General features: G+C 58.7%; 81 protein-coding genes, 1 tRNA gene and 3 pseudogenes (1 of these 85 cut by a window edge). 42 read left to right on the top strand and 43 right to left on the bottom strand.

The genetic code is table 11. The annotated features are described in order from the left end of the window. The 5 genes from gshA to tauD form a co-directional block, all read left to right on the top strand. On the top strand, positions 1-1393 hold the 3' portion of the coding sequence (gene gshA / locus PMI01S_RS05185) for a glutamate--cysteine ligase (protein WP_084318290.1). The gene continues 191 nt to the left of window position 1, outside the view; the window shows 1393 of its 1584 coding nt (coding positions 192-1584); its start codon lies beyond the left edge, outside the window; its stop codon occupies positions 1391-1393. A gap of 819 nt (positions 1394-2212) precedes the next feature. Further along, on the top strand, positions 2213-3190 hold the full coding sequence (gene tauA, locus PMI01S_RS05190) for a taurine ABC transporter substrate-binding protein (protein WP_084318291.1): 978 nt from the start codon (positions 2213-2215) through the stop codon (positions 3188-3190). A gap of 16 nt (positions 3191-3206) precedes the next feature. Next, positions 3207-4001: a taurine ABC transporter ATP-binding subunit gene (gene tauB / locus PMI01S_RS05195; protein WP_084318292.1), complete on the top strand. Its 795-nt coding sequence runs from the start codon at positions 3207-3209 to the stop codon at positions 3999-4001. Beyond that, complete coding sequence (gene tauC, locus PMI01S_RS05200) at positions 3998-4831, top strand: taurine ABC transporter permease TauC (protein WP_084318293.1); 834 nt, start codon at positions 3998-4000, stop codon at positions 4829-4831. The genes tauB and tauC overlap by 4 nt, the downstream gene beginning before the upstream one ends. A 131-nt stretch (positions 4832-4962) precedes the next feature. After that, on the top strand, positions 4963-5805 hold the full coding sequence (tauD, locus tag PMI01S_RS05205; RefSeq protein ID WP_084318294.1) for a taurine dioxygenase: 843 nt from the start codon (positions 4963-4965) through the stop codon (positions 5803-5805). Positions 5806-5959: 154 nt separating this feature from the next. Here the strand turns inward: tauD and mgrA are convergent, their stop codons facing one another. Then, a complete protein-coding gene (gene mgrA / locus PMI01S_RS05210) occupies positions 5960-6997 on the bottom strand; it encodes an L-glyceraldehyde 3-phosphate reductase (RefSeq protein WP_084318295.1) in 1038 nt (345 codons plus the stop codon). A gap of 280 nt (positions 6998-7277) precedes the next feature. Next, the gene (locus tag PMI01S_RS05215; protein ID WP_084318296.1) at positions 7278-8168 is read right to left on the bottom strand and encodes a LysR family transcriptional regulator; all 891 of its coding nucleotides are present in this window, start codon (positions 8166-8168) and stop codon (positions 7278-7280) included. Positions 8169-8296: 128 nt separating this feature from the next. On the opposite strand from PMI01S_RS05215, the gene PMI01S_RS05220 reads away from it, so the two are divergent. Beyond that, positions 8297-9037: an SDR family oxidoreductase gene (locus PMI01S_RS05220; protein ID WP_084318297.1), complete on the top strand. Its 741-nt coding sequence runs from the start codon at positions 8297-8299 to the stop codon at positions 9035-9037. 195 nt (positions 9038-9232) lie between these two features. Then, complete coding sequence (locus PMI01S_RS05225) at positions 9233-9493, top strand: hypothetical protein (protein WP_084318298.1); 261 nt, start codon at positions 9233-9235, stop codon at positions 9491-9493. A gap of 2 nt (positions 9494-9495) precedes the next feature. Here PMI01S_RS05225 and betT read toward each other — a convergent pair whose 3' ends face one another. Both betT and epsC read right to left on the bottom strand, forming a co-directional pair. Then, positions 9496-11451: a choline transporter BetT gene (gene betT / locus PMI01S_RS05230; protein ID WP_167362916.1), complete on the bottom strand. Its 1956-nt coding sequence runs from the start codon at positions 11449-11451 to the stop codon at positions 9496-9498. A 424-nt stretch (positions 11452-11875) separates the two neighbouring features. Further along, a complete protein-coding gene (gene epsC / locus PMI01S_RS05235) occupies positions 11876-12802 on the bottom strand; it encodes a serine O-acetyltransferase EpsC (RefSeq protein WP_084318300.1) in 927 nt (308 codons plus the stop codon). Between the two features lie 193 nt (positions 12803-12995). Here epsC and PMI01S_RS05240 point away from each other — a divergent pair, with 193 nt between their 5' ends. The 11 genes from PMI01S_RS05240 (at position 12996) to PMI01S_RS05295 (ending at position 24695) form a co-directional block, all read left to right on the top strand. After that, on the top strand, positions 12996-13988 hold the full coding sequence (locus tag PMI01S_RS05240; RefSeq protein WP_084318301.1) for a D-cysteine desulfhydrase: 993 nt from the start codon (positions 12996-12998) through the stop codon (positions 13986-13988). A gap of 313 nt (positions 13989-14301) precedes the next feature. Then, positions 14302-15096, top strand: a complete 795-nt coding sequence (tcyJ, locus tag PMI01S_RS05245) for a cystine ABC transporter substrate-binding protein (protein WP_084318302.1) — start codon at positions 14302-14304, stop codon at positions 15094-15096. Continuing rightward, a complete protein-coding gene (gene tcyL / locus PMI01S_RS05250; protein ID WP_084318303.1) occupies positions 15096-15761 on the top strand; it encodes a cystine ABC transporter permease in 666 nt (221 codons plus the stop codon). Before tcyJ ends, tcyL begins: the two co-directional genes overlap by 1 nt. Before the next feature lie 4 nt (positions 15762-15765). Beyond that, on the top strand, positions 15766-16521 hold the full coding sequence (gene tcyN, locus PMI01S_RS05255; RefSeq protein ID WP_084318304.1) for an L-cystine ABC transporter ATP-binding protein TcyN: 756 nt from the start codon (positions 15766-15768) through the stop codon (positions 16519-16521). A gap of 467 nt (positions 16522-16988) precedes the next feature. Continuing rightward, positions 16989-17738 (top strand): hypothetical protein, encoded by a 750-nt coding sequence (locus PMI01S_RS05260; RefSeq protein WP_084318305.1) that lies wholly within the window; start codon positions 16989-16991, stop codon positions 17736-17738. A gap of 399 nt (positions 17739-18137) precedes the next feature. Beyond that, positions 18138-19379 carry an SfnB family sulfur acquisition oxidoreductase gene (locus PMI01S_RS05270; RefSeq protein WP_084318307.1) on the top strand — a complete coding sequence of 414 codons (1242 nt, stop codon included), beginning with the start codon at positions 18138-18140 and terminating at the stop codon, positions 19377-19379. 23 nt (positions 19380-19402) lie between these two features. Then, positions 19403-20596: an SfnB family sulfur acquisition oxidoreductase gene (locus tag PMI01S_RS05275; RefSeq protein WP_084318308.1), complete on the top strand. Its 1194-nt coding sequence runs from the start codon at positions 19403-19405 to the stop codon at positions 20594-20596. After that, complete coding sequence (locus tag PMI01S_RS05280) at positions 20596-21948, top strand: LLM class flavin-dependent oxidoreductase (protein ID WP_084318309.1); 1353 nt, start codon at positions 20596-20598, stop codon at positions 21946-21948. Before PMI01S_RS05275 ends, PMI01S_RS05280 begins: the two co-directional genes overlap by 1 nt. Before the next feature lie 179 nt (positions 21949-22127). Beyond that, positions 22128-22937 (top strand): MetQ/NlpA family ABC transporter substrate-binding protein, encoded by an 810-nt coding sequence (locus PMI01S_RS05285; protein ID WP_084318310.1) that lies wholly within the window; start codon positions 22128-22130, stop codon positions 22935-22937. Between the two features lie 2 nt (positions 22938-22939). After that, complete coding sequence (locus PMI01S_RS05290; RefSeq protein WP_084318311.1) at positions 22940-24061, top strand: methionine ABC transporter ATP-binding protein; 1122 nt, start codon at positions 22940-22942, stop codon at positions 24059-24061. Then, on the top strand, positions 24051-24695 hold the full coding sequence (locus PMI01S_RS05295; RefSeq protein WP_084318312.1) for a methionine ABC transporter permease: 645 nt from the start codon (positions 24051-24053) through the stop codon (positions 24693-24695). Before PMI01S_RS05290 ends, PMI01S_RS05295 begins: the two co-directional genes overlap by 11 nt. A gap of 57 nt (positions 24696-24752) precedes the next feature. Here the strand turns inward: PMI01S_RS05295 and PMI01S_RS05300 are convergent, their stop codons facing one another. Further along, the gene (locus PMI01S_RS05300) at positions 24753-27737 is read right to left on the bottom strand and encodes an RHS repeat domain-containing protein (protein ID WP_235864390.1); all 2985 of its coding nucleotides are present in this window, start codon (positions 27735-27737) and stop codon (positions 24753-24755) included. Between PMI01S_RS05300 and PMI01S_RS05305 the strand changes: the two genes are divergently transcribed. After that, entirely contained in the window at positions 27736-28362 is a 627-nt protein-coding gene (locus PMI01S_RS05305) for a class I SAM-dependent methyltransferase (protein WP_084318313.1), read from the top strand. The genes PMI01S_RS05300 and PMI01S_RS05305 overlap by 2 nt on opposite strands. 140 nt (positions 28363-28502) lie before the next feature. On the opposite strand, the gene PMI01S_RS05310 is transcribed toward PMI01S_RS05305, so the two are convergent. From PMI01S_RS05310 to PMI01S_RS05320, 3 genes are read right to left on the bottom strand one after another with little or no spacing between them, the layout of a single operon-like run. Next, positions 28503-31556, bottom strand: coding sequence for an efflux RND transporter permease subunit (locus tag PMI01S_RS05310; protein ID WP_084318314.1), 3054 nt, complete (start codon positions 31554-31556; stop codon positions 28503-28505). After that, the gene (locus tag PMI01S_RS05315; RefSeq protein ID WP_084318315.1) at positions 31553-32620 is read right to left on the bottom strand and encodes an efflux RND transporter periplasmic adaptor subunit; all 1068 of its coding nucleotides are present in this window, start codon (positions 32618-32620) and stop codon (positions 31553-31555) included. The genes PMI01S_RS05310 and PMI01S_RS05315 overlap by 4 nt, the downstream gene beginning before the upstream one ends. After that, positions 32617-33720 (bottom strand): efflux RND transporter periplasmic adaptor subunit, encoded by a 1104-nt coding sequence (locus PMI01S_RS05320; RefSeq protein WP_084318316.1) that lies wholly within the window; start codon positions 33718-33720, stop codon positions 32617-32619. The genes PMI01S_RS05315 and PMI01S_RS05320 overlap by 4 nt, the downstream gene beginning before the upstream one ends. A gap of 228 nt (positions 33721-33948) precedes the next feature. Here PMI01S_RS05320 and PMI01S_RS05325 point away from each other — a divergent pair, with 228 nt between their 5' ends. After that, positions 33949-35145 (top strand): AAA family ATPase, encoded by a 1197-nt coding sequence (locus tag PMI01S_RS05325; protein WP_084318317.1) that lies wholly within the window; start codon positions 33949-33951, stop codon positions 35143-35145. Between the two features lie 134 nt (positions 35146-35279). Here PMI01S_RS05325 and PMI01S_RS05330 read toward each other — a convergent pair. The 6 genes and pseudogenes from PMI01S_RS05330 to PMI01S_RS05350 all read right to left on the bottom strand — a co-directional run. Then, a pseudogene (locus PMI01S_RS05330) lies at positions 35280-35714 on the bottom strand (type 2 periplasmic-binding domain-containing protein); the annotation flags it as partial. 5 nt (positions 35715-35719) lie between these two features. Next, a pseudogene (locus PMI01S_RS30905) lies at positions 35720-35814 on the bottom strand (amino acid ABC transporter permease); the annotation flags it as partial. A 500-nt stretch (positions 35815-36314) separates the two neighbouring features. After that, positions 36315-37097 carry a MetQ/NlpA family ABC transporter substrate-binding protein gene (locus tag PMI01S_RS05335; RefSeq protein WP_008032521.1) on the bottom strand — a complete coding sequence of 261 codons (783 nt, stop codon included), beginning with the start codon at positions 37095-37097 and terminating at the stop codon, positions 36315-36317. 269 nt (positions 37098-37366) lie between these two features. Beyond that, the gene (locus PMI01S_RS05340) at positions 37367-38296 is read right to left on the bottom strand and encodes a sigma 54-interacting transcriptional regulator (RefSeq protein ID WP_084318318.1); all 930 of its coding nucleotides are present in this window, start codon (positions 38294-38296) and stop codon (positions 37367-37369) included. A gap of 59 nt (positions 38297-38355) precedes the next feature. After that, the gene (locus PMI01S_RS05345) at positions 38356-38937 is read right to left on the bottom strand and encodes an alpha/beta hydrolase (protein ID WP_084318319.1); all 582 of its coding nucleotides are present in this window, start codon (positions 38935-38937) and stop codon (positions 38356-38358) included. Between the two features lie 435 nt (positions 38938-39372). After that, a complete protein-coding gene (locus PMI01S_RS05350) occupies positions 39373-40446 on the bottom strand; it encodes a fatty acid desaturase (RefSeq protein ID WP_084318320.1) in 1074 nt (357 codons plus the stop codon). 100 nt (positions 40447-40546) lie between these two features. On the opposite strand from PMI01S_RS05350, the gene PMI01S_RS05355 reads away from it, so the two are divergent. Then, on the top strand, positions 40547-41551 hold the full coding sequence (locus PMI01S_RS05355; protein ID WP_084318321.1) for an AraC family transcriptional regulator: 1005 nt from the start codon (positions 40547-40549) through the stop codon (positions 41549-41551). 152 nt (positions 41552-41703) lie between these two features. Here the strand turns inward: PMI01S_RS05355 and PMI01S_RS05360 are convergent, their stop codons facing one another. Both PMI01S_RS05360 and PMI01S_RS05365 read right to left on the bottom strand, forming a co-directional pair. Then, on the bottom strand, positions 41704-42069 hold the full coding sequence (locus PMI01S_RS05360) for a response regulator (protein ID WP_084318322.1): 366 nt from the start codon (positions 42067-42069) through the stop codon (positions 41704-41706). 70 nt (positions 42070-42139) lie between these two features. Further along, positions 42140-42826: a Crp/Fnr family transcriptional regulator gene (locus PMI01S_RS05365; RefSeq protein WP_084318323.1), complete on the bottom strand. Its 687-nt coding sequence runs from the start codon at positions 42824-42826 to the stop codon at positions 42140-42142. Between the two features lie 84 nt (positions 42827-42910). Between PMI01S_RS05365 and PMI01S_RS05370 the strand changes: the two genes are divergently transcribed. Continuing rightward, complete coding sequence (locus PMI01S_RS05370; RefSeq protein WP_084318324.1) at positions 42911-43429, top strand: Mpo1 family 2-hydroxy fatty acid dioxygenase; 519 nt, start codon at positions 42911-42913, stop codon at positions 43427-43429. Between the two features lie 153 nt (positions 43430-43582). Here the strand turns inward: PMI01S_RS05370 and PMI01S_RS05375 are convergent, their stop codons facing one another. From PMI01S_RS05375 to dibA, 6 genes are all read right to left on the bottom strand, one after another. Beyond that, on the bottom strand, positions 43583-44572 hold the full coding sequence (locus tag PMI01S_RS05375) for a sulfate/molybdate ABC transporter ATP-binding protein (RefSeq protein ID WP_084318325.1): 990 nt from the start codon (positions 44570-44572) through the stop codon (positions 43583-43585). 3 nt (positions 44573-44575) lie between these two features. After that, positions 44576-45448 carry a sulfate ABC transporter permease subunit CysW gene (gene cysW, locus PMI01S_RS05380; protein ID WP_084318326.1) on the bottom strand — a complete coding sequence of 291 codons (873 nt, stop codon included), beginning with the start codon at positions 45446-45448 and terminating at the stop codon, positions 44576-44578. Between the two features lie 13 nt (positions 45449-45461). Then, the gene (gene cysT / locus PMI01S_RS05385) at positions 45462-46280 is read right to left on the bottom strand and encodes a sulfate ABC transporter permease subunit CysT (RefSeq protein ID WP_030131597.1); all 819 of its coding nucleotides are present in this window, start codon (positions 46278-46280) and stop codon (positions 45462-45464) included. 176 nt (positions 46281-46456) lie between these two features. Continuing rightward, positions 46457-47470, bottom strand: a complete 1014-nt coding sequence (locus PMI01S_RS05390; protein WP_084318327.1) for a sulfate ABC transporter substrate-binding protein — start codon at positions 47468-47470, stop codon at positions 46457-46459. A gap of 144 nt (positions 47471-47614) precedes the next feature. Beyond that, positions 47615-47797, bottom strand: a complete 183-nt coding sequence (oscA, locus tag PMI01S_RS05395) for a sulfur starvation response protein OscA (protein ID WP_007945260.1) — start codon at positions 47795-47797, stop codon at positions 47615-47617. Positions 47798-48107: 310 nt separating this feature from the next. Further along, positions 48108-50027 (bottom strand): phosphodiesterase DibA, encoded by a 1920-nt coding sequence (gene dibA, locus PMI01S_RS05400; RefSeq protein WP_084318328.1) that lies wholly within the window; start codon positions 50025-50027, stop codon positions 48108-48110. 145 nt (positions 50028-50172) lie between these two features. Here dibA and desA point away from each other — a divergent pair, with 145 nt between their 5' ends. Both desA and PMI01S_RS05410 read left to right on the top strand, forming a co-directional pair. Continuing rightward, positions 50173-51357, top strand: a complete 1185-nt coding sequence (gene desA, locus PMI01S_RS05405) for a delta-9 fatty acid desaturase DesA (protein WP_084318329.1) — start codon at positions 50173-50175, stop codon at positions 51355-51357. Positions 51358-51604: 247 nt separating this feature from the next. After that, positions 51605-52594, top strand: a complete 990-nt coding sequence (locus PMI01S_RS05410) for a GGDEF domain-containing protein (protein WP_084318330.1) — start codon at positions 51605-51607, stop codon at positions 52592-52594. Between the two features lie 110 nt (positions 52595-52704). Here PMI01S_RS05410 and PMI01S_RS05415 read toward each other — a convergent pair whose 3' ends face one another. The 3 genes from PMI01S_RS05415 to gabD all read right to left on the bottom strand — a co-directional run bounded on the left by PMI01S_RS05415 (position 52705) and on the right by gabD (position 56966). Further along, positions 52705-53919 carry a response regulator gene (locus PMI01S_RS05415; RefSeq protein WP_084318331.1) on the bottom strand — a complete coding sequence of 405 codons (1215 nt, stop codon included), beginning with the start codon at positions 53917-53919 and terminating at the stop codon, positions 52705-52707. 126 nt (positions 53920-54045) lie between these two features. Next, positions 54046-55323, bottom strand: coding sequence for a 4-aminobutyrate--2-oxoglutarate transaminase (gabT, locus tag PMI01S_RS05420; RefSeq protein ID WP_084318332.1), 1278 nt, complete (start codon positions 55321-55323; stop codon positions 54046-54048). Between the two features lie 200 nt (positions 55324-55523). Continuing rightward, on the bottom strand, positions 55524-56966 hold the full coding sequence (gene gabD, locus PMI01S_RS05425) for an NADP-dependent succinate-semialdehyde dehydrogenase (RefSeq protein ID WP_084318333.1): 1443 nt from the start codon (positions 56964-56966) through the stop codon (positions 55524-55526). 348 nt (positions 56967-57314) lie between these two features. Between gabD and PMI01S_RS05430 the strand changes: the two genes are divergently transcribed. The 14 genes from PMI01S_RS05430 (at position 57315) to PMI01S_RS05490 (ending at position 71629) form a co-directional block, all read left to right on the top strand. After that, positions 57315-57391 (top strand) — tRNA-Arg (locus tag PMI01S_RS05430). Between the two features lie 167 nt (positions 57392-57558). Beyond that, positions 57559-58794, top strand: a complete 1236-nt coding sequence (locus tag PMI01S_RS05435; protein WP_084318334.1) for a tyrosine-type recombinase/integrase — start codon at positions 57559-57561, stop codon at positions 58792-58794. A gap of 243 nt (positions 58795-59037) precedes the next feature. After that, positions 59038-59958: a hypothetical protein gene (locus PMI01S_RS05440; protein ID WP_084318335.1), complete on the top strand. Its 921-nt coding sequence runs from the start codon at positions 59038-59040 to the stop codon at positions 59956-59958. Between the two features lie 78 nt (positions 59959-60036). Beyond that, on the top strand, positions 60037-60303 hold the full coding sequence (locus tag PMI01S_RS05445; protein WP_084318336.1) for a helix-turn-helix transcriptional regulator: 267 nt from the start codon (positions 60037-60039) through the stop codon (positions 60301-60303). After that, entirely contained in the window at positions 60300-60908 is a 609-nt protein-coding gene (locus PMI01S_RS05450) for a hypothetical protein (protein WP_084318337.1), read from the top strand. The genes PMI01S_RS05445 and PMI01S_RS05450 overlap by 4 nt, the downstream gene beginning before the upstream one ends. Next, positions 60905-61246, top strand: a complete 342-nt coding sequence (locus PMI01S_RS05455) for a hypothetical protein (RefSeq protein ID WP_084318338.1) — start codon at positions 60905-60907, stop codon at positions 61244-61246. The genes PMI01S_RS05450 and PMI01S_RS05455 overlap by 4 nt, the downstream gene beginning before the upstream one ends. A 371-nt stretch (positions 61247-61617) precedes the next feature. Further along, positions 61618-61779, top strand: a complete 162-nt coding sequence (locus tag PMI01S_RS31630; RefSeq protein WP_167362914.1) for a hypothetical protein — start codon at positions 61618-61620, stop codon at positions 61777-61779. Further along, positions 61776-62057, top strand: coding sequence for a hypothetical protein (locus tag PMI01S_RS05460; protein ID WP_084318339.1), 282 nt, complete (start codon positions 61776-61778; stop codon positions 62055-62057). Before PMI01S_RS31630 ends, PMI01S_RS05460 begins: the two co-directional genes overlap by 4 nt. Then, positions 62054-62338: a DUF3077 domain-containing protein gene (locus PMI01S_RS05465; RefSeq protein WP_084318340.1), complete on the top strand. Its 285-nt coding sequence runs from the start codon at positions 62054-62056 to the stop codon at positions 62336-62338. Before PMI01S_RS05460 ends, PMI01S_RS05465 begins: the two co-directional genes overlap by 4 nt. Further along, positions 62335-65226, top strand: a complete 2892-nt coding sequence (locus PMI01S_RS05470) for a DUF927 domain-containing protein (RefSeq protein ID WP_084318341.1) — start codon at positions 62335-62337, stop codon at positions 65224-65226. Before PMI01S_RS05465 ends, PMI01S_RS05470 begins: the two co-directional genes overlap by 4 nt. A gap of 86 nt (positions 65227-65312) precedes the next feature. Next, positions 65313-66155: a coiled-coil domain-containing protein gene (locus PMI01S_RS05475; RefSeq protein WP_084318342.1), complete on the top strand. Its 843-nt coding sequence runs from the start codon at positions 65313-65315 to the stop codon at positions 66153-66155. A 63-nt stretch (positions 66156-66218) separates the two neighbouring features. Next, positions 66219-66404, top strand: coding sequence for a hypothetical protein (locus PMI01S_RS05480; protein ID WP_084318343.1), 186 nt, complete (start codon positions 66219-66221; stop codon positions 66402-66404). Between the two features lie 607 nt (positions 66405-67011). Further along, positions 67012-69945: an ATP-binding protein gene (locus PMI01S_RS05485; RefSeq protein WP_084318344.1), complete on the top strand. Its 2934-nt coding sequence runs from the start codon at positions 67012-67014 to the stop codon at positions 69943-69945. Further along, positions 69938-71629: a response regulator receiver domain gene (locus PMI01S_RS05490; RefSeq protein ID WP_084318345.1), complete on the top strand. Its 1692-nt coding sequence runs from the start codon at positions 69938-69940 to the stop codon at positions 71627-71629. The genes PMI01S_RS05485 and PMI01S_RS05490 overlap by 8 nt, the downstream gene beginning before the upstream one ends. 18 nt (positions 71630-71647) lie before the next feature. Here PMI01S_RS05490 and PMI01S_RS05495 read toward each other — a convergent pair whose 3' ends face one another. Then, positions 71648-72814: a DNA cytosine methyltransferase gene (locus PMI01S_RS05495; protein ID WP_084318346.1), complete on the bottom strand. Its 1167-nt coding sequence runs from the start codon at positions 72812-72814 to the stop codon at positions 71648-71650. Between the two features lie 1199 nt (positions 72815-74013). Between PMI01S_RS05495 and PMI01S_RS30915 the strand changes: the two genes are divergently transcribed. Continuing rightward, positions 74014-74538, top strand: a complete 525-nt coding sequence (locus tag PMI01S_RS30915; protein WP_090473873.1) for a hypothetical protein — start codon at positions 74014-74016, stop codon at positions 74536-74538. 428 nt (positions 74539-74966) lie between these two features. Here PMI01S_RS30915 and PMI01S_RS05505 read toward each other — a convergent pair whose 3' ends face one another. The 5 genes from PMI01S_RS05505 to PMI01S_RS05525 all read right to left on the bottom strand — a co-directional run bounded on the left by PMI01S_RS05505 (position 74967) and on the right by PMI01S_RS05525 (position 78766). Continuing rightward, on the bottom strand, positions 74967-75233 hold the full coding sequence (locus PMI01S_RS05505) for a hypothetical protein (protein ID WP_235864391.1): 267 nt from the start codon (positions 75231-75233) through the stop codon (positions 74967-74969). Between the two features lie 20 nt (positions 75234-75253). Then, entirely contained in the window at positions 75254-75856 is a 603-nt protein-coding gene (locus PMI01S_RS05510; protein WP_084318348.1) for a hypothetical protein, read from the bottom strand. Next, complete coding sequence (locus PMI01S_RS05515) at positions 75853-76419, bottom strand: RNA polymerase sigma factor (protein WP_084318349.1); 567 nt, start codon at positions 76417-76419, stop codon at positions 75853-75855. Before PMI01S_RS05515 ends, PMI01S_RS05510 begins: the two co-directional genes overlap by 4 nt. 1 nt (position 76420) lies before the next feature. After that, positions 76421-78118 (bottom strand): vWA domain-containing protein, encoded by a 1698-nt coding sequence (locus PMI01S_RS05520; protein ID WP_084318350.1) that lies wholly within the window; start codon positions 78116-78118, stop codon positions 76421-76423. Positions 78119-78205: 87 nt separating this feature from the next. Continuing rightward, positions 78206-78766, bottom strand: coding sequence for a YbhB/YbcL family Raf kinase inhibitor-like protein (locus tag PMI01S_RS05525; protein WP_084318351.1), 561 nt, complete (start codon positions 78764-78766; stop codon positions 78206-78208). A 139-nt stretch (positions 78767-78905) separates the two neighbouring features. Between PMI01S_RS05525 and PMI01S_RS05530 the strand changes: the two genes are divergently transcribed. Continuing rightward, positions 78906-80444, top strand: a complete 1539-nt coding sequence (locus tag PMI01S_RS05530; RefSeq protein ID WP_084318352.1) for an FAD-dependent oxidoreductase — start codon at positions 78906-78908, stop codon at positions 80442-80444. 72 nt (positions 80445-80516) lie between these two features. Here PMI01S_RS05530 and PMI01S_RS05535 read toward each other — a convergent pair whose 3' ends face one another. From PMI01S_RS05535 to PMI01S_RS05575, 9 genes are all read right to left on the bottom strand, one after another. Next, complete coding sequence (locus PMI01S_RS05535; protein ID WP_084318353.1) at positions 80517-82022, bottom strand: YdgA family protein; 1506 nt, start codon at positions 82020-82022, stop codon at positions 80517-80519. 308 nt (positions 82023-82330) lie between these two features. Then, positions 82331-82966, bottom strand: coding sequence for an NADH:ubiquinone oxidoreductase subunit N (locus tag PMI01S_RS05540; RefSeq protein ID WP_084318354.1), 636 nt, complete (start codon positions 82964-82966; stop codon positions 82331-82333). A gap of 82 nt (positions 82967-83048) precedes the next feature. After that, positions 83049-84497, bottom strand: coding sequence for an efflux transporter outer membrane subunit (locus PMI01S_RS05545; protein ID WP_084318355.1), 1449 nt, complete (start codon positions 84495-84497; stop codon positions 83049-83051). Further along, positions 84494-85381, bottom strand: a complete 888-nt coding sequence (locus tag PMI01S_RS05550; protein ID WP_084318356.1) for an efflux RND transporter periplasmic adaptor subunit — start codon at positions 85379-85381, stop codon at positions 84494-84496. Before PMI01S_RS05550 ends, PMI01S_RS05545 begins: the two co-directional genes overlap by 4 nt. Continuing rightward, positions 85378-85587, bottom strand: coding sequence for a DUF1656 domain-containing protein (locus PMI01S_RS05555; protein WP_008034684.1), 210 nt, complete (start codon positions 85585-85587; stop codon positions 85378-85380). The genes PMI01S_RS05550 and PMI01S_RS05555 overlap by 4 nt, the downstream gene beginning before the upstream one ends. After that, positions 85584-87656 (bottom strand): FUSC family protein, encoded by a 2073-nt coding sequence (locus tag PMI01S_RS05560; protein WP_084318357.1) that lies wholly within the window; start codon positions 87654-87656, stop codon positions 85584-85586. Before PMI01S_RS05560 ends, PMI01S_RS05555 begins: the two co-directional genes overlap by 4 nt. Then, positions 87653-88081 (bottom strand): MarR family winged helix-turn-helix transcriptional regulator, encoded by a 429-nt coding sequence (locus PMI01S_RS05565; RefSeq protein WP_084318358.1) that lies wholly within the window; start codon positions 88079-88081, stop codon positions 87653-87655. The genes PMI01S_RS05560 and PMI01S_RS05565 overlap by 4 nt, the downstream gene beginning before the upstream one ends. A 168-nt stretch (positions 88082-88249) precedes the next feature. Then, on the bottom strand, positions 88250-88495 hold the full coding sequence (locus tag PMI01S_RS05570) for a DUF2789 domain-containing protein (RefSeq protein WP_084318359.1): 246 nt from the start codon (positions 88493-88495) through the stop codon (positions 88250-88252). Between the two features lie 137 nt (positions 88496-88632). Further along, positions 88633-89094 carry an aminoacyl-tRNA deacylase gene (locus PMI01S_RS05575; RefSeq protein ID WP_084318360.1) on the bottom strand — a complete coding sequence of 154 codons (462 nt, stop codon included), beginning with the start codon at positions 89092-89094 and terminating at the stop codon, positions 88633-88635. A 275-nt stretch (positions 89095-89369) separates the two neighbouring features. On the opposite strand from PMI01S_RS05575, the gene PMI01S_RS05580 reads away from it, so the two are divergent. Then, a complete protein-coding gene (locus PMI01S_RS05580; RefSeq protein ID WP_084318368.1) occupies positions 89370-89900 on the top strand; it encodes an NfeD family protein in 531 nt (176 codons plus the stop codon). Positions 89901-89902: 2 nt separating this feature from the next. Then, on the top strand, positions 89903-90661 hold the full coding sequence (locus tag PMI01S_RS05585) for a slipin family protein (protein ID WP_084318361.1): 759 nt from the start codon (positions 89903-89905) through the stop codon (positions 90659-90661). 31 nt (positions 90662-90692) lie between these two features. On the opposite strand, the pseudogene cysC reads toward PMI01S_RS05585, so the two are convergent. The 3 genes and pseudogenes from cysC to PMI01S_RS05600 form a co-directional block, all read right to left on the bottom strand. Beyond that, positions 90693-91292 (bottom strand): annotated as a pseudogene (gene cysC / locus PMI01S_RS05590) (adenylyl-sulfate kinase); the annotation flags it as partial. Continuing rightward, positions 91276-92790: a TolC family protein gene (locus tag PMI01S_RS05595; protein ID WP_084318362.1), complete on the bottom strand. Its 1515-nt coding sequence runs from the start codon at positions 92788-92790 to the stop codon at positions 91276-91278. The gene PMI01S_RS05595 and the pseudogene cysC, both read right to left, overlap by 17 nt. Positions 92791-92831: 41 nt before the next feature. After that, on the bottom strand, positions 92832-94987 hold a 2156-nt coding region (locus tag PMI01S_RS05600), incomplete at its 5' end, for an Ig-like domain-containing protein (RefSeq protein ID WP_255326099.1).

Consider the following 94987-nt stretch of genomic DNA (forward strand, 5'->3'; position numbering starts at 1 on the left):
CGAGTCGCTGCTGGAGTTCATCACGCCCGCCCTGCCCGACCCGGCCGACACCCTGGCGAGCCTGGACAAGATTCACCGCTTTGCCTACAGCAAGCTCGGCAACGAGTACCTGTGGAGTCCGTCGATGCCGTGCCCGTTGCCGGCCGAGGAAGATATCCCGATCGCCTATTACGGCACGTCCAACATCGGCAAGCTCAAGTATGTCTACCGCAAGGGTCTGGCCCTGCGCTACGGCAAGACCATGCAGTGCATCGCAGGGATTCACTACAACTTCTCCCTGCCGGAAAAGCTCTGGCCGCTGCTCAAAGAGGCTGAAGGCTTTGTCGGCACTGACCGCGACTATCAGTCGTCGGCCTACATCGCCCTGATCCGCAACTTCCGTCGCTACAGCTGGCTGCTGATGTACCTGTTCGGTGCCTCGCCAGCGCTGGACGCCGGTTTCCTGCGGGGTCGTTCGCACCAGTTGGAACAGCTGGACCCGGACACTTTGTACCTGCCGTACGCCACCAGCCTGCGCATGAGCGATCTGGGTTACCAGAGCAACGCCCAGGTGGGTCTGACGCCGTGCTACAACGATTTGGCGAGCTACACCGACAGTTTGCGCAAAGCCGTCGCCACGCCGTATGCGCCGTACGTTGAAATCGGTACGCATCAAAACGGTGAGTGGGTTCAGCTCAACACCAACATCCTGCAGATCGAAAACGAGTACTACTCCAACATCCGCCCGAAACGCGTGACCTACACCGGCGAACGGCCGATCCAGGCGCTGGTGGCCCGCGGCATTCAATACGTCGAAGTGCGTTGCCTGGACATCAACCCGTTCCTGCCGATGGGCATCGACTTGCCGGAGTCGCGTTTCCTCGATGCGTTCCTGCTGTACTGCGCGCTGAACGACAGCCCGCTGCTGACCAATACTTCGTGCGGCAACGCGACCTCGAACTTCCTCAGCGTGGTCAAGGAAGGTCGCCGCCCGGGCCTGCAACTGCAACGCGACGGTCATCCGGTAGACCTGAAAGAGTGGGCCAGCGAGTTGCTGGAGAAGATTGCTCCACTCGCGGCGTTACTGGATCAGAGCCATGGCGGCGATGCGCACAGCAAGGCATTGGACGCGCAATTGGCCAAGGTCAAGGACCCTTCCCTGACGCCATCGGCCCAGGTGCTGGCGGCGATGGCCGTGCACAAGGAAAGCTTCAGCCAGTTCTCCCTGCGTCAGAGCCAGGCCCACGCGGAGTTTTTCCGCAGCGAGCCGCTTTCAAGCGAAGAACAGGCGAAATTTGAAGACCGGGCACGTTCGTCACTGGCAGAACAGGTCGAGCTGGAGCAGAACGAAGTCGGCGATTTCGATGTGTTTGTCGGGTCGTATCAGGCGAGCATTCTGGCGATCAGTAACTGATCGTCGGCGGTCCTGCGGACCTTGATCGCCAGCAAGCCGGCTCCTACACAGAGGCGGGATCGCCAAAAATCGCGCACCCAACGCAAAACCCTGTAGGAGCCGGCTTGCCAGCGAGGGCGGCCTGAAATTCACCGCAAGGCTCAAGGGCCTCATCGCCAGCAAGCCGGCTCCTACGCAGAGGCGGGATCGCCAAAAATCGCGCACCCAACGCAAAACCCTGTAGGAGCTGGCTTGCCAGCGATGGCGGCCTGAAATTCACCGCAAGGCTCAAGGGCCTCATCGCCAGCAAGCCGGCTCCTACACAGAGGCGGGATCGCCAAACATCGCGCACCCAACGCAAAACCCTGTAGGAGCTGGCTTGCCAGCGAGGGCGGCCTGAAATTCACCGCAAGGCTCAAGGGCCTCATCGCCAGCAAGCCGGCTCCTACGCAGAGGCGGGATCGCCAAAAATCGCGCCCCCAACGCAAAACCCTGTAGGGGCTGGCTTGCCAGCGATGGCGGCCTGAAATTCACCGCAAGGCTCAAGGGCCCCATCGCCAGCAAGCCGGCTCCTACACGGATGCGGGATCGCCAAACATCGCGCGCCCAACGCAAAACCCTGTAGGAGCCGGCTTGCTGGCGATGGCGGCCTTGAATTCACCGCAAGGCTCAAGGGCCTCATCGCCAGCAAGCCGGCTCCTACAAGGAAGCTGCGCGATAATGGCTCTTAGAATTTTCCGCTCATAAGCTCATTCGAAAAAGTTATTTATTTTCGGATTCTTATATCATTTAGTCTCTTTTTCACGCCGACTCTCGGTCCGCCTGAAAAGGAGCTTCTCAATGAAACTTAACTTCCCACTTCGCCTCCTGGCGGCCGCGTCTCTGGCGGCAGCGAGTTTCTTTGCCCAGGCGGCTGACGTGACCGTCGCCTACCAGACCACCGTAGACCCGGCGAAAGTCGCCCAGGCCGACGGCGCGTATGAAAAAGCCACCAACGCCAAGATCGACTGGCGAAAATTCGACAACGGTGCCGACATCATCGCCGCCATCGCGTCCGGTGACGTGCAGATCGGCTACCTCGGTTCCAGCCCCCTGACGGCTGCAATCACCCGCAAAGTTCCGGTAGAAACCTTCCTCATTGCCACGCAGATCGGCGCCGCTGAAGCCTTGGTCGCCCGCGACGGTTCCGGGATCAAAACCCCACAAGACCTGATCGGCAAGAAAATCGCCGTGCCGTTCGTTTCCACCGGTCACTACAGCCTGCTGGCAGCGCTGAAGCACTGGAACATCGACCCGTCGAAAGTCACCGTCCTCAACCTCGCCCCGCCGGCGATCATCGCTGCGTGGAAACGCGGTGACATCGATGCCACTTACGTCTGGGATCCGGCGCTCGGCGTGGCCAAGGAAAACGGCAAAGTGCTGATCACCTCCGGCGAACTGGCCAAGTTCGGCGCGCCGACTTTCGATGCGTGGATCGTGCGTAAAGACTTCGCCGAGAAACACCCGGAAATCGTCACCGCGTTCGCCAAAGTCACCCTCGACGCCTACGCCGATTACCGTAAAGACCCGAAAGCCTGGCTTGCCAATCAGTCCAACGTCGACAAGCTGGTGAAGCTGTCCGGTGCCAAGGCCAGCGACATTCCGCTGCTGCTGCAAGGCAACGTCTACCCGCTGGCGGCTGATCAGGTGATCACCCTCGGCGCGCCGACGACCAAAGCCATCACCGACACCGCCGTGTTCCTCAAGGAACAAGGCAAGGTCGAAGCCGTGCTGCCGGACTACGCGCCGTACGTCAGCGCCAAGTTCATCACCCACTGATCCGGAGTTAACTGCGATGGCTTTGCTACAGCTGGAGCGCATCAGCGCACAGTACCCCGGCAGTCCGGAACCGGTATTGGCGGATATTTCCCTGAGCCTGGGGCCCCAGCAGTTGCTGGTGGCCCTCGGCCCTTCCGGCAGTGGCAAGACTTCGCTGTTGAACCTGATTGCCGGTTTCGTCGAGCCCAGCGCCGGGCGCATCAGCCTCGATGGCGTGCCGGTCAAAGGCCCGAGCGCCGAACGTGGCGTGGTGTTCCAGGACGATGCCTTGTTGCCGTGGCAGGATGTGCTGGCCAACGTGGGTTTCGGTCTGGAATTGGCCGGTGTTCCCCGTGACAAACGTGAAATCCGCGCTCGAGAAATGCTCGCGCTGGTGGACCTTTCCGGTTTTGAGAATCGCCGTATCTGGCAGCTCTCGGGCGGCCAGAAACAACGTGTCGGCCTGGCCCGTGCGCTCGCCGCCGATCCTCGCGTGTTGCTGATGGACGAACCCTTCGGCGCCCTCGATGCCTTCACTCGCGAACAAATGCAGGAGCTGCTGTTGCAAGTCTGGCAGCGCACTGCAAAACCGGTCTTCCTGATTACCCACGACATTGAAGAAGCGGTGTTTCTGGCCACGGATCTGATTCTGCTGGCGCCGAACCCGGGGCAAATCGTCGAGCGCCTGAGCCTGGATTTCGGTCAGCGTTACGCCGCCGGCGAGTCCGCACGGGCGATCAAATCCGACCCGCGCTTTATCGAAACCCGCGAACACGTACTCGCCAAAGTGTTCTCCCAACGCAGCGCCGCCACGCGGCAGGAGCGCGCATGAGCAGCTATGAAATTCCGGCCGTGACGGTGAAACCGGGTTCGACGGTCATTCCGGTTCGCCGCAGCTTGAGCACGCGCTGGATCAGCGTGCTGACGCTGGTCGCGCTGGTTGCCCTTTGGTGGGCCGTTACCGCTACGGGGATGATCGAACCGCTGTTCCTGCCGCCACCGTCCGCCGTGCTGCAAAAAGGCTGGCTGCTGGTGACGACCGGCTACATGGATTCGACGTTGTGGCAGCACTTGGGCGCGAGCCTCGGCCGCATCGGTCTGGGCCTCGGCTTTGCCGTGCTGACCGCCGTGCCGGTGGGCATTGCGATCGGTGCCAACCGTATCGCGCGCGGCATTCTCGATCCGCTGATCGAGTTCTACCGGCCGATTCCGCCGCTGGCCTATCTGCCGCTGATCGTGATCTGGTGCGGCATTGGCGAGCTGTCGAAAGTCTTGCTGATCTACCTGGCGATCTTCGCCCCGATTGCCATCGCCACCGCCACTGGCGTGCGCACCGTCGACCCGGCCAGATTGCGCGCCGCGCAGTCGTTGGGCGCAACCCGCGCGCAGTTGATTCGCCATGTGATTCTGCCAAGTGCCTTGCCGGACATTTTGACTGGCGTGCGCATTGGTCTGGGCGTGGGTTGGTCAACGCTGGTCGCCGCCGAGCTGATCGCCGCCACCAGCGGGCTGGGCTTCATGGTGCAGTCGGCCGCGCAATTCCTGGTCACCGATGTGGTGGTGCTGGGGATTCTGGTGATTGCGCTGATCGCCTTTGCCATGGAGATGGGCTTGCGTGCGCTGCAACGCAAACTGGTGCCATGGCACGGCCAGGCTCACTAAACATTTCCCAATGTGGGAGCGGGCTTGCTCGCGAATGCAGCGTGTCATGCGAAATAGCTGTGACGGACACACCGCTTTCGCGAGCAAGCCCGCTCCCACAGTCGGTACCCCGAATTCAGTAGAGAAAGACCATGAGCCACCTGACAATCGTCCCCCTCAGCTCCGCGCTCGGCGCGCAAATCAGTGGCATCGACATCAGTCAGCCGCTGAACCTGGAACAGCGCGATGCCATCGAGCAGGCATTGCTCAAGCATCAGGTGCTGTTCTTCCGCGACCAGCCGATCACACCACAGCAACAGGCACGTTTCGCCGCCAATTTCGGCGACCTGCACATTCATCCGATCTACCCGAATGTGCCGGAACAGCCGCAGGTGCTGATCCTCGACACCGCTGTCACTGACGTGCGCGACAACGCCATCTGGCACACCGACGTGACCTTCCTGCCAACCCCGGCGCTGGGCGCAGTGCTCAGCGCAAAATTGCTGCCGGAGTTTGGCGGCGACACGTTGTGGGCCAGTGGCATTGCGGCATATGAAGCGCTGTCAGCGCCGATGAAAACATTGCTCGAGGGGCTGACCGCGACTCACGATTTCACCCGCTCGTTTCCGCTCGAACGCTACGGCAATACGCCAGAAGCGCTGGCTCAGTGGGAAGAAGCACGCCGCAAGAATCCGCCACTGTCGCACCCGGTGATCCGCACGCACCCGGTAAGCGAGCGCCGGTCGCTGTTCGTCAATGAAGGGTTCACGTCGAAGATCAACGAGCTGTCGGAGACCGAGAGCGAGGTGATCCTGAAGTTTCTGTTTGCCCATGCAACGCGGCCGGAGTTCACCATTCGCTGGCGCTGGCAGAAGGATGATGTGGCGTTCTGGGATAACCGCGTGACGCAGCATTACGCGGTGGATGATTACCGACCGGCGCGGCGGGTGATGCAGCGGGCGACAGTGTTGGGGGATGTGCCGTTTTTTCGGTAAATCCCGATTTTTTTGTTGTTTGGTCTGGCCCCATCGCGAGCAAGCCCGCTCCCACATTCGACCGCGTTCTTGATTTCAGAACGCGGTCGAATGTGGGAGCGGGCTTGCTCGCGAAGGCGATGTAACAGGCGCCGAATAAACCGGCGCCCAACGATCACTCAGCCGTCGAAGGCTTCTCCCAAAGGTTGATCCCGCCCTCCTGGGCAAACCGGTCAATCTCCGCCAGCTCCTCCACACTGAAACTCAGATTCTTCAACGCCCCGACGTTCTCGATGATCTGCTCCGGCCGGCTCGCACCGATCAGCGCCGAGGTCACACGCGGATCGCGCAGCGTCCACGCCAACGCCAATTGAGCGAGGCTCTGACCACGACGCTTGGCAATTTCATTGAGCCCACGCACATGGGCGATGTTGGCCTCCGACAGGTGCGAGGACTGCAAAGAACCACCGCCCGGACGATTCACCCGTGCATCCTTCGGAATGCCGTTGAGGTATTTGTCGGTCAACAAACCCTGCGCCAACGGCGTGAACGCAATCACACCAGTGCCCAGTTCGTCGGTGACCTCCAGCAGGTCCTTTTCCACCCAGCGATTGAGCAGGTTGTAAGCCGGCTGGTGAATCAACAACGGCACTTTCCACTCTTTCAACAGCGCCGCCATCTCACGGGTTTTCACCCCGGAATACGACGAGATGCCGATGTACAGCGCCTTGCCCTGCTGCACGGCAGTAGCGAGTGCGCTGGCGGTTTCCTCCAGCGGAGTGTCCGGATCGAAACGGTGCGAATAGAAGATATCCACATAATCCAGGCCCAGGCGCTGCAGGCTCTGATCAAGGCTGGCCAGCACGTATTTGCGCGAACCGCCGCCCTGACCGTAAGGACCGGGCCACATGTCCCAACCGGCCTTGCTGGAAATGATCAGCTCGTCGCGATACTGCTTGAAGTCTTCGCGCAGCAAACGGCCGAAGTTGATCTCGGCGCTGCCGTACGGCGGGCCGTAATTGTTGGCCAGGTCGAAGTGGTTGATCCCCAGATCGAACGCCGTGCGCAACAACGAACGCTGGGTGTCGATCGGCGTGCTGTCGCCGAAGTTGTGCCACAGGCCCAGGGACAACGCCGGCAACACCAGACCGCTGCGACCGACGCGGCGGTAAGGGATGGAGTCGTAGCGGTTTTCGGCAGCGGTGTAGGTCATCGAATCCTCTCTTGTCTGTCTTGAAGTTGGCATCGACTGCTTCGCAAGTTGCCCAGCATACGCCCAGACAAACGCCGATAAACCCCAGACACAAGGAAATGCTGAAACGTTTCACATATTTTCGATCGGGCCGACCCTGGAGCCAAAATCCACATGGCGTTTATATCGACAGCGGCACGTCCTGGATAATCACTCCGTACAAGATCGCAGCCTTCGGCAGCGCCTACAGAAGAGCGTTGTACACCTGCAGGAGCGTGCGATCTTTTGATCTTCGACTACCTCAAACGGCCCCTGCAAACACCTCCCCCAACCAATCCACAAACACCCGAACCCTTGGCGACATCTGTCGGTTGTGCGGATACAGCACTGAAACCGGCATCGGCGGCGGTGGGGTGTCGGTAAGGATTTCCTGTACCCCCCCCTGAGCAATCAGCGTTTCCATTCGGTAATGCGGGCACTGGATCAAACCCAGTCCGGCGATGGCCGACGCGGCATAGATTTCCGCGCCGAATACCGAGAGCGCGCCGTCGATGGCCACCTCCTTCAGCTCACCATCGACCATGAACTCGAACGGAAACAATTTGGCGGTGGTGCGCGAGACGTAGTTCACCGCGCGATGGTGTTTCAGGTCTCCGAGGGTTTTCGGTTCGCCGTATTTGCGTAGATACGCAGGGCTGGCACAGGTGATCTGCCGCAGGTTGGCGACACGTTTGCCGATCAGCGCCGAGTCACCCAGAGTGCCGGCACGCAGTACGCAGTCGACGCCCTCGGCAATCAGGTCGACAAAGCGGTCCGCCTCGCTGATCGACAGTTCTATATCCGGGTAACGGGCCATGAACTGCGGCAACGCAGGGATCACAAAGTGCTTGGCCAGAGTGCCATGCAAATCCACGCGCAATCGCCCCTTCGGCGCCACGCTGCGAAAGGCCATTTCGGCTTCTTCCAGCTCCGCCAGCAACTGCACACAACGCAGGTAGTAAGCCTCGCCGTCCAGCGTCGGGCGTACCTTGCGTGTGCTGCGCTCCAGTAAGCGTGTGCCAAGCCAGGCCTCGAATTGATTCAGCGTGTGAGTCAGGGTTGCCCGCGGCAAATTCAGGTCTTCGGCGGCCAGGGTGAAGCTGCTGCGCTCATAGATCCGTACGAAAACCTTCATTGCCTTGACTTGATCCACGCGGAGCTCCGGGCCTTCGATTGTTGGCGATTATTGAACAGTCAAGGCAACTCTCGTGCATTTATCGGCCTGAGTAAACATGTGAATCTGGCTTCACCCCAAGCAAACACCTTCAAGGAATCTTCGCCATGACTACTCAAATTTCGAAAGTTGCCATCGTGACCGGCGCCTCTCGCGGCATCGGTGCCGTCATCGCCAGACAACTGGCCCGCGAAGGTTTCGCCGTCGCTGTCAACTACGCCAGCAGCGCCACTGAAGCGTCGGCTCTGGTGGTCGAGTTGCGCCAGGCTGGCCATCGAGCCATAGCGATCAAGGCTGACGTGGCCAATGCCGACGACGTGCGCCGGATGTTCGATGAAACCGAAACGCAACTGGGCAAAGTCGATGTGTTGATCAACAACGCCGGCATTCTCAAAGTGATGCCGCTGGCGCAACACACAGACGAACTGTTCGACCAGACCTTCAACATCCACGCTCGCGGCACGTTCAACACGTTGCGTGAAGCGGCGACGCGCTTGAACGCGGGCGGGCGGATCGTCAACTTCTCCAGCAGTACGGTCGGCATGAACCTGCCGGGCTACGCCGTGTACATCGCCAGCAAGGCGGCTGTGGAATCTCTGACTCAGGTGTTCGCCAAGGAAATGCGCGGTCGTAACATCACCGTCAACGCTGTGGCTCCGGGCCCGGTGGCGACCGACCTGTTCCTGCATGGCAAGAGCGAAGAGCAGATTCAGACCTTCGCCAGGATGCCGCCGCTGGAACGCCTGGCTCAGCCGGAAGACATTTCCCGCGTTGTGGCCTTTCTGGTCGGGCCGGATTCGGCCTGGGTCAACGGGCAAATCCTGCGGGTCAATGGTGGGCTGGTTTAAGCACAGAACGCGCACCGACGCCTATGCTCAAAGGTGAGCAGGGAGACCGAGGCGCCGCCTTCGCGAGCAAGCCCGCTCCCACATTCGATCTCGATTGAACACAAAATTTGTGTACTACAGAGCACTAATGTGGGAGCGGGCTTGCTCGCGAAGTCGGCTTTACAGGCGACACCCACCTGAAGGGAGGATCACACCATGCACACCACGATCATCATTTTCTTCGGCCTGGTCCTCCTGGCGCTGATGCTGTTCATCGGCGAGAAAATCGGCTTCGGCCGGCAAACCCTGACCTACAGCTTCATCGTGCTGTGGCTGGCCCTGACGATGATCAACGGCGCCATCGGCGTGGTCACTGCCGGCCAGCCCGTAATGACGGAACTGGTGGTCGGCAGTGTGGTGTTTGGCGTGCCGGTGGCGGCGCTGGTGCTGTTCATGGCGTTGAGCAGCGAGACCTGACTTCAACGCACCAGATGCAAAAATTGCATGTGCCGCTCGTACTGGTCGAGGATGTCGTTGATGACCTGCTCCTTGGTATAACCCACCAGATCGTAGTCCTGACTGCCCTCGCTCAAATGCACTTCGGCCCGATAATAACGACGATTGTTGAGCTCCTTGGAACCCATGCCGCCACGGGCGAAGGACGGCGTGAAGTAGCCACGCATCTGCACCTGATAAATGAACGGATGCTGTTCGCCGTGACCGATTTCGAGGCTGACGCTGTCGTTCGCCGGGTCGGGCTGCGTGACCACATTCAAACCCTTTTCGACGAACACCGCCGTCACCTCTTCGATCGCCGGGCGCACCGTCGTATCGAGGAAGCGATAGACCTCATCCCTTGACGGGAAATGCACCGCCTGACTCAAGCGCTGACGCCATCCGCCACGCCGGGAACCGGAGACCGGTGCCAGGGAATGCAGCTGCGCGATCTGCTTCTGCGACTCCAGATAAAACGCCTTGTGCAGCCCCCACATCATCAACAACAGAATCAGCGAGAACGGCAGCGAGGTCAGCACCACCGCTGACTTCAGCGCGTCGATGCTGCCGGAGAACAGCAGCGCACTGGTCACCAGCGCCGTCATCGCGCCCCAGAACACCCGCAGCCATTTCGGCCCGTCTTCATCCGGGTTGCCGCCCTTGGCCGAGAGCGTCGACAGCACCACAGTGCCGGAATCGGCGGAGGTGACGAAGAACACGAAGCTGATGAACACCGTGACCGCGATGACGGTTTTGCTCCATGGGTAGGTTTCCAGCAGCAGGTACAGGGTCATCGACGGGTTGTCGATGGCCGACATGCCGAGCGCACTCATGCCGTGGTTGAGCACCTGGTCGATGGCACTGTTGCCGAAGATCGACATCCACGCCAGGGTGAAACCGAGCGGGATCAACAGCACGCCAAAGACAAATTCGCGGATGGTCCGGCCCCGGGAAATCCGTGCGATGAACAGGCCCACGAACGGCGACCACGCGATCCACCAGGCCCAGTAGAACACCGTCCAGCCGCCCAGCCAGTCGCTGGGTTTGTCGTAGGCGTAGAGGTCGAAACTTTTCATCGGCAACGCGCCGAGGTAGTCGCCGATGTTCTGGATCAGGGTGTTAAGCAAATGCTGCGTGGGCCCGGCGAACAACACGAACAGCAGCAGTGCACAGGCCAGCAGCATGTTGATGTCGGACATGACCCGCACGCCTTTATCGACGCCGGACACCGCGACGATGATCGCCGCGCCCATCATCAGCGTGATCAGGCCGACCTGAATCCACTGGGTGTGGGCGATGCCGAACAGGTAGTCCAGACCCGAATTGAGGTGCAACACGCCGAAGCCCATGTCGGCACCGAGGCCGAACACCGTGGCGATGATGCCAAAGCCGTCCACGGCGTAACCGATCGGGCCGTTGATGCGCTTGCCAATCAGCGGATAGAGCGCCGATCGCAGGGCCAGCGGCAGGTTGTGACGGTAGGCAAAGTAGGCCAACGCCATGCCGACGAAAGCAAACACGCCCCAGCCGTGCAGGCCCCAGTGCAGAAACAGAATCTGCATCGCCTGGCGCGCCGCATCCGCCGTTCCGGCCTCGCCTTGCGGCGGTTGCGACAAGTGGGTCAGCGGCTCTGACACGCAAAAGAAAAACAGCGTGATGCTGATCCCCGCAGCGAACAGCATGCCGGCCCAGGACAGGTAACTGAATTCGGGCTCGTCGTGGTCGGCACCGAGCTTGATCTTGCCGTAGCCGGACAAGGCGGTGACCACCACGAAGACCAGATACAGGGTCATCGCGAGCATGTAATACCAGCCGACCGTATTGGCCGCCCAGTTTTGCGCTTGCAGAAGCCACGCGCCGGCCTGTTCAGGCATGGCAATGACGACAATGCCGAAGAGCAGAATGAAGGTCGCCGCGAAGTAGAACACCGGCGGATTCATGCGGACCTGGCCGCTGGCGGGGGTGGACGGTGCACTCATGAAAGATGCGCCTCAAGGGGGTGAAACCGGGCAATCAATAACGGACTCGGCAAGGGCAAGCCTCCTGTTGTGAGCGGGCAGCAAACCGGCGGTTTAACTTGAATGAGCGTTCAAGTTAAACATGAATAGGGTGCTAAGGACTAATCGCAGGGCTCGGCGGTACTGTTCGTACGCTAGCTCAAGGATGGGTATGACGCGGGGTTTGGGGGATTTGTTCAGCGGGGAAATGGGTGGATGCCGTTATCGCGGTTTGTCTTGAAACCGATCGCCAGCAAGCCGGCTCCTACAGGTTTTGTGTCGCTCACAAAATTATCGTTCGACACAAACTTTGTAGGAGCCGGCTTGCTGGCGATGGCGTCTGAAAGGCCGCTAAAGATCCCGGGCCTTACTTCTGCGTCCCATCATCATGCTGCAGATTCGCCTGCGTCAGGTTGCACCCCGCCGGCACACTGCGGGTCAGCCAGACGTTACCGCCAATGGTCGAGCCCTTGCCGATGGTGATCCGCCCCAGAATCGTCGCGCCGGCATAGATCACCACATCATCCTCGACAATCGGATGCCGCGGATGGCCCTTCTGCAACTGGCCGTCTTCGTCCGACGGGAAGCGCTTGGCGCCCAGGGTCACGGCCTGATAAATCCGCACGCGCTCGCCGATGATCGCCGTCTCGCCGATTACCACGCCCGTCCCGTGATCGATGAAGAAGCTGCGGCCGATTTGCGCGCCGGGGTGGATGTCGATACCGGTCGCCGAGTGAGCGATTTCTGCACTGATCCGCGCCAGCAGCGGCAGTCCGGCGCGGTACAAATGATGCGCGAGGCGATGGTGAATCACCGCCAGAATCCCCGGATAGCACAGCAAGACTTCATCGACGCTGCGGGCCGCCGGGTCACCGTGATAGGCCGCCAGCACGTCAGTGTCCAGCAAGCTGCGCAGCCCCGGCAGGGCGAGGGCGAAGTCCTGAATGATCTGGATCGTTTTGGCTTCGACTTCAGTGTCGGCCGAGGCGCTGTGGCGGGCGGCGTAACGCAGTTCAAGTCGTGCCTGCCCCAGCAACGCGTTCAGCGCAACGTCCAGCGTGTGGCCGACGTAGAAATCTTCACTCTCTTCGCGCAGGTCCACCGGGCCGAGGCGCATCGGGAACAACGCACCGCACAGCGCTTCAAGAATCTCTGCCATGGCCGCTCGGGAGGGCAATTCGCGACCGCCCTGCTCGCCACTGGCGCGGCCGTTTTGGGCTCGCCACTGGTCGCGCGCCGTGCGCAGCTGGCTGACGATGGTCTGCAATTGCCAATGGCTGGAACGCTCGCTCACGGTAAAAAACTCCACATGGGCGGCCGGACTGTCTGGCCGCACTGACGGCGATTACTTTACGGCAAGGTCTGGAAGCCGAATTAAGAACCGATTGTGCTGTGCTCAGCACGTTTGGCTATAAGTCACCTTGCCGGTTGCCCACACTTATAGCCGTGCCTATAGTCCTGACATCTTCCACCGCCAGTACGGACCCATGATCAAACAACAGCTCGCCCGTTTCGACCGCCTCGATCTACTCAGCCACCCGACCCCTCTGGAAAAACTCGAACGCCTGTCGGCCTGGCTCGGCCGCGACGTGTACGTCAAACGCGATGACCTGACACCGCTGGCGATGGGCGGCAACAAGCTGCGCAAACTCGAATACCTGGCCGCCGATGCGCTGGCTCAGGGTGCGGACACGCTGATCACCGCTGGCGCGCTGCAATCCAACCACGTGCGCCAGACCGCTGCTCTCGCGGCGAAACTGGGGCTGGGCTGCGTGGCACTGCTGGAAAATCCTTTGGGCACCGACGACGCCAACTATGTCGGCAACGGCAATCGGCTGTTGCTCGACCTGTTCGATACCAAGGTCGAGTTGGTGGAAAACCTCGACAACGCTGACGAGCAACTGGAAGCCTTGGCCTCACGCCTGCGCAGCAACGGCAAAAAGCCGTATCTGGTGCCGATTGGCGGCTCGAACGCGTTGGGCGCTTTGGGTTATGTGCGCGCCGGGCTGGAACTGGCCGAGCAGATCAAGGACACCGGCCTGACGTTCGCTGCGGTGGTGTTGGCCTCCGGCAGCGCCGGAACCCACAGCGGCCTGGCACTCGCGTTGAGCGAAGTACTGCCGGATTTGCCAGTGATTGGCGTGACGGTGTCGCGCAGCGATGAAGATCAGCGGCCCAAGGTCCAGGGCCTGGCCGAGCGTACCGCGGCCTTGTTGGACGTGCGCCTGCCGGCCAGTTTCAAGGTCGAGTTGTGGGACGAATATTTTGGCCCGCGTTATGGCGAGCCGAATGCCGGGACGCTGGCGGCGGTGAAGCTGGTGGCGAGTCAGGAAGGATTGCTGCTGGACCCGGTATACACCGGCAAGGCCATGGCCGGGTTGCTCGACGGGATTGGTCGTCAGCGGTTTGATGAAGGGCCGATCATCTTCCTGCACACCGGCGGGGCGCCGGCGTTGTTTGCCTACAAATCGGCTTTTTAAGAGCGCTTTGCGCTCTATCGCCAGCAAGCCGGCTCCTACGGGGTTCGTGTCGAACGAAGATTTATGCACGACACAAACCCTGTAGGAGCCGGCTTGCTGGCGATAGCGGTCTACTGGCGACATATGCAATTAAAGAATAACAAATAGAATATTTATTATTTTCCTATCTAAAAGCGCCGTCATATAGTCTCGCCGCAGGCGAATTTGCAGCGAGACGCATACGCTGCTTTAGGGCAGGATATTGCAGTCGTCCAAATCCCGATTTTGCCAACATTCCTAAAAGCGTTCTCATAAGAAAACACAGGGGCTTGTCATGAATTTTTCCGCATTACGTCGAAATCTGCTGGTCGGTTCGCTGGGCCTGGCGCTGAGCGCCGGCCTGCTGGGGCAAGCGGTTGCCGGTGAGCAGCTGCAAAAAATCAAGGACGCGGGCGTGATCAACGTCGGTCTGGAAGGCACCTACCCACCGTTCAGCTTCGTTGACGCCGACGGCAAACTGGCCGGTTTCGAAGTCGAATTCTCCGAAGCCCTGGCCAAAGAGCTGGGCGTGAAGGTCAAACTGCAACCAACCAAATGGGACGGCATCCTCGCGGCGCTGGAATCCAAGCGTCTGGACGCGGTGATCAACCAGGTGACCATCTCCGAAGAGCGCAAGAAGAAGTACGACTTCTCCGAGCCGTACACCATTTCCGGGATTCAGGCGCTGGTTCTGGAAAAGAACAAAGACACCATCAAGACCGCCGCCGATCTGGCTGGCAAGAAAGTCGGTGTAGGCCTGGGCACCAACTACGAACAATGGCTCAAGGACAATCAGCCTAAAGCCATTATCAAGACCTATGACGATGATCCGACCAAGTTCCAGGATCTGCGCGTCGGCCGCATCGACGCCATTCTGATCGACCGCCTCGCCGCACTGGAATACGCCAGGAAGGCCAAGGACACTGTCGCCGCCGGCGAAGCGTTCTCCCGTCAGGAAGCCGGTATTGCCCTGCGCAAAGGCGAGCCTGAGTTGCTGGCTGCGGTAAACAAAGCCATCGACAAGCTGCGAGCTGACGGTACGCTGAAAAAGCTTTCGGAAAAGTACTTCAGCGCTGACGTCACTAAATAATGGAAGAAGCTTTCCAACTCGCACTGGACTCCCTGCCCTTCCTGCTCAAGGGGGCCTACTTCACGGTCATCTTGAGCCTGGGCGGGATGTTCTTCGGCCTCATGCTGGGCTTCGGCCTGGCACTGATGCGCCTGTCGCGCTTCAAGCTGGTGAGCTGGATCGCCCGCATCTACGTGTCGTTCTTTCGCGGCACGCCGTTGCTGGTGCAACTGTTCGTGATCTATTACGGCTTGCCGCAATTGGGCATGGAACTCGATCCGCTGCCGGCGGCCCTGATCGGCTTCTCGCTGAACATGGCCGCTTACGCCTGTGAAATCCTGCGTTCCGCGATCAGCTCCATCGAGCGCGGTCAGTGGGAAGCTGCCGCCAGCATCGGCATGACCCGTGCGCAGACACTGCGCCGGGCCATCATCCCGCAAGCAATGCGCACCGCATTGCCGCCGCTGGGCAACAGCTTCATTTCGCTGGTCAAGGACACCGCGCTGGCCGCCACCATCCAGGTGCCGGAGTTGTTCCGCCAGGCGCAGCTGATCACGGCACGCACCTTTGAAGTGTTCACCATGTACCTTGCCGCCGCGCTGATCTACTGGATTCTGGCCACGGTGCTTTCGCACCTGCAGAACAAGTTGGAAGAGCGGGTCAATCGGCACGACCAGGAGTCCTGACCCCATGATTGTCGTGGAAAAACTGACAAAGCAGTTCAAGGGTCAAGTCGTGCTCAACGGCATCGATCTGCAAGTGAAGGAAGGCGAGGTCGTCGCGATCATCGGGCCTAGCGGTTCGGGCAAAACCACGTTCCTGAGGTGCCTGAATTTTCTCGAAGAACCCACCAGCGGCCGGATCAAGGTCGGCGACATCGAAATCGATGGCAGCCGTCCGTTGAACCAGCAGCAGAGCCTGGTGCGACGCTTGCGTCAGCACGTTGGCTTCGTGTTCCAGAACTTCAACCTGTTCCCCCATCGCACCGCCCTGGAAAACGTCATCGAAGGCCCGATCATCGTGAAGAAGATCCCGCACGCCGACGCCGTTGCCCTGGGTAAAAAACTGTTGGCCAGGGTTGGCCTGGCGGGCAAGGAAGACGCTTACCCGCGACGCCTCTCCGGCGGACAGCAACAGCGTGTGGCGATTGCCCGCGCGCTGGCGATGGAGCCGGAAGTGATTCTGTTCGATGAACCCACCTCAGCGCTCGATCCGGAGCTGGTGGGTGAAGTACTGGCGACCATCCGCAGCCTGGCCGAAGAGAAGCGCACCATGGTCATCGTGACTCACGAAATGGGTTTTGCCCGTGACGTGGCCAACCGCGTGGTGTTTTTCGACAAGGGTGTGATCGTCGAGCAAGGCGAAGCCAAGGCGCTGTTTGCCAATCCTAAAGAAGAACGCACAAAACAGTTCCTCAGCAAGTTTCTGAACAATGCTCACAACTGAGCTGCAATAACAAAGTGCTAACTTCCATGGATGGAAGTCACATTGCACCTTCATATACCCCCTCAAACATTCTCAAATAATTTATCCATTTTTCGATATCGTGTGCGGTACATATATATGTCCTGCTGCAGATTAACCTCGCCTAAAATCCTCGAGAAATTCAACCACTGCCATGCGTATAGCCTGCTCCCACGGCATCTGAAACCCGTGATTTCAGTGGTCATGTTCGACAGCACGATGCAGTTTCCTGACCTGAAAGCGTAGGAGCTTTCTGAATAACATCAGATGCATTATTTAACTAACTCATGCTATTGACAGTTATTCCTGCGCACTCTTATCTAGTCTCCAGCCGATGTAAGCATTCACGACCCATCCTTGTTTTCATACGAAAGTAATGAGCCGTCTGTTGCTCGGCCATTCAGCTCTTTCAGAAACGGACTTCGCTGCAAGACTTCAAGGAGAACCCCATGAAAAACACCTCGAACAAACCCGGACTTGCGGCGCCGACCGTGGCGCAATCACACAAGAGCGGCATCAACATCACCTCGGCAGCTCATCTGCTGATCGACGTCGCACCTTACCCCGGCATGGATGAAGGCGACTTGATCGAGCTGTTCTGGGACAACTGCTACGTGGCCTCCAGGGTGCTGAATACCCAGGACGTCGGTAAAGCGATCAGTCTGCGAGTGCCGGAAAGCTTCATCGCCAATGGCTCCTCGCGCATTCACTATCGGCTCATGCAGGTCGGCCATGGGCCTGCGCTGTCGTCGGCAACCCGTGTCCAGGTCAAGCTCGACTGCCCCGGCGGCCCGCCATCTGCACTGTGTGGTGACGAAAACCAGCGTCTTGCACCGGTGAGCCTTCCCGAAACCATCCGCCGTCTGGGCGTTAACCCGAACCAGATCAAGCGCGGCGTTCCCTTGACCATCGAGCCGTACCTGAACATGGCCGCCGACGATGAAATCACCCTGCGTTGGGGCGATGTGCGCATGGACTTGCCACGGCTCAAGGCGAGCGACGTGGGCAAGCCGATTCAGGTCTGGGTGCCGCCAGCGATCATTCTCGAAGCAGGCGAAGACCTGCGGCTGGAAGTGACCTACTGCATCCTCGACCGAGTGGGTAACAACTCCCGCTGGGCACCGGCGCGGATGCTGAAGATTGGTTGTGCCAATCCGTACCTCAGGATGCCGCCGAAAGGAATGGCTCATGGCTGTTGAAGGAAAGCCAACGCCGCCGTTCTTACTGTAGGAGTGAGCTTGCTCGCGATGGACGTCAACGATGACGCTGGCCACCTGAATGAACACGTTGCCTACACGTTTTTCGCGAGCAAGCTCGCTCCTACAGAATCCGAACGCGGGCTGTGTCTGTTGCTACAAAAACAAAGTGTTGCGCTGTGTACAGTTGCTCACGACACACTTCTATTCATATTCCTAAAAGTTAGTTTATTAATTTTTTATACACGCTTAGGGTATATGAACCGGACCACCGGACATTCTTGTTTTTACTTCGCTGCAACCATCGCAGCGTTCCATGAGATGTGAGGTAGGTATGGTCCGGAACACAATCACCCCAGTGCAGATCGCCAGGGCATTGCGTGCAGCCAAGGAGCGGCACTGATGTCCAGTCTTGCAGAAGCAACCCTCCAGAGTGATCTGGACATCGCTCCCCTGTTGTTGCCCGCGCAGGTCTTGCGCAACGACGCTCAAGCCATCAAGGCCGCCCATGAACTGGCGCACGCTGCCCGCCTGCAAGCGGCCAAACGTGACCAGCAGCGCAAGTTGCCATGGTCGGAAATCGAACAGTTCACCCGCAGCGGCTTGGGCAGCATCGCCATCCCGCGCGAATACGGTGGCCCGCAGGTTTCGTTCGTCACCCTGGCCGAGGTGTTCGCGATCATTTCCGCGGCCGACCCGGCATTGGGACAGATCCCGCAGAACCAGTTCGGCATTCTCAACCTGGTGCTCGGCAGCGCCACCGAAGCGCAGAAAAAGCAGCTGTTCAAAAGCGTGCTCGAAGGCTGGCGCATCGGCAATGCCGGGCCGGAACGCGGGACCAAAAACACCCTTGAACTCAAGGCACGGATCACCGCCGACGGCGACGGTTTTGTCATCAGCGGGCAGAAGTTCTATTCCACTGGCGCTCTGTTCGCCCACTGGGTTGCGGTCAAGGCGCTGAACGACGACGGCAAGCAAGTGCTGGCCTTTGTCCGTCGTGGCACGCCAGGTTTGCGCATCGTCGATGACTGGTCCGGTTTCGGCCAGCGCACCACCGCCAGCGGCACCATTTTGCTCAACAACGTGCGGGTCGACGCCGAGCTGGTGGTGGATAACTGGAAGATCAACGACAAGCCGAATATCCAGGGTGCCGTCTCGCAATTGATTCAAGCGGCCATCGACGCCGGCATCGCCCGCGGTGCCATCGACGACGCCATCGAATTCGTGAAAACCCGCGCACGGCCGTGGATCGACGCCAAGGTCGAACGCGCCAGCGATGATCTGTATGTGATTGCGGATATCGGCAAACTGAAAATCGAACTGCACGCCGCCGAAGCGCTGCTGCGCAAGGCCGGGCGAGTGCTCGACCAGGTCAACGCTGCGCCGCTCACCGCCGACTCCGCTGCGCGAGCTTCGATTGCCGTGGCCGAAGCCAAGGTGCTGACCACCGAGATTTCGTTGCTGGCCAGCGAAAAACTTTTCGAACTGGCCGGCAGCCGCGCCACCCTCGCCGAATTCAACCTCGACCGCCACTGGCGCAACGCCCGCGTGCACACCCTGCACGACCCGGTGCGCTGGAAGTATCACGCCGTGGGCGCTTACCACTTGAACGGCACGTTGCCGGCTCGCCATTCCTGGATCTGACGACCAGACATCTGGAGAAACCTATGACTCTTTCTCACCACGTCGCGGTCATCACCAGCGATGAGCAAGCCCTGATTGTCGCCACTGATCTGGCTGAAGATTTCAAACGCGACAGCGCCCTGCGCGACCGCGAACGCCGTTTGCCGCACCCCGAACTGGAAGTGTTTTCCCGCTCGGGCCTGTGGGGCATCAGCGTGCCGAAGGAGTACGGCGGCGCTGGCGTTTCCAACGTCACGCTGGCCAGGGTGATCGCCTTGATCGCCCAGGCTGACGGCTCCCTCGGACAAATTCCGCAGAACCATTTTTATGCCCTCGAAGTGCTGCGAGTGAATGGCAGCGAAGCGCAGAAAAAACGCCTCTATGCGGAAGTGCTGGCCGGCCAGCGCTTCGGCAATGCGCTCGCCGAACTCGGGACCAAAACCGCTCACGACCGCGTCACCAGCCTGACCCGCGATGGCGACGGCTATCGCATCAATGGCCGCAAGTTCTACGCCACGGGAGCGATCTACGCACAACGCATCCCGACGTCGGTAGTGGATGAAAACGGTGTACAGCAACTGGCGTTCGTCCCGCGCGACAGCAAAGGCCTGACCGTCATCGATGACTGGAGCGGGTTCGGCCAGCGCACCACCGGCAGCGGTTCGGTGGTCTTCGAAGACGTCTACGTCGCCGCCGAAGACGTGATCCCGTTTCAAAGCGCTTTCGAACGCCCGACGACCGTCGGCCCGTTGGCTCAGATTCTTCACGCCGCCATCGACACCGGCATCGCCCGCGCCGCCTATGAAGATGCACTGCATTTTGTGCGGACCAAAACCCGGCCATGGATCGACGCCACTCATGAAAAAGCCACCGACGACCCGCTGACCATCAAGAGCTTCGGCCATCTGAGCATCCGCCTGCACGCCGCCGAAGCCTTATTGGAGCGCTCCGGTGAATACCTCGACAAGGCCCAGGCCGAGACCAACGCCGAGACTGTCGCCGCTGCGTCGATCGCCGTTGCCGAAGCCCGCGCCATCAGCACCGAAATCTCCCTCGCCGCTGGCAGCACGCTGTTCGAACTGGCCGGCAGCCAGGCAACCCTGATCGAACACGGACTGGATCGCCATTGGCGAAACGCTCGGGTTCATACGCTGCACGACCCGGTGCGCTGGAAGTATCACGCCGTGGGCAACTACTACCTCAACGATGAAAACCCGCCGTTGCGGGGGACCATCTGATGAGTAAGAAGAAGATCCTGCTCAACGCGTTCAACATGAACTGCATCGGGCACATCAACCATGGCTTGTGGACGCATCCACGGGACACCTCGACCCAATACAAAACCATCGAATACTGGACCGAACTGGCGCAGTTGCTGGAGCGTGGACTGTTCGACGGGCTGTTCATCGCGGACATCGTCGGCGTGTACGACGTCTACCAGAACTCAGTGGACGTGCCGCTGAAAGAGTCGATCCAGTTGCCGGTCAACGACCCGCTGCTGCTGGTTTCGGCGATGGCTGCCGTCACCAAGAACCTTGGTTTCGGACTGACCGCCAACCTGACTTACGAACCGCCCTATCTGTTCGCCCGACGCATGTCGACGCTCGATCACCTGAGTCGCGGTCGGGTCGGCTGGAACATCGTCACCGGTTATCTCGACAGCGCCGCCAAGGCCATGGGCCTGAGCGAACAGGTCGAACACGACCGTCGTTACGACCAGGCGGATGAATACCTCGAAGTGCTCTACAAACTCTGGGAAGGCAGTTGGGAAAACGGCGCGGTGCTCAACGATCCGCAGCAACGGATCTATGCGCAGCCAAACAAAGTGCACAAGGTCGAGCACAAGGGTGAGTTCTATCAGGTCGAGGGTTATCACCTCTGCGAACCGTCGCCGCAGCGCACGCCGGTGCTGTTCCAGGCCGGCAGCTCGGATCGCGGTTTGCTGTTCGCCGGGCGCCACGCGGAGTGTGTGTTCATCAGCGGTCAGAACAAACCATCGACCAGGGTTCAGGTGGACAAGGTCCGCGCCAGCGCCGTCGAGGCCGGGCGCAATCCTGAGGACATCAAGGTGTTCATGGGGTTGAACGTGATCGTCGGCGCCACCGAAGAACTGGCCTGGGCCAAGCACGCCGAGTACCTGAGCTACGCCAGTGCCGAGGCCGGCGTGGCGCATTTCTCGGCGTCGACCGGGATCGATTTTTCCGAGTACGAAATCGACGAGCCGATCCAGTACGTGAAGAGCAACGCGATTCAGTCGGCCACCAAAAACCTGCAAAACAACGACTGGACCCGCCGCAAATTGCTCGAGCAACACGCTCTCGGCGGTCGCTACATCACCGTGGTCGGTTCGCCGGAACAAGTGGCCGATGAGCTGGAGTCGTGGATCGCCGAAACCGGGCTGGATGGCTTCAACCTGACGCGGATTGTCACACCGGAAAGCTATGTGGATTTCATCGAACTGGTGATTCCGGAGTTGCAGCGGCGCGGGTCGTACAAAACCGTTTATGACAATGGCAGCCTGCGGGAGAAGCTGTTTCACGCAGAGGCGCATTTGCCTGAGCAACACACCGGATCTGCTTACCGACGCTAAAAGCATCGCCAGCAAGCCGGCTCCTACAAGGACACCGCGATCCCCTGCAGAAGCCGCTAAAAGCATCGCCAGCAGGCCGGCTCCACAAGGAGAACGCGATCCCCCTGTAGGAGCCGGCTTGCTGGCGATGAGGCCCGCACCAACAACACACATTTAATGCCCTGACTGGAAAACTCACTATGAAAAAGAACGACCTCTCTCGCCCAGTCAAAGCACTGGCCCTGGCCCTCGGCCTCTTCAGCTCCATCACCTTCGCCGCCGACGCGCCGCTGAAAGTCGGCACCACGGCCGCGTTCGCCATCCCCCTGGAGGCCGCCGTCGAAGAAGCCAACAAACAAGGCCTGAAAGTCGAACTCGTCGAGTTCACCGACTGGATCGCCCCCAATGTCAGCCTCGCCGCCGGCGACATCGACGTGAACTACTTCCAGCACATCCCGTTCCTGGAGAATGCCAAGGCCGCCTCCGGTTTTGACCTGGTGCCGTTCGCGCCGGGGATCATCAACAACGTCGGCCTCTACTCGAAAAAATACAAAAGCTTCGACGAGCTGCCGGAAGGCGCCAGCGTGGCCATCGCCAACGACCCGATCAACAGCGGTCGCGGCCTGCAACTGCTGGCCAAGGCCGGGCTGATCACGCTCAAACCGGGCGTCGGCTACAAGGCCACCGAAGAAGACATCATCGCCAACCCGAAGAAAATCAAAATCCTTCAGGTCGAAGCCGTGCAACTGGTGCGCGCCTACGATGATGCCGATCTGGTTCAGGGCTACCCGGCGTACATTCGCTTGTCGAAAACCTTCGATGCCGGCTCGGCCCTGCTGTTCGATGGTCTCGACCACAAGGAATACGTGATCCAGTTCGTGATCCAGCCAAAAAGCAAAACCGACCCGCGCCTGATCAAATTCGTCGACATCTACCAGCATTCACCAGCCGTTCGCGCAGCCCTGGACAAGGCTCACGGCAAGCTCTACCAAGCCGGTTGGGAAAGCTGAGAATGACGGCCGCGATCCAACGGCGACTGGAGACTCCAGAGCCTCGAAAAGCCGAACAGACCGAACTGCACCCCGACCTGAACCGTGCTCACGTGCGCTTCATCGGTCTGGGCAAAACCTACAACGGCCAGCAAGGTCCGGTCGCCGCGCTGCACGGCATCGACCTGGCGATCCAGCGCGGTGAAGTGTTCGGCATCATCGGCCGCAGCGGCACCGGCAAGTCGTCGCTGATCCGCACCATCAACCGCCTCGAACAACCGAGCACGGGCCGCGTGCTGATCGATCAGGTGGACATCGGCGAGTTCGATGAAGACCGTCTGGTGGCCCTGCGTCGGCGCATTGGCATGATCTTTCAGCACTTCAACCTGATGTCGGCCAAGACCGTTTGGCAGAACGTCGAATTGCCGCTCAAAGTCGCCGGTGTGCCGAAGGAGAAACGCGAGCGCAAAGTTCGTGAGCTGCTGGAGCTGGTCGGCCTGCAAGAGAAGCACAAAGCCTACCCGGCGCAGTTGTCCGGCGGACAGAAACAGCGCGTCGGCATCGCCCGCGCGCTGGTGCACGACCCGGAGATTCTGCTGTGCGACGAGGCCACTTCGGCACTGGACCCGGAGACCACGCAATCGATCCTCGGCCTCCTGCGCGAGATCAATCAGCGCCTGGGCCTGACCATCGTGCTGATCACTCACGAGATGGCGGTGATCCGCGACATCTGCGACCGCGTCGTGGTGTTGGAGCATGGACGCATCGTCGAACAAGGCCCGGTCTGGGAAGTCTCCGGCAACCCGCAGCATGAGGTCAGCAAAACCTTGCTCGCGCCGCTGCAACACGCGTTGCCGCAGGAGCTGCAAAGTCGTCTTCAGACACAACCACAGTCGGCCGACGCCGCTGTGGTCCTGCGTTTGCAATTCACCGGCAGCGCCACGGACGAACCGGATCTGGCAGCGCTGCTCGCCGCACTCGGTGGCCGTGTGCGTTTGCTGCAAGGCGGTGTGGAACGGATTCAGGGCCATGCACTGGGGCAACTGCTGCTGGCGGTGACCGGCTCGTCTCTCGGTGCCGAAGAGCTGCGCCAGCGCGCCGGTCATTGGGCACAACAGGTGGAGGTGCTGGGTTATGTGGTTTGATCGCTTGATGCAAGGTTTCATCGACACGTTTCTGATGGTGGGCGTGTCGTCATTGATCGCGCTGCTGGCGGGTATTCCGATGGCGGTGATTCTGGTCACCAGCGACAAGGGCGGAATCTACGAAGCACCGGTGCTGAATCGCGTGTTGGGCGCCTTCGTGAACCTGTTCCGCTCGATTCCGTTTTTGATCTTGATGGTGGCGTTGATTCCGTTCACACGGTTGATCGTGGGCACCACTTACGGTGTCTGGGCCGCTGTAGTGCCGCTGACGATTGCGGCCACGCCGTTCTTTGCGCGCATCGCCGAAGTCAGTTTGCGAGAGGTGGATTTCGGTTTGATAGAGGCAGCGCAAGCGATGGGGTGCCGGCGTTGGCATATCGTTTGGCATGTGTTGTTGCCTGAAGCGTTGCCGGGGATTGTCGGCGGTTTCACGATCACCTTGGTGACCATGATCAACTCATCGGCCATGGCCGGGGCGATTGGTGCTGGCGGGTTGGGGGACATTGCTTATCGGTATGGGTATCAGCGGTTCGATAGCCAGATCATGCTGACGGTGATTGTGTTGCTGGTGGTGTTGGTGGCGGTGATTCAGTTGGGTGGGGATCGGTTGGCGCGGGGGTTGAACAAGCGTTGATACGAGCTAAATCGCTCCGCGCTTTGAAGGCGTAAGAGTGAGGTAAAGGGCCTACTCCTACGCCGCCAAACTTGCCTTGCGACGCACCTGTAACTCCGGCCTTTGAAGCTCAGCATCAAATAGCTGTCTAAACGAAGGCGAATTAGAGCCTAAGGCATCGCTAACTTCTGAAAACATATTCAGCAAGTCTCGCTTTACTTCTATTGACAGCTCGGCAAAACTTTCGACCCCATAACTATTGCTCGCAAACATACTCGCCGCTTCATTATAGTCATCTATATTTCCCCCTACGGAAGCAAAACCATCTGGAACTCTATAAGTCTTTTCAAGATTCAACGACCTGGACGTTCCAACTATTGCGGGCACCCTTCGATATCCTTCTGCTGAAAGTGGTGGGAGGCCTCGCACATCATTAAACGTAAATCCGATCGTGAAGGATTCTTGCCTCGAAAAAATATTTACAGCTTGTAGATGTGAAACCTTAAACCCACTACGTGCGCTCTTGTGCACAATCGGGGTTCCTTCGTCGTGCAAGCGCCCCTCATAAGGGGACTGCCATTCTTCAGCCGATCGTAATCGCGAGCCTTCCCCCAAAGGATAAATATCAACAATGCCGCTCAGTTCATCATCTATTGCGGCAGGAATAACACTTACTATCCCAGTAAAACTATTACCCGGCTGGGACTGTTCAAGATAAAAAGCAATATCAGCACCTGGGCGCATCTTTGGAACTTCATAATTTACGACAACATTGGACTGAAGAATTACATTTCTACTACGCGTCTCCTGCGCAAAATGCAAAACAACTGCACCTTCGAAATCAATAAAATTAATTGGGTTGTTTTTGAAAGAACGATAAACATTCAACCCATCGACTATCCCAAGAGGATCTGCGTTCAACCACCTCTGTAACCACGACGCGTAATAACGATATCCATAATAATAGAGGCCCGTTGCATCCCTTTCTTTGCCGGAATATCGAATCGTTTTGTATTTCGCCACCAACGCGTTTTTACCCGCCCAGCAGGCGGTGCCTCCGAAAGGGAAATAGTGCTCCTGCGTCAGTACGCCTGCCGCACCGTCCAGCTCCAACGTGCTGGAACCGAGGTGATCGCAGAGGCTGTAACGCAGTTGATCGGTATACGCCCCTTCGGGCCAATGCAAGGCTCGAACACTGCAACGTCCCGCTTCGGCGTTGATGACGTGGTGCACTTCACAATCGGCCTCTCCGTGGATTTCCAGGTTCGGCAGGTAACGGACTTCAGCATGTACGGTTCGGCCACTGGTCTGGCTGACATGCATCTTACGCAGCCGGTGGCCGGGGCGGTCGTAGGCATAGCATTCGCAATCGTCGAGCTCGTTTACGCGCTTCACCAGGGTCACCCGGCGCAACTGGTTGCGGATGTCCCAGGTCATGGCTTGGCCGCGCTGCAACTCCAGCTGATTGCCGCAGGCATCGAAGCCTGACTCGATTTCTGGCTCGCCGGGCAATGAACCATCGTCCCGCTGCGCCAGGCTTCGGTTGCTGCGGGCGGAGGTGAACATCGAGAAACCTGGCGCGTCGCTGTGGTGGCGAGTGATCAGATTGCCCGCCGCGTCGTACTCGAAGCGCTGGGTGTAATTGCGCCGCTGATTGGGGTCCAGCGGTGTGGGCAGCAAGTCCGGTAACGCCGGTCCGTGGCCGGGGTTGGCGACTTCCCAGCCGCTGGCTTCGACCAGTTGAGACAGACTGTCGTAGCGGTAGCGGTTGATCGGTTCGATACGCTGATTGTTGAACCAGGTAACGGCTTGGGCTTTGTCCTCCAGCTCAACGATATTGCCTACTGGGTCATAGACGTAGTTCAAGTCCTGCAACGGCTTTTGATTCCCGACCGCCGCCATCAGCCTGATCATCCGACCGTCATCGGCACCGTACTCGGCTTGCGTTTTCACACCGTTGCCAGCGATTTCACTTTCGATCTGTTCGTGGGCGTTGTAGCGGATGTCGCTGACCAGGCATTGCGGTTGTTTGCCTTCTCCAGCCAGTAGGAGCCAGGTCTCACTCAGCCTGCCTGCCACGTCGTAGGCAAAGGTTCGGACATTACCCATGGCATCGGTCTGACGCTCGATCTCGCCCGTGGGAAAGAAGACGTGCCGCGTGACGAACGACTGATCTTCCAGCAACGCGTCCCGGGCCTCGAATTCACTTGGCCAGTCGGGTGTTTCAAGGTCAATCAGAAAGCATTGGCTTTCACTCAATTCCGCACCGGCCAAACCGTAGTCGGTGACGAAGCGGGTACTGGCCGGATTGTCATGACGGATCAGCTTTGCGCATTGGTTATGCACGGCGAATGCCGGGGCAGCGCCACCATAGGTCAGTCGCTCGACCACGCGCGGTAGTGCGTCGTCGGCCTGTTCCGTGACGGTTATCGGGCGTTGCTGATCGTCATAGTCGATGCGACGCTGACTGCCTCTGGCGTCCCAGAACGAAAACAGCGAACCGGCCGGATTCAACAGGCTCAGTTGCCAACCGGCGTCCACGCTGTCCGTCAGCAATGACTGGCCACTCAATCCATAAATTGTTGCCAGATTCGGCCTCGACGCGGATGCCCATAAACGGGGATCCGACGACGCAACCAAACGCCCCGCTGCGTCGAAGACTTGCCGGGTGATGCGTGACTCAATGTCGCTCTCGTCCGGGTGCCGGCAGTAGCCCACCTCGCGAATCGCCAGGGCGCGCGAATCAATAACCGACAACCTCGGTGTATTTGGGTGAGCGTTCACGGTCTCGACGGTCCTTCGCTCGGGGTCGAGAAAAGACTGAGCCTTTTTTGGCCGGGCCGATACTGTAAGAAGTAACAGGTCGGCGGCTGTTAGATCGCCCTCGCGAGCAAGCTCGCTCCCACATTTGACCGCGCCCGCCTGAACTACGCGTTCGAATATGGGAGCGGGCTTGCTCCGGGCGGCGATCCGACGAAGGCGATCCGACGATGGGCTGCGCAGCAGCCCCAGACCTGATGGCGTATATTCGGCAAATCCCAATTGCCTGCGTAGCCCGACCATGAAACAGACTCCCGCCGACCTCGAACAGATCACCTCCACCACCCTGAGTCACTACAACTCGGTGGCCGAAGGTTTTCGCGAAGGGACGCGCGATCACGATGTCAGCCAGAATATCGACGCCCTGTTGCGGCATATCCAGGGCGAGGCGCCGTTCGACATTCTCGACTTTGGCTGCGGACCGGGTCGGGATTTGCAGACGTTCACGCGCATGGGTCACACCGCGGTCGGCCTCGACGGTTCGGAGAAGTTTGCGCAAATGGCGCGCGAAGACAGTGGCTGCGAGGTGTGGCAACAGGACTTTCTGAAGCTTGACCTGCCGGCTGAACGCTTCGACGGGATCTTCGCCAATGCAGTGTTGTTCCACATTCCGCGTCAGGAATTGCCACGGGTGTTGAAGGAATTGCGCGGGGCGTTGAAACCGGGCGGGGTGTTGTTCAGTTCCAATCCGCGTGGTGAGAATCAGGAGGGGTGGAATGGGCCGCGGTATGGGGCTTATCACGATCTTCAGGCGTGGCAGGGTTTGCTGACCGAGGCGGGGTTTGTGGAGCTGGAACATTACTACCGGCCAGCGGGGTTGCCACGGGAGCAGCAGCCTTGGTTGGCCAGCGTTTGGCGTAAGGTGTAACGCCTCAGGGTTGTGGTGCATTTACTGACGCCATCGCGGGCAAGCCCGCTCCCACAATGATCTTCAGTGGTCACGGAATCTGCGTTCACACTGAACCTGTGGGAGCTGGCTTGCCAGCGATGAGCGCGAAGCGCTCGCCTTTATTGCACCTCTTCCTGCGGCTCGCGAATCTTGTACCAGGCCACATACAGCGCCGGCAGAAACAGCAGCGTCAGCAACGTCGCGATGATGATGCCGCCGATCATCGCGTAAGCCATCGGCCCCCAGAACACTTCCCGCGCGATCGGGATCATCCCCAGGCTCGCCGCCGCAGCCGTCAGCAGAATCGGCCGGCGCCGGTGTTCCGTGGCTTGCGCCACCGCATCCCACGGTGACAACCCCTCGTTCTCCAGAGCATCGATCTGCGTCACCAGGATCACCGAGTTGCGGATGATGATGCCGATCAGCGCCAGAATCCCGAGGATCGCCACGAAGCCCATCGGCGTGCCCGTCGGGATCAGCGCCAGTACCACGCCGATCAGACCGAGCGGCGCGACGCTGGCCACCAGGAACAGCTTCTGCACGCTGTGCAACTGAATCATCAGGAAGGTCGCCATCAGGAACAGCATCAACGGCACGACTTTGGCAATCGGCCCTTGGGCCTTGCCGCTTTCCTCGACCGTACCGCCGGTGGCGACTTTGTAGCCCACCGGTAAACCGGCGGCGAACTTGTCGATTTCCGGCTTCAGCTGCTTGACCAGATCGGTCGGCTGAATCTCATCGCGCACCGCAGCCTTGATGGTGATCGTCGGCTTGCGGTCGCGACGCCACACCAGTGGCTGCTCCAGTTCATAGCGCACGGTGGCGAAGGCCAGCAGTGGAATCGAAGTGCCGCTCGGCGTGACGATCTGCAGGTTCTGCAAGGTTTCCGGCGTACCGCGCTCCGCGTCCACCGCACGACCGACGACGTTGATCAGGTAGATATCGTCATCGACCTGCGTCACCGGCGCACCGACCACGATGCTGTTCATCAGGTTGGCCACGTCTTCCGACGACAGCCCCAGTTGCCGCACCTTGTCCTGAGAGATATCAATGCGCAGGACTTTGCCCGGCTCGTTCCAGTCGTAAATGATCTCGCCGATGTGCGAGTTCTTGTCCAGTTCGGTGGCCAGGGCGATGGCGTGTTTGCGCACCTGGTCAATGTCCTTGCCGCTGACCCGGTACTGAATCGGTCGCCCGACAGGCGGGCCCATTTCCAGCGCCTGCACGTAGCTGCCGATGCCGACGAAATCCTTGCGCAAGCGCTCGCGCAAACGCTGGCTCAGGGCTTCTCGCGATTCCAGCCCCTTGCTGACGATGACCAACTGCGCGTAGTACGGGTTCTGCAATTGCTGGTCGAGGGGCAGGTAGAAACGGATCGCACCTTCGCCGATGTAGGTGCTCCAGCGCACGATGTCCGGGTCGTCCTTGAGCGTGGCCTCGAGCTTGTCCACCGCCTTGCGGGTTTCAGAGATCGAAGCGTTTTGCGGCAGGTTCAAGTCGACGAGGATTTCCGGGCGGTCGGAAGACGGGAAGAACTGGCTCTGCACGAACTGCATGGAAAACACCGACGCCACGAACAAGGCAATGGTGATGCCGATGGCCCACCAGCGATTGCGCATCGACCAGAGCATGCCGTAATTGAAGGCACGGCCGATGCGCCCAGGCTCGGCGTCATGGGGTTTCACGTTGGCGCTGAGGATGTGCACGCCGATCACCGGGGCAAACAACACAGCGACAACCCATGACACCAGCATCGCCACGGCGATCACCGCAAACAGCGTGAAGGTGTACTCACCCGCGGAACTGGCGTTCAGGCCGATGGGCACGAAACCGGCCACTGTCACCAGCGTCCCCGTGAGCATCGGGAATGCGGTCGAGGTGTAGGCAAATGTGGCCGCCTGCTCCTTGGTTTCGCCCATCTCCAGGCGGGTGACCATCATCTCTACCGTGATCATCGCGTCGTCCACCAGCAGGCCGAGGGCAATGATCAACGCGCCGAGGGAAATACGCTGCATGGTGATGCCGCTGTATTCCATGAAGACGAAGACCATCGCCAGCACCAGCGGAATCGAGCACGCCACCACCAGACCGGCGCGCACGCCGAGACTGACGAAACTGACGATCAGCACGATCACCACCGCTTCGAACAGCGCGCTGGTGAAACCGCCGACGGCCTTCTCCACCACGTCAGCCTGGTCGGAAACGTTGTACACACCGACGCCCACCGGCAGGTCGGCGGTCAGCTCGGTCATGCGCTGATGCAGCGCCTTGCCGAACTCTTGAATGTTGCCGCCCTTCTTCATGGCGATGGCCAGGCCGATGCCCGGGTGACCGTTGTAGCGAAACTCCGGCGTCGTCGGGTCGACATACCCCCGGCTGATGTCGGCAATGTCAGCCAGACGATAGAAGCGATCGTTGAGCCGCAGGTTGACGTTTTCCAGATCTGTCTCGGAAGCGAACTGCCCGGAGGTGCGCACGGAAATTCGCTCCGGCCCGGCCTCGATGACCCCGGCCGGCGTCACCGCGTTTTGCGATTGCAGACTTTCCACGACCTGACGCTGATCGATGCCCAGCGCCGCCAGTTTGCGGGTGGAGAAGTTCAGGTAGAGCACTTCATCCTGCTCGCCGACCATCTCGACCTTGCCCAGGCCCGGCACCTCACGGATCTCGGCACGGACCTGCTCGACGTAATCGCGCAACTGGCGCATCGACAAGCCGTCAGCGGTGAAGGCGTACACCGAACCGAACACATCACCGAATTCGTCGTTGAACCCCGGCCCTTGCAGGCCCTTGGGGAACTGGCCGCGAATGTCGTTGATCTTCTTGCGCACCTGATACCAGATTTCCGGGATGTCCTTGGCGCTGGTGGTGTCGCGCAGGTTCACGAAGACCGTCGATTCGCCCGGCCGGGTATAGCTTTTCACGTAGTCGAGAGAATCGAGTTCTTCGAGCTTTTTCTCGATGCGGTCCGTGACCTGCTTGAGGGTTTCTTCCTGGGTCGCGCCCGGCCAGCTGGACTGGATCACCATGGTCTTGATGGTGAACGAGGGGTCTTCCTCGCGACCGAGGTTCATGTACGAGAACACGCCCATCAACAGCGCGATGAACATCAGATACCAGACAAACGACTGATGTTTGAGGGCCCATTCGGATAAGTTGAAACTCCCTTTCATTGTGGGCCGTCCTCGTCGATTTTCACTTTCTGCCCGGGCTTCAGGCTGTTCACACCGGCACTGACCACTCGCTCGCCGGACTTCACGCCGTTGGCCAGGACCATGGTGGAATCGGTGCGGCTGATCAGGCTGATGTCACGCGGCGAAACTGTTTGTGTCTGTGGGTCGATGACCCAGATTCGCGATTTGCCATCGACCTCTTGCAGCGCGGTCAGGGGCAACTCGATACGCGGTTTGATGGCCGAGCTGAGGGTCACGCTGATCGCCGTGCCCAGGCGAAAGCCCGGTGGCGTATCGGTCAGGGTCAGGCGAGCTCGACGGGTGCGGGTGGCGCTCTGTGCCTGGGGTTCGATTTCGCGAACGGTGGCAGTGGTGGTGATGCTCGGGTCCAGTTGCACGGCGACCTGAAACACCACGTCCGCCGGCAACTGATCGACCAGCGTATCGGGCAGGTCGATCACTGCTTCCTTGATGTCCGGCTGCGCCAGGGTCACCACTTGCTGGCCGGCGGTCACCACTTGACCGGCTTCGGCATTCCACGCGGTGACGATCGCTTTGTGGTCGGTGCGCAGTTCGACGTAACCGAGCTGGTCCCTGGCCTGATCGACCGCGGCCTTCGCTTGGTCGAGGGAGGCCTGAGTGGTTTTCAGATCGGTCTGGGCGATGTCCAGTTGTGCCTGCGCACCGACCCCGCGATCGAACAGCTCCTGCTGACGCCGAGCGTTAGCCTGGGCGTTGATCAGTTGCGCCTGGACCTTCGCCAGATCGCCCTCGGCCGAGCGCAGCTGGTTTTGCTGATCCGTGGGATCGAGCGTGGCGAGCAAGGCGCCCTTCTGGACTTCGGCGCCGACATCGACGTTACGGCTGGCAATGCGCCCCGGCACGCGAAAGCCGACATTGGTTTCGTAACGGGCCTGGATACTGCCGGCGAAACGGCCGAGATTTTCCTCGTCCAGCGCCTGGACCTTGACCGACAGCACCGGGCGCACCGGCTCCGGCGGCGGCTCTTTTTCCGAACAGGCCACCAGCATCACGCCGGCGAACACCAGCAACAGGCGCTTCATGGCTGGGCTCCTTCGGCCAGGTCCTTATAGGTGTTTTCGGCTATTTCCACTTTCACCCCGGGGTGCAGCAACTGGCCGCCAGCGATGACGACTTTTTCGCCGCCCTTCAGGCCCTCGCTGATGATGACTTTGCCGGTCAGGTAACGACCGACCGTGACCGAATGCAGCTGCGCCTTGCCTTCGTCGTCCACGAGCCACACGGCCGGGTCGCTGAGGTTTTTGGTCAGGGCCGACCACGGCAGCTCAACCGCCGATTTGCCCAGTGTCTTCGCTGTGGCACTGACCACCGAGCCAAGCTGCATGCCTTCGGGCAATCCGTTAAGGGTGACTTTGACCTGCACCGTGCCGGTCTGCGCGGAAACCGCCGGGGTGACCTCCCGAACCGTGCCCGTGGTCTTGATGGCCGGGTTATCGAGCAGACTGACCACGATCGTTTTGTCTTCGGGTGACTCTGCCAGCAGCGATTCGTAGACGTTGAACACCGCGTCGCGCTCACCGTCGCGCGCCAGGCTGAAGATCGGCATCGTGGCCTGCACGACCTGGCCGACTTCGGCCTGACGGGCAGTGATCACTCCCGGTGCATCGGCGATCAGCGCGGTGTAACTCAATTGCTCGCGGGCGTTGGCCAGTTGCGCCTGGGCGGCCGTCAGCGCGCTCTGGCTGCTGCGCAATGCAGCCTGGGCGGAGTCGTATTCGCTTTGGCTGGTGTAGCCCTTGGGAAGGAGTTTTTGCTGGCGAACGAAGGCGGCGGCGGTCTGTTTGACCCGGGCCTGTTCGGCGACGACCTGCGCCTGGGCCGAGTCGACGTTGGTCTGCAAGTCTTTCGGATCGAGTTTGGCGAGCACTTGTTTGGCCGACACCCGGTCACTGACATCGACCATACGCTGGATGATCTTGCCGCCGACGCGAAACGACAGCTCAGTCTGGACGCGCGCCTGAACATCGCCGGTGAGTGTCACGGACGCGGCGTAATCCGCCGGTTTGACGGCTTGCACGAAGACTCGCGGACGATCCTTTTCAACGTGTGGTTTTTCGCCGCAAGCACTCAACAGGACAAGGAGGCTCAGGCCAACCACTCTTTTCAATCCGGGACCAGCCATGCAGACTCCTTTGCGCTGTACGAACGTGCCAATGGCGATACGACTGTGAGCTTAGAACAGGGTTCCACCTTCGCCCACGCCGATAGAGCATTTCCCACTGCAGGAGCTGCCGAAGGCTGCGATCTTTTGATCTTGCGGGGAACTGATCCTCGTCAACGTCAAAAGAGCGCAGCCTTCGGCAGCTCCTACAATGCAATTTCGCCTGCACGATTATCGTGAGATCACCCAATGCTCAAAACCCTCGCGGTGGCCAATTACCGCTCGATCAATAAACTGGTGATCCCGCTGGGTCGTTTGAACCTGATCACCGGGCCGAACGGCAGCGGCAAATCCAACCTCTACCGCGCGTTGCGCCTGCTGGCCGAAACTGCCCAGGGCGGCGTGGTCAATGCGTTGGCCCGTGAAGGCGGGCTGGATTCGACCTTCTGGGCCGGACCGGAAACCATCACCCGGCGCATGCGTAATGGTGAAGTACCAATCGAGGCGACCGTGCGTCACGGCGCCAAACGCCTGCGCCTGGGGTTTGCCGGCGAAGATTTCGGTTACTCGATCAGCCTGGGGCTGCCCGAATCCAATGGTTATTTCATGTTACCCGGGCACAGCTCACCCATTCAGTCACGTTTCAGCCTCGACCCGCAAATCAAGCGCGAATGCCTGTGGGCCGGGGCGTTCTATCGTCCAGCGAGCCTGCTGGTGGATCGCGACGGCCCGATGATCCGCACCCGAGCCAACCGCAGCTGGGACGTGCTGGCTCAACACACGCCGACTTTCGATAGCCTGTTCGATCAGGTCGGCAGCCTGCGTACCTCGCCGGAGGTGCTGGAGATGCGCGAGTTCATCCGCCGCTGGCGCTTCTACGATCACTTTCGCAGCGATGCCGATGCACCAGTGCGTCAGCCACAACTGGGCACCCGCACCCCGGTGCTGCACCACGACGGCAGGGATCTGGCGGCGGCGTTGCAGACCATTATCGAGATTGGCGACCCCGAAGCTTTGCGCAACGCCATCAGCGACGCGTTCCCCGGTGCACGGCTGCATATCGAGCCGCTGGCTCGCGGCCGATTCGCCATCGAGTTTTATCAGGAAGGGTTGTTGCGGCCGCTGTCGGCGGCTGAATTGTCCGATGGAACGTTGCGCTATTTGCTGTTGGTGGCGGCGTTGCTGACGCCGCGCCCACCGAAGCTGATGGTGTTGAACGAGCCGGAAACCAGCCTGCATCCAGACCTGTTGCCGGCGTTGGCGCGCTTGATTATCCGGGCGTCGGAGCAGTGTCAGGTGTGGGTGGTGTCCCATGCGCGGCGGCTGATCTCGGCGCTGCAGGAAGACCCGGAATGCAACTGCATCGTGCTGGAGAAAAACCTCGGCCAGACCGGGATTATCGGGCAGCGGATACTGGATGAGCCGGCGTGGTACTGGCCGGACTGAGCGGCGCCTGACAAACCGCTTTCGCGAGCAAGCCCGCTCCCACATTAGACCGAGTTGTCCCGGCGGACGCGGTCCAATGTGGGAGCGGGCTTGCTCGCGAAGACGACCGAAAGAACACCGCCTCCTTTAGCTAATCACCCCAGCCACTTCCCACCCTCGACAATCACGCTCTCAGGCTTGGTGTCATCGCTCAGTTCCTTGCGCACGTACTGGTCGTACAGCTTGAGCAAATACTTTTCCTCACCCCGCTTCGCTAATTCGGCGTTCACCCAGTCACGCAGTTCGATATTGCCCTTCTTCACCGTCGGCGCAATCGGCGCTTCGGCGCTCAACATCTGGCTCAGCACGCGATAGCCAGGGTTTTGCCTGGCCCAGCTGAACAGCACCAGATTGTCTTGCGCTTACGCGTCGCCACGACCGTTGGCCAAGGCTTGCAGGGACTCGGGGGTTTTCTCGAACTTCAGTAGTTTCCAGTCAGGGTGATTCTTGGTCAGCCAGATGTCCGCCGTGGTGCCGGTGGTGGTGCGGGTCGCCAGGTCATCGAGGTTTTTCACGTCGCTGGCCTGTGGCATCACGAGACTTTGATGCCCAGCGCCGGCAGGCGAAGTAAACGAAGAACCGCTGGATGAGCAGCGGCGTGTTGCGCGCCAGCTCCACGTACAGCCCGACCAGGCTGGGCGGTGGATAACCACCCGGCAGGCACCGACTTTAAAGGTATAAAAAAGAAGAGTTTAAATACCGCAAAAGCATATGGATACCACGCAAAAACCTATCCTGCGGATTTGCTGCGACGCAGGAAGACGACTATTTTCCTTTTGGCTGTAGGAAGGATCTTTTTTTCGAAATAGCCCTCCAAGGACGCACAGCTTTTGGCCAGACTCCCGGCCGAACCATCACAAGGAAGAGAACATGGCTGACGTAAAAGTACCGCAGCGACTGGATCCGCAGGACATCGTGAAGTTGTTGGTGGCGTTGCGCAGGGCGTTGAAGGCCAGGGTGGCTTAAAGCAAAAGATCGCAGCCTTCGGCAGCTCCTACAGATGTACACAAATCCCTGTAGGAGCTGCCGAAGGCTGCGATCTTTTGCTCGACTGGCGTAACAAAAAAACGCCGACGCTACTGCCAGCCGTCGGCGTTTGAAACCTTGAAGGGGTTCGATGCTGCGTCGAATCAGAACGCCGGCAGTACCGCGCCGCTGTACTTCTTGGCGATGAAGGCTTTCACTTCAGGGCTGGTCAGTGCCTTGGCCAGTTTCTGGATGGCTACGCTGTCCTTGTTGTCCGGACGAGCCACCAGGAAGTTCACGTAAGGCGAATCGGCACCTTCGATCACCAGCGCGTCTTTGGCCGGGTTCAGACCGGCTTCCAGCGCATAGTTGGTGTTGATCAGGTCCAGGTCAACCTGGTCCAGAACGCGCGGCAGCATGGCCGATTCCAGTTCCTTGAACTTGAAGTTGTGCGGGTTCTTGGCGATGTCTTTCGGGGTAGCCAGGGCGTTTTTCGGGTCTTTCAACTCGATCAGGCCAGCCTTCTGCAGCAGGAGCAGAGCACGGCCGCTGTTGCTGCCTTCGTTCGGCAGAGCGATGGTCGCACCGTTTGGCAGGTCAGCCAGTTTTTTGTACTTCTTCGAGTAGCCACCGAACGGTTCAACGTGAACGCCGATCACGGTCACCAGGTTGGTGCCTTTGCCTTCGTTGAAGTTTTTCAGGTACGGCAGGGTCTGGAAGTAGTTGGCGTCCAGACGCTTCTGGTCAACCTGCACGTTCGGCTGAACGTAGTCGGTGAACACTTTGATTTCCAGGTCCACGCCTTCTTTGGCGAGGGTTGGCTTGATCAGTTCCAGAATCTCGGCGTGTGGGACCGGGGTCGCCGCGACAACCAGTTTCTCGCCAGCCTGGGCCAGGCCCGCGGTCAGGGCAGCCGCCAGTGCGGTGAACAACAGAACCTTTTTCATGCAGTGTCCTTATCGAAAATCACGGTCGTCATCGACGACGGCTTGTTTAGTACGAGTGCCAGTGAAGTGCTATCGCTGGCGTGAGGCGGACAATACCGGGATTTTTTATTCCCGAACAATATCTTTTATTCACTTTCATATTCCATTTTGTTCATACAGCTCTAGCGCGTGCATCGACCGCCTACCGCCGTTACCTGTAGGAGCCGGCTTGCTGGCGATGGCGTCTTTCCTGATACATCGCGTTGCCTGGATCGCGAGCAAGCTTGCTCCTACAAGAGCGCGGTGTTTTTGAGGAGTTGTTTCAGGGCGGCTTGTTCGGTGGCAGAGCCTTTGGTGAGGATGTGCTGGAGTTGCTGCTCGATCTGCGCCAGGGGCGCGAGTGCTTCGGGCAGGTTCAAATGTTCGGGCAAGATCTCGTCGCCGGTGCTGACCAGCAACGCAAAGTGAATGACGTTTTCCAGTTCCCGGGTATTGCCGGGCCAGCTATGCGCCTCTAACAACTGTTGAGCCGCTTCGCTGATCAGCGGCACTGGCGAATCGAGTCGCTGGCTATAGATGCCCAGGAAGTACTCGGACAACGACAGGATATCGCCGACCCGTTCGCGCAAGGCCGGCAGCTCAAGCTGCCCCTCACTGAGGTAGTGATAAAGCCGCTCATGGAATTTACCGGCAGCCACGGCTTGCGCCAGATCGATGCTGGTCGCGGCCACTAGACGCACGTCCACCGGGCTCGGTTGAGGCGCACCGACACGAGTGACTTCATGGTTTTCCAGTGCGGCGAGCAACTTGATCTGAATCGGCAGCGGCAGGTCTCCGATCTCGTCCAGATACAGCGTGCCGCCATTGGCCGAACCGAACCAACCGGCGCGACTGCTTGCCGAGCCGCTGTAACTGCCGGCCGCATAGCCGAACAATTCAGCGTCGGCGTAGGTTGGACTGATCGCGCCGCAATTGACCGAGACGAATAACCCACCACGATCACTGGCGCGATGGATGTGCCGCGCCAACAGCTCTTTACCGCTACCGGTTTCACCACGGATCAATACGGAAATCGAACGCGGCGCCAGTTGTTCCAGCTCCTCGCGCAATTGACGCGAGCGCGGATCAACGAACACCAGCGCCTTGGCGCGGATGCTCAGTGGACTTTTTTCTGCGTCGGGAAAGGTCAGCAGCGGCTGACCGAAGGCTTCAAAACTCATGGCAGGCTCCCGGCCAAAACCGCCGGGAGGCGGGGGCCGTTTTTAAAAAAAGAAAATGCTCAAGCGCGGCGCAGGGCGTGGTGTTCCATGCGGTTTTGCAGGCGATACAGATAAGCAAAACCCTGCTCCCAACGCTGGTGACCGGACTTCACGTTGATGTGCCCGGCACCCGACAGAATCCCCGCCTCGGCGCCCCAGTGACGGGCCAGTTCCAGGGCACGCGGTGCGCTGACGGCATTGTCGTTGTCGGAGCTGACGACCTGGCTCGGAAACGGCAAAAGGTTCGTCGGAATCGGTGCGAAGTTGCGCAGTGCCGGCGCGCAGGCCGGGCGCTCGACGTCCGCTGGCGCGACCAGCAGGGCGCCGCGCACCTGACGCAGAAAATTCAGCGGTGCAGTGGCTGCCCAATGCGCGACTGTGATGCAACCCAGGCTATGGGCAATCAGAATCACCGGCGTGCTGTCGGCGGCAATCGCCTCGGCCAGCGCCGCGACCCAGTCTTCACGACGCGGTGTAAACCAATCGGCCTGCTCCACCCGCGCGCTGTTCGGCAGGCTGTTCTGCCAGTGGCTTTGCCAATGATCTTCTGGCGATCCTTGCCAGCCCGGCACAATCAGGTAGCGAATTGATTCGTTGCGCATGGGGAACTCTCCTGCTGCGTGTCTGTTCCCGGTCGAGTATAGGGAGGAGAGTTATATTCGTTAAGGAATAAGAAGCTATTTATTAAGACCTATATCGAATATAAAACAAATCCAATGTGGGAGCGGGCTTGCTCGCGAATGCGGTGTCAGTCGACATCAACGTTGATTGACACACCGCATTCGCGAGCAAGCCCGCTCCCACATTGGACCTGTGTTTTTCCTGAGGGATAAAAAAGGGGCCGCACCCTGCCAAGGAGACGGCCCCGGAAACTCAAAATCTGTAGCGAGATGATTGGCGGAAACGGTTATCTAATAAAGGAATATTTAATTACTTTATTAGACCTGAATCGCATATGCCAATCACTCCACAGGTCACAACTTAGCGTCCCTTTGGGTCAAATTGATGACCAGCGTTTGAGTTTCCGGATTCATCGGTCAAGCCCGAGCCGCATGCACTTCCTGCGGTTCGACGGTTTCCTTGCGAACAAAGCGGTTGGCCCGGGCAAACGTACCGATATCGTTGAAGCGCACGCCCATCTCGCGCATCACTTTATGCGCCACCGGTGCCGTCATCTGACGGATGTAAAACGGCTCCTTCACCACAAAGTGATGAATGCCGTGAGTACTGCCGAAGTTGAAGCAGAACGCCTGCAACGGCCACAGCCACCAAGCGTTCAACACTTGTGTCTGTTGCATGACGTTGCCCGGCTCCACGTCGCCGTAGTAGTGCATGTTGGAGCTGACAAAGTGCAGGCAGAACGTGCGCAAAACGTTCGGACCGATGATCACCACCGCCGCGATGTCGATCACCTGCATCACTGAGAGCGTGGTCGCCGACCACTCAATCGGTGTCCCCGACAGATGTGCAATGCCGTTGGCGGCGTGGAAGCCGAGGAACACGTACCACGCGCCCCAATGCACCAGCGCGAGTGGCGCATAGACCTTCAATGCGCGTTTGATGATGCTGAACTTATGCTCCCAGGTCTTGGCCCGCAGCATGCGGATGAACGCCGACATCACGTTGTCGCCGACCATCAACAGCCGTGCAAAACCCCAGGGCTCGCCGTTGGTGATCGCCCGTTCTTCCATATCGGTTTCCGTACCGGAAACCTTGTGGTGGTTGAGGTGCAGATGCCGACGAATCCATGGGTTGATCGTGCTTGGCCGCGCCAGCCACACCAGGCCCATCATCAGGTTGTGCGGCACCCGCTGTTTACGAAAGTACATGCTATGAATCAGGTCGTGTTCCAGCTCGTGGGTCAATGAGGCAAAGAACGCGTTGAGCAGCAGACACACCCACCAGGCCATATGCCCGGTGAGGTAGAGCGCTGCAGAGCCGACCATTCCGGCCAGGGCGAAGGCCAGAATGCCCGCCCCCAGGGCGTCCTGATGGTTGAGAATCGGGTAACGCTTGCGCAGTTCGACCCCTCTGGCCAACACCACTTCGCGAATATGCGCAGATCGTTGGGTTGCATTCAGTCGCTGGGGACTTGCAGAAGTACCGTCCATGCTTCCATCCTCTGGTTATTGATGTTCGCATCCTGCCTTGTGAACCCTCACAACGCGGTAGCCGTGGACGCCAACCTGTTGACCGGAAGCGCCAATCAGCATGACTGAACCGACCTCCCTCGCCAGCTGGACCCGCGCCCTGCGCAAGCAACTCGATGCGCTGGGCCTCGACAGCACCGCCCTGTGTCACCAGGCGGGGCTCGACCCGCAATTGATGGACGACCCGAACGCCCGTTACCCGTTGTCCGGCACCACGCGCCTGTGGGAAATCGCCGTGCAGGTCAGTGGCGATCCGGCGATCGGCTTGCGCGTCTCGCGGTTCGTCAGCCCGACCACGTTTCATGCGCTCGGTTATGCCCTGGTGGCCAGTGGCAGTTTGCGGGAAGTGTTCGAGCGCATCGTGCGGTATCACCAGGTGGTCAGCGATGCCCTGGAGCTTGAGTTAATCCGCACCGAAGACCGCTACCGCTTCCGCCTGAAAATCCCGTCAGGCAATCCGGCGCCGGCATTCGAAGCCATCGACGCCTTCGCTGCCATTTACGTGCGCACCTGCCGCAATCGCCTCGGCCGAGACTATGCGCCGCTAGCGGTGTACTTGCGCCGCCCGGAGCCGGCCGACGCGCATCAATGGCACAAAGTCTTCCGCGCCCCGGTGTACTTTTCGGCCGACGAGGACCGACTGGAATTTTCTCTGGTGGATTTCGACAGTCACCTGGACGACGCCAATCCAGAACTGGCGGAACACAACGAAACCGTGCTCAAACGCACGCTGGCGCAACTCAAGCCCCTGACCTGGGAGCGCAAGGTTCGCGACGCCATCGAAGAGCAATTGCCCGAAGGCGAGCCCAGCGCCGAGCACATCGCCCAAGCCCTGCACCTGAGTTTGCGCAGCCTGCAACGGCATCTGGCGGATGAGGGTTGCCGGTTCGATACGCTGCTCAATGAAAGCCGCGAAAACCTGGCACTGCTGCACCTGCGCGACCCGCAATGCTCGTTGAGCGAGATCAGTTATCTGTTGGGGTTTGCCGATACGAGCAGCTTCAGCCGAGCGTTCAAGCGCTGGACGGGGATGACGCCGGGGCAGTTTCGGGATGGGTTGCGCTGACAGGTCCGGAAGGTGGGTTGCCTGGGCCGGCCTCTTCGCGGGCAAGCCCGCTCCCACAGGGATCCAGGGTGTGCAAATGATTCTGTGTACGACGCTGAACCTGTGGGAGCGGGCTTGCTCGCGATGGCGATTGCCCAGGCACCGCAAAAGCTTCAGCGCCCCCGATCCCGCCGCAGCAACTTGCGCACCCGCGCCACCAACTCGCTCACGGCAAACGGCTTGAGCAGATAATCATCCTCATGCAACTCCAACCCGCGCAAGCGATCCTCGATGCCATCCTTGGTGGTGAGGAACAGCACCGGCGTCTCACCAAGCTTGCGGATCTGTTGCAGCAACTGCCAGCCGTTCAACCCCGGCAGCATGACGTCAAGAATGATCAGTTCGTATTCGCCGGTCTCGATGAAGCGGCGGCCGTCCATGCCATTGAGCGCAACATCCACCGAGTAACTCGCCTCGCTCAGGCCTTTGGCCAGGAGTTTGGCGGTCTTCGGTTCGTCTTCCACTAACAGCACACGCATGGCACACCTCAATTGTCGTCGTCACAGGCTAGGCGCCTTCGCAGACAAAGCCCACCTATAACGCTTTGTTTCAAAAAATCGCCAACGCCCGCAACCGCTCGGCATCCAGAATTTCGATCTCGCCGTACTTCAGATTCACAATCCCCTGCCCCTGCAAATCCTTGAGAAGCTGATTGGTGGTCTGGCGTGACAGCGACAACATTGAAGCCAGTTGTTCCTGCGGCAGCTGCAATACCCGTCGCGGCGGGTCGATTTCGCCGTAACCCTTGGCGATCATCAGCAAGCGATGCGCCAAACGTGCCGGCGCCGGCATCAGGCTCAGCTGTTCGAGGCTGATGAAGGTCAGGCGCAGTTTCTGGCTCATCAGCAATGCCAGTTGCCGCCAGTACACCGGTTGCTCATCCAGCATGGCCAACAGCGCCGCTTGCGGGATGTGCAACAGAATGCACTGACCCAGACCGAACGCATCGTGGGTACGCGGCTGACCGTCGAACAGGCAGATTTCACCGAACCAGTGCGGCGATTCCACCAGGCTCAACAGCGCCTCCTTGCCTTGCTCGCTCACCGCGCCAATGCGCACCGCACCTTCGATCACGGCGTACAGCCCACACGGCGGATCGCCGCGCTTGAACAGCCGCTGCCCCGATGACAGGCGCCGCACCTTGGCCGCGGCCAGCAGACTATTCTGTAAGGGAGCAGGTAAATGGCTGAACCATTGCCCCGTCATCAGACGCGAACGCCAAACCTGCATGTCCATCAAAACTCCTGGAGATTGTCGCCTGGCTGACAGAGCGAGAGGTGAACCCGGGGCATGATCAATCACCCTACAGGAGGAATAACAATGAAAAGCCTCGTTGACCATCTCAGTCAATACGCCGCTTACCACCGTGATCCGCGCAATATCGCCAGCCACTTTATCGGTATTCCGCTGATTGTGGTCGCTGTCGCGGTATTGCTGTCGCGGCCGCAATGGGCCGCAGGCTGGCTTTCACCGGCGGTGCTGGTCTCGCTCGCATCGGCCTGGTTCTACCTGCGCCTGGAACTGCGTTTAGGCGTGCTGATGACGGTGCTGCTCGGTCTGTGCGTTTGGGCGGGTCATGTGCTGGCACAGCAAAGCACGCTGGTGTGGCTGGCGAGTGGCATCGGGATGTTTGTGATCGGCTGGGCGATTCAGTTTGTCGGGCATCATTACGAAGGACGCAAACCGGCGTTTGTCGATGATGTGACGGGACTGATTGTCGGGCCGTTGTTTGTGGTGGTGGAGCTGGCGTTTTTGCTGGGGATGCGGCGGGATCTGAAAGAGCAGATCGAGGCGCGGGTGGGCGGGGTGCGTCTGCGTCAGAAAAACGCTGCGGCGTAGGACGCCATCGCGGGCAAGCCCGCTCCCACAGGGGATTTGCAAACGACTCAACTCAATGTAGGAGCTGGCTTGCTAGCGATCAACGATAACGCGGTGTGTCAGACACACCGCAATCGTCGGATCGCCGCCCGCAGCAAGCCGGTTCCTGCAAGGTTAAATGTTGGCGACTTTCTGCCAGACCTTCGGTTTGAAGAACAAGGTTTCGCCCTTCGCCAACCCGATCAGGCTGTCGTGATCCTTCACCACTTCAGCTTCGATCAGCTCGCTCTGGCCTTCGACCTTCAACGTCACCCGGGTCGTGGCGCCCAGCGGCCGGATATCGCGCACCTCGGCCGCGTGGTGGTCGTCCAGTTCATGCCGCGACAGCGACACTTCGTGCGGACGGAACAGCACGTGGTTGTCCTCCCCCAGATGCAGACGGTTCGAATCACCGAGGAAGTGATAAACGAAATCGCTGGCCGGGTTTTCGTAGACGTCGCCCGGTGAACCGATCTGCTCGATCACGCCCTTGTTCATCACCACGATGCGATCGGCGACTTCCATCGCTTCTTCCTGGTCATGGGTCACGAACACCGAGGTCAGGTTGATATCTTCGTGCAACCGCGCCAGCCAGCGACGCAGTTCTTTACGAACCTTGGCGTCGAGTGCGCCGAAAGGTTCGTCGAGCAGCAGGACTTTCGGCTCCACCGCCAACGCACGGGCCAACGCGATACGCTGACGCTGGCCGCCCGAGAGTTGTTCCGGGTAGCGATCCGACAGCCAGTCCAGTTGCACCATGTTCAGCAACTCATGGACTTTCACCGCGATCTGGCTTTCGCTCGGGCGCTGGTTTTTCGGTTTCATGCGCAGGCCGAACGCGACGTTGTCGTACACCGTCATGTGGCGGAACAACGCATAGTGCTGGAATACGAAGCCGACGTTGCGATCACGCACGTCATGGCCGGAAACGTCTTCACCGTGGAACACGATGCTGCCTTGATCCGGGGTTTCCAGGCCGGCGATGATCCGCAGCAGCGTGGTCTTGCCGCAACCCGACGGGCCGAGCAGCGCCACGAGTTCGCCGCTCTGAATGTCCAGGCTGATGTCATTGAGCGCCTTGAACGCATTGAAATTCTTGCTGACGTTACGCACTTCGATCGACATGAATTATTCCTCCGCGGCGCTGGCGCGCAGGCGGTTAATACGATTTTCGCTCCACTGCTTGAGCAGCAGGATGAAGAGCGCCAGGATCAGCAACAGGCTCGCCACGGCGAACGCGGCCACGTGGTTGTATTCGTTGTAGAGGATCTCGACGTGCAGCGGCAAGGTGTTGGTCACCCCGCGAATGTGCCCGGACACCACCGACACCGCACCGAACTCACCCATCGCCCGCGCCGTGCACAGCACCACACCGTAGATCAGGCCCCATTTGATATTGGGAACGGTGACGTGCCAGAACATCTGCCAGCCATTGGCGCCGAGCAGACGCGCGGCCTCTTCCTCCTGAGTGCCTTGTTCCTGCATCAAGGGGATCAGCTCGCGCGCCACGAATGGCACGGTGACGAAAATCGTCGCCAGCACGATGCCTGGCAAAGCGAACACGATCTGAATGTCGTGATCCTGCAACCACGGACCGAACAGGCCCTGCGCACCGAACATCAGCACGTAGACCAGACCGGCGATCACCGGCGACACCGAGAACGGCAAGTCGATCAGGGTCACCAGCATGCTCTTGCCGCGGAACGAGTACTTGCTCACGCACCACGCGGCGCTGACACCGAACACCAGGTTCAGCGGCACCGAAATCAACACGGCGATCACCGTCAGTTTCAGCGCGGACAGGGCATCCGGTTCAAAGATCGCGGCGAAGAACGCACCGAGGCCCAGCTTCAGCCCCTGAGACACCACGATAAACAGCGGCAACAACAGAAACAGCGCAAAAATCAGCCAGCCGAGGCCGATCAGGATTCGCCGCGACGTGGCACTGCCACGGCGGGCGGCGTTGGCCGAAGAGGCGGCCGCAATAGACGATTGGGACATGGTTCGCGCCTCCTTATGGGGTTTCGATGCGGCGTTGCAGCAAGTTGATCAGCAGCAACAGGACGAAGGAAACCACCAGCATCAGTACACCAATGGAGGTAGCGCCGGTGTAATCGTACTGGTCGAGCTTGACCATGATCAGCAGCGGCAGGATCTCGGTTTTCATCGGCATGTTGCCGGCGATGAAAATCACCGAGCCGTACTCGCCGACCCCGCGGGCAAAGGCCAACGCGAAACCAGTCAACCAGGCGGGCAGCAGTGCGGGCACCAGGATATGGCGGAAAACCTGCAACGGTTTTGCACCGAGACACGCCGCTGCCTCTTCCACTTCACGGGGGATATCGGCCAATACTGGCTGTACCGTACGCACTACGAATGGAAGCGTTACAAAAGTCAGCGCCAGCGTGATGCCGAGGGGGGTATAGGCGATCTTGAAGCCAAGGTCCGCCGCGAACTGACCCACCAGCCCGGTCGGGGTGTACAACGCGGTCAGCGCGATACCGGCCACGGCCGTGGGCAATGCGAAGGGCAGATCGATCATCGCATCGATGATCTTGCGACCCGGGAAGGTGTAGCGCACCAGCACCCAGGCCAGTAGCGTGCCGATGATGCCGTTGATGATCGCGGCATAGAGCGCGGTGCCGAAGCTCAGCTTCAACGCCGCCAGTACTCGGGGCGCCGAGATGATCGCCCAGAACTGATCCCAGGTGAGTTGGGCGGCATGCACGAACATCGCCGCCAGTGGAATGAGCACAATCAGGCTGAGGTACACCAAGGTGTAGCCCAGCGTCAGCCCGAAGCCGGGTATGACGGGGGAGATACGACGCGACATAAAAGTCCTTGGTTGAAAAATCAATCAGCTAAACGCGCCAAAGTGGGAGTGGGCTTGCTCGCGAAGAGGCTGGCACATTCAACATATTCGTTGACTGAACCACCGCCTTCGCGAGCAAGCCCGCTCCCACATGTTATGCGCCCAAGCTTAAGGCTCGTGGTGTGGCTAATGGCAGATTACTGCGCCTGGTAAATCTGGTCGAATACACCACCATCATTAAAGAATTTCGGCTGCGCGGATTTCCAGCCGCCGAAGTCCTTGTCGATGGTCACCAGCTCCAGTTTCGGGAACTGCTGGGCGTACTTCGCAGCGACATCCTTGTCACGTGGACGATAGAAGTTTTTCGCCGCGATTTCCTGGCCGGCCGGGCTGTACAGGTGCTTGAGGTACGCTTCGGCGATTTGCTCGTTGCCTTTCTTCTCGGCGTTTTTGTCGACGACGGCCACTGGCGGCTCAGCGAGGATCGACAGCGAAGGCACGACGATTTCGAACTTGTCGGCGCCGCCGTCTTCTTTCAGGGCCAGGAAGGCTTCGTTTTCCCAGGCCAGCAACACATCACCCTGACCGTTGTTGACGAAGGTGATGGTCGAACCGCGCGCACCGGTGTCCAGCACTGGCACGTGTTTGAACAGGGTTTGTACGTATTCTTTGGCCTTGGCTTCGTCGCCGCCGTTGGCTTTCAGGCCGTAGGCCCAGGCCGCGAGGAAGTTCCAGCGAGCACCGCCGGAGGTTTTCGGGTTCGGGGTGATGACCGACACATCGTTCTTGATCAGGTCGCCCCAGTCCTTGATACCTTTAGGGTTGCCTTTACGCACCAGGAACACGATGGTCGAAGTGTACGGCGTGCTCGCTTCCGGCAGACGCTTCTGCCAGTCCGCCGGCAGGGTCTTGCCGAGTTTGGCGATTTCATCGATGTCACCAGCCAGGGCCAGGGTGACCACGTCGGCGCGCAGACCATCGATTACCGCACGGCCCTGTTTGCCCGAACCACCGTGGGATTGCTGGATCTTCACGGTGTCGCCAGCGTGATCTTTCTGCCAGAACTTCACGAACTCAGCGTTGTAATCCTGATACAGCTCGCGAGTCGGGTCGTACGACACATTGAGCAGCTCGTAATCCTTGGCAACCGCGGAACCCGCAAAAAGGGCACTGGCCAGGGCGGCCAAAGCGAAATGACGAATCGACGACATGGTGAAAGCTCCTGAAATTCTGGGCGTGTTGGCTTTTTTTATGATCTGGAATCGGGTTACCTGCTCAAAGATCGCAGCCTTCGGCAGCGCCTACACAAATCCCCTGTAGGAGCTGCCGCAGGCTGCGATCTTTTGATCTTTGGCTCAGCTCGGTTTGTTGCTTGGGTTCTGCAAACGGAATTTTTCTTTGCGTTCGATCTGGACCACCTGAGCGTTGTGCACGGTGATTTCCACGGCGCCGAACCGCAGATCGCGCAGGGCGCTCTGGATCTCACGCAAGATGGTGGCTTCGTCTTGACCGTCAACGCTACGTAGGGATGCGCTCATGGTGCTGCTCCTTCGACTGAGAGGTTGCCTGGCAGTATCCGGCACTGCTTGCGGCGTGAGGCCAATAGTAGATAGGTGCGGATATTCTTAAAAAGACTATTTAAGAATGTTTATATAACCAAAATAAAATGCTTGCCGGGACGAGGGTTTACGCGCAACCAGGGACGCGCGCCCCCTTGTAGGAGCCGGCTTGCTGGCGATGAGGGCATCCCGTCATGTGGGGAGTTTGAGGGCGCCTTCGCCAGCAAGCCGGCTCCTACAGATCCGTGTACAACGCGACAAACAGGCACGCTGCACACAATGGAAGGGGTTAGTGGATTTGCGGTGCGTGCATCCAATCGAGCTGCTGGGCCGGCACCGGTCGACCGAACCAGTAGCCCTGCCCCAGATCACAGCCGTGTTCGAGCAGGAAACCCGCCTGCTCGACCTGCTCGATCCCCTCGGCATGCACCTGCATCCCCATGCTCTGCGCCAGGGCGATGATCACGCGTACGATGGCCCCATCATCCTCATCCCACGGCAACCCGGCCACGAAGCCCTGATCGATCTTGAGCTTCTGTACCGGCAAACGCTTGAGTCGCAACAACGACGAATACCCGGTACCAAAGTCATCGATGGCCAGCCGTACGCCGAGCTCGCGTAAGCGATGCATCTGCTCCAGCGCCACTTCCGGGTCATCCATCACCGCGCTTTCGGTAACTTCCAACTCCAGATACGCCGGATCCAGAGCGGTTTCACGCAGTACCTGCGCCACCTGCTGATACAACTCACGGCGAGCAAACAATCGCGACGAAACATTCACCGCGACAAACGACAACGCGACTCCGGCCTGCTGCCACTGGCACATCTGCTGACATGCCTGGCGCATGACCCAGGCATCGATCTCGGCGATCAACCCGGTGCGTTCGGCAATGGGGATGAATTCCGCTGGCGACACCAGCCCCCGTTGCGGGTGCTCCCAGCGCACCAGCGCCTCGACACCCACCAGGCGACGGGTCATGAGGTCGTGAACCGGCTGGTAATACACCCGCAACTCCTGCTGCTCCAGCGCGCGGCGCAGTTCGAACGCGGTCTCGACCCGCTGTTGCGCATGAGCGGTCAATTCTTCGGTGTACAGCGCATAGCCATCGCGGCCAGCGCTCTTGGCCTTGAACAAGGCCGAGTCGGCGTTGCGCAGTAGCTGTTCAGCGCTCAAGGCATCACTGGGGAACAAACTGATGCCGATGCTGGCGTTGATGAACAGTTGATGTCCGTCGATCGGGAATGGCTCCTTCATGCCGTCGAGGATGCGCTGAGCCAGTGCCGCGGCATGCTCCAACTGTGGACAACTTTCAGCCAATACGGCGAACTCATCGCCGCCCAGCCGCGCCAGCGTGATGCCTGGGCCGAACATGGCCTTCAAGCGCTCGGCCACGGCTTTGAGCAATTGGTCACCAATCGTGTGCCCGAGGCTGTCGTTGATCATCTTGAAGTGATCCAGATCGATCATCAGCAACGCGCAGCCGCGCTTGTGGAGTTGCGCCGAAGTGAGTGCCTGCTCGGTACGGTCAGTGAACAGCAAGCGGTTAGGCAAATCCGTCAGCGGGTCGTGATGAGCCAGATGCTTGAGTTCATGTTCGGAGTTCTTGATCGCGCTGATATCGGAAAACACGGCAACGTAATGGCTGAGCCGACCCTGATCGTCGTGAATAATGCGGATCGTCTGCCATTGCGGATAGATTTCACCGCTTTTTCGACGGTTCCAGATTTCCCCGCTCCATTCGCCGATGCTACTGAGTGTCGAGAACATCGCCTGGTAAAAATCCGCCGAGTGATGACCCGACTTGAACAGGCTCGGTCGCTGGCCCAGCACCTCCTCTAGCGAGTAACCGGTGATTTCCATGAACGCCCGGTTAACGTGGACGATCAAGCCGTTGCAATCGGTGACCAGCACACCTTCACGTGTGCAATCGAAGACCGCAGCCGCCTGACGCAAACGCTCGCGGTCGTCATTTCGCTCACGCAATGTGGCGCCGATCCCCAGGCACCGGAGCAATCGCGCTCGGGCGATGAAGATCAGCCCGGCACTGAACGCAACCCAGACGTAACCGTTGATCAGTTGCCACCGCAGCAGCTCGTCTGAGCTATCGAAGAAACTGTTCAATAAATAGCCACTGAACTGCAGCCAGACTACAGATAGCAACAGATAAAGCAGCGCTGCACGCAACGCGTCGCGATAGGTGGCAAACATTAGGCCGTCCATGTCCCTGCAAAAGGGTGGAATTATAGGTCAAGAAACATCCAGCCACTCTTATCTGAAAGGGCGACTGGTTTTATCTGTGGGCTTAGTGATAATGCAACGGCTGTTTTTTTCTTTATCGAGGGCCCTATAGCCTATGTGGTACGAAGGTTTTCTCGGCTTGTCGCCCTGGTCACTGGTGGCAGTCACCCTGCTGATGACCCACGTTACGATTATCGGCGTCACGGTCTATCTGCATCGTTATTCAGCCCATCGCTCGCTCGAGCTCAATGCTGGCCTGAAACATTTTTTCCGCTTCTGGCTGTGGCTGACCACGGCGCAGAACACCCGCGAGTGGACCGCCATCCACCGCAAGCATCACGCCAAATGCGAAACCGTCGATGACCCGCACAGCCCGGTTATCAAGGGCTTGTCCACCGTTCTGCGCAAAGGCGCCGAGCTGTACCGCGCCGAAGCGGAAAACCCCGAGACCCTGCGCATCTACGGCAAGAACTGCCCCGAAGACTGGATCGAACGCAACCTCTACAGCCGTTACCCGCTGCTGGGCGTGGCGATCATGGCCGTCATCGACCTTCTGCTGTTCGGCACCATCGGCATCACCATCTGGGCCATCCAGATGATGTGGATTCCGGTCTGGGCCGCCGGCGTGGTCAATGGCCTGGGCCATGCCGTCGGCTACCGCAACTTCGAATGCCGCGATGCGGCGACCAACCTGGTGCCCTGGGGCATCCTGATCGGCGGCGAAGAACTGCATAACAACCATCACACCTACCCTAACTCGGCAAAACTGTCGGTGAAGAAGTGGGAGTTCGACCTCGGCTGGGCCTGGATCCAGGTCTTCAGTTTCCTGCGTCTGGCCAAGGTTCAACGGGTTGCACCAATCGCCCACCGGGTAGAAGGTAAAGGCAGCCTGGACATGGACACCGCCATGGCCATCCTCAACAACCGCTTCCAGATCATGGCCCAGTACCGCAAATTGGTGATCGCGCCGCTGGTCAAACAGGAACTGGAAAAGGTCGATCACTCGGTCCGTCACCAGTTCCACCGAGCCAAACGCCTGCTCTCCCGGGAAACCAGCCTGCTCGATGACAAACACCACGTACGCATCCAGACCATGCTCGAGCACAGCCAGGCGCTGAAGGTAATTTACGAGAAACGACTGGCCTTGCAGCAGATCTGGGTCAAGACCAGCTCAAATGGTCACGACATGCTGGCCGCCATCAAGGATTGGGTACACGAAGCCGAAGCCAGCGGGATTCAATCCCTGCGCGACTTCGCCGATCAGTTGAAGACCTACTCCCTGCGCCCTGCCGCTGTCTGACCCTGCTGAGGGGCTTTCTGTGGCGAGGGAGCTTGCTCCCGCTCGGCTGCGCAGCAGACGCAAAACCTGACGACGCGTTTTAGCCAAAAAAACGCGTCGCCAATACCGCCCGGCGGGAGCAAGCCCCCTCGCCACCCCAGGCGGGAACTAAGCTCCAAATCCCCTATCTCAAAGACACTTCGCCACTACGGCGGGCTTTGTTGCGACCGCTGTCCAATACGCGGCACGCCCTTTGAGATTTGTGTCGATGGTCACCAAGAACCTCCAAGACTCATCCCTACCCCAGTGGCCCGAGGCCGCACAAACCCTGATGGCGCTGATGCATGCCCAAGGCGAAGTCGCACGCCTGAGCGAACGCGAACAGCTGTTCAGTTCTCTGCTGGTCAGCGTCAACGCGGTGCTTTGGGCTTTCAACTGGGAAACCCGTCAGGTGCTCTACGTGAGCCCCGCCTATGAGCGGATCTTCGGCCGTTCCGCAGGCCTGTTGCTGTCCGACTCCAACCAGTGGCGTGACAGCATTTACCCTGACGATCTGGAGTACGCCGAACGCAGCCTCGCCGAAGTGCTGGAAAAAGGCGCCGTTGAAGACCGCGAGTACCGCATCATCGCCGCCGACGGCCAGGTTCGCTGGCTCAGTGACAAGTGCTTCATCAACCGTCAGGCCGAACCGGGCCAGCCGCTGATCATTGTCGGCATTGCCGAAGACATCACCGAAAAGAAGCAGATGGAAAGCGAGCTGCATCGCCTGGCCACCACCGACGTCCTGACCCAGAGCAGCAATCGCCGGCACTTCTTCGACTGCGCCCATCATGAGTTCGAACTGGCGCGCCAACAGGGCGCGCCGCTGGCGTTTCTGCTGCTGGACATCGATGACTTCAAGGTGATCAACGACACCTACGGTCACCCGGAAGGCGACAACGTACTGCAACACGTCGCCGAGACCGGTCGCGGGGCGTTGCGTCGCGGCGATGTGTTTGGACGAATCGGTGGCGAGGAATTCGCCGCGGTGTTTCCCGGCTGTGCGCCCGACATGGCCATGCAAGTGGCCGAGCGTCTGCAACGGGAGATTCAGCGATTGAGCTTCACCCATGGCCACCAGACATTCGGCATCACCGTCAGCCAGGGCTTGACCAGCCTGACCGCCGAGGATGAAAGCATCGAGAGCCTGTTTGCCCGGGCGGACGCGGCGATGTATGAAGCGAAGCGCCAGGGCAAGAACCGGATCATATCCGGCTGACACCTCCTGTAGGAGCCGGCTTGCTGGCGATGGCATCACCGCGGTAAATCAGCCACACCGCTTTGCCCGGATCGCCAGCAAGCCGGCTCCTACAGGGTTTGGGGTCAGGTTTATTTTTTGCGCAAACGCATCAACTCCGGCAAGCCAATCTTGAGCAACCGCGCCGGCCGGCTCTTGGCCAGCACCTCAATGCCCTCATGCTCGGTCAGACGCGCCATCTGCGCCGCCATGTTCATCACCAGAGCCTCGCGGGAGTAAACCCCGCCACCGAGTTGGTACACCGCCGCAATCAGCTCTCGCAGCTCCAGGGGCAAGCGCCAGCGGGTGCGCAGCGCGGAACCGTACGCCGCGCCGAATTCAGCGAGGGCATCACCCACCTCCTCCCATTCATCCAACTCACCGCCGGCCTGTTTCCATTCCTGCAAACAGCGCAGCAACGCCAGATCACCCAGGCGATGCAACATCCCGGCGCAATAGCACCGCTCCTGATCCAGATCCAGCAAGCGCGCCAGTGTCCGGGCATATTCGGCGGTGTGCAGCGACAGCTCCCAATAACGTTCGGCATAGTCCGCCAATAATGGATCACTAAGCCGTGCACTGCGCTTGAGCGCCAACCCCAGAATCAGGTTCATGCTCTGCCCGCTGCCCAGCCGATGCAACGCCTGGGACAGGGTTTGCACGGCGACGCCATGATGCTGGGCCGCGCTGTTGGCGGCAGCGATCAGGACTGCGGTGATCTGTGGATCAATGCGGATTTCATCTTCCAGGAGTTTCAGGTCAAGGCCGTTTGGATTAAGGCTACGCTTGACCGCCAGTTGCACGTCGGTCATCAGCGGCGCACCGTCGGCAAACTCACGACGACGCTCCAGGTACGTCGACAAGGTCATGCCGGGCGCCAACGTCGGCACTTCACAAGACACCTCTTCACCGGCGTTCAGCAGCAGATCCTGCAGACGGAGGGTCAGGCTTTCCATGTTCAGGGGTTTAGTCAGGTACGCTGCAGGCGCCAAGGGCAACGCTTCGCGCACACTGGCACTGTCGTTGCGGCTGCTCATCAGAATAAAGGGCAGCGGCGGATTGCGTTTGCGCTGGCGGACACTGCGCAAGACATTCAAGCCATCGACACCGGGCAACTCCCAGTCGACGATCACCAAGTCGTAAGGATTTTCCGCCAGCAACTCCAGCGCCTGCTGACCATCGGCACACAGGTCGAGGCGCGCATCACAACGCACATTCAACAGCACCTGCTTGAGCAGGTCGCGGGACCAGGGATCAGCCTCGGCGATCAGCACACGTGGTACAGCGGGTAAAACCACAGCAGTCATTTGCACACTCCATCAGCAATGCTTGCACCTTAGTCAATGCTGGCCACTCGATACAGCGCGTTGTGTTTCTGGTGGCGTAAAAAAACCCGCCGAAGCGGGTTTTTTGTCGATCAGCTCACAAATCGATCAGAGCTCCGAGAAGCACTCTTCGATGATCGCCAGACCTTTGTCCAGTTGCTCGTCCGGCGAAGTCAGCGGTACCAGCACGCGCAGAACGTTGCCATAAGTGCCGCAGGACAGCAGGATCAGGCCTTTTTCGCGAGCCTTGGCCACAACGGCGGCTACCGCTGGAGCGTTCGGCTTGTGGCTGTCGCCGTCAACGAACAGCTCGACCGCGATCATCGCGCCCAGGGCACGGACTTCGCCGATGACCGGGTACTTGGCCTGGATGGCCTTGAGGCCAGTGACCAGACGCTCGCCGACAGCCTTGCAGCGGTCCAGCAGGTGCTCTTCTTCGAACACTTCCATCACGGCCAGGGCCGCGGCGCAAGCGATCGGGCTACCGGCGTAGGTGCCGCCCAGGCCGCCTGGAGCGATGGCGTCCATGTATTCGGCCTTGCCGCACACACCGGCCAGCGGGAAGCCGCCAGCGATGGATTTGGCGAAGGTGGTCAGGTCGGCAGCAACGCCCATCTGCTCCATGGCGAAGAAAGTACCGGTACGGCCAGCGCCAGTTTGCACTTCGTCAGCGATCAACAGGATGCCGTGCTGGTCGCACAGAGCGCGCAGGCGCTTCATGAACTCTTTAGGCGCGACGTAGAAACCGCCTTCGCCCTGAACCGGCTCGATGATGATGGCAGCGATGTCACGCGGCTCGGCGTCGTTCTTGAAGATGCGTTCGATGCTGGCGATCGAATCGTCGATGCTCACACCGTGCAGTTCGTTCGGGTACAGCGCGCGGAAGATGCCGCCTGGCATCAGGCCCATGCCGGCCGAGTAAGGCACGACTTTACCGGTCAGGCCCAGGGTCATCATGGTGCGACCGTGGTAAGCGCCGGTGAAGGCGATCACGCCGGCACGGCCAGTGGCAGCACGGGCGATTTTCACGGCGTTTTCTACGGCTTCGGAACCGGTGGTCACCAGCAGGGTTTTCTTGGCGAAATCACCTGGTACCTTGGCGTTGATTTTTTCGCACACTTCTACGTACGGCTCGTAAGCCAGTACCTGAAAGCAAGTGTGGGTCAGCTTGTTCAGCTGCTCGGTCACCGCTGCGATGATTTTCGGGTGCACGTGACCGGTATTCAGCACGGCGATACCGCCGGCGAAGTCGATGAACTCGCGACCTTCAACGTCGGTCACGGTGGCGTTCTTCGCGTGGTCGGCGAAGATCGGGTGAATCTGGCCAACACCGCGTGGTACAGCGGCTTCGCGGCGTTTCATCAGGGATGCGTTAGTCTTGCTCATAAAGTCCTCATTCACCGCTCATCGGGCGGCGTGGTTCAAGGAAAATGCGGCGGGGTGCAACGGCGACAGCATGCGATGATCGACTGCCACAGCGTTCCCGGCCACAGAGAAAATTCCGGTTGAAGCGCGCAAAGGGTCAGCGCTCTCGTGCCCTTTGCGCTTGAAGCAAAATGCCTTGCCGTGGCCTATCTGTTACGAGATTAGATGCCCAGGCAGAGGTATTTGATTTCCAGGTAATCTTCGATGCCGTACTTGGAGCCTTCACGGCCCAGGCCCGACGCCTTGATGCCGCCGAACGGCGCGACTTCGTTGGAGATCAGCCCGGTGTTGACGCCGACCATACCGTATTCCAGCGCTTCGGCCACACGGAACACACGGCCCAGGTCGCGAGCGTAGAAGTACGAGGCCAGACCGAACTCGGTGTCGTTCGACATCGCAATCACTTCGGCTTCGTCTTTGAAGCGGAACAGCGGCGCCAATGGACCGAAAGTTTCTTCCTTGGCCACAGCTGCGTTCTTCGGCACGTTGGTCAGGATGGTCGGCTCGAAGAAGTTGCCTTCCATGCTCTTGCCGCCGGACAGCACGGTGGCGCCTTTGGAAACGGCGTCAGCAATGTGCTCTTGAACCTTGGCCACGGCTTTTTCGTCGATCAGCGGACCGGTGGTGGTGCCTTCTTCGAGACCGTTGCCGATCTTGAGTTTGGACACCGCCACTTTCAGCTTCTCGGCGAACGCGTCGTAGACCGAATCCTGAATGTACAGACGGTTGGCGCAGACGCAGGTCTGGCCGTTGTTGCGGTATTTGGAAATGATCGCGCCTTCGACGGCCTTATCCAGGTCCGCGTCGTCGAACACGATGAACGGCGCGTTACCGCCCAGCTCCAGGGAGACTTTCTTGATGTCCTTGGCGCATTCAGCCATCAGCTGACGACCGATTTCGGTCGAGCCAGTGAACGACAGTTTGCGCACGATCGGGTTGCTGGTCAGCTCGCTGCCGATGTCGCCGGCACTGCCGGACACAACGCTGAATACGCCAGCAGGAATGCCGGCACGCTGGGCCAGTTCAGCCAGAGCGAATGCGGAAAACGGAGTTTGCGAAGCAGGCTTGAGCACCATGGTGCAACCGGCGGCCAGGGCCGGGCCGGCTTTACGGGTGATCATCGCGGCCGGGAAGTTCCACGGGGTAATTGCCGCGGTCACGCCGATTGGCTGCTTGATCACGATCAAGCGCTTGTCTGGCTGGTGGCCCGGAATCACGTCACCGTAGACGCGCTTGGCTTCTTCGGCGAACCACTCGATAAAGGAGGCGGCGTAAACGATTTCGCCCTTGGCTTCAGCCAACGGCTTGCCCTGCTCCATGGTCATCAAGCGAGCCAGGTCGTCCTGGTTCTCGATGATCAGCTCGAACCAGCGACGCAGCTTGTTCGCACGGTCCTTGGCGGTCAGTGCACGCCAAGCCGGCAGCGCTTTGTCAGCAGCTTCGATCGCACGGCGGGTTTCGGCAGCGCCCATTTTCGGCACGGTGCCCAGAATTTCGCCCGTTGCCGGGTTGTTGACCTTGATCGTCTGACCATTGTCCGCATCGACCCAAGCGCCATCGATGAAGGCTTGCTGGCGGAACAACTGGGTGTCTTTAAGCTGCATGTCGGCTTTCCTTAACAGCACCGCGGCAGGCGCGGAGCAAATTATGATTGTAGAAAGGCGCCTGAAAGGCTGCCGTCAGGGAAATCATTCACCGGGCTGAAGCACATAAATAGCGCACGGAATGAACTCGTGCGGTTCAGCACCCAGACAAGAGCGTTTGAAATCTCAAACGAATCCTAGGATCAAAGGGGTTAAAGGACAATAGGCTGTTCGAAAAAAAGAACGAAAACGCCGCATTTGCCCAATTTTTCTGATCAACGTAGCAAACGCAGGTTACGCTTTGAAAAAGCGCAGTCGATTCAGCAGCATGGACGCCCGCAGTGCATATGAGTATCATGGCGCCCGCTTGCACCAGTAGCTCAGCTGGATAGAGTACTGCCCTCCGAAGGCAGGGGTCGTGGGTTCGAATCCCGCCTGGTGCACCATATAGCAGTCTAGACCTGTCTCAGACAGTCTACAAAACACCCCAAGAAGCCCGCCCTGTGCGGGCTTTCTTGTTTCTGGCTATCCATCCCTGTCTACCCCTATAACTTCACGCCGTGTATGCCCACGTGTATGCTTTGAGATTCATTGAACTGGAGGCATACACGCAGTGAAGCGTACTGAAATCAAACGCCGCCCATTGGCCGACACTACTCTTGCAGGCTTGGAGCCAGAGAATGCTACGTATCGGGAGCAAGACGGCAACGGCTTGTATTTTCGGGTCAAGGCAAATGGGCAGAAGTCGTGGGAGTTGCGCTACAAAAAACCAGATGGGAAATGGTCCTGGCTGGGCCTAGGCGGTTACCCCGAAATCAGTGGCTCGCTAGCCAGGCAGAAGGCAGCGCAGCTGCGGGATGACGCATCGACTGGTAAAAATCCTTTAGTCAGTAAGCAGGCTCGCAGGATTGCTGACCGGGTGGCTGCCAACAACACTTTCGAAGCATTAGGGCGCGAATGGTTTGAGGCTAGGCGCTCAAGCTGGGAAGCCGGCACGTCCCGTCGAGTCCTTGGTGCCCTGGAGCTTCACGTGTTTCCCGTTTTCGGCAAACGCATCTACACAGAAATACTTCCCCTTGAATGGATGGAGTTTCTGCGCGGCATGGAGCAGAAAGGGATCATTGAGCAAATGGGCAGAGTTCGGGCCTTCTGCAAAGAGATCTACGACTTGGCACGCGTGACAGGCCGAGCGATCCACAACCCCCTTGAGGGCCTCAATAAATTTCTACAGACACGCAGTGCTGAAAATTATGCACACGTATCAATAGAAGAGTTGCCTGCATTACTTCGTGCTATCAACTCTTACCCTCACGCGAAGGATGTCCGTCTAGGTCTCCGCTTGCTCGCCTTATTAGCGGCACGCCCGAGTGAGATTCGAGAGGCACGCTGGTCAGAAATCGACCTCAACAAAATGCTATGGACGATTCCAGCCGAGCGAATGAAGCGTCGTCGCGAGCACGTAGTGCCTCTATCTCGCCAGGCCATTGAAGCGATAACGGAGCTGCGCACGCTGACAGGGGCATACCCTCTTCTCTTCCCTGGCAGAAAAGATCGAACCATCCCCCGTAGCAATACCGTCTTTCTGATGGCGCTGCGCAGACTGGGATACGCGGGCCGGCAAACTGGCCATGGCTTCCGCCATATCGCGAGCACGATCCTTAATGAACAGGGCTTTGACGAGAACCACATTGAGGCCCAGCTTTCTCACGTAAAAGAGGGAATTGCAGGGGTATACAACAAGGCGGTGTACCTGCCTCAGCGCAAAGTCATGATGCAGTGGTATGCAGATCATCTTGATGAGCTGGCAACTGGCAATGTCGTTCAAGTCCAATTTGGAAAGGTGATATGAGGTTCCTTATCAATTCCCCCTCCAAAAACGGTGTTACGCGTGTTACTTGTGTAACGAAACTCTATAACTCATTGAATATAAAGAGTTTAGTTCACGTTACACGAAGAAATGGTCAGCGCTACACGACGTGTTGCGTGGTCGAGTCGTGTAACAACATTTGCCCAGCCACCTCACTGTTGGTCGAGGAGGACCTATTCGTGAACCGCTGCATTCATAACGCCAAGCGGGGCAAAGGGGCGGTGAATGGACGATGAGAATATGCCGATCGGCCGTCTAGAGATTGCTGGCTTCGATGTCAGTAATTTGCTTTGGGAACTAGATGACATCGAACAGGCCGTGCGTGAGTTAGCGTTGTATTCGCCGTTTCGGGAGTATTTCAAAGAGGCGCTGGAGCTGGCCAATTACGCCACCTCATTCTGGCTTGAGGATGGCCGTTATCCTGATCGAGCAGGGTCGGTGGTCGCTACAATGTTTCGACTCCGCGACGAGATCGAAGAACATGCCAGCTACGCCGATGCAGCCTCACTGCCGAGTGTCATACGACGGTTTCATAACATTGATCACAACGCTGCGGACTCGCAACTCGTGGCGACTTACACCCTAGTGCAGAGCATTCAAGCCATTCAAGTTCTCGCCAACTGGCTCTTTGAAACGGAACTCTACGTCTTCGACCTTGACGCAGACCTCATAGCCCAAATGCAAGTAACAGATCCTAAGAAATATTGCGCACTGGCCGAAAAGGAGCGACTAAAGGATCCAGGCGGGGAAATTGACGCTCGTGAATCCTTCCGCACATTCATGGGCGATGCCGACAAGGCGATCATGCTAGCAAGTCTCTACAGACAAGTTGAGGACACCGACGTATCGAACGGTAATTTCAAAGTGGCTAATTTTCTAAGTGAGGCGCTGAGTAAAGCGTTTTCTGCCAAGGCCTCGCAAAGAGCCGCGGCGGCGGGCAAGGCCAACAGAAAGCCGGAGTCGGTAAAGCAGCAGGATGCCGCGAATCTTTTCGAGCGCATTCGCAGTGCGGCTGACCGTCACATTTTGGCCAATCCTGCTATTTCAGAGCGGGAACTTAAAAAAGCTTTGGTAAAAAAAGAAGGCATAGCGTCTGAGCCTACCGTCAAAAAATACCTGGTTATAGGAGGATACCTACCGCGATAATTTCAATCAAAACCAAACCGTGTTTGCTTTTTTCTCCCTCTCTAGTCTGTGCCTGTCTCTCACCATATAGGCACGACTATGACATCCTCCATCCAAGCAATTAATACCAAATCCCCACCTCGCGACCCCGCGACAACCCTCATTCGTATCAACGAAGTCATTGCGATGGTAGGCCTTGCTCGCCCCACCATCTACAAGCTCATGCAGCGCGCTGACTGCAACTTTCCCCTGCCCGTCAAATTGAGCAACAGCAACGCACGTGGCGCCCCTGTCGCCTGGGTTCTTTCCGAAGTGCAAGCATGGACACGAAGCCGCATCGAGGCGCGCGACCAGGTGGCCGCATGAAGCGCAACTACAGTCCATTCAAAGGGCCGTTTCTCGATTCCTACAGCATCGGATTTCGCCTCTATCAGCCCGGGGCAATCAACTGGCGTCATCGCACCATCGCCGGCGTGAGCTGGAACGGGGAAGAACAAGAAGCCTTCTTTTTCAACCCTGATGGCCTGGTCCTTCCGCTTAAACCCAATCCGTGGGAATTGCCTGAACTGATCCGCCAAAACGCGGTACGCAGGGAGTTTTCCAGCATCCACGGCACCGGCCATTTCGCGATGAAAGAGGGCCGTCGCACCGTCCTGAAATCGCTGGGTATGACCGACTGGGTCACCTACTGGCTGGTCGATCTATCGGCCGGATTCGCGAACGATCCGGCGGTATGGCGACACATCACTGAGCAGGATCTTGCCGAGGAAAAAACCGCAAGTGAGTGCCTGCACCGTGAAATGAAGTTGACCTCGGATCTCACCAGCTATGTGGACGAATGCCTGACTCAGCAGCGCGAACTGCTTGCGGTAGAACATCGCCGACGGTGCGTCGAGGACAGCAAGATTTTGGCTTGGCTCAAAGGTGAAACAACACCGCCGCTGTTCACCAATATGCAGGAGGCGGCATGACACCGACCTTTCTCCCCCACCAGGCCTTGGATTTCGTCGGTGTACTTGAGGCATCTCTGCCTTCTAGCGCAGAGATCAATGGTCGCCAGCGCTTGCTTGCCCTACGCGATCAAGCGATTTCGGCCGGTGCTCAGGTACTGATCGTCCTGTGGCATGACCTGGAATGGACGCTGTTAGCGACTCAGCCGCCAGCAGACGTGGTGATCAGCGACGCTCGCGAACTGATTCCCAACCTGCTGTGCAATCCCGAAGCGCTACAGCAGATGCAGCAAGGGGCTCGCCAAGGCAACCACTTGCAATGGCTCACCCTCGCTCGCCCCGCCACCACTCAGCACTAACGAAAACGCCCCCGGGAGCGATCCGGAGGCGTTGAGGTAAATCTACATGCCCGCACAATTTATGCCGCATCAAAGAAATGCGCAAGATCTCCGCACGGTTGCACTTTGCAAAACAGGACGTTACTCTTTGGCCGTCGCTGCAAATTCAGCGATTGGGCTTGGCGGCCCAAACAGTACAAGGCGCAACAGCGCCCCCATTACGATTGCAGGCGCTTTTTTTGTGCCCGCACTCCTGTGTTATGGCGGGTTGCGTAGGAGCACCCTCGGGTGCGCCGGTCTCCTTGTACGCCGGTCCGCCAATCCTGCGCAATCCGTCACCCAAATCTGCTTGGCGGCAGACGGTGACGGTTCCTCAGTACAAGGAGCCTCACATGCAACACGCCCTCAATCCGTCCAAAAATCGCGCCGCTGCCCATCGTGCAATGGCTCTCGCCGCTTTACACGCCAACTCCAGCCTCGCTACACGCCTCACTCGCTACAACGCCCATATGGCCAAAGCCCGCGCGCTCGAAACCGCCGGCGGTGCCCAATGAATTCCCCGTTGAGTTTCGCCTTACCCGAGGATTTGCTTTGCGTCCACAAAGGCGCCGACGCCGGTGTGCCGATTGACGCCATCACCTGTGCCGTGGATCGAGCCAACTCCGTGCTTTTACTTCTTGAAGACCAGTTCGAGTGCGACGGTCCACGTCTGGCCAACCATGTCATCGCGGCGGCGCTGTGGGATGTTCGAGGAACACTGGGACTGATCCGCACCCTCGCCGTGCACGCCGACAACTCCACTCGGCTACCCGTGAGTGGAGGTGCCCAATGACCCCTTCCATTGTGATCAATACCGTGGGAGGCGCCACCTTTGCCAAGTGCAACGCTCAGAATCAGCCATTGTTCCGAATCAATGCCGGCATCTCGTGCGAAGAAGCGCTCGAACAAGCTTCTCTGCTCATGGATTGTGTGAACAAGCTCACCTTCCTGAGCGGCATGGAGAATGACAACGCCTCAATGGTCTGGGCTTCGCATTATTTGAGCGAGATGGCGAAGGCCATCATTGATGACGTTACCAGCGGGTTGCAATTGGCCCAGGGCGGTGGCGTATGAAGGTCTCTCACTCCAATAGCCGTCGTCCTACGTTCGCCCAAGTCAAAGGCGCTGCGCTGCAGAACATCGACCGGGTGCTTGGACATTGGCTGCCCAACGGCAAACGCGTGGACGGCGGCAAGGAATACACCGCAGCCAATCCAACCCGCGCCGACAAGCGCGCCGGCTCACTCAAGGTCAACTTGAGCAAAGGTACCTGGGCAGATTTTGCCACTGGCGACAAAGGTGGCGACCTGATCGATCTGGTGCGCTATCTCGACGGCGGCACCGATGTCGAAGCCTGCAACAAGCTGGCCGATCTGCTCCACGTTACCGCTGGGGCAGCTCAATCGAAACCGACCCCCAGCAAAAGCAAAACACCGGAATGGCTGACCATCCAGCCGATCCCGGCCGAGGCGATGAGCAAATGCCCGGCCAAACACCGGCTACACGGTACGCCGTCCAAAGTCTGGATTTACCGCGACGCTCAGGGCCAGCCAGTCATGGCGCTCTACCGCTTCGATTTGGGCCCGGATGAAGACGGCAAGCCACGCAAGGTGTTCGCTCCCTTGACCTGGTGCCAACGTGCCGACGGTCAAACACAGCAATGGCGCTGGCAAGGTCTGCCGGAGCCGCGTCCACTGCTGCGCCTGGATGAACTGGCACAACGCGCAGAGGCACCGGTCATTCTGTGCGAAGGCGAAAAGGCCGCCGACGCCGCGGCGGAGTTGCTGCCCAGCTACGTGGCCACGTGCTGGCCGAACGGCTCGAACGCCTGGCACAAAGCCGACCTGGCACCGCTCAAAGGTCGGTCCCTGGTGTTGTGGCCAGACAACGACGCCAGTGGCAAAAGCTGCATGGACGCCGTCGCCGAACAACTGAAACAGATCGGTGCCGCGTCAGTGCGTGTGATCGCCCTGGACGTCTTCAAACGCAATCCCACCCTCACGAATGACCAACCAATGTTCGCCAAGGGTGGCCAATGGGAAGACGGTGACGACGCGGCCGATGCACAAGACAAAGGTTGGACGACGCTGCACATTTCCGAGCTGGAACGCAGCGGCGAATTGTTCTGTGTGGAGCCGCAGAAAGCGCCGACTGAACAGCCTGAAGTCAACGCCAAGCCAACTACCAAGCGTGCCGCCAAGCCCAAAAACGATCTGCTGCCCGGTGGCTTCCGCCTCACAGCTGAAGGCGTGTTTTATTCCGGTGACGATGGCGAGGCACGCCCGGTGTGTTCGCCGCTGGAGATCCTGGCGCGCACTCGTGATGCGCAAGGGCATAACTGGGGTTTGCTGGTCGAGTTCGACGATCCGGATGGCGCGAAAAAGCGCTGGAACATCCCGGCACGGACCATGACCGGCGACTTCGGCAAGGACGTGCTCGGCCCACTGGTGGACATGGGCTTGCGACTGGCTGGCAGTCGCTCCGGTCGTAATGCCCGCAACGACCTGCAGAGTTACCTTGGCGGCTTTGATAGCGCCCAGCGCGCACGACTGGTCACCCGCTTGGGTTGGCACGACAGCGCCTTTCTGCTGCCCGAACAGCAGGTCGGTTCGCACGCCGAACACCTGCACTTCTATGAGGCCGGCGCGCAACTCCCGCCAATCAGCGAAGCCGGCACCCTGGAGCAATGGCAAGAGCAAATCGGCGCCTTGTGCATCGGTAATCACCGCTTGGCATTTGTGGCCAGCGTGGCATTTGCCGGTCCGCTGCTGCACATGCTCGGCCATGAGTCGGGCGGCTTTCATCTCTACGGCGACAGCTCGGGCGGCAAAACTACCCATCTGCAAGTGGCCGCCTCGATCTACGGCGGGCCGCGTCTGGTGCGCTCCTGGCGCTCGACCGACAACGCCCTGGAGTCAATCGCCGCCGCGCACTCCGACGGGCTCCTGGTGCTGGATGAAATAGGCATGTGTGACCCGCGCATCATTGGCGAAACGGTGTACATGCTCGGCAACGGCACCGGGAAGGCACGCGCCAATGATCGAGGACAAGCCGGCCGCCAGGTTCAGGAGTGGCGCTTGCTGTTTCTCTCGACCGGCGAGAAGACCTTGGCGCAACACATGGCCGAAGCCAACAAGGAGCTGAAAGCCGGCATGGAAGTGCGGATGCTCGCTGTGCCGGCGGACGCCAGCAAGGGCCTCGGCATGTTCGACGTACTGAACGGCTTCGATGACGCCGCCGCCCTCTCCGATGCACTCAAGGCCCGGGTGGCCAAGTACTACGGCACACCGCTCACCGCCTTCCTGTCGGCCCTCTGTGAACCGGGTAAGCGGCAAGGTTGGTCGGCGATCCTGCGCCACACCTTGGAGGGGTTTATCGCCAAGGCATTGCCCGCGTCGGCGAGTGGCCAAGCGCACCGCGCAGCAGCCCGTTTCGGTCTGGCTGCCGCTGCCGGCGAACTGGCAACCGCGATGGGAATTACCGGCTGGCCAGACGGCACGGCCACCACCGCTGCCCGGGTCTGCCTCAGTGCCTGGATGAATGAGCGCGGCGGGGCCGGGAACCTCGAAGGAGACGCCATCTTGGCGCGGTTGCGCCAGGTGATCGAACGCTTCGGTGAAAGCCGTTTCACCCGCTGGGAGTCGGCGGCCGCGAAGATCGATGAGCACGGTCCCCGCACCATCGACCGGTTGGGTTTTCGCAAGACGCTGGAGCATGGCCTGGGAGATGCGTTGCACACCACCAACACCTACTACGTCCTGCCGGAGGCATGGCGCTCGGAAGTGTTCAAGGGCATGAACATCAATGCGGTGAACAAGGAGCTAATACGCCGTGGCGTCCTTGAACCCGGTCCAGACGGCAAAGCCTCCTGCGCCGTCCGTTTACCCGGACTGGGCACCCAGCGTTGCTATGTGGTGAAGACCGTACCGGGAACGGACGAGAGCGAGGCTCAGGCCGCCTGACTGCGGGCCTACTGACTGAGGTAGAGCCGGCTCATGCGGGCCTCGCCAGCCACTCCGACCCCCAATTAAATCATCAGGACAAACTCATGAACCGAATTGAACAACTGAAAGACACACGCGCCAAATTGGTCATTGAAATGGAAGCCCTCAAAAAGGAAATACCGCCTTTTGAGGCTGCGCTTCACAGCGAGGACGTCATTAACAACGGCCGAGAGAGCGACGTCAGGCATGAAATCAGCAGTCGCCAGATCAAGATCGACTCGATCGATCATCAGATCTTCCGACTCGACCAAACGCTGGACCGCCTGGAGAAGCTGGCCAACCGAGAAAGCTTGATTGAAGGCTACATTACCGACATGGCGAACTGGATGGCGGATGAGCTGGAGCTTAACGATAAACGGCAAAGCCTGAGCACTCGCCTGGAGGAAATTCGTCAGCAAGCACAGGAAGAGATTACTAGCGCACGGCAGGCTGAGACTCAGGCGGCTACCGCTTACGCCCAGGCCGTGGCGTGGGGTGACATCGAGGGCGAAAAAGCAGCTAGCACCGATGCTCAGAAAGCCGCAAAAAACCTCACTTCCGCGACCGAACAACATCGCCGTCAGCTCCTGATCATCACCGCCTTGGAGCAAGAGCTGGCCATCGTTGACAGCCACATCAGTGAGGCTCAGCTAGCACACCAAAAAATTGAGGCAACAGCCCTGCGACTGGCCCACAACGCCTTGGAGGAAGCGTGGAATGACGCAGCCCAAAAGCTGCTAGATGTGGGGGGCAAGCTGTACGCCGCCGCTCGGCTGATAGGCCGCGATCCGGTGTCCTTAATGAAGCTCGACATCCCCGAGCAGGGTGAAAACTTCGGCAGTTGGAGGTGGAGCGAACTGGCAGACCGTGGCCGTCAGCATCGCACGCGCGATCTGCTCTCGCTGTAACTGCCGACACCCTGAATCAGCCTGCTTTCGCGGGCTGTTTAATTCACTCCAAGGATCGAAGCCATGAACGCAACGACACAAAACAGCTCATCCATATCCGAAATGCTAAAAGCGAGAAAAGCTTACTTGACTGCCCTGCTCAAGATCGTGGATACCCAAACCGGAAAAACCACAACGACGCAAAAACTCACCATCACTGCGATCAAGGCCGAAATGGGGCTAATCGAGCATAAGCTGAAAAAAAGGTGATGAGGATAAGCGGAAGCTCGTGAAAGCTTCTGTTGCATTCAAATTCGGCGCGTAGTTTCCGGCCAGAATCGGTCCGTCACGACAAACCATGGGGGGCTGCTGAGAGGTCTATGCACTAGCCGGTAGTTTTGATTTGGTCGCGTAAGACCATAAGCCTAGCCACTAAGCCTGGCTTTTTTTCGTCGAATGCTTACAAAGCCGTCATAAACAAAAAATCACAATGATTAGCCTAACTCATTGATTTTGTTGTTGGACTTATACGATCTTGAACCGTGACTAAAGGATTATGAGCTGCTTGCTGAAAAGCCAAGGTCTAGTGAATACAGCAAAACTACGCGAATATTGACGCATTGATAGCAGGCCACTTTGACGTAGCATGGTCAACCTAGGCAATGTACTTCTACTGTGCCTGTCGTTGAAGAATTAGGTAGCGTCGTGCCAAGCCTGCTCATGAATATACGCTCACTCATGCGTATGCCCGTAGCGGCTGCATAGCTGTGTACAAAGGGTGTGATACCGGCATACTTCGAAAATTCCCGATCGACATTCGGCGTATGATCTGCGAAAGGCAACAGGCCAAGGAATTTAAGACATTTTGAGTAAAAATATGAAGGAATCTGTTGCGTTCCAAACGCGGGCGCGAACGATAGACCATTTGGGGCGTGAGCAGATTGCCGACGTCCCAACCGCCGTAAGCGAATTATGGAAAAATGCTTACGATGCCTACGCGCGGGAGGTCTCCCTGCACATCCACGGTGACGATGTGCCTGTAGCAGTGATGCTAGATGACGGTCACGGAATGACCCGTGAGCAGTTCCTCCAGAAGTGGCTGGTGGTTGGTACGGAATCAAAGGCAGGGAATGATTCCGTCCCCAAAGAGCTACGAAAAGGCTTAACTGAGCGGCCTAAGCAGGGTCAAAAAGGTATCGGAAGGTTGTCTGTCGCGGCATTAGGCGCCACAGCCCTGATAGTTTCCAAGCAAACGGGCAACGATTTTGTTGCATGTTTAGTAGATTGGCGACTGTTTGAGAATCCTTATTTGTTATTGCAGGATGTCAAGTTACCTGTAATAGGTTTCTCCGAGGCCAAAGAACTTCTAGGTCTTTTGCCGGAGATGCAGAAAGCTTTGCTTGAAAATTTATCAGGCTCGCCCGATGACCCTGTACGAGAAGCCAGGTTGAAATTCGCTTGGGCCGAGTTCGACAGGTTAGTTATGGAGCGAGACAATGTAAAAGATGCAATATCCGCACAAATAAAATTCTCTGCAGAACAGAAATTTAATATAGATAAGCTCTTGGTGGAGTGGCCTGTCTGGGAAGGGGCGAAGGACTCTGGAACGGCTATTATAATTTCTGAGCTGAACTCAGCACTTCTAACCTGGGTTTCGGATGGTGTTGCTGGACAATCTGATGAATCTGCCTCTATAAAGGCGTCCATGATACGGACATTGTCAGGTTTTTCGGACCCTTATAGCCCACTAAATGAGGCTCTTAATTATAGCGTTGTGGTCCATGATCGCTCTGGGGAAAAAATAGTAGTTAGCCAGGAAGACGATTATGGAATTGAATTTATAGAAAGTCTCGATCACAGCTTAATTGGAAGTGTTGATGAATACGGTGTATTTCGTGGGAGAGTGACGGTCTTTGGGAAGGATATTGGCAATGTGGAAATTGTACCGTCTCATCCCGTCCCGACATCGTATAAAGATAGAGTAGGTAAATTTTCACTTTGTATTGGTGCATTTGAACCGCTGGTTAGAACAAGTTCGCTAAGCGAAGACATTTATGCAAAGGTTAAGGATCGAGCGGAAAGCCACTCCGGGTTAAATGTTTATAGAGATGGGCTTAGGGTTATGCCATACGGGCGTCCTGAGAATGATTTTTTCAAAATCGAAGAGCGCCGACAATTTCACGCCGGCCGCGAATTTTGGGCAAGCAGGCGAATTTTTGGACGCATAGCAATTAGTCGCGCAGGTAATCCAAATCTACGAGACAAGGCGGGGCGCGAAGGATTAATTGATAACGGGGCTAGTAGAGCAATTCAATCACTCATAATAGACCTGCTCAAAGTAACTGCGAGACGGTATTTTGGTGGTGATGCTCCAGTACGAAAAGAATTGCTGCCCGGAGTAGAAGCCGAGAATAATGCGGCGGCCAAAAACGCCAAACAAGCCAGAAGCGGTCAGCTAAACAATTTTAAAGCATATGTCAAAAATCAGTTACCTGAGTTGGAGTTGGCTTTGACTCGGGTAGACTCTTTAGCTGAACAGCTAAAAATAATCTTAGCCAAACAAGACTTGGAAGAGCTTTGGAAACTATCTGAAAAAGTTGATGAGCTTGAGGATATGCGGACAGATCTTAAGCTGCCGCCCAAACCGAAAACTTTAGGAAAGTTCGAGGAAAAATACAGGGAGTATAGAGACCAGTATGTAGTATTGGCCGAGATGGCAGAATCAGTCCGGCGGGAATGGGCATTTGAAACTGAGAGGCTCAACGCAAAGCCAGCAATTGACGTTGTTAAAAATCGATTTGCAAGTAGTCAGGGTGCGATTGCGGATCAGCTTGTACGTTGGCGCCGCTCGATTATTGACATGTTAGCATCAGAGCAGACAAGAATTACAAGCGACATTCAATTAGACCAGAAAGAGTTTTACAAAAAAGTTTCTCCTTTATTGTTTGAGGTTGAAGAGGGGCGCGTATCTTTGAGTGCAGCTCTCTCTGAAATTGATGAGGTAAAAGTCCAGCTAAATGAAAGTTTCTCTGCTAGATATGAGGCTTATAAGAGAAGCCTAGAACAACTTTCCAAAGGGATAGATTTAGACGGTGCATTTGCTTACGTGGGCGCTCGAACTGAAACTCTAGAAGGTAGACTAGAGAAAATTCAAAGTCTAGCTCAAGTTGGAATTAGTGTAGAGATACTTAGCCATGAACTACACGTCTTAGATCGTCGACTTCAAACAAGCCTCGACCGATTACCCTCGGACATAAAACAGACGAAGGAATACGCAGAAGCGAATTGGGCTAGGCATGAGCTCGTAGAACGGCTTCGGTTTTTGTCACAAATGCAGGTCTCCGGCAACGACATTCGTCAACGAATAACGGGTGAAAAAGTAGAAGAGTATCTTAGAGCTTTTTTCTCTAGTTCCCTCGATGAGTTAAAAGTTTCATTAAGAGTATCGGCCAAGTTTAAGTCAGTCGGTTTTTATGAATACCCATCTAGAATATTCCCGGTATTTATAAACTTGATTAATAATTCGTTGTATTGGCTGCCCGCGAGCGGCGAAAAAGTAGTCGAGATCGATGTCGTAGATGGCTCGGTTGTTGTTTGTGATAATGGGCCTGGGATCGATGCAGATGATATAAGCAATTTATTCGAGTTGTTTTTCACTAGACGCATACGCGGTCGAGGTGTAGGTCTGTATTTATGCCGACAGACTTTGGCGGCTGGTGGACATACAATTTCTTATACCAATGAAAAACCTTGGAAGCTACTGTCGGGCGCTTGCTTTGTAATTACGTTACGGAATGGATTCGATGCCTGATATTACACCGGAATTGCTGAAAGAAGCCTTTATTGATCCTATTCGCTTCGCTCTCGTGCTTGACGATGATTTTCCCACATACGCCCAAATGGCTCGCCAGGAAAGTCGAAAGTTTGATTATGAGCGCGCTGGGAGCTTATTTGAATTTTGCCGAGGACAGGGCTGGCTGTGTGATGTCGATAATGCCGTTCAAGTGGCTGAGGAGTTCGAACGAGCAAAACATCTTAATCAATCAGATCTGTTGGTTTTGGATTTTCATCTGGACTCGGATAATCCCGAGGACCCAACGAAAGCTCTGGGCGTCCTGCAGTCACTAGCGATATCAAATCATTTTAATATTGTGATTATTTATACGGCTGCTTCCCCTGCAGATGTCGCGCGAGATGTGGCCTATAGCTTGGGGGGCGGCTGCGAAGTCAGCGCAGCTGAATTACTAGAAGTTAATGACTTCTTTGAGGGGTTGGACCCTGAGGACTATGATGCCATTAAGGCTGAGTGCAACGTAGAAATAGTCCAAGGCTTTCTCGGGTCAGACAATAGAGGTGCTAGTGCCCGACAGTTGATCAAACTCTTACACGAAAAAGGTATAAAAAAACCACTTACACGCTCGGCTATTGGCGTTTTGTGTCGAGAATATTTGGAAAGCAAATTGTCTGCGGATGTTTTAAGCTCACGCCAAACCGGGGCAAAAGTAGAAGTCTGCTTTTCTGATGCGCAGCCAATGTGGATTGCCGAGGGGAATCTGTTTGCTGTTATTGTAAATAAAAGCAATCCAGTGACCGTGCTTCTAGAGCAGTTGCACGCTGCGCTTATCTCGTGGGATCCTTCGCCTCTAAGATTACTGATGATTCATGCTCGTGCGGCGCTAGAGAAAGTTGGCACCACCGTAGATGCAAAAGTCTTAGAAACACCTCGTCGCCAGGCGGGCTGGCTATTGCGAATTATAGCCTCAACAACGGCTGCCGAGCGCCGTAGTCATATCAGGGACTTATATAGTAGGCTTTTTGAAAAACTCATACTTGAGGTTGATGACATCGTAGTCGGCTTTGGAGCTAGACTACTTGATGGTGTGAAAGGTACACCTGTTGAAGTAGCGGCTCGAATGGCGAAGGCGTCCGGGCTTTCAAATCTGGACATTTATCACGCACTAAATGAGTATTTGTGTTCAGACGCTCATGCTGAAGGTGCGATGACTACTGGAGTTGTCTTCAGAGCTCCCAAAGATGGTGGGCATAACTATTGGTTATGCGCTTCACCAGCTTGCGATCTTGTCGAGGGCCAAAACAATATAGGGTGGGATAAGGAATTACACCCTTACCGCCCAATAAGTACTATCAGGCTAACGCCTGTAAATGGTTTGCAAAAGCGTTTGGAGGTAGCTACCGAAGGAAGGGACATTTTCCTTTTTATAGATGGTGTTCCTGTCGTGCTTGAAGTTGCAGATGGGACAACAAGGAAAATGAAACTTGAGACTATGCTTCTGTCCGGTGGAGGCGCAATTGTAAATGCGAAGTTCTCAGGTTTAATTATTGGGCCAAACGATGATGGTTTGCCAAATATGATAGCTACGGAATTTGAGTCTCTCGCGTTATTGCGATCCGATTACGCGAACAAATTTCTCGCGGAGTCCGGTTATCAGCGTGCGAGGATTGGTGTTGATTTCGTGTGTCTTCCAAAGCCCTAAAAGTGAGGACGAGCTTGATCAGCTCGCTCTCATAAGAGCTTGCGAGATTTTTTCAATGATAGCTTGCCCCAGGAGAATGGGAACTGCGTTGCCAATTTGTTCGCCAGCAGCCATTAGTCCTCCACTGAAGACAAAGTTGTCAGGGAAAGTCTGGAATCTTGCCGCTTGGCGTAGTGTAATTCCATGGTTTTCCGTCGGATGCACAAAACGACCTTTAGACGGATTTATGCAGGCGGTGGTCATAGTAGGACCTGGTTTAGACGGATTAATCCTCCCATATACATCGTTATGCCCACCGTGGCCTTCATGGCACTTGAGGACTCGTCCCGAGTCAGATCGACTTCCGCCGTTGATAGGAGTATTTTTAAATAATTCGATTAGTGCTTCAGAGTGATTCATATGTCTGTCATTAGGGTCATCTAACAAAGTTTTGCCGAAAACCTCTGAAGCATTTAACCAGAATGGTCTTCCCTCTCGGACGTTATCTGGAGTGCCTGGTGCTACATGCGTGGGCGCAGGGGGCCATGTGATATCGAACGGCCTCTCTTTATCAATACCTAGAATAAATACCCTTTTGCGATTTTGAGGGACGCCATAATCGCATGCGTTGAGAACTACTGGAGGAAAAAGATCGTATTTAGCTTTTTTACCCATTGAATAGAAGTTTTCAAGGTATTCAGCGTGGCGAGGCCATAAAAGCCCCGGAACGTTTTCTACTAAAAAGACTCTTGGTCTAATTTTCTTTACATAATCAAAGTATCGAGATAATAGCTCGTTTCGTGGATCTCCAACGCCTTGATTATTAAGCCGATGGCTAGAAAACCCTTGGCATGGTGGGCCGCCAATTATTATATCGCACTCACCTGCTGCAACCCCCCAACTAGCTAGGGCATCATCTGGTTCTAAAGGGAGTATGTCGGCATTTATAATTGGTACCAGTTTTCCAGCAGACTTTGAAATGTTTAGAGCATACGTTTCAGCCGCTTTTTTATTGATCTCTAATGCGCCAATTACGTTTACTCCGGCCTTAATGGCTCCGAGCGAAAAGCCGCCGGCGCCAGCGAATAGGTCGATGCACTTAGGAGCATAAGGAGGCGAGAGGGGGGCAAAGGTGTCACTAGGGCCAGACTCTGCCAGCGGAGGGCTAAGTTCCGACTCTTGAGGATCTATCACGATTTCTTGCATTCCCAACCCACGTTCAAAATTCATTCATTCTAGAGATATGCTCAGCGGGCGCAACGGGCAGCATCACTATCGGACAATGTTCGTGTTCGGCACTGCACCGCGTACTGCTGTGTCACGGCTCCTGTTGCATGAAATGGGTATCAATATGGATTCTCGTCATCGGCAGCGTTGGCACGGCACTCAAAGAAACTGATGTTTTTACAGCTGGGCCATTGGAGACGTTGCTCCGAAAGGCTACTTCGAGCCTAAAGTTGTCCTTTCTGAATGGCTGCTTCTGGTCGATTGCGGTGTTGAGTTTTCCAATTTTGTAGACGCTGACGTAACACCTGTTTGGCTTGTAACACCCTACTCACGTAAAAGCAGAACGACGTGTAACTCCAATAAAATCTTTACAATTCAATTGGTTATGACCATCTGCAACACCCGCTACACCTGTAACACCTCTTTTCTAGCCCCCCACACCCCATAGGTGATAGCGCCGTCAGCGGAAACAGTACTGGCTTGCAATCGAATAATTCAGAATTCGAACATCTGCTCGCCACACTCCAGGACGTTAGGACGGTGGCGTCTGCCAATAACGAACAGGGGAGATGTATCGACCGCGGCACTGACATTGCCTGGGACCCTAGGGATATTCGGTGGGTACGGGGTCGGAAACCCGCGTGATCGTGTTAGCGGAAAAGTGCACAGCTTAGTGAACAGGTGAACCTGGTGAACTGCTGTTCACCTGTGCATTTGCCCTATCGCTTGGTAGCTCGCCGGGGACCCTGGGCATTTCGATTGGGTACGGGGCAAAGAACCCGCGCGTTCGCGTTAGCGGCTGGATTTTTTAAGTTGGTTGACAGGTTGACGGCGTTGACTCGGTTGACCAACGCCAAGCGTGCGTTATCAGCAACACAAAGGGGCATCATTACCGACACGGTAACGATGCCCCTTTTTCTTCAAGATCCTTTCAATTTCAACGTTTGAAATTTCAGTAAGCTGCGTAGCCTGTCGCTAACACGATGCCGCGGGTTTCCGACCCCGTGTAGCAACAGTTCTCCCAGGGTCCCCAGCAGCTTTCGGTAACCCGGGAGGGAAAGTTTAGAGGCATCTCCTTTCAGTTATGCGCAAACCCATTGTCCATTTGGATTCTGATGGGCACCGGCATGGGCGCCACCACAGACCCAGGTGCCATTAGGGTTCTGATGAGCACCAGCATGGGCACCGCCACAAACCCAGGTTCCATCGGGATTCTGGTGGGCGCCGGCATGGGCACCGCCACAGACCCAGGTGCCATTCGGATTCTGATGAGCTCCGGCATGGGCGCCGCCACAAACCCAGGTGCCGTCTGGATTCTTATGGGCACCGGCATGGACACCGCCACAAACCCAGGTTCCATCGGGATTCTGATGGGCACCGGCATGGGCGTCACCACAGACCCAGGTGCCATTCGGATTCTGATGTGCTCCGGCATGTGCGCCACCACAGACCCAGGTGCCATCGGGATTCTGATGAGCTCCAGCATGGGCACCGCCACAGACCCAGGTGCCATTCGGATTCTGATGGGCACCGGCATGGGCACCACCACAGACCCAGGTGCCATTAGGATTTTGATGGGCACCGGCATGGGCACCACCGCAAACCCAGCTTCCATCTGGATTCTGATGGGCTCCAGCATGCGCTCGACCACACACCCAACGGCCATCAGGGCTCTGATGCGCTCCGGCATGACCGGTGGCTGACTTGTTATCCATAGACATTTTCAATATTCCATTTGCAGGTGGAGGATCACTGATAGCTGCTTTCCATTCGACGCATGCGCACCGCGCCGTACTTGAGGCTAAGCCACCACCCCACAGAACACCACACCTCCAGCTCTTTGCTTGAGCCGGCATGCTACGGAATGTTTAAAAATCCAATCTCAGCATCCGGCGGCGTGTATGCCCACGTGTATGCCTATCCCAAACACAACTAGCCAGGCCCTTACAAACCGTGGCCCGCAGCGGTCGGTTCAAACGACGCCTGGGCACCATATGTAGAAACGAGAAAGCCTCAGGCCGTAAGGTCTGGGGCTTTTTTGTGGTCGGCGGGCTTCGACCGTGTAGCTCTTCATGCACGGCACGCATCAGCAACGTGCTCGGAAGTGGTAAAAACCGCCGAAGCGGTTTTTTCATTCAGTCGTCCAATCAAACTCGTCGTAATCATCGTCCTCGTCGTCCTCAAACTCTTCTTCATCAAGGACGTCTTCTTCCAGAGTTTCTTCTGCCTGCTTCGCCAGTAGAAACTCCTTACGACTCTCAGTCACTGCTCGCCGCAGTTCCTCGCCCTTTTCCGGGCAGTTGAGCATTTGGGCGATGCGGTCGATTTTTTTTGCCACGGCATCCTCCAACGCATCGGCTATAGGCCGATAGTGCGCGCTTTCGGGGGTGGATGCCAAATTGCGGAGCACCGTTGCCCTCAGTTTTTCTTCAACGCCTGGAGCCGCGCCGCAAGGTTTTCCTTGGGAAAGCGTTTGTGCAATGTCGCCAACAAGGCATCCGCCTCGCTTGTTTGACCGGCGCTCTGCAGGCGAACCACTTCAAGCAATTGCTCCTCCAGCGTTTTCACCGGGGCGGCTGCGCGTTTGCTGATTTTTGCTTCATCGGCCATTTCGGCATTGATCGATTCGCTCTGCGCAGGTGCCGCAAAATCTGCCATCGGTGCGGCCGGGACTGGGGCTGCCAGGGAGCGCGTAACTGAAGACGGCACTTGTGCGGCCTCTTTTTTGGCCGCCGGTGCGGATGCTTTGGGCGCGAAGTCGTAACTCGCGGGCTGTTCTGGAGTTCGCTGCACCAGCGCCAGCATAAATGCGACGCCGACAAGGCTGGCAAAAGCCACTTGCCAACGAGGCTTCTGGCAAGCCTGAACCCAGCGCTGCCACACGTTCGGTTTCGGCGCAGGCGCTTCACGCTGTGCGGTGGCGAGAATGAACGCATCAAGATGGGCCGGTGGTTCGCCGGTCGAATGCTCGCGGAAATGCTGAAGCACTTCGTCTTCCGGAGTTTTTCGGGCGTCAGTCATGTCAGTACCTCCTCGGCCAGCAGCCGACGCAGTTTTTGCTGGGCATAGCGCAAGCGGCTTTTGACGGTTTCCAGCGGTGTTTCGGTGAGGGTGGCGATCTGCGGCAGGTCGAGATCTCCGTGGGCGCGCAGCAGGAACACTTCGCGCTGGTCGGTGGGCAAGGTTTGCAGGGCGGCCTCGAGACGTTGAGTATCGCGGCTCAGGCTCAGCAGCTGTTCAGGATCGGCGGTGTCATCGGCCAGGGCGTGGGTCTGTTCGTCATAGCTATCGTGCAAGGGGCTGCGAATTCCATGTTTGCGCCAGTGATCAATCAGGCGATTGCGGGCGATTTGGTAGAGCCAGGTACGAAAATTCGCCCGGCCTTGTGGCTGACTGGTGCTGCGGATCAGGCTCAGCCAGGTTTCCTGGTAAACCTCTTCGGCCAGCTCGGGCTTGCCGCTGAGGCCGATGAGGAACCGATAAAGACCTTGCCGGTGACGGGCGTACAGAATCTCGAACGCCGGCCCGTCGCCTGAGCGATAGCGGGCCAGCAGTGATTCGTCGCTCGATTCGGGAGCAGACATGTCAGTTGTAGCCTCCTTTGCTCGGCTCACGGGCGGATGCTGTGGTGGTTCGCAGGCTCTGCGCCAGTTCCACCAGCTGAACGAACTCTGCGCGCAGACCGAATCGATCTTCGCCTCGCGCACCACGAGCCAAGGCTTCGGTGTCCTTCAGGCTGAAATCACCGGTGTAACGGCCGTCCTTGAGCTGCTGGGAAAACGCCGCCACGGCCGCCGCAAAACGCAGGTCGTCACTGGCCTTGCCTTCTGCCCCTCCTGCAATTGGATGCTCGATCAAGCGACTTTTCCCACCTTCGGGCGGTTGATAACGCACACGCAGCATTGCAAATTCTCCGTTAATCCCGGAAACAACCGAATCGGACCTGCCATACCGCAACGGCTCCAACCAACCCTTCTCCCCCTTCGGAACAATTTCGTACAGCGCCGTGACCGTATGCCCTGCGCCGATTTCACCGGCATCAACCTTGTCGTTGCTGAAATCTTCACGCTTCAACGCGCGATTCTCATACCCCAACAAACGGTACTCGCTGACCTGCGCCGGGTTGAACTCCACTTGCAGCTTCACGTTTTTCGCCACCACGGCGAGGGTCGAGCCGAGCTGATCCACCAGCACCTTGCGCGCCTCGCGCAGGTTGTCGATGTAGGCGTAGTTGCCGTCGCCAGCGTCGGCCAGTTGTTCCATCAGGTGTTCATTGTAGTTATCCACACCAAAACCCAGGGTGGTCAGGGAAACGCCGGTCTTGCGTTTATCCACAGCCATTTGCTTGAGGCTGTCGAAGTCGCTGATGCCGACGTTGAAGTCGCCGTCGGTGGCCAGCAGGATGCGGTTGATGCCTTTGGGGATAAAGGCTTGCTGCGCCATTTGATAGGCCAGCTCGATGCCCGACGCCCCGGCGGTGGAGCCGCCTGCAGTCAATTGATCAATGGCTGTGCGAATTTTCGCTTTTTCCCGTCCGGAAGTTGGCTCGAGCACCACACGCGAATCGCCGGCGTAGACCACCAGCGACACCCGATCCTGCTCGCGCAATTGATCGACCAGCAATTTCAGGGTGCTTTTGACCAACGGTAACCCCTCGCGCCGGTCCATCGAGCCAGACACGTCCACCAGAAACACCAGGTTCGCCGGGGCTAATTCAGCCACTGCGCGGTCCGACGCCTTGATGCCGATGCGCAGCAAGCGCGTATGCGGGTTCCACGGTGATGGCGCCAATTCCGTGGTCACGCCAAACGGCGAACCATCGGTGGGCAGGGCGTAATCGTAGGGGAAGTAATTGACCATCTCCTCCAGTCGCACGGCACCCTCGGGCGGCAGGCGACCTTGATTGAGCAAGCGGCGAACGTTGGCGTAGGCGCCCGTGTCGACATCGGCGCTGAAGGTGGAGACTGGCGCTTCGGCCACGCTGTGAATCGGGTTATCTGCCAGCGCCTGATACTGCTCACGCTGTTCATCCTGATAGCCGGGAGGTGAAGATTCAGGCGCAAAACCCGCGATGGGCGCCGGGCTTACACTGCGTTTGGCCATGGTCGCATCGACCATGACCGCCTCGCTGCGCACCAACGTACCTTGCGCGGGAGGCGAAACCACAATCGGAACGGCAGCGGCATCAGGTTTGGACGAAACACCGCAACCGGCAACGGCCAGCAGCAACCCGGCGGCGAAACCCTGGGCGGCCGGGCGGAAAACATGCAGAGGGAGGGACATGGGGGCTGACCTCAGGAGGAAATTGATCCATTCATCCTCTGAGACGGGCAGCCCGGTCGATTCGGGTTAAACCGAAGTAAAAAAACTTCAGCGGTGATAACGCCGCACCACGCTGCTGTTTTTCAGCACATGACCTTTGATTTTTTCCAGCAGCTGCGCGCGGGTCAGGCCAGCGGGCAAGGCGTCCGGAGCAAGGTCGAGCGCGTAGAGCTGGATGATGTAGTGGTGAGAGCTGTCGCCGACCGGCGGGCAAGGCCCGATGTAGCCGATGGTGCCTTTGCTGTTGCTGCCACCCACGCCTTCGAGGGCGGATTTGGCGCCGACACCGGGCGGAATCTGGCGGGTTGCGGGCTTGATGCCGTAGTGAATCCAGTGATCGACACCCAGGCCTTTCTGACCATCCGGATCGTGCATGACGATCGCGTAGCTCAACGTGCCCGGCGGGGGCGCGGTCCAGCTCAGGGCCGGGGACTGGTTCTTGCCGCCGCAACCGGCCGCATCGCTGGCCGCCGCCGAGGTGAACAGGCGGTTGTCCGAAACGCCGGGGATGCTGACGGTGAAACGTTCCTGGGCCTGCGCCGGAAACTGCACGCAAAGGGCGACGGCAACGGCCGCCAGCCAAGGGTTCAGTGAGGTCAATCGGGTCATACCGGAGCACCTTGTGCGGGTGGGGCCGTGGTCGGCGTGCAAACTATAGCCAAACCGTTCGTGCGGTGGCAGTGGGAATTGGCTGAACCTCGGGATAAGCGCCAAACTCTTAAGTGAAACGCCTGCCTGGAGAACGATCATGGCACTGCACCGCGTTGCCCGTTTTGCCGATGTTCCCGATGACCGAGGCCTGGAAGTCCGGATTGGGGACACCAGAGTCGTCTTGCTGCGGGTCGGCGATCAACTGCGCGCCTATCAGGGTGAATGCCCACACGCCGGGGCGCCGCTGGCCGAAGGGGCGCTGTGTCACGGGCGCCTGATTTGCCCGTGGCACAAGGCGGCGTACCGGATCGAGGACGGCGCGTTGTGTGAACCGCCGTCGCTGGACAGCCTCAAGCGTTACCCCCTGGAGCTGCGCGACGACGAAGTCTGGCTCGACGATCAGCCGCTGGACGATGCTCACACCCCGCCGGCCGATGACGAACGTACGTTTGTGATCATCGGCGCCGGCGCCGCTGGTACGGCGGGTGCGGCGGCGCTGCGCGAAAAGGGTTTTGGCGGCCGCGTGCTGTTGATCGACCGCGAACCTGACGCAGGCTACGACCGCACCGTGTTGAGCAAATTCGTGATTGCCGGGGAGATGCCGCCAGGGGAAGTCCCACCGCTGCGTGATGACAACTTTTATCGCGAGCAGCGCATCGATCGCATAAACGGTGAAGTGACGAGCCTGGATGCCAAGGCCCGGACCGTGCAGCTCAAGGATGGCCAGACATTGACCTATGACGCCGCGCTGATCGCCACGGGCGGCACACCCAGATCTCTCGATTTACCTGGCGCCGACCTGCCGCAAGTGTTCTTGCTGCGCTCGAAAGACCAGGCACAAAAAATCCTGGCCGCGGCCCAGCCAGGCCAACGGGCAGTGATTATCGGTGACAGCTTTATCGCGCTGGAATCCGCATCGGCGCTACGCAAATACGGCCTGGACGTCACCGTGCTGGCCCGCCACGAGGTGCCCTTCGCCAAACAGTTTGGCGAAACGGTCGGCAAAGCGATTCTTGCCCGCCATGTAGCCCACGGCGTGGTGTTTCACACCGACAGCGAAGCCGCGCAGATTGAGGGCACAGACAGGGTCGAAGCGGTGAAACTGAAGAACGGTCAGCGTTTGCCGGCGGACTTGGTATTGGTCGGCATTGGCGTCAGCCCGGCAACCGGCCCGTTTGAAGATTTACCCATGGAAAAAGATCATTCCCTGAAGGTCGACGGCGGTATGCGCGTGACCGAAGGACTGTGGGCGGCCGGTGATATCGCGACCTTCCCGCTCAACGGCCAGCCGCAACGGATCGAGCATTGGCGCCTGGCACAACAGCACGCACGGATTGCGGCAGCGAATATGCTGGGCGGCGACGAGCATTACCTGGATGTGCCGTACTTCTGGACCTGGCACTTCGGTAAAAACTACGACTATCTCGGTCACGCCGAAACGTGGGACGAGGTCGAGTTCAAGGGCGATCCGTACCATCCACCCTTTATCGGCCTGTTCGGCAAGAACGGCGTGGTGACCGCCGCCGTCGCCTGCGATGAAGAGCGGGCGATGGCGATGCTGGCCGAGCGAATGAAACAGCCGCTGCCTGTCGACGAGGCATGGCGGCTGATTCGCGATTGCTCTGAACATGGGTAGAAGCTGCCGCAGGTTGCGATCTTTTGCCTTTGGAGATCAAAAGATCGCAGCCTTCGGCAGCGCCTACAGGGCTTACTGGGCGACTTCGACACCACCGAGCTTGCTCATGACGAAGCCGACAAACTCTTCGACGGTCATTTTCTGGCCGTTGAATTCCACCTGTTTGTTGGCGTAGTGCAGTTTGGTGACGATGTTATTGCCGTCCAGTTTGGCGAACTGCGTGCCGACCGCCATGGCACCGAACATGTCAGCGGTGGCCGTGGCCTGATCGGCGATGACCTTGGCGTCGGTCTGACCGTCGATTTGCCCTTGGACGCTGAGCAAATCAACCAGCATCGGTTTGGACACCTGGACATTGAGGTCCAGCAGGGCGATCAGCTGTTGGGTCAGTTGATCTGGCGGCAGGTCCATGGATTGTGGCTTGGTCAGGTCGAGCACCAGGTTGGCGCGGCTTTCACCGTTGGCGGTGGTGAACGAAAGGTTCTCCAGAGCGACCTGCGGACCGGCTGCCAGCAGTTTCTCCAGACCGGTTTTCACCTGGGCTTCTTCGGCTGGGGTCAAGACCAGCTCGGGTGCCGGCTCGCCAGCGGCAGCCGCTTCGGCGGCGGCTTTTTCGTAGGGTTGCAGTTTGGTCTGATAGACCTGCATCAACGACATTGTCGCCGGGATGTCGAGGTTCTTCAGGCTCATGGCCATCTGCGCAGAACCGACCGTCTTGCCGTTCAGGGACACTTCGCCGATCTTGTAATCGGCACGCCCGGAAGCGCTGGTGCCCGACTCCTCGGTCTGGTTCTTCATTTCGAATTTCTTGATGCCCAACACCGACTGTTGCGCGCCGAACGTGGTTTTGCTGTCGGTCAGCTCGACGGTGTTCTCGCCGGTGTAGTAGCCGTAGGTACTTTTGACGAGATTGCTGGCCAGGGTCAGGCCGCTCAACTCGACTTTTACCGGTGTCTGGTCTTCAGCCACGGTGGTCAGTGTGAAGCTGTCCATGTAGCCGTTGGCTTTGACTTTCTGTGCCTGGGCGTTGGCCGAGACATCGAGGTTCAGGCCGGAAAATTTCAGGTGGGACTTGTCATCCAGCGCGACATCCAGCGGCAGCAATGCGAGGGTGCCGTTGGTGGCATTGTCGTAGCCGATGTTGACCACGCCAGTGAGCGGCGATTTGTCCTTGGCGGCGGCGAACCACTTCTCGGTGACCGGCGTCTTTTCCAGCTCGTAGTGACTGGTGGCCAGGACCGGCAGCCACTTCAGCGACACCAGACGCGAGAACGGCAGCGGGCCGTGTTCGATGTGATCGACGAAGAGCAATTCGACCGGTGCCTCGCCGAACATCTCGCCTTGGCCTTTGAGGCGGTAGTGCGCGGTGCTGCTGAACACGTGGCGCTCAAGCGACACCAGCTCCAGCGACGCGGTGCCATTGGAACCGACCAGCGCGGCTTGCAGTTCCTTGTTGGCGTCGGCGATCGAGGTGTTAAGCACCCCTTCGAGTTTGGTGCCGGTGAACCAGGCACCGCCGGCGCTGATTGCACCGATGGCCACGACAATTCCAAGAAGCACGCCTGCTGATTTATTCATGAATGACCCGTTCAATGTCCGTTGTCTGAGGTGTGGTCGTCTTCCCTGAACCCTTGATGGGCTACGGTCACGACTGCGTTTTAAAGTGCGATGGAGATTAGCATCAGGCGCACCGGGGGGCCCAATGTTTAAAGGTTAAAGAGTGTCTATGGACCGTATGCATTGGTCGAGAGTTTCGGCGGACATGAAATCGCCATCGCCAGCAAGCCGGCTCCTACAGGGTTAGCGTCGTGCGCGATATTCGTGAACGACACAAGCTCTGTAGGAGCCGGCTTGCTGGCGATGGCGTCAGCCCAGGCAACATCAATTCAGGAATACTGAACCTCAATCTCATCCAGCTGATGATCAAAACTTTTCAGCCGCGCGGTCCACGTATAAACCAGCACCTCAAAATCCCGATTGATCACCGCGCCGCCCGTCACGTCCGCGCGCGGGTCGCAGAAGTCCAACTGATAGCGTTCGCGGGCCATCGCGGAGGCGACATCGGAGAGTTCACGGGCATTGTTCAACCAATGCCAGCCGTCGTCGGACACTTGCTTGTCCAGCGCCAGGCATTGCTTCTTCAAGGTCTCGAGGCTTTTTTCCAGCGGTGTGCCGGTGAGTTCGCCCATGACTTCCTGGAACGTGCGCCCCGGTTGCCAGTAACTGCCCCAGAAATACCGGTCGAACACCGTTTCGACCCGGCGCAAAGCGACCTTGGTGTCCCAGATCAGTACCAGCGTCTTGCCTTGTTCCATTTGTCTTTTTTTGATGCGCTGGCCCTGGAGCGAAGCCCAGGCCACCACCACGATGGCCATTACGGCGATCAGCGCGGCGGCGCTGTCGAGGAACACCAGCGCCTTGTCGATCTGGTGGGCCAGCATGATGCCGTAGAAATAGGTGGCCGACAGCAACACCAATGCCGCAATAGCGCACCAGAAGCCGGGAGCATAAGGGTTTTTCATTATTAGAGTCCCCATGACCAACGCGAGCCTTGATTAATGAGTTCGACGCGCGACCTCATCAAGTCAAAGCATAGCAACGGCCTCAGGGTTTGCTGGTGTTCGTCGCTTGCGTTCGTCCGCTTTCCCAGCCACCGCCCAGCGCCAGGAACAAATCGATCTGACTCATGGCGACTTGCGTGTTGGCGGAAGCCAGTTGCGCCCGCACATCGGTGTAGGTGCGAGTCGCTTGCAGGTCTGCCAGGAACGATTCACGACCGGCCTGGAAGAAGCGGTGCGTCTGGTCGGCCGCCAGTTTTGCTGATTGTTCGGCATCCGCCAGGGCATCGCGACGTTGCAGCAACGCGGAGTACTGCGCCAGACCGGTCTGTGTCTCACGAATAGCGTTGAGCACCACGCCATCGAAGTGCGCCAGCGCGCCTTGGGTCGCCGCTTCGGCCTCGCGGATTCGCGCCCGGGAGCCATTGGACGGCACGGTCCAGGTCAGCAACGGGCCGAAGCCCCAGCGGTTAGTCGCCGGTTTGCCGAGATTCTCCAGAATACCGACTGTGTCGACGGTCGCGCCGATGCTGATGTCCGGGTACAACTCGCCGGTGGCGATGCCGATACCCGCGGTCGCGGCGGCCAGTCGGCGTTCGGCCTGACGCACATCGGGGCGGCGCTTGAGCAACGTGGCGCCGTCACCGACCGGCAACAATTGCGCAATTTTCGGCAACTCGGCGCAGTCGCTGGTGCCGGCCGGCAATTGGTCGACCGGTTTGGCCAGCAACATCGACAAACGGAACAAGCCCGCCTGACGCGCCGCTTCATAACGCGGCATGTCGGCGCGCAGGGATTTGAATTGGGTTTGCGAGCGGGTGACCTGGGTTTCATCGCCACGCCCCGCATCGCGCAAACGCTGGATCAGCGTGGTGCCCTGGGCTTGCAGGTCGAGGGAATGCTGGGCGATTTCCCGTTCTTCGTTGGCCGCGCACACTTGGGTGTACGCCCGGACGACATCGGCCACCAAGGTGATTCGCGCCGTATCCGCCGCCGCTTGCGTCGCATCGGCATTGGCCTTGGCCGCCTCGATCCCGCGCTGCAAGGTGCCGAACAGGTCGAATTGATACGAGGTGGTGATGCCGATGTCACCGACGTTGGCCACGGGCACTTTTTCCGGAAGCAAGAAGGCTTCGCCGGATTCCTGCAAACGCTGGGCGCCGAGTTTCACGCCGCCACTCCAGCCGCCTGCGGCCTGGGCTTCATCGACCTGAGCGCGGGCACGGGAAAGGTTCGCGGCAGCCACGCGCAAGTCGGTATTGGAGGCCATGGCCTGCTGCACCAACTGGTCCAGACGCGGGTCGTGATACAGGCGCCACCAGTCGCTGGGCACCGGCGCCGAGACAACATTTTTGCCGTTTGCCGCCAGGTCGCCCTGAAAATCCTCACGGTGTACGGCGGCTTCGTCCGGCAGGTGATAATCCGGCCCGACCACCTGACACGCCGACAGCAGCAGACCTAACCCGGCAACCGCCAAACCCGAGGCCCTGCTCATTTTGCCGGCTCCTGCTGCTGGTCATCGATGATCGACACCGTCGCGGTGCGCCCGGCAATCATGCGGAAATCCGCCGGCACGTCATCGAAGGCAATCCGCACCGGAATCCGCTGGGCCAGCCGCACCCAACTGAACGCCGGGTTGACGTTGGGCAACAGGTTGCTGCCACTGCTGCGGTCGCGGTCCTCGATGCCGGCGACGATGCTTTCCACGTGGCCGCGCAGGCGAGCGCGGTCGCCGATCACCCGAATGTCGACGCTCTGGCCAACATGAATGCCGTCGAGCTTGGTTTCCTCGAAATAGCCGTCGATGTGAAACGAATGGCTGTCCACCACCGACAACACCGGACGCCCGGCGGTGACGAATTCCTGCGCACGCGGTGCACGGTCGTTGACGTAGCCATCGACCGGGCTGCGGATGGTCGAGCGATCGAGGTTGAGCTGAGCGCTGTCCACCGCCACCTGCGCTTCCATCAACGCCACTTCGGCGCGGGCCACCCGCGATTGGCTCTCTTCCAGTTGCTCGCCCGGCACCAGGTTGCCGAGGCCGCGGTTACGCTTGGCTTCGCGTTGCGCCTGCGCCAGGGTTTCCTGACGGTCGGCGACCGCCGCTTTGGCCTGGCGCAGCGCGAGTTTGAAACGGTCCTGATCGATGCTGAACAGCACCTGGCCGCGTTTCACCAGCTGGTTGTCGTGCACCTCGACCTGCTGGATCAAGCCGGACACGTCCGGGGCGATCTGCACGATGTCGGCGCGGATATGCCCGTCGCGGGTCCACGGGGCGAACATGTAATACATCACCATGCGCCAGACCACGACGACGGCGAAGGTCACGATCAACAGGGTCAGGACCACACGGCCGAGGGTCAGCAAAGGTTTTTTCATGTCATCAGGTATCGACTGAGTGAGTCCACGGCGCCGAGCAGCAAAGCGTAGAGAGCCACGTTGAACAATGCCCGGTGCCAGACCAGACGGTAAAAGTGCAGGCGCGTCAGCAACCCGTGCACCAGCAGGTAAATCACATAGGTAATGCCCATCAGCACCAGCAGCGTGGGCAGGAACACCCCGCTGATATCCAGATCACCGATCATAAAGGCGCTCCATCGATGCCATGGGGAAGCGGTTCTTCGAGCTCGCCGGCGCCGACGAATTCAACGCCGGGAAGTAATGCCAGACGCAAACCGCTCAAGGCGTGCAGCAGGTGCAGGCGGGCACCGTCATCGCATTCGCGGTTGAGGGCGCGGCGCGTGCGGTCCATGGTCATCAACAACGCACTGGGCGCCGGCAACCGTTCGCCAGCCTTGAGGCAGGCTTTGAAATACTCGCCGACTTCGGCCACCACCTGATGCAGCAACACCTGCGGTACGCCGAGCACACGCGGTGTGTAGGCGAGCAGGTCGAGCAGGTTCAGCGCCACGCGCACTTCTCGCAGCGCGATGCCGGTGTCCTGGCCGGTCATCGCCAGACGCGGCAAATGCTGCATCAATCGGTCGAGGACCTGCACGCCCAACTGCCGGTGTTCGGCCAGCGAAGCCGGTTCGGTGAGGCTGACGATGTCGCGCCAGCTGAAACGGGTCAGGCGCTTGGCCGCCAGTTCCGCGCCGAAGGGCCGGGCGATCAGGGTCCAGACAAAGGCGAACAACAAACCGACCGGGCCGGCCAGGTTGGAGTTGGCGAAGCTGAGGAAATCCGCGTCGTAAGCGCCCTGGATACTGATGAAGGATGAAGTGTTGACCAGCGTCAGCAGCATGCCCAGGTAAAATTGCGGCTTGACCGTCAGGGTGCCGATGCAGATGAACGGCACGGCGAACGCCAGTACCAGCATCGGGAAATCGTGCAGGTTGGGCAGAACCAGAAACAGATAAAGACTGGCGAACAACACCGACATTGCCGTCCAGAAAAAGAACCGGTAGATCTGCGGTGCCGGGTCGTCCATCGAGGCGAAAAAGCTGCACGCCACCGCCGCCAGAATCACCGCACTGCCACCGTCGGTCCAGCCGAGCAAAATCCACAGCACCGAGGCGACGATGATCGCGGTGACCGTGGACGCCGCTGAGTAAAGCATCAGCCCGTGGTCGAGAAACGGCGACAGGCGACCGAGGCGCCAGTGCCGATACACCGCGCGCCAACTGTCCTGGCTTTCGCACTGAATGGCGTATTGCAGGCTGCGGCAGTCTTGCCACAGATCGATCCATTCGCCGAGACGGTACAGGGCGTTGGAAAACAACAGTTGCTTGCGATCATCCAGCGCTTGGGCATCGGGTTGCAGCGCTACGAGTTGATCTTTCAGCGTTTGCCAGCGGTCGAGGTCGGCGTCTTTGTAGTCCAGCCATTCAGTGGTCGCCACCAACAACGGTGCGAACTTGTCCACAAGCTCCGGCGTGCGACGTTCGAGGGCATAAAGCGCATCGTCGAGGGCGTCGATCACCGGCAACAAATGAATCATTCGCCCGCGCAGTTCCTTGGTGTTGCGCACGGTTTGCGGGCGCGCGCCCTCGTGGGGCAACTGGCCGATCATCAATTCCAGGGTGTTGAAGGTTGCGACCATTGATGCACGCAGCGCGCTGACTTCGTCTGGCTGCACGTTGCGGTTGAGAAAACGCAGGCTGTAGGTCGAGGCATCGGCGAACCATTTGTTCACCGAATCGTTGAACACCGGCGCCAGCCGCCGGGGCCAGAACATCGCGCCGACCACTGCCGCGACGGCGATGCCGAGGAAGATCTCTTCAGTCCGCGCCTCGGCCACGTCCCACACTGCCAACGGGTTATCCACCACCGGCAAGGCGATCAGCGGCAAGGTGTATCCGGCAAGCATCAAGGCGTAACTGTTGGCGGTGCGCAGGTGCAGCGACAGGAACAGCAGAATCCCGGTCCACAACGCGATGACCACCACCAGCACATAGGGATTCTGAACAAACATCGGCACGAAAAAAACCGCCGCCGCCGCGCCGAGAAACGTACCGACTGCGCGGTACAACGCCTTGGAACTGGTCGGCCCGACGAAGGGGCTGGAAACGATATAGACCGTGGCCATCGCCCAATACGGACGCGGCATTTGCATGAGCATGGCGATGTACAACGCGATCATTGACGCCGCGAACGTCCGCACACCGTAGAACCAGTCTCGCGCCGGAGGAACGCCGGTAAAAAATCCGCTCAAGGGTTCACCACCGACGGTGCGTTGGCCGCCTCGAACGCTTTCAATACCCGCAACGCCGCTTCCAGATCACTCGGGGCGATACCTTCCAGCACTTCATTGCGCAAGCGCACCAGCTCGACTTCAACCGCCTGGACCAGCTCACGGCCAGTGTCAGTCAGGCTCAGGCACTTGGCGCGGCGGTCCTGCGCATCTTCGGTTCGACGAACGTAGCCGGCATGACACAGCTGATCGAGCAGACGCACCAGAGACGGACTCTCCATCCCGGCCGCCTGCGCCACCGTCACCTGCCGCACCCCCTCGCCCAGCCGACCGATCATCAACAGCGGGACGGCGCAGGCTTCGGAGATTCCATAGTTGACCAGCGTGGTCTGGCAGATCTTCCGCCAATGCCGGGCGGCCACCACCATGGAGCTGCTGATGTTCATCTGGAGAACGTCGAGGTTTTTTGACACGGAAGAAAAGACACACTGTTAGTTTGCTAACTATCAATATTGCATTTGAGAGGAAAGTTGGTCAAGTTTTGAAACAATTCTCCTTCTAACAGACCTCCGTTTGAAATCTTCCAAAAAACCTGTGACGAGGTTTTGCGCTCTTTACACCCCGCGCCCCTTCCTCAGCAGCACATCCAACTGATCCACCACCTCCGCCCAATCCGCGTCTTCCAGAATGTCGTCGCGCAAAAATTGCGCCTGGCTCGGGCTCCAGAAAAAGGCGTCGGCCAAGTGCAGTTCCGGTTTGAGCGGTGAGTGGGTGGCGATGAATTTATCGATGCTTTCGGCGTCATCTGGCAGGCCGAGTTGTTTGAACAGAGCGGGGAGGCTGTGGGTTGGGGATTCCATGTCGGCTTCCTTTTAGTGGCAAATGATGAGTGACTGCAGCGCAGTCAATCGCGGGCAAGCCTTGCTCCTACAGGATCACGCATTCCTATGCAGGAGCAAGGCTTCCCGCGAAAGCGGTGTACCTGACGACAGGTTACTCAATTACTCAACTCCCGCACCTCCGCATGCGGCACCAGTTTCAAGTACTCCGGCACGGTCATGTGCAGCAGATTGTTGTGGTTGCCGGCCTCCAGGTAGATGTCGTTCTGTCGGGTCAGCAAGGGGTCGATGACCATGTCCAGCCCATAGGCCTCGCCCAGGGCCGGCACCGCGCCACGTTCGCAATCATCGAACAGATGCGCCAGGGTGCTTTCCCGGGTGACTTGCCATTCGCCACTGCTGCGCACTTTGCTCAGATCCAGGTGACGACTCGCCGGCAGCACGGCCATCAGGTAATGACCATGGTTGTCGTCGAGGATCACCGACTTGGCCATCCGTTCGGCAGGAATGCCCGCAACCCGCGCGGTTTCAAGGCTGCTGGCCGAGTGTGGGTGGCTAACGATGTCAAATTCGCAGTGCGCCTTGTCCAGGCTGCTCTGCACGGTTTTTGCCATACGCATGATGCACCTCGGTGTCCGCAAACAGTGTGTGACGGACGATGGGTTAACACGTTTCTCTGTACTGAAAGTCTAGGCCTGCCGACGCATTCCGGCGGGAAATCTGCCCACTGGAACACGGTCGACAACTGAGCAAAATTCGCACAACTGATGGCTCGACTAGACTGTATTAAGCGATGGGCGTTAACGGTAATGCGGACAACATGAATGAACACGGTGCTCTCAGGCTCATCGTCGAACGCCGCCCGGAAGAAGCTCGCTCCTACAGGGAGGGTCACGTGAACACTCGTTGCTGTGCAGTGGCGTTGCTGTTGGCCTTGAGCGGATCGGCGTTCGCGGCAGACACCATCGTGCTGATTCCCAACCCCATCGGGATCTGGCTGATCACGTTCGGCATTGCGTTTCTGATCGCTGAGGCGGCCTTGCCCAATTACGGCGTGATCGGGTTGGGTGGGATTGTGATGTTCGTCATCGGTGCGGTGATCTTGAGCAATACCGAGTTGCCGGTCCCATTGATGATCGGCCTGGGCCTGATCAGTGCATTGTTGCTGATATTCCTGGTGATCCACGCCCTGAAAACCCGACCGCGTGAAACTGTCAGTGGCGATGCCGGGCTCGTGGGCAGCGTGGCTCCAGTAATGTCGCTGCAGCCCGGCAATGCCTGCAACGGCTGGGTGCACCTGCAAGGAGAACAGTGGCAAGTCCTCAGCGCCACGCCACTGAAAACCGGTCAACGGGTTCGGGTGGTGGCGCGCAAGGGATTACTGCTGCAAGTGGCCGCGGCTGACGCGGCGCCGGGTGGAGAATAACCATGGGTCTGCAACTGGGTTTTGCCGCGCTGCTGCTGTTGGTCATTGCGCTGGCGGGGTCGACTTTTCGCATCCTGCGTGAGTACGAGCGCGGGGTGGTGTTCCAGCTCGGCCGTTTCTGGCAAGTCAAAGGCCCCGGCCTGATCCTGCTGATTCCCGTGGTGCAGCAAATGGTTCGCGTCGATTTGCGCACCGTGGTGCTCGACGTGCCGCCGCAAGACGTGATCACCCGTGACAACGTCTCGGTCAAGGTCAACGCGGTGCTGTACTTCCGCGTCCTCGACCCGCAGAAGGCAATTATCCAGGTCGAAGATTTCCTCATGGCTACCAGTCAACTGGCCCAGACCACCTTGCGCGCAGTGCTCGGTAAACACGAACTCGATGAGCTACTGGCCGAGCGCGAACGGCTGAACATCGATATCCAGCAAGTGCTGGATGCCCAGACCGACGCCTGGGGCATCAAGGTCGCCAACGTCGAGATCAAACACGTGGACCTCAACGAATCGATGGTCCGCGCCATCGCCAAACAGGCTGAAGCCGAGCGGGAACGCCGAGCCAAAGTCATCCACGCCGAAGGTGAATTACAGGCCTCGGAAAAGCTCATGCAAGCCGCCGAAATGCTCGGCCGCCAGCCGGGCGCCATGCAGCTGCGCTACATGCAGACCCTGAGTTCGATTGCCGGGGACAAGAGTTCGACCATCGTCTTCCCGTTGCCGATCGAATTGCTCAAGGGCATGGCAGATCTGTCGCAGAAATCTTGAAGCTTTGATGACCTGTGGCGAGGGGGCTTGGCTTGGGTAAGACTGCGCACTCGCCGAGCCAGGTCAGCAAACGGTCGAGACAGGCCTCGACCGACTGCACGCCGGTGTCGAGTATCAGCGCAGCGGCTGGCGGCGGTTCATAAGGCGCACAAACCCCGGTAAATCCTGGCAGATCACCGCGACGGGCGCGGGCGTAATGACCTTTGGGATCGCGCTGCTCACACACCGACAGGGAAGCGTTGCACCAGACCTCGCGGTAATCCTCGCCCAAACGCTTGGCGAACAGTTCACGCAACTCCAGCAACGGCGCGATCATCGCCAGAATCACCACCTGCCCGTTCTCCACCAGCAACGCCGCCAGCTCGCTGGCCCGGCGGATGTTTTCCTGGCGATCGCTGTCAGTAAAACCCAGGTCACGATTCAGCCCGATCCGCAGCCCATCACCGTCGAGCACGACACTCTGCACGCCGCGCTCGAACAATTGTGCGTGCAGTGCCTGGGCCAGGGTCGACTTGCCCGCCGCCGGCAAACCGGTCAACAGAATCGCCGTACCACGATGGCCGTTACGGGCTTCTCGCTGTGCGCGGCTGATGCTCGCCGTTGGCGCATGAAGGTTATTGAGTCTGGACATTAGCCACCGGCACCGTGATGTTGCCCGCCGCCCACGCCGCTTCGCGATTGGCCAATGCGGTGGCGATGGACTGGACTTCGGTGGACTGCACCTGATCCGGCAGCGGATCGAGCCCGGCACTGGCAAAGATCTGCCCGTAGGCATTGCGCAGGTCGGCGTACGACAGGTCGCGACGCAAATCGGCCTGCAAGGTGTTCAACTCGCCCTGAATCAAGTCCAGCTCGCCCAGCCCCGCCGCCTGATAGCGATTGCGCAACTGGCCGACAATCTGCCCGTCAATGTCCGACAGTTGCTGATTGGTCTTGAACTGCCGCAGCGCCTCGCGGTAGTTGGCGTTGGCCACATAGAGCTGCGCCAGCACCGCAATCGACATCGCCTGACGCCGCGCCGTGGCCACCTCTTCACCGGCCTTCGCGACGTTGATCGCTGCCGGTGCCGAGATCACGTTGAACAGGTTCCAGGTGACCTTCACGCCGTAGTCGGCCCAGCCCTGCTCCACCAGGAACGAGTTGCTGTCGTAATGCCCGCCGGCGGAAAATTCCAGCCCCGGCAGCAGGCGCAACATGGCTTTGCGGGTTTCGGCGGCGCTGATGCGAGCCTGGTAATCCTGCTCGCGCAGTTCCGGGCGGCTGGTCAGGGCTTCCTGCTCCAGGTGGGCGAGATCGACTTTCAGTTCGGGGATGACGTAGTCGTCCTGGGTAGCCAGCGTCAACTCGGTGCCCAGCGGCAGGTTGATCAGGGTCGCCAGTTCGGTTTTTGCCAGCGACAGCGCGCGGCGTTGTTCTTCCAACTGGCGTGTGGCTTCGATCAGCGAGCGTTGATAACCCAATGCCTGGATCGGATCGCCGATGCGCTGCTCGCTCATGCTCTGGCTGTTGCCGCGAGCGGTCTCGACCCGCGCCATGAGGCTGTCGATCTGTTTGAGCAAACGTTCGGCGGCCATGGCCCGCCAATACGCCGAGCGCACGTCCTGAACAATGGTGTTGATGACTTTGCGCCGACGCTCCTGAACGATCAGTCGCTGGTCGCCCTGTTGCTTGGCGCTGATGTAGCTGACGCCAAAATCCAGCACGTTCCAGACCATGGTCAGGTCGGCGACTTCACGGTCGCGGTCCTGTGAGGTCGATGGTTCCAGCGACTGGGTGCCGGTCCGCACGCTCTGGCTGCTGGAGGCGCTGACGTTGTTGCGGCCGACGTAGCCGGCGTCCAGCGCCATGCGCGGCAACATGTCGAAACTGGCCAGGTCGAGCTGACGCTTGGCCAGGGCCTCTTCCATGATCTTGAGCCGGCCTTCAAGGTTGTATTTCACCGCGCGGGCCATGGCCTGATGCAGGGTCAGCGGACCGCTGAGGGGTTCCTGGCCCTTGTACATGCCTTGCAGGTCGCTCTTGGCGCGCTGCTCGCTGACGCTGCGTTCGATCGGTTCACTTTTGACTGCACATCCACTTATAGCCAGCGCGAGCAAGCTCGCGACGAACAACTTCTGACTTCTCTTCATCCTTGACTGCCCCTGGGTGTCGCACCGTTTTAATTGTCATGTCAGGCCTGCATTTCGCTGATGCCGGCCTGTTTCAAAGCAGCGGCCAGGTCGTTGACCTGCCGTTGCTCGGTGTCTTTGAGCTGCTGTAATTGTTGAACGAGACTGGGCGCGCCAAACACGCCGCGCAGGCCTTGGGAAACATCACTGGCCTTGATCGAATGACTGCCGAATGAGTTCAGCGAATCACGCTCGTTGCCGACGTCCTGATTGAACAGACTCGACAACGTGCTGGTGCTGAATACCCCGCCATCACCGCCGCCGAAACCGAGGAAGCCGTGGCCTGCACCATCACCGCCGCTGTCACTGCTACTGAACACTTGCGCGATAAAGCTCTGCCCCAGCGCGCCGTTGTTCATGAAAATGTCGCCCAGCGGCCGAATGCCGTTGCCGATGACCCGGTCTTCGAACAACGGCGCAAAGGTCAGCGGTGAACCGAGATCTCCGGTGGGAGGAATGAAGACGATCGGTTGCAGCGGCACGTTGGGTTGATCGGTCACGGTCACCGGGTCGCTGCTGAGGAATTGCGGGTCCGGAGTCACCGACACGATGCCTATCGCGTAATTGTTGGAGACCGACACGCTGTCACCCGCGTTACCGGCCAGGTCGGTGACGTTGCTGGTGTCGAGGGCGATGAAGTTGCTCGGGTCGCTGACATTGGCAGTGGGCGTGAAGGTGGCGGTCCAGGTCTTGCCGCCGTCGCTGCTGCTCAGGCCGGTCAAATCCCCGTTGGTCACGCTCAAATCCGACAGGTCGAAATTGCTCACCGCTTCGCTGAAGGTGAACGTGACCACGGTGCTCTGTCCGGCGCTCAAGTTCGGGTTGGCGACCACAATGCTCACCGTAGGCCGGGTCGCGTCCAGTGCGTAGTTGTTGGAAATGGCGATGCTCGCGCCGACGTTGCCGGCGGCGTCCTGCACGGTACCGGTGTCGAGCACAATCAGGTTGGTCGTGTCGTTCATGCCGGCGGTCGGTGTCAGGTTCGCGGTCCAGGTGACGCCGCCATCGCTGCTGTTCAGGTTCGACAGCACACCGTTGGCCACGCTGATGTCCGACAGGTCGAAGCCGCTCACTGCTTCGCTGAAGGTGATCGTCACCGTGGTGGTGTCACCGATGCCCAGGCGATTGTCGGCAACCACGATGGTGGCGCTCGGCAGCGCGGTGTCGATGGCGAAGTTGTTGGAGTTGGTGGTGCCGGTGCCGGCGTTGCCCGAGGCATTTTGCACACCGCTGTTGTCCAGTGTGATCAGGTTACTGGTGTCGGTGATGCTCGCCGTCGGAGTGAACGTCGCCGTCCAGGTGATGCCGCCATCGCTCGACGACACGCTGCTCAGCGCGCCATTCGCAATCGTCAGGTCGGCGTTGGAGAAGCCGCTCACCGCTTCGCTGAAGGTGATCGTGACCAGTGACGTTTCACCCGCTTTCAGCGCCGTGTCGGCGACCACGATGGTGGCTGTCGGCAGCACGGTGTCGATCGTAAAGTTCGCCGAGTTGGTGGTTCCACTGCCCGTGTTTCCGGCAATGTCGGCCACCCCGGTGTTGTTCAAGTTGATGAGGTTGCTGGTGTCCTTGATGCCGGACGTCGGTGTGAAGGTGGCGGTCCAGGTGATGCCGCCATCGCTGCTGCTCACCGCACTCAACGTGCCGTTGGGGACACTCAGGTCACTGTTGTCGAAACCGGTCACCGCCTCGCTGAAGGTGATGGTCACCAGCGAGGTTTCGCCCGCGATGAGGGTGCTGTCGGCGACCACGATCGTAGCGGTTGGGCGTTGGCTGTCGATCGCGTAATTGTTGGAATCGGTGGTGCCGCTGCCGGTGTTGCCGGCCCCATCGACCACACCGGTGTTGTCCAGGGTAATCACGTTGGTCGAGTCAGTGATGCTCGCCGTCGGCGTCAGGGTTGCGGTGTAGGTGATGTTATCGCTGGTGCTGAGATTGCTCAGCGTGCCATTGCTCACCGTCAGGTCGGCGATGGTGAATCCTGTCACCGCCTCGCTGAAAGTGATGGTCACCACCGATGTCTGGCCCACCGCGAGCGCCGAATCCGCGACCACGATGGTTGCCGTTGGCCGCACGGTGTCGATGGCGTAGTTGTTGGAGTTGGTGGTGCCGCTGCCGGCGTTGCCCGAGGCGTTTTGTACTCCGCTGTTGTCCAGGG

The organism is Pseudomonas migulae NBRC 103157 (assembly GCF_002091715.1).
Classification (GTDB): Bacteria; Pseudomonadota; Gammaproteobacteria; order Pseudomonadales; family Pseudomonadaceae; genus Aquipseudomonas; species Aquipseudomonas migulae_A.

What these genes read in the sequence shown, in the direction of transcription:
- PMI01S_RS05490 (WP_084318345.1), top strand. Translation starts at nt 69,938, where the DNA reads ATGCCTGATATTACACCGGAATTGCTGAAAGAAGCCTTTATTGATCCT.
- gabT (WP_084318332.1), bottom strand. Translation starts at nt 55,323, where the DNA reads ATGAGCAAGACTAACGCATCCCTGATGAAACGCCGCGAAGCCGCTGTA.
- PMI01S_RS05465 (WP_084318340.1), top strand. Translation starts at nt 62,054, where the DNA reads ATGACCCCTTCCATTGTGATCAATACCGTGGGAGGCGCCACCTTTGCC.
- PMI01S_RS05410 (WP_084318330.1), top strand. Translation starts at nt 51,605, where the DNA reads ATGGTCACCAAGAACCTCCAAGACTCATCCCTACCCCAGTGGCCCGAG.
- PMI01S_RS05240 (WP_084318301.1), top strand. Translation starts at nt 12,996, where the DNA reads ATGATCAAACAACAGCTCGCCCGTTTCGACCGCCTCGATCTACTCAGC.
- PMI01S_RS05520 (WP_084318350.1), bottom strand. Translation starts at nt 78,118, where the DNA reads ATGTCCCTCCCTCTGCATGTTTTCCGCCCGGCCGCCCAGGGTTTCGCC.
- PMI01S_RS05280 (WP_084318309.1), top strand. Translation starts at nt 20,596, where the DNA reads ATGAGTAAGAAGAAGATCCTGCTCAACGCGTTCAACATGAACTGCATC.
- PMI01S_RS05290 (WP_084318311.1), top strand. Translation starts at nt 22,940, where the DNA reads ATGACGGCCGCGATCCAACGGCGACTGGAGACTCCAGAGCCTCGAAAA.
- PMI01S_RS05595 (WP_084318362.1), bottom strand. Translation starts at nt 92,790, where the DNA reads ATGAAGAGAAGTCAGAAGTTGTTCGTCGCGAGCTTGCTCGCGCTGGCT.
- PMI01S_RS05350 (WP_084318320.1), bottom strand. Translation starts at nt 40,446, where the DNA reads ATGGACGGTACTTCTGCAAGTCCCCAGCGACTGAATGCAACCCAACGA.
- PMI01S_RS31630 (WP_167362914.1), top strand. Translation starts at nt 61,618, where the DNA reads ATGCAACACGCCCTCAATCCGTCCAAAAATCGCGCCGCTGCCCATCGT.
- betT (WP_167362916.1), bottom strand. Translation starts at nt 11,451, where the DNA reads ATGAATCCGCCGGTGTTCTACTTCGCGGCGACCTTCATTCTGCTCTTC.
- tcyL (WP_084318303.1), top strand. Translation starts at nt 15,096, where the DNA reads ATGGAAGAAGCTTTCCAACTCGCACTGGACTCCCTGCCCTTCCTGCTC.
- PMI01S_RS05355 (WP_084318321.1), top strand. Translation starts at nt 40,547, where the DNA reads ATGACTGAACCGACCTCCCTCGCCAGCTGGACCCGCGCCCTGCGCAAG.
- PMI01S_RS05470 (WP_084318341.1), top strand. Translation starts at nt 62,335, where the DNA reads ATGAAGGTCTCTCACTCCAATAGCCGTCGTCCTACGTTCGCCCAAGTC.
- PMI01S_RS05460 (WP_084318339.1), top strand. Translation starts at nt 61,776, where the DNA reads ATGAATTCCCCGTTGAGTTTCGCCTTACCCGAGGATTTGCTTTGCGTC.
- PMI01S_RS05565 (WP_084318358.1), bottom strand. Translation starts at nt 88,081, where the DNA reads ATGAACATCAGCAGCTCCATGGTGGTGGCCGCCCGGCATTGGCGGAAG.
- PMI01S_RS05285 (WP_084318310.1), top strand. Translation starts at nt 22,128, where the DNA reads ATGAAAAAGAACGACCTCTCTCGCCCAGTCAAAGCACTGGCCCTGGCC.
- PMI01S_RS30915 (WP_090473873.1), top strand. Translation starts at nt 74,014, where the DNA reads ATGGGCACCGCCACAAACCCAGGTTCCATCGGGATTCTGGTGGGCGCC.
- PMI01S_RS05305 (WP_084318313.1), top strand. Translation starts at nt 27,736, where the DNA reads ATGAAACAGACTCCCGCCGACCTCGAACAGATCACCTCCACCACCCTG.
- PMI01S_RS05300 (WP_235864390.1), bottom strand. Translation starts at nt 27,737, where the DNA reads ATGGTCGGGCTACGCAGGCAATTGGGATTTGCCGAATATACGCCATCA.
- PMI01S_RS05335 (WP_008032521.1), bottom strand. Translation starts at nt 37,097, where the DNA reads ATGAAAAAGGTTCTGTTGTTCACCGCACTGGCGGCTGCCCTGACCGCG.
- desA (WP_084318329.1), top strand. Translation starts at nt 50,173, where the DNA reads ATGTGGTACGAAGGTTTTCTCGGCTTGTCGCCCTGGTCACTGGTGGCA.
- PMI01S_RS05270 (WP_084318307.1), top strand. Translation starts at nt 18,138, where the DNA reads ATGTCCAGTCTTGCAGAAGCAACCCTCCAGAGTGATCTGGACATCGCT.
- PMI01S_RS05475 (WP_084318342.1), top strand. Translation starts at nt 65,313, where the DNA reads ATGAACCGAATTGAACAACTGAAAGACACACGCGCCAAATTGGTCATT.
- PMI01S_RS05295 (WP_084318312.1), top strand. Translation starts at nt 24,051, where the DNA reads ATGTGGTTTGATCGCTTGATGCAAGGTTTCATCGACACGTTTCTGATG.
- tcyN (WP_084318304.1), top strand. Translation starts at nt 15,766, where the DNA reads ATGATTGTCGTGGAAAAACTGACAAAGCAGTTCAAGGGTCAAGTCGTG.
- tauC (WP_084318293.1), top strand. Translation starts at nt 3,998, where the DNA reads ATGAGCAGCTATGAAATTCCGGCCGTGACGGTGAAACCGGGTTCGACG.
- PMI01S_RS05375 (WP_084318325.1), bottom strand. Translation starts at nt 44,572, where the DNA reads ATGTCGATCGAAGTGCGTAACGTCAGCAAGAATTTCAATGCGTTCAAG.
- tauB (WP_084318292.1), top strand. Translation starts at nt 3,207, where the DNA reads ATGGCTTTGCTACAGCTGGAGCGCATCAGCGCACAGTACCCCGGCAGT.
- PMI01S_RS05415 (WP_084318331.1), bottom strand. Translation starts at nt 53,919, where the DNA reads ATGACTGCTGTGGTTTTACCCGCTGTACCACGTGTGCTGATCGCCGAG.
- PMI01S_RS05340 (WP_084318318.1), bottom strand. Translation starts at nt 38,296, where the DNA reads ATGAGTTTTGAAGCCTTCGGTCAGCCGCTGCTGACCTTTCCCGACGCA.
- mgrA (WP_084318295.1), bottom strand. Translation starts at nt 6,997, where the DNA reads ATGACCTACACCGCTGCCGAAAACCGCTACGACTCCATCCCTTACCGC.
- PMI01S_RS05310 (WP_084318314.1), bottom strand. Translation starts at nt 31,556, where the DNA reads ATGAAAGGGAGTTTCAACTTATCCGAATGGGCCCTCAAACATCAGTCG.
- PMI01S_RS05445 (WP_084318336.1), top strand. Translation starts at nt 60,037, where the DNA reads ATGACATCCTCCATCCAAGCAATTAATACCAAATCCCCACCTCGCGAC.
- cysT (WP_030131597.1), bottom strand. Translation starts at nt 46,280, where the DNA reads ATGTCGCGTCGTATCTCCCCCGTCATACCCGGCTTCGGGCTGACGCTG.
- PMI01S_RS05535 (WP_084318353.1), bottom strand. Translation starts at nt 82,022, where the DNA reads ATGAATAAATCAGCAGGCGTGCTTCTTGGAATTGTCGTGGCCATCGGT.
- PMI01S_RS05320 (WP_084318316.1), bottom strand. Translation starts at nt 33,720, where the DNA reads ATGGCTGGTCCCGGATTGAAAAGAGTGGTTGGCCTGAGCCTCCTTGTC.
- PMI01S_RS05220 (WP_084318297.1), top strand. Translation starts at nt 8,297, where the DNA reads ATGACTACTCAAATTTCGAAAGTTGCCATCGTGACCGGCGCCTCTCGC.
- PMI01S_RS05555 (WP_008034684.1), bottom strand. Translation starts at nt 85,587, where the DNA reads ATGATCGGTGATCTGGATATCAGCGGGGTGTTCCTGCCCACGCTGCTG.
- PMI01S_RS05365 (WP_084318323.1), bottom strand. Translation starts at nt 42,826, where the DNA reads ATGGACATGCAGGTTTGGCGTTCGCGTCTGATGACGGGGCAATGGTTC.
- dibA (WP_084318328.1), bottom strand. Translation starts at nt 50,027, where the DNA reads ATGTTTGCCACCTATCGCGACGCGTTGCGTGCAGCGCTGCTTTATCTG.
- PMI01S_RS05440 (WP_084318335.1), top strand. Translation starts at nt 59,038, where the DNA reads ATGGACGATGAGAATATGCCGATCGGCCGTCTAGAGATTGCTGGCTTC.
- PMI01S_RS05260 (WP_084318305.1), top strand. Translation starts at nt 16,989, where the DNA reads ATGAAAAACACCTCGAACAAACCCGGACTTGCGGCGCCGACCGTGGCG.
- PMI01S_RS05530 (WP_084318352.1), top strand. Translation starts at nt 78,906, where the DNA reads ATGGCACTGCACCGCGTTGCCCGTTTTGCCGATGTTCCCGATGACCGA.
- PMI01S_RS05390 (WP_084318327.1), bottom strand. Translation starts at nt 47,470, where the DNA reads ATGTCGTCGATTCGTCATTTCGCTTTGGCCGCCCTGGCCAGTGCCCTT.
- tcyJ (WP_084318302.1), top strand. Translation starts at nt 14,302, where the DNA reads ATGAATTTTTCCGCATTACGTCGAAATCTGCTGGTCGGTTCGCTGGGC.
- PMI01S_RS05550 (WP_084318356.1), bottom strand. Translation starts at nt 85,381, where the DNA reads ATGAAAAAACCTTTGCTGACCCTCGGCCGTGTGGTCCTGACCCTGTTG.
- PMI01S_RS05480 (WP_084318343.1), top strand. Translation starts at nt 66,219, where the DNA reads ATGAACGCAACGACACAAAACAGCTCATCCATATCCGAAATGCTAAAA.
- PMI01S_RS05495 (WP_084318346.1), bottom strand. Translation starts at nt 72,814, where the DNA reads ATGCAAGAAATCGTGATAGATCCTCAAGAGTCGGAACTTAGCCCTCCG.
- PMI01S_RS05455 (WP_084318338.1), top strand. Translation starts at nt 60,905, where the DNA reads ATGACACCGACCTTTCTCCCCCACCAGGCCTTGGATTTCGTCGGTGTA.
- PMI01S_RS05540 (WP_084318354.1), bottom strand. Translation starts at nt 82,966, where the DNA reads ATGAAAAACCCTTATGCTCCCGGCTTCTGGTGCGCTATTGCGGCATTG.
- PMI01S_RS05315 (WP_084318315.1), bottom strand. Translation starts at nt 32,620, where the DNA reads ATGAAGCGCCTGTTGCTGGTGTTCGCCGGCGTGATGCTGGTGGCCTGT.
- PMI01S_RS05225 (WP_084318298.1), top strand. Translation starts at nt 9,233, where the DNA reads ATGCACACCACGATCATCATTTTCTTCGGCCTGGTCCTCCTGGCGCTG.
- tauA (WP_084318291.1), top strand. Translation starts at nt 2,213, where the DNA reads ATGAAACTTAACTTCCCACTTCGCCTCCTGGCGGCCGCGTCTCTGGCG.
- PMI01S_RS05450 (WP_084318337.1), top strand. Translation starts at nt 60,300, where the DNA reads ATGAAGCGCAACTACAGTCCATTCAAAGGGCCGTTTCTCGATTCCTAC.
- PMI01S_RS05360 (WP_084318322.1), bottom strand. Translation starts at nt 42,069, where the DNA reads ATGCGTGTGCTGTTAGTGGAAGACGAACCGAAGACCGCCAAACTCCTG.
- gabD (WP_084318333.1), bottom strand. Translation starts at nt 56,966, where the DNA reads ATGCAGCTTAAAGACACCCAGTTGTTCCGCCAGCAAGCCTTCATCGAT.
- PMI01S_RS05575 (WP_084318360.1), bottom strand. Translation starts at nt 89,094, where the DNA reads ATGCGTATGGCAAAAACCGTGCAGAGCAGCCTGGACAAGGCGCACTGC.
- cysW (WP_084318326.1), bottom strand. Translation starts at nt 45,448, where the DNA reads ATGTCCCAATCGTCTATTGCGGCCGCCTCTTCGGCCAACGCCGCCCGC.
- PMI01S_RS05525 (WP_084318351.1), bottom strand. Translation starts at nt 78,766, where the DNA reads ATGACCCGATTGACCTCACTGAACCCTTGGCTGGCGGCCGTTGCCGTC.
- PMI01S_RS05515 (WP_084318349.1), bottom strand. Translation starts at nt 76,419, where the DNA reads ATGTCTGCTCCCGAATCGAGCGACGAATCACTGCTGGCCCGCTATCGC.
- PMI01S_RS05325 (WP_084318317.1), top strand. Translation starts at nt 33,949, where the DNA reads ATGCTCAAAACCCTCGCGGTGGCCAATTACCGCTCGATCAATAAACTG.
- PMI01S_RS05545 (WP_084318355.1), bottom strand. Translation starts at nt 84,497, where the DNA reads ATGAGCAGGGCCTCGGGTTTGGCGGTTGCCGGGTTAGGTCTGCTGCTG.
- PMI01S_RS05370 (WP_084318324.1), top strand. Translation starts at nt 42,911, where the DNA reads ATGAAAAGCCTCGTTGACCATCTCAGTCAATACGCCGCTTACCACCGT.
- tauD (WP_084318294.1), top strand. Translation starts at nt 4,963, where the DNA reads ATGAGCCACCTGACAATCGTCCCCCTCAGCTCCGCGCTCGGCGCGCAA.
- PMI01S_RS05345 (WP_084318319.1), bottom strand. Translation starts at nt 38,937, where the DNA reads ATGCGCAACGAATCAATTCGCTACCTGATTGTGCCGGGCTGGCAAGGA.
- PMI01S_RS05485 (WP_084318344.1), top strand. Translation starts at nt 67,012, where the DNA reads ATGAAGGAATCTGTTGCGTTCCAAACGCGGGCGCGAACGATAGACCAT.
- PMI01S_RS05275 (WP_084318308.1), top strand. Translation starts at nt 19,403, where the DNA reads ATGACTCTTTCTCACCACGTCGCGGTCATCACCAGCGATGAGCAAGCC.
- PMI01S_RS05510 (WP_084318348.1), bottom strand. Translation starts at nt 75,856, where the DNA reads ATGACTGACGCCCGAAAAACTCCGGAAGACGAAGTGCTTCAGCATTTC.
- oscA (WP_007945260.1), bottom strand. Translation starts at nt 47,797, where the DNA reads ATGAGCGCATCCCTACGTAGCGTTGACGGTCAAGACGAAGCCACCATC.
- PMI01S_RS05570 (WP_084318359.1), bottom strand. Translation starts at nt 88,495, where the DNA reads ATGGAATCCCCAACCCACAGCCTCCCCGCTCTGTTCAAACAACTCGGC.
- PMI01S_RS05585 (WP_084318361.1), top strand. Translation starts at nt 89,903, where the DNA reads ATGGGTCTGCAACTGGGTTTTGCCGCGCTGCTGCTGTTGGTCATTGCG.